Annotated in this window: 102 protein-coding genes and 2 pseudogenes (2 of these 104 running past the window's edge); 53 read left to right on the forward strand and 51 right to left on the reverse strand. The window is 73.6% G+C overall.

The window, feature by feature from the left end; translation table 11 throughout:
• The 14 genes from ITX44_RS18320 to ITX44_RS18385 form a co-directional block, all read left to right on the forward strand.
• Nucleotides 1-253, forward strand: partial view of a hypothetical protein gene (locus ITX44_RS18320; RefSeq protein ID WP_205358346.1) — the 3' portion only. Its footprint begins 704 nt before the window's first position; only the last 253 of its 957 coding nucleotides appear in the window; the start codon falls outside the window, past its left edge; its stop codon occupies nucleotides 251-253.
• Between the two features lie 335 nt (nucleotides 254-588).
• Nucleotides 589-1740: an inositol-3-phosphate synthase gene (locus ITX44_RS18325; protein WP_307795342.1), complete on the forward strand. Its 1152-nt coding sequence runs from the start codon at nucleotides 589-591 to the stop codon at nucleotides 1738-1740.
• Nucleotides 1737-2630, forward strand: coding sequence for an SCO3242 family prenyltransferase (locus ITX44_RS18330; protein ID WP_205358348.1), 894 nt, complete (start codon nucleotides 1737-1739; stop codon nucleotides 2628-2630). The genes ITX44_RS18325 and ITX44_RS18330 overlap by 4 nt, the downstream gene beginning before the upstream one ends.
• 268 nt (nucleotides 2631-2898) lie before the next feature.
• Complete coding sequence (locus ITX44_RS18335) at nucleotides 2899-3780, forward strand: sugar phosphate isomerase/epimerase family protein (protein ID WP_205358349.1); 882 nt, start codon at nucleotides 2899-2901, stop codon at nucleotides 3778-3780.
• Nucleotides 3777-4409 (forward strand): EboA domain-containing protein, encoded by a 633-nt coding sequence (locus tag ITX44_RS18340; protein WP_205358350.1) that lies wholly within the window; start codon nucleotides 3777-3779, stop codon nucleotides 4407-4409. Before ITX44_RS18335 ends, ITX44_RS18340 begins: the two co-directional genes overlap by 4 nt.
• A 2-nt stretch (nucleotides 4410-4411) precedes the next feature.
• On the forward strand, nucleotides 4412-5293 hold the full coding sequence (locus ITX44_RS18345; RefSeq protein WP_205358351.1) for a TatD family hydrolase: 882 nt from the start codon (nucleotides 4412-4414) through the stop codon (nucleotides 5291-5293).
• A gap of 6 nt (nucleotides 5294-5299) precedes the next feature.
• Nucleotides 5300-6469, forward strand: a complete 1170-nt coding sequence (gene eboE / locus ITX44_RS18350; RefSeq protein WP_205358352.1) for a metabolite traffic protein EboE — start codon at nucleotides 5300-5302, stop codon at nucleotides 6467-6469.
• The gene (locus ITX44_RS18355) at nucleotides 6466-7890 is read left to right on the forward strand and encodes an alkaline phosphatase family protein (RefSeq protein ID WP_205358353.1); all 1425 of its coding nucleotides are present in this window, start codon (nucleotides 6466-6468) and stop codon (nucleotides 7888-7890) included. Before eboE ends, ITX44_RS18355 begins: the two co-directional genes overlap by 4 nt.
• A 263-nt stretch (nucleotides 7891-8153) precedes the next feature.
• Nucleotides 8154-8489 carry a 4Fe-4S dicluster-binding protein gene (locus ITX44_RS18360; protein WP_205358354.1) on the forward strand — a complete coding sequence of 112 codons (336 nt, stop codon included), beginning with the start codon at nucleotides 8154-8156 and terminating at the stop codon, nucleotides 8487-8489.
• Entirely contained in the window at nucleotides 8486-10522 is a 2037-nt protein-coding gene (locus ITX44_RS18365; RefSeq protein ID WP_205358355.1) for a hypothetical protein, read from the forward strand. Before ITX44_RS18360 ends, ITX44_RS18365 begins: the two co-directional genes overlap by 4 nt.
• Entirely contained in the window at nucleotides 10515-11954 is a 1440-nt protein-coding gene (locus tag ITX44_RS18370; RefSeq protein WP_205358356.1) for an amidase, read from the forward strand. Before ITX44_RS18365 ends, ITX44_RS18370 begins: the two co-directional genes overlap by 8 nt.
• A gap of 3 nt (nucleotides 11955-11957) precedes the next feature.
• Nucleotides 11958-13478, forward strand: coding sequence for a type I glutamate--ammonia ligase (locus ITX44_RS18375; RefSeq protein ID WP_205358357.1), 1521 nt, complete (start codon nucleotides 11958-11960; stop codon nucleotides 13476-13478).
• Nucleotides 13479-13636: 158 nt separating this feature from the next.
• The gene (purB, locus tag ITX44_RS18380) at nucleotides 13637-14923 is read left to right on the forward strand and encodes an adenylosuccinate lyase (protein WP_205358358.1); all 1287 of its coding nucleotides are present in this window, start codon (nucleotides 13637-13639) and stop codon (nucleotides 14921-14923) included.
• Nucleotides 14907-15311: a GNAT family N-acetyltransferase gene (locus ITX44_RS18385; RefSeq protein WP_205358359.1), complete on the forward strand. Its 405-nt coding sequence runs from the start codon at nucleotides 14907-14909 to the stop codon at nucleotides 15309-15311. The genes purB and ITX44_RS18385 overlap by 17 nt, the downstream gene beginning before the upstream one ends.
• A gap of 48 nt (nucleotides 15312-15359) precedes the next feature.
• On the opposite strand, the gene ITX44_RS18390 is transcribed toward ITX44_RS18385, so the two are convergent.
• Together ITX44_RS18390 and ITX44_RS18395 are read right to left on the reverse strand one after the other, a co-directional pair.
• A complete protein-coding gene (locus tag ITX44_RS18390; protein ID WP_205358360.1) occupies nucleotides 15360-16862 on the reverse strand; it encodes a WGR domain-containing protein in 1503 nt (500 codons plus the stop codon).
• Nucleotides 16863-17023: 161 nt separating this feature from the next.
• On the reverse strand, nucleotides 17024-18274 hold the full coding sequence (locus ITX44_RS18395; RefSeq protein ID WP_205358361.1) for an ROK family transcriptional regulator: 1251 nt from the start codon (nucleotides 18272-18274) through the stop codon (nucleotides 17024-17026).
• A 212-nt stretch (nucleotides 18275-18486) separates the two neighbouring features.
• On the opposite strand from ITX44_RS18395, the gene ITX44_RS18400 reads away from it, so the two are divergent.
• A complete protein-coding gene (locus tag ITX44_RS18400) occupies nucleotides 18487-21288 on the forward strand; it encodes a glycoside hydrolase family 3 C-terminal domain-containing protein (protein WP_205358362.1) in 2802 nt (933 codons plus the stop codon).
• Nucleotides 21289-21439: 151 nt separating this feature from the next.
• Here the strand turns inward: ITX44_RS18400 and ITX44_RS18405 are convergent, their stop codons facing one another.
• From ITX44_RS18405 to ITX44_RS18415, 3 genes are read right to left on the reverse strand one after another with little or no spacing between them, the layout of a single operon-like run.
• On the reverse strand, nucleotides 21440-21679 hold the full coding sequence (locus ITX44_RS18405; RefSeq protein ID WP_205358363.1) for a helix-turn-helix domain-containing protein: 240 nt from the start codon (nucleotides 21677-21679) through the stop codon (nucleotides 21440-21442).
• Nucleotides 21680-21684: 5 nt separating this feature from the next.
• Complete coding sequence (locus ITX44_RS18410; RefSeq protein ID WP_205358364.1) at nucleotides 21685-22092, reverse strand: ATP-binding protein; 408 nt, start codon at nucleotides 22090-22092, stop codon at nucleotides 21685-21687.
• Nucleotides 22082-22474 carry a hypothetical protein gene (locus ITX44_RS18415; RefSeq protein ID WP_205358365.1) on the reverse strand — a complete coding sequence of 131 codons (393 nt, stop codon included), beginning with the start codon at nucleotides 22472-22474 and terminating at the stop codon, nucleotides 22082-22084. Before ITX44_RS18415 ends, ITX44_RS18410 begins: the two co-directional genes overlap by 11 nt.
• 181 nt (nucleotides 22475-22655) lie before the next feature.
• On the opposite strand from ITX44_RS18415, the gene ITX44_RS18420 reads away from it, so the two are divergent.
• Entirely contained in the window at nucleotides 22656-24257 is a 1602-nt protein-coding gene (locus ITX44_RS18420; RefSeq protein WP_236060974.1) for an NsdA family TPR-like regulatory protein, read from the forward strand.
• On the opposite strand, the gene ITX44_RS18425 is transcribed toward ITX44_RS18420, so the two are convergent.
• Both ITX44_RS18425 and ITX44_RS18430 read right to left on the reverse strand, forming a co-directional pair.
• Entirely contained in the window at nucleotides 24254-25075 is an 822-nt protein-coding gene (locus ITX44_RS18425) for an alpha/beta hydrolase (RefSeq protein ID WP_205358366.1), read from the reverse strand. The two genes, ITX44_RS18420 and ITX44_RS18425, sit on opposite strands and share 4 nt — an antisense overlap.
• 192 nt (nucleotides 25076-25267) lie before the next feature.
• Complete coding sequence (locus ITX44_RS18430) at nucleotides 25268-26443, reverse strand: UDP-N-acetylglucosamine--N-acetylmuramyl-(pentapeptide) pyrophosphoryl-undecaprenol N-acetylglucosamine transferase (protein ID WP_205358367.1); 1176 nt, start codon at nucleotides 26441-26443, stop codon at nucleotides 25268-25270.
• A gap of 429 nt (nucleotides 26444-26872) precedes the next feature.
• On the opposite strand from ITX44_RS18430, the gene ITX44_RS18435 reads away from it, so the two are divergent.
• Nucleotides 26873-28729 (forward strand): acyl-CoA dehydrogenase family protein, encoded by a 1857-nt coding sequence (locus tag ITX44_RS18435; protein WP_307795343.1) that lies wholly within the window; start codon nucleotides 26873-26875, stop codon nucleotides 28727-28729.
• 142 nt (nucleotides 28730-28871) lie between these two features.
• Here the strand turns inward: ITX44_RS18435 and ITX44_RS18440 are convergent, their stop codons facing one another.
• A complete protein-coding gene (locus ITX44_RS18440; protein WP_236060976.1) occupies nucleotides 28872-29792 on the reverse strand; it encodes a hypothetical protein in 921 nt (306 codons plus the stop codon).
• 724 nt (nucleotides 29793-30516) lie between these two features.
• On the opposite strand from ITX44_RS18440, the gene ITX44_RS18445 reads away from it, so the two are divergent.
• Entirely contained in the window at nucleotides 30517-33315 is a 2799-nt protein-coding gene (locus ITX44_RS18445) for a discoidin domain-containing protein (protein WP_205358368.1), read from the forward strand.
• A gap of 162 nt (nucleotides 33316-33477) precedes the next feature.
• Here ITX44_RS18445 and ITX44_RS18450 read toward each other — a convergent pair whose 3' ends face one another.
• The 8 genes from ITX44_RS18450 to ITX44_RS18485 all read right to left on the reverse strand — a co-directional run bounded on the left by ITX44_RS18450 (nucleotide 33478) and on the right by ITX44_RS18485 (nucleotide 43163).
• On the reverse strand, nucleotides 33478-35484 hold the full coding sequence (locus ITX44_RS18450; protein ID WP_205358369.1) for a phosphocholine-specific phospholipase C: 2007 nt from the start codon (nucleotides 35482-35484) through the stop codon (nucleotides 33478-33480).
• 38 nt (nucleotides 35485-35522) lie between these two features.
• A complete protein-coding gene (locus tag ITX44_RS18455; RefSeq protein WP_205358370.1) occupies nucleotides 35523-37283 on the reverse strand; it encodes an endonuclease/exonuclease/phosphatase family protein in 1761 nt (586 codons plus the stop codon).
• 352 nt (nucleotides 37284-37635) lie between these two features.
• Nucleotides 37636-37956, reverse strand: coding sequence for a DMT family transporter (locus ITX44_RS18460; protein WP_205358371.1), 321 nt, complete (start codon nucleotides 37954-37956; stop codon nucleotides 37636-37638).
• An 84-nt stretch (nucleotides 37957-38040) separates the two neighbouring features.
• Nucleotides 38041-38718: an HAD family hydrolase gene (locus ITX44_RS18465; RefSeq protein ID WP_307795344.1), complete on the reverse strand. Its 678-nt coding sequence runs from the start codon at nucleotides 38716-38718 to the stop codon at nucleotides 38041-38043.
• Between the two features lie 227 nt (nucleotides 38719-38945).
• Complete coding sequence (locus ITX44_RS18470; RefSeq protein WP_205358372.1) at nucleotides 38946-40052, reverse strand: ABC transporter ATP-binding protein; 1107 nt, start codon at nucleotides 40050-40052, stop codon at nucleotides 38946-38948.
• Complete coding sequence (locus ITX44_RS18475; RefSeq protein WP_205358373.1) at nucleotides 40049-41038, reverse strand: ABC transporter permease; 990 nt, start codon at nucleotides 41036-41038, stop codon at nucleotides 40049-40051. The genes ITX44_RS18470 and ITX44_RS18475 overlap by 4 nt, the downstream gene beginning before the upstream one ends.
• A complete protein-coding gene (locus ITX44_RS18480) occupies nucleotides 41026-41997 on the reverse strand; it encodes an ABC transporter permease (protein ID WP_205358374.1) in 972 nt (323 codons plus the stop codon). Before ITX44_RS18480 ends, ITX44_RS18475 begins: the two co-directional genes overlap by 13 nt.
• An 8-nt stretch (nucleotides 41998-42005) precedes the next feature.
• Nucleotides 42006-43163, reverse strand: coding sequence for an ABC transporter substrate-binding protein (locus ITX44_RS18485; RefSeq protein ID WP_307795367.1), 1158 nt, complete (start codon nucleotides 43161-43163; stop codon nucleotides 42006-42008).
• A 379-nt stretch (nucleotides 43164-43542) separates the two neighbouring features.
• Between ITX44_RS18485 and ITX44_RS18490 the strand changes: the two genes are divergently transcribed.
• Both ITX44_RS18490 and ITX44_RS18495 read left to right on the forward strand, forming a co-directional pair.
• On the forward strand, nucleotides 43543-44313 hold the full coding sequence (locus ITX44_RS18490; protein WP_205358376.1) for a GntR family transcriptional regulator: 771 nt from the start codon (nucleotides 43543-43545) through the stop codon (nucleotides 44311-44313).
• A 190-nt stretch (nucleotides 44314-44503) separates the two neighbouring features.
• Nucleotides 44504-44920, forward strand: coding sequence for a hypothetical protein (locus tag ITX44_RS18495; protein WP_205358377.1), 417 nt, complete (start codon nucleotides 44504-44506; stop codon nucleotides 44918-44920).
• A 178-nt stretch (nucleotides 44921-45098) separates the two neighbouring features.
• Here ITX44_RS18495 and ITX44_RS18500 read toward each other — a convergent pair whose 3' ends face one another.
• From ITX44_RS18500 to ITX44_RS18515, 4 genes are all read right to left on the reverse strand, one after another.
• Nucleotides 45099-46043: a TIGR03619 family F420-dependent LLM class oxidoreductase gene (locus ITX44_RS18500; protein WP_205358378.1), complete on the reverse strand. Its 945-nt coding sequence runs from the start codon at nucleotides 46041-46043 to the stop codon at nucleotides 45099-45101.
• Nucleotides 46044-46147: 104 nt separating this feature from the next.
• Nucleotides 46148-47332, reverse strand: a complete 1185-nt coding sequence (locus ITX44_RS18505) for an acyl-CoA dehydrogenase family protein (RefSeq protein ID WP_205358379.1) — start codon at nucleotides 47330-47332, stop codon at nucleotides 46148-46150.
• A 126-nt stretch (nucleotides 47333-47458) separates the two neighbouring features.
• Nucleotides 47459-49012: a GMC family oxidoreductase gene (locus tag ITX44_RS18510; RefSeq protein WP_205358380.1), complete on the reverse strand. Its 1554-nt coding sequence runs from the start codon at nucleotides 49010-49012 to the stop codon at nucleotides 47459-47461.
• Nucleotides 49013-49357: 345 nt separating this feature from the next.
• Nucleotides 49358-50104: a GntR family transcriptional regulator gene (locus ITX44_RS18515; RefSeq protein ID WP_307795346.1), complete on the reverse strand. Its 747-nt coding sequence runs from the start codon at nucleotides 50102-50104 to the stop codon at nucleotides 49358-49360.
• 649 nt (nucleotides 50105-50753) lie between these two features.
• Here ITX44_RS18515 and ITX44_RS43240 point away from each other — a divergent pair.
• A pseudogene (locus ITX44_RS43240) lies at nucleotides 50754-51071 on the forward strand (cellulose binding domain-containing protein); the annotation flags it as partial.
• Nucleotides 51072-51235: 164 nt separating this feature from the next.
• On the opposite strand, the gene ITX44_RS41115 reads toward ITX44_RS43240, so the two are convergent.
• From ITX44_RS41115 to ITX44_RS18530, 3 genes are all read right to left on the reverse strand, one after another.
• Nucleotides 51236-51460 (reverse strand): hypothetical protein, encoded by a 225-nt coding sequence (locus ITX44_RS41115; protein WP_236061099.1) that lies wholly within the window; start codon nucleotides 51458-51460, stop codon nucleotides 51236-51238.
• 496 nt (nucleotides 51461-51956) lie between these two features.
• Nucleotides 51957-53537: an FAD-dependent monooxygenase gene (locus tag ITX44_RS18525; protein ID WP_205358382.1), complete on the reverse strand. Its 1581-nt coding sequence runs from the start codon at nucleotides 53535-53537 to the stop codon at nucleotides 51957-51959.
• Between the two features lie 218 nt (nucleotides 53538-53755).
• Nucleotides 53756-54349 carry a TetR/AcrR family transcriptional regulator gene (locus ITX44_RS18530; RefSeq protein WP_205358383.1) on the reverse strand — a complete coding sequence of 198 codons (594 nt, stop codon included), beginning with the start codon at nucleotides 54347-54349 and terminating at the stop codon, nucleotides 53756-53758.
• A 102-nt stretch (nucleotides 54350-54451) separates the two neighbouring features.
• Between ITX44_RS18530 and ITX44_RS18535 the strand changes: the two genes are divergently transcribed.
• Nucleotides 54452-55354 carry an SDR family oxidoreductase gene (locus ITX44_RS18535; protein ID WP_205358384.1) on the forward strand — a complete coding sequence of 301 codons (903 nt, stop codon included), beginning with the start codon at nucleotides 54452-54454 and terminating at the stop codon, nucleotides 55352-55354.
• Here ITX44_RS18535 and ITX44_RS18540 read toward each other — a convergent pair.
• Complete coding sequence (locus ITX44_RS18540; RefSeq protein WP_205358385.1) at nucleotides 55341-56525, reverse strand: epoxide hydrolase family protein; 1185 nt, start codon at nucleotides 56523-56525, stop codon at nucleotides 55341-55343. The genes ITX44_RS18535 and ITX44_RS18540 overlap by 14 nt on opposite strands.
• 247 nt (nucleotides 56526-56772) lie before the next feature.
• Between ITX44_RS18540 and ITX44_RS18545 the strand changes: the two genes are divergently transcribed.
• Complete coding sequence (locus ITX44_RS18545; protein WP_205358386.1) at nucleotides 56773-57981, forward strand: hypothetical protein; 1209 nt, start codon at nucleotides 56773-56775, stop codon at nucleotides 57979-57981.
• A 63-nt stretch (nucleotides 57982-58044) separates the two neighbouring features.
• Here ITX44_RS18545 and ITX44_RS18550 read toward each other — a convergent pair whose 3' ends face one another.
• Nucleotides 58045-58623 (reverse strand): TetR/AcrR family transcriptional regulator, encoded by a 579-nt coding sequence (locus ITX44_RS18550; protein ID WP_307795347.1) that lies wholly within the window; start codon nucleotides 58621-58623, stop codon nucleotides 58045-58047.
• Nucleotides 58624-58762: 139 nt separating this feature from the next.
• Here ITX44_RS18550 and ITX44_RS18555 point away from each other — a divergent pair, with 139 nt between their 5' ends.
• The gene (locus ITX44_RS18555) at nucleotides 58763-60250 is read left to right on the forward strand and encodes an MFS transporter (protein ID WP_307795348.1); all 1488 of its coding nucleotides are present in this window, start codon (nucleotides 58763-58765) and stop codon (nucleotides 60248-60250) included.
• Nucleotides 60251-60352: 102 nt separating this feature from the next.
• Nucleotides 60353-60784, forward strand: a complete 432-nt coding sequence (locus tag ITX44_RS18560) for an NUDIX domain-containing protein (RefSeq protein WP_205358388.1) — start codon at nucleotides 60353-60355, stop codon at nucleotides 60782-60784.
• Between the two features lie 206 nt (nucleotides 60785-60990).
• On the opposite strand, the gene ITX44_RS18565 is transcribed toward ITX44_RS18560, so the two are convergent.
• A complete protein-coding gene (locus ITX44_RS18565) occupies nucleotides 60991-61854 on the reverse strand; it encodes a LysR family transcriptional regulator (protein WP_205358389.1) in 864 nt (287 codons plus the stop codon).
• A gap of 93 nt (nucleotides 61855-61947) precedes the next feature.
• Between ITX44_RS18565 and ITX44_RS18570 the strand changes: the two genes are divergently transcribed.
• Complete coding sequence (locus tag ITX44_RS18570) at nucleotides 61948-62685, forward strand: SDR family oxidoreductase (RefSeq protein WP_205358390.1); 738 nt, start codon at nucleotides 61948-61950, stop codon at nucleotides 62683-62685.
• Nucleotides 62686-62815: 130 nt separating this feature from the next.
• Here the strand turns inward: ITX44_RS18570 and ITX44_RS18575 are convergent, their stop codons facing one another.
• A complete protein-coding gene (locus ITX44_RS18575) occupies nucleotides 62816-63382 on the reverse strand; it encodes a GNAT family N-acetyltransferase (RefSeq protein ID WP_236060977.1) in 567 nt (188 codons plus the stop codon).
• A gap of 54 nt (nucleotides 63383-63436) precedes the next feature.
• On the reverse strand, nucleotides 63437-64927 hold the full coding sequence (locus ITX44_RS18580) for a hypothetical protein (protein ID WP_205358391.1): 1491 nt from the start codon (nucleotides 64925-64927) through the stop codon (nucleotides 63437-63439).
• Between the two features lie 147 nt (nucleotides 64928-65074).
• Between ITX44_RS18580 and ITX44_RS18585 the strand changes: the two genes are divergently transcribed.
• Nucleotides 65075-65626 carry a YciI family protein gene (locus tag ITX44_RS18585; protein ID WP_205358392.1) on the forward strand — a complete coding sequence of 184 codons (552 nt, stop codon included), beginning with the start codon at nucleotides 65075-65077 and terminating at the stop codon, nucleotides 65624-65626.
• Between the two features lie 46 nt (nucleotides 65627-65672).
• On the opposite strand, the gene ITX44_RS18590 is transcribed toward ITX44_RS18585, so the two are convergent.
• Nucleotides 65673-67016 carry an NsdA family TPR-like regulatory protein gene (locus ITX44_RS18590; protein ID WP_205358393.1) on the reverse strand — a complete coding sequence of 448 codons (1344 nt, stop codon included), beginning with the start codon at nucleotides 67014-67016 and terminating at the stop codon, nucleotides 65673-65675.
• Nucleotides 67017-67528: 512 nt separating this feature from the next.
• On the opposite strand from ITX44_RS18590, the gene ITX44_RS18595 reads away from it, so the two are divergent.
• The 3 genes from ITX44_RS18595 to ITX44_RS18605 all read left to right on the forward strand — a co-directional run bounded on the left by ITX44_RS18595 (nucleotide 67529) and on the right by ITX44_RS18605 (nucleotide 69756).
• The gene (locus tag ITX44_RS18595) at nucleotides 67529-67987 is read left to right on the forward strand and encodes an ATP-binding protein (RefSeq protein ID WP_205358394.1); all 459 of its coding nucleotides are present in this window, start codon (nucleotides 67529-67531) and stop codon (nucleotides 67985-67987) included.
• Nucleotides 67984-68241, forward strand: a complete 258-nt coding sequence (locus ITX44_RS18600; RefSeq protein ID WP_307795349.1) for a helix-turn-helix domain-containing protein — start codon at nucleotides 67984-67986, stop codon at nucleotides 68239-68241. The genes ITX44_RS18595 and ITX44_RS18600 overlap by 4 nt, the downstream gene beginning before the upstream one ends.
• Nucleotides 68242-68670: 429 nt before the next feature.
• Entirely contained in the window at nucleotides 68671-69756 is a 1086-nt protein-coding gene (locus ITX44_RS18605; RefSeq protein ID WP_205358395.1) for a hypothetical protein, read from the forward strand.
• A gap of 146 nt (nucleotides 69757-69902) precedes the next feature.
• On the opposite strand, the gene ITX44_RS18610 is transcribed toward ITX44_RS18605, so the two are convergent.
• The gene (locus ITX44_RS18610) at nucleotides 69903-70043 is read right to left on the reverse strand and encodes a hypothetical protein (RefSeq protein WP_205358396.1); all 141 of its coding nucleotides are present in this window, start codon (nucleotides 70041-70043) and stop codon (nucleotides 69903-69905) included.
• Here ITX44_RS18610 and ITX44_RS18615 point away from each other — a divergent pair.
• On the forward strand, nucleotides 70042-70338 hold the full coding sequence (locus ITX44_RS18615) for a hypothetical protein (protein ID WP_205358397.1): 297 nt from the start codon (nucleotides 70042-70044) through the stop codon (nucleotides 70336-70338). The genes ITX44_RS18610 and ITX44_RS18615 overlap by 2 nt on opposite strands.
• Before the next feature lie 49 nt (nucleotides 70339-70387).
• On the opposite strand, the gene ITX44_RS18620 is transcribed toward ITX44_RS18615, so the two are convergent.
• Nucleotides 70388-70747, reverse strand: coding sequence for a DUF3040 domain-containing protein (locus ITX44_RS18620; RefSeq protein WP_205358398.1), 360 nt, complete (start codon nucleotides 70745-70747; stop codon nucleotides 70388-70390).
• Nucleotides 70748-71106: 359 nt separating this feature from the next.
• Here ITX44_RS18620 and ITX44_RS18625 point away from each other — a divergent pair, with 359 nt between their 5' ends.
• Nucleotides 71107-71547 carry a TIGR03618 family F420-dependent PPOX class oxidoreductase gene (locus tag ITX44_RS18625; RefSeq protein ID WP_236060979.1) on the forward strand — a complete coding sequence of 147 codons (441 nt, stop codon included), beginning with the start codon at nucleotides 71107-71109 and terminating at the stop codon, nucleotides 71545-71547.
• A 54-nt stretch (nucleotides 71548-71601) separates the two neighbouring features.
• Here the strand turns inward: ITX44_RS18625 and ITX44_RS18630 are convergent, their stop codons facing one another.
• Nucleotides 71602-71985, reverse strand: coding sequence for a winged helix-turn-helix transcriptional regulator (locus ITX44_RS18630; RefSeq protein WP_205358399.1), 384 nt, complete (start codon nucleotides 71983-71985; stop codon nucleotides 71602-71604).
• A 140-nt stretch (nucleotides 71986-72125) separates the two neighbouring features.
• Between ITX44_RS18630 and ITX44_RS18635 the strand changes: the two genes are divergently transcribed.
• The 3 genes from ITX44_RS18635 to ITX44_RS18645 all read left to right on the forward strand — a co-directional run bounded on the left by ITX44_RS18635 (nucleotide 72126) and on the right by ITX44_RS18645 (nucleotide 74797).
• On the forward strand, nucleotides 72126-72881 hold the full coding sequence (locus ITX44_RS18635) for an SDR family oxidoreductase (RefSeq protein WP_205358400.1): 756 nt from the start codon (nucleotides 72126-72128) through the stop codon (nucleotides 72879-72881).
• A gap of 171 nt (nucleotides 72882-73052) precedes the next feature.
• The gene (locus tag ITX44_RS18640; protein ID WP_205358401.1) at nucleotides 73053-73853 is read left to right on the forward strand and encodes a thaumatin family protein; all 801 of its coding nucleotides are present in this window, start codon (nucleotides 73053-73055) and stop codon (nucleotides 73851-73853) included.
• 68 nt (nucleotides 73854-73921) lie between these two features.
• Entirely contained in the window at nucleotides 73922-74797 is an 876-nt protein-coding gene (locus ITX44_RS18645) for a glycoside hydrolase family protein (protein ID WP_205358402.1), read from the forward strand.
• 69 nt (nucleotides 74798-74866) lie between these two features.
• Here ITX44_RS18645 and ITX44_RS18650 read toward each other — a convergent pair whose 3' ends face one another.
• Nucleotides 74867-75682, reverse strand: a complete 816-nt coding sequence (locus ITX44_RS18650) for a methyltransferase domain-containing protein (protein ID WP_205358403.1) — start codon at nucleotides 75680-75682, stop codon at nucleotides 74867-74869.
• A gap of 185 nt (nucleotides 75683-75867) precedes the next feature.
• Here ITX44_RS18650 and ITX44_RS18655 point away from each other — a divergent pair, with 185 nt between their 5' ends.
• Nucleotides 75868-76626: an SDR family oxidoreductase gene (locus ITX44_RS18655; protein ID WP_205358404.1), complete on the forward strand. Its 759-nt coding sequence runs from the start codon at nucleotides 75868-75870 to the stop codon at nucleotides 76624-76626.
• Between the two features lie 28 nt (nucleotides 76627-76654).
• Here ITX44_RS18655 and ITX44_RS18660 read toward each other — a convergent pair whose 3' ends face one another.
• Entirely contained in the window at nucleotides 76655-77503 is an 849-nt protein-coding gene (locus ITX44_RS18660; RefSeq protein WP_205358405.1) for an oxidoreductase, read from the reverse strand.
• Between the two features lie 296 nt (nucleotides 77504-77799).
• Between ITX44_RS18660 and ITX44_RS18665 the strand changes: the two genes are divergently transcribed.
• The 4 genes from ITX44_RS18665 (at nucleotide 77800) to ITX44_RS41120 (ending at nucleotide 81003) form a co-directional block, all read left to right on the forward strand.
• On the forward strand, nucleotides 77800-78642 hold the full coding sequence (locus ITX44_RS18665) for a helix-turn-helix transcriptional regulator (protein ID WP_307795350.1): 843 nt from the start codon (nucleotides 77800-77802) through the stop codon (nucleotides 78640-78642).
• A 605-nt stretch (nucleotides 78643-79247) separates the two neighbouring features.
• Complete coding sequence (locus tag ITX44_RS18670; protein WP_205358406.1) at nucleotides 79248-79484, forward strand: hypothetical protein; 237 nt, start codon at nucleotides 79248-79250, stop codon at nucleotides 79482-79484.
• Nucleotides 79485-79498: 14 nt separating this feature from the next.
• On the forward strand, nucleotides 79499-80305 hold the full coding sequence (locus tag ITX44_RS18675; RefSeq protein ID WP_205358407.1) for a hypothetical protein: 807 nt from the start codon (nucleotides 79499-79501) through the stop codon (nucleotides 80303-80305).
• 140 nt (nucleotides 80306-80445) lie between these two features.
• Entirely contained in the window at nucleotides 80446-81003 is a 558-nt protein-coding gene (locus tag ITX44_RS41120; RefSeq protein WP_236061100.1) for a hypothetical protein, read from the forward strand.
• A 232-nt stretch (nucleotides 81004-81235) separates the two neighbouring features.
• Here ITX44_RS41120 and ITX44_RS41125 read toward each other — a convergent pair.
• Both ITX44_RS41125 and ITX44_RS18685 read right to left on the reverse strand, forming a co-directional pair.
• Nucleotides 81236-81355: pseudogene (locus ITX44_RS41125) on the reverse strand (hypothetical protein); the annotation flags it as partial.
• Between the two features lie 65 nt (nucleotides 81356-81420).
• On the reverse strand, nucleotides 81421-82449 hold the full coding sequence (locus ITX44_RS18685) for a helix-turn-helix transcriptional regulator (protein ID WP_205358408.1): 1029 nt from the start codon (nucleotides 82447-82449) through the stop codon (nucleotides 81421-81423).
• A gap of 99 nt (nucleotides 82450-82548) precedes the next feature.
• On the opposite strand from ITX44_RS18685, the gene ITX44_RS18690 reads away from it, so the two are divergent.
• Nucleotides 82549-82947, forward strand: a complete 399-nt coding sequence (locus ITX44_RS18690; protein WP_205358409.1) for a VOC family protein — start codon at nucleotides 82549-82551, stop codon at nucleotides 82945-82947.
• A gap of 23 nt (nucleotides 82948-82970) precedes the next feature.
• Here ITX44_RS18690 and ITX44_RS18695 read toward each other — a convergent pair whose 3' ends face one another.
• The 7 genes from ITX44_RS18695 to ITX44_RS18720 all read right to left on the reverse strand — a co-directional run bounded on the left by ITX44_RS18695 (nucleotide 82971) and on the right by ITX44_RS18720 (nucleotide 93273).
• On the reverse strand, nucleotides 82971-85205 hold the full coding sequence (locus ITX44_RS18695) for a SpoIIE family protein phosphatase (protein ID WP_205358410.1): 2235 nt from the start codon (nucleotides 85203-85205) through the stop codon (nucleotides 82971-82973).
• Between the two features lie 293 nt (nucleotides 85206-85498).
• On the reverse strand, nucleotides 85499-87664 hold the full coding sequence (locus ITX44_RS18700) for an FG-GAP repeat domain-containing protein (protein WP_205358411.1): 2166 nt from the start codon (nucleotides 87662-87664) through the stop codon (nucleotides 85499-85501).
• 190 nt (nucleotides 87665-87854) lie between these two features.
• Nucleotides 87855-89012 carry a PP2C family protein-serine/threonine phosphatase gene (locus ITX44_RS18705; RefSeq protein ID WP_205358412.1) on the reverse strand — a complete coding sequence of 386 codons (1158 nt, stop codon included), beginning with the start codon at nucleotides 89010-89012 and terminating at the stop codon, nucleotides 87855-87857.
• 18 nt (nucleotides 89013-89030) lie between these two features.
• Nucleotides 89031-89165, reverse strand: a complete 135-nt coding sequence (locus ITX44_RS42220; protein ID WP_265934245.1) for a hypothetical protein — start codon at nucleotides 89163-89165, stop codon at nucleotides 89031-89033.
• 162 nt (nucleotides 89166-89327) lie between these two features.
• Nucleotides 89328-89816, reverse strand: a complete 489-nt coding sequence (locus tag ITX44_RS42650; RefSeq protein ID WP_205358413.1) for a DUF6233 domain-containing protein — start codon at nucleotides 89814-89816, stop codon at nucleotides 89328-89330.
• A gap of 52 nt (nucleotides 89817-89868) precedes the next feature.
• Nucleotides 89869-90879 (reverse strand): helix-turn-helix domain-containing protein, encoded by a 1011-nt coding sequence (locus ITX44_RS18715; protein ID WP_236060981.1) that lies wholly within the window; start codon nucleotides 90877-90879, stop codon nucleotides 89869-89871.
• A 117-nt stretch (nucleotides 90880-90996) separates the two neighbouring features.
• Nucleotides 90997-93273 carry an NEW3 domain-containing protein gene (locus ITX44_RS18720; RefSeq protein ID WP_205358414.1) on the reverse strand — a complete coding sequence of 759 codons (2277 nt, stop codon included), beginning with the start codon at nucleotides 93271-93273 and terminating at the stop codon, nucleotides 90997-90999.
• A 457-nt stretch (nucleotides 93274-93730) separates the two neighbouring features.
• Here ITX44_RS18720 and ITX44_RS42225 point away from each other — a divergent pair, with 457 nt between their 5' ends.
• Together ITX44_RS42225 and ITX44_RS18730 are read left to right on the forward strand one after the other, a co-directional pair.
• Nucleotides 93731-94561, forward strand: a complete 831-nt coding sequence (locus ITX44_RS42225; protein ID WP_205358415.1) for a GOLPH3/VPS74 family protein — start codon at nucleotides 93731-93733, stop codon at nucleotides 94559-94561.
• A 114-nt stretch (nucleotides 94562-94675) separates the two neighbouring features.
• Nucleotides 94676-94945 carry a hypothetical protein gene (locus ITX44_RS18730; protein WP_205358416.1) on the forward strand — a complete coding sequence of 90 codons (270 nt, stop codon included), beginning with the start codon at nucleotides 94676-94678 and terminating at the stop codon, nucleotides 94943-94945.
• 35 nt (nucleotides 94946-94980) lie between these two features.
• On the opposite strand, the gene ITX44_RS18735 is transcribed toward ITX44_RS18730, so the two are convergent.
• From ITX44_RS18735 to ITX44_RS18745, 3 genes are all read right to left on the reverse strand, one after another.
• Entirely contained in the window at nucleotides 94981-96177 is a 1197-nt protein-coding gene (locus tag ITX44_RS18735; RefSeq protein ID WP_205358417.1) for a DUF6236 family protein, read from the reverse strand.
• Between the two features lie 69 nt (nucleotides 96178-96246).
• Nucleotides 96247-96879 (reverse strand): HAD-IA family hydrolase, encoded by a 633-nt coding sequence (locus tag ITX44_RS18740; protein ID WP_205358418.1) that lies wholly within the window; start codon nucleotides 96877-96879, stop codon nucleotides 96247-96249.
• Between the two features lie 208 nt (nucleotides 96880-97087).
• Nucleotides 97088-97969 carry an NmrA family NAD(P)-binding protein gene (locus tag ITX44_RS18745; protein WP_205358419.1) on the reverse strand — a complete coding sequence of 294 codons (882 nt, stop codon included), beginning with the start codon at nucleotides 97967-97969 and terminating at the stop codon, nucleotides 97088-97090.
• A 76-nt stretch (nucleotides 97970-98045) separates the two neighbouring features.
• On the opposite strand from ITX44_RS18745, the gene ITX44_RS18750 reads away from it, so the two are divergent.
• Both ITX44_RS18750 and ITX44_RS18755 read left to right on the forward strand, forming a co-directional pair.
• On the forward strand, nucleotides 98046-99023 hold the full coding sequence (locus ITX44_RS18750; protein WP_205358420.1) for an AraC family transcriptional regulator: 978 nt from the start codon (nucleotides 98046-98048) through the stop codon (nucleotides 99021-99023).
• Between the two features lie 59 nt (nucleotides 99024-99082).
• Nucleotides 99083-99499: a RidA family protein gene (locus tag ITX44_RS18755; protein ID WP_205358421.1), complete on the forward strand. Its 417-nt coding sequence runs from the start codon at nucleotides 99083-99085 to the stop codon at nucleotides 99497-99499.
• A gap of 12 nt (nucleotides 99500-99511) precedes the next feature.
• Here the strand turns inward: ITX44_RS18755 and ITX44_RS18760 are convergent, their stop codons facing one another.
• Together ITX44_RS18760 and ITX44_RS18765 are read right to left on the reverse strand one after the other, a co-directional pair.
• Complete coding sequence (locus ITX44_RS18760) at nucleotides 99512-100261, reverse strand: class I SAM-dependent methyltransferase (RefSeq protein ID WP_205358422.1); 750 nt, start codon at nucleotides 100259-100261, stop codon at nucleotides 99512-99514.
• Nucleotides 100262-100520: 259 nt separating this feature from the next.
• Nucleotides 100521-101120 (reverse strand): CGNR zinc finger domain-containing protein, encoded by a 600-nt coding sequence (locus ITX44_RS18765; protein WP_205358423.1) that lies wholly within the window; start codon nucleotides 101118-101120, stop codon nucleotides 100521-100523.
• 207 nt (nucleotides 101121-101327) lie between these two features.
• Here ITX44_RS18765 and ITX44_RS18770 point away from each other — a divergent pair, with 207 nt between their 5' ends.
• Nucleotides 101328-102056 carry a type 1 glutamine amidotransferase domain-containing protein gene (locus ITX44_RS18770; protein ID WP_205358424.1) on the forward strand — a complete coding sequence of 243 codons (729 nt, stop codon included), beginning with the start codon at nucleotides 101328-101330 and terminating at the stop codon, nucleotides 102054-102056.
• A gap of 13 nt (nucleotides 102057-102069) precedes the next feature.
• Here the strand turns inward: ITX44_RS18770 and ITX44_RS18775 are convergent, their stop codons facing one another.
• Nucleotides 102070-103218 (reverse strand): cytochrome P450, encoded by a 1149-nt coding sequence (locus ITX44_RS18775; protein WP_205358425.1) that lies wholly within the window; start codon nucleotides 103216-103218, stop codon nucleotides 102070-102072.
• Between the two features lie 109 nt (nucleotides 103219-103327).
• On the opposite strand from ITX44_RS18775, the gene ITX44_RS18780 reads away from it, so the two are divergent.
• The 5 genes from ITX44_RS18780 (at nucleotide 103328) to tpg (ending at nucleotide 109792) form a co-directional block, all read left to right on the forward strand.
• On the forward strand, nucleotides 103328-103588 hold the full coding sequence (locus ITX44_RS18780; protein WP_205358426.1) for a type II toxin-antitoxin system Phd/YefM family antitoxin: 261 nt from the start codon (nucleotides 103328-103330) through the stop codon (nucleotides 103586-103588).
• A 381-nt stretch (nucleotides 103589-103969) separates the two neighbouring features.
• The gene (locus ITX44_RS18785; protein ID WP_205358427.1) at nucleotides 103970-105484 is read left to right on the forward strand and encodes a purple acid phosphatase family protein; all 1515 of its coding nucleotides are present in this window, start codon (nucleotides 103970-103972) and stop codon (nucleotides 105482-105484) included.
• 243 nt (nucleotides 105485-105727) lie between these two features.
• On the forward strand, nucleotides 105728-106645 hold the full coding sequence (locus ITX44_RS18790; protein ID WP_205358428.1) for an LLM class flavin-dependent oxidoreductase: 918 nt from the start codon (nucleotides 105728-105730) through the stop codon (nucleotides 106643-106645).
• A 246-nt stretch (nucleotides 106646-106891) separates the two neighbouring features.
• Entirely contained in the window at nucleotides 106892-109231 is a 2340-nt protein-coding gene (gene tap / locus ITX44_RS18795; RefSeq protein WP_205358429.1) for a telomere-associated protein Tap, read from the forward strand.
• A 3-nt stretch (nucleotides 109232-109234) separates the two neighbouring features.
• A complete protein-coding gene (gene tpg, locus ITX44_RS18800; protein WP_205358430.1) occupies nucleotides 109235-109792 on the forward strand; it encodes a telomere-protecting terminal protein Tpg in 558 nt (185 codons plus the stop codon).
• 134 nt (nucleotides 109793-109926) lie between these two features.
• Here tpg and ITX44_RS18805 read toward each other — a convergent pair whose 3' ends face one another.
• On the reverse strand, nucleotides 109927-110514 hold the full coding sequence (locus tag ITX44_RS18805; protein ID WP_205358431.1) for an RICIN domain-containing protein: 588 nt from the start codon (nucleotides 110512-110514) through the stop codon (nucleotides 109927-109929).
• 363 nt (nucleotides 110515-110877) lie between these two features.
• On the opposite strand from ITX44_RS18805, the gene ITX44_RS18810 reads away from it, so the two are divergent.
• Nucleotides 110878-111732 carry a DUF3626 domain-containing protein gene (locus ITX44_RS18810; protein ID WP_205358432.1) on the forward strand — a complete coding sequence of 285 codons (855 nt, stop codon included), beginning with the start codon at nucleotides 110878-110880 and terminating at the stop codon, nucleotides 111730-111732.
• A 133-nt stretch (nucleotides 111733-111865) separates the two neighbouring features.
• Here the strand turns inward: ITX44_RS18810 and ITX44_RS18815 are convergent, their stop codons facing one another.
• The gene (locus ITX44_RS18815) at nucleotides 111866-113227 is read right to left on the reverse strand and encodes a tachylectin-related carbohydrate-binding protein (protein ID WP_205358433.1); all 1362 of its coding nucleotides are present in this window, start codon (nucleotides 113225-113227) and stop codon (nucleotides 111866-111868) included.
• 462 nt (nucleotides 113228-113689) lie between these two features.
• Here ITX44_RS18815 and ITX44_RS18820 point away from each other — a divergent pair, with 462 nt between their 5' ends.
• Nucleotides 113690-113840 carry the 5' portion of a S53 family peptidase gene (locus tag ITX44_RS18820; RefSeq protein ID WP_205358434.1) on the forward strand. The gene runs 1943 nt beyond the window's last position, so only the first 151 of its 2094 coding nucleotides appear in the window; it begins with the start codon at nucleotides 113690-113692; the stop codon falls past the right edge of the window.

Genomic DNA, 113840 nt, shown 5'->3' on the forward strand with positions numbered 1-113840 from the left:
GAACGAGACGGGCAACTACCCCGGCCAGGCGTGGCTGTGGCTCTACACCTTCTGGTACCAGATCGAGCCCTTCAAGTCCTCCGGCAACGCCGACGCCCTGATCTGGGCTGTGATGGCCCTGCTCAGCCTGGGCCTGATGCTGGTGCCGTTCATTCCCGGCGTGCGGTCCCTGCCGCGCTGGACGCGGGTGCACCGGCTGATCTGGCGCACCTACTACCGCGAACAGGCGGTGGAACGGGGCCGACGCGCGTAACACCCCCCCGGTAGCCCGCCTCCCCGGTACCCCGCTCGCCCGTCCGTACCCCCTCCGTACGCCCGCCCGTCCGTATCCCCGGCCCCCCGTTCCCCCGCCCGCCCGGGCCGCCGCGCCGGGTGCGGGCCGGACCGGGCTCGCGCCGCACACAGGCAACCACCCCCGCGGAGCGGACCCGCTGGGTGGGCGCCACGCGGTGGGAGGCGGGTGGGGCCGGGGTGGGGGACGGCTCGGCAGGCGCTTGACGGCGGGCGGAGAACCGGGGCCGCGGGGGGCCGTGCTCGGCATGCTGACCGGTGTTCGCATGGGGGTTATGGATGTTCAGGAGGCTGCCCGTGTCCCACCACACCAATTCTTCCGCGGCCGGGGGCCGGACCGGCGTGTGGCTGATCGGGGCCCGCGGCTCGGTCGCCACCACGGCGGTCGCGGGCTGTGCGGCGCTCGCGGCCGGACTTCAGCCGCCGACCGGCCTGGTGACCGAGACCGAGGAATTCGCCGCAAGCGGCCTGCCGGCCCTGCCCTCGCTGGTGTTCGGCGGCCACGACACCGCCGGTACGCCGCTGCCCAAGCGGGCCGAGGAACTGGCCGCCCAGGGGGTGCTGCCGCACTGGCTGCCCGCGGCGGTGACCGCCGAACTGGCCGCGGCCGAGGCCCGGATCCGCCCCGGCGGGCCGCTGCCCGGCGACGGGCGTTCCCGGACCGAGCTGATCGAGGCATTCGCCGCCGACATGCGGGAGTTCACCGAAAGCACCGGGGTCGCCCGCACGGTGGTGGTCAACGTCGCCTCCACCGAACCGCTACCGGCCGCGGGCGTGTGGCCGGCCAGTTCGCTGTACGCGGCCGCGGCCCTGCGCGCGGGCTGCGGCTACGTCAACTTCACCCCGTCCACCGGCATGCACCTGCCCGAACTCGCGCAGCAGGCCGCCGCGTCGGGGCTGCCGTACGCCGGGCGGGACGGCAAGACCGGGCAGACCCTGCTGCGGGCGGTCCTCGCGCCGATGTTCCGGCAGCGGGCCCTTGCGGTACGGGCCTGGTCCGGGACCAACCTGCTCGGCGGCGGGGACGGCGCCGCGCTGGCCGACCCCGCCGCGGCGGCCGCCAAGAACGCAGGGAAAGCGCGGGTGCTGGCGGACAATCTGGGGACCGTGCCCGAGGGCGAGGTCCACATCGACGAGGTCCCGGCGCTGGGGGACTGGAAGACCGCGTGGGACCACGTGGTCTTCGACGGGTTCCTGGGCACCCGGATGGTGCTGCAGACGATCTGGCAGGGCTGCGACTCGGCCCTGGCCGCGCCGCTGGTGCTGGACCTGGTCCGGCTGACCGCCCGCGCCCTGGAACGCGGCCTGTCCGGTCCCCGCCCCGAACTCGGCTTCTACTTCAAGGACCCCGACGGCGCCACGTCCTCCCTGGCCGAGCAGTACGCGGCCCTGCTCGCCTTCGCCGACCGCCTGGCGAGCCCGGCACCGGGGGAAGGGGAGGGGCGGTGAGCGGTACGGGGACACTGCGCGCCTGGGCGGAACTGTTGCGGCTGCCCGCGGTGTTGACCGTGCCCGGCGACGCGCTGGCCGGCGCCGCGGCCACCGGAAGGCGCCCGGGCGGGCGGACCGCGCTGGCGGTGGGGGCCTCGCTGTGCCTGTACGAGGCCGGCATGGCGCTGAACGACTGGGCCGACCGGGAGGAGGACGCGGTCGCCCGCCCGCACCGGCCGCTGCCCTCCGGCCGTATCCGGCCAGGTCACGCCCTTGCCGCGGCCGGCGCCCTGACAGCCGCGGGCCTGGCCCTGGCCGCCCGCGCCGACCGCAGGACACTCAACGTCGCGGTGCCGCTGGCGGCGAGCGTGTGGGCGTACGACCTGAAGCTGAAGCACACCCCGGCCGGGCCCGCCGCCATGGCCGCCGCCCGCTTCCTGGACCTGCTGATGGGCGCCGCCGCCACCGGCGGCCCGGCCCGCCCCGCGCTGGCCCCCGCCGCGGTCCTGGGCGGCCACACCTACGCCGTCACCCTGGTCTCCCGCCGCGAGGCCGAGGGCGGCTCCACCGCCGCCCCGCTGGCCGCCCTGGCCGCCACCGGAGCGGTCTCCGCGGCCCTGGCCGGCCGCACCCTGCTGCCCCCCGGCCCCCGCGCCGCAGGCCCGGCCGACCTGGTGCGCGCCGCGACGGCCACCGCCTACGCCGCCACCGTCGCCCGCCCCCTCGCGCACGCCGCCCTCAACCCCTCACCGGCCCTGACCCAACGGGCCGTCGGCGCCGGCATCCGCGCCGTCATCGCCCTCCAGAGCGCCCTGATCGCCCGCGCCGGCGCCCCCGCCACGGGCGCCCTGACCGCCACCCTGACCCCCCTGGCCGCCCGCGCGGCGAAGAAGGTGAGCACCACGTGAGCAGCACCCACGGCCAAGCGGCTGATCGCGCGGTCCGCGCGGGCCGCGGCGCCGGTGACGGCCCGACCGGCCGGCGGCCGTCGGCGGCCCCGGACCGACCGGGCCTGCGGGCCGGTTCGGGCGGCGGACCTCGTAGTGCTGCGAGCCGCCAACTCCTGTGCGGCCCAACGCGTCCCGGCCGCGGCACCGACGACCTGACCCGCGACCGCAGTCACCGCAGGCCGGCCCCCAGCCGGGCCGCTCGCCCCGGAGGGAGCGTGAGCCCGGCATGAGCGCCACACGCACCGCGGCCCCCGGCAGCGGGCTGCGCCTGGGATACGGCACCAACGGGCTGACCGACCTGCGGCTCGAGGACGCCCTGGGGCTGCTGGCCGATCTCGGGTACGAGGGGGTGGGGCTGACGCTGGATCACATGCACCTGGACCCGGTCGGGCCCGGTCTTGCCGCACGCACCGCGCGCGTGGGGCGGCGGCTGGGGGAGCTGGGGCTGGCGGTGACGGTGGAGACCGGCGCCCGGTACGTGCTCGATCCGCGCCGCAAGCACGGCCCGAGCCTGCTGGACCCCGACGAGGACGCCCGTACCGCGCGCGTGCGGCTGCTGGAGAAGGCGGTACGGATCGCCGCCGATCTCGGGGCGCACGCCGTGCACCTGTTCAGCGGGATCCTGCCGGCCGGCACCGACCCCGGGAGCGGATGGAAGCGGCTCATCGAAGCGCTCGGCCCGGTCCTGGACGCCGCCGACCAGGCCGGCGTGCCGCTGGCCATCGAGCCCGAGCCCGGCCATCTGCTGGCCCGCCTGGCCGACTTCCACTCCTTGCGCGAACAACTCGGCGACCCCGCCGCCTTGGGCCTGACCCTGGACATCGGGCACTGCCAGTGCCTGGAGGACGACCCGCCCCAGGAGTGCGTACGCCAGGCCGCGCCCTGGCTGCGGCACGTGCAGATCGAGGACATGCGCCGCGGTGTCCACGAGCACCTGCCCTTCGGCGACGGCGAGATCGACTTCCCCCCGGTGCTCGACGCCCTGGCGCACAGCGGCTACCGCGGGCTGACCGTCGTCGAACTGCCCCGCCACTCCCACGCCGGCCCCGAACTGGCCGCGCACTCCCTGCGATTCCTGCGCGAGCAGCGCACTGGAGGCATGTCATGACCACCGTGCCCGCCCGGCACGACACCCCTGCCGATACCGGCGCCCCCGGTCTTCCGCCCGGCCTGGACGGGCCCGCCCGGGCCTGGCTCGCCGACGCCCTCACCGAAGCCGCCCGAGCCGCACAAGCCGAAGCCGACCCGGGCGGCACCTGGCAGATACGGTTCGCCGAGGCCGGGCGCCGCTGCGGCCCGGGTCACGCCGATGCCGCCCGGGTGGAACTGCTGGCCGCCGCCCGGCCCGGCGTCGCGGACCTGACCGCGCTGTACCGGCAGGGCACGGCGGCCGAGCGGCGGGCGGTGCTGCTGGCGCTGGGCCGCCTGGAGCCGGCCGCGGCCGAGGGGCTGGCGCTGGTGGAGGACGCGCTGCGCACCAACGACACCAGCCTGGTGGCCGCGGCGCTGGGCCCGTACGCCGCGGCGCACCTGCCCGCGCACGCCTGGCGGCACGGGGTGCTCAAGTGCCTGTTCACCGGGGTGCCGGTGGCGGCGGTGGCGGGGCTTTCGGCGCGGGCGCGCGGGGACGGCGAGCTGGGCCGGATGCTGCGCGCCTACGCCGCCGAACGCACCGCCGCCGGCCGGCCGGTGCCCCACGACCTGACCCGTGTGCTCGCCCTGACCGAGGAGCCCTGACGGTGCGTATCTTCGACCCGCACATCCACATGACCTCGCGTACGACCGACGACTACGAGGCGATGCACGCCGCCGGGGTGCGGGCGGTGGTGGAGCCCTCGTTCTGGCTGGGGCAGCCGCGGACCTCGCCGCAGTCCTTCACCGACTACTTCGACGCGCTGCTGGGCTGGGAGCCCTTCCGCGCCGCCCAGTACGGCATCGCGCACCACTGCACGCTGGCGCTGAACCCGAAGGAGGCCAACGACCCGCGCTGCACCCCGGTGCTGGCCGAGCTGCCCCGCTACCTGCTCAAGGACCAGGTCGTCGCGGTCGGCGAGATCGGCTACGACTCCATGACGCCGGCCGAGGACGCCGCCTTGGAGGCGCAGCTCCAGCTCGCCGCCGACCACGGCCTGCCCGCGCTGGTGCACACCCCGCACCGCGACAAGCTCCAGGGCCTGCGCCGCACCGTGCAGATGGTGCGCGCCTGCGCCCTGGACCCGGAGCGGGTGCTGCTGGACCACCTGAACGAGACGACCGTGCGCGAGGCCAAGGACTCCGGCGCGTGGCTGGGCTTTTCGGTCTACCCGGACACCAAGATGGACGAGGCCCGCATGGTCGAGGTGCTGCGCGCCTACGGCCCGGAAAAGGTGCTGGTCAACTCCGCCGCCGACTGGGGCCGCAGCGACCCGCTGAAAACGGCCAAGGTCGGCGAGGCGATGCTGCGGTCCGGCTTCGGCGAGGACGACGTCGACCTGGTCCTGTGGCGCAACCCCGTCGCCTTCTACGCCCAAAGCGGCCGCCTGCGCCTGGACACGCCCGCCGCCGGTGCCACCTTCGAGGGCAACTCGATCCTGCGCGGCACCCCCGGCGCCCCCGACGTCCCCGCCCCGGTGGGGAGCTGATCCGCCATGCGCTTCCGACACCCGGACGGCTCCCTCGTCCACCTCGCGTACTGCACCAACGTCCACCCCGGGGAAACCCTCCAGGAGGTCACCGCGCAACTGGCCGCCTACTGCGAGCCGGTGCGCCACCGGCTGGGCGTCGAGCAGCTGGGCATCGGGCTGTGGCTGTCCCGGCCGGCCGCCGCCGCCCTGGACCGTGACCGCCGCGCCCTGGACGCGCTGCGTAGGGAGCTGGGGCGGCGCGGCCTGGAGGTCGTCACCCTCAACGGCTTCCCCTACCAGGGCTTCGGCCAGGCCGAGGTGAAATACCGCGTCTACCGGCCCGACTGGAGCGAACCGGAACGCCTGGAGTACACCCTGGCCCTGGCCCGGATCCTGGCGGCCCTGCTGCCCGAGGACGCCGGGCAGGGCACCATCTCCACCCTCCCGCTGGCCTGGCGCACCGCTCACGGACCCGAGGCCGCCGCCTGCGCCCGCACCGCCCTTGCCACGCTGGCCGGCCGCCTGGACGACCTCGCCGGCGAGACCGGCCGGCAGATCCGGGTCGCCCTGGAACCCGAGCCCGGCTGCGCCGTGGAGACCACCGCGGACGCCATCGCCGCGCTGCGCGGCCTGGCCCCGGACCGGATCGGGGTCTGCGTGGACACCTGCCACCTGGCCACCTCCTTCGAGGAACCCCGCCCCGCCCTGGACGCGCTGACCGGGGCGGGCATCGGCGTGGTCAAGGCCCAGCTGTCCGCGGCCCTGCACGCGGGCGACCCCGCCGACCCCGCCGTACGCGAGGCGCTGGCGGCCTTCGACGAGCCGCGGTTCCTGCACCAGACCCGGGCCCGCACCCGGGCCGGGCTGCTCGGCACCGACGACCTCGGCCCGGCCCTCGACACCCCGGCGCTGCCCCGCAGCACGCCGTGGCGCTCCCACTTCCACGTGCCCCTGCACGCCGCCCCGGCCGCGCCCCTGACCTCCACCCTGCCCGTCCTGAAGGAGGCGCTGGCCGCCATGGTCGCCGGCCCCGCCCCGCTGACCCGGCACCTGGAGGTGGAGACCTACACCTGGCAGGCCCTGCCGCCCTCGCTGCGGCCCGACGGCCGGTCCGGCCTGGCCGACGGCATCGCCGCCGAACTCGCCTTGGTCCGCGACCTGCTCACCGGCCACGGCCTGAAGGAGGAGACATGAGCGGCCCCACCCGAAGCGGCCCTGTCCGAAGCGGCGGCCCCGCCCCGCTGCTGGTCCTGGACGTCGTCGGCCTGACCCCGCGGCTGCTCGCCCACATGCCCACCCTGCGCTCCCTTGCCGCCGCGGGCTCCTCCGCGGCCCTGGACACGGTGCTGCCCGCGCTCACCTGCTCGGTGCAGGCCACCTTCCTCACCGGCACGCAGCCGGCCGGGCACGGCATCGTCGGCAACGGCTGGTACTTCCGCGACCTGGGCGAGGTCCTGCTGTGGCGGCAGAGCCACCGCCTGATCGAGGGCGACCGGATCTGGGACGCCGCCCGCCGCGCCCACCCCGGCTACAGCGTCGCCAACATCTGCTGGTGGTACGCGATGGGCGCCGATGTCGACTGGACCGTCACCCCCCGCCCGGTCTACTACGCCGACGGCCGCAAGGAACCCGACTGCTACACCCGCCCCGCGGCCCTGCACGACGAACTCGAGCAATCCCTGGGCACCTTCCCGCTGTTCAGCTACTGGGGCCCGGGTGCCGGCCTGCCCTCCTCCCGGTGGATCACCGACGCCGCGCGGCACGTGATGACCACCCGCGACCCCGACCTGACCCTGGTCTACCTGCCGCACCTGGACTACGACCTGCAGCGCTACGGACCCGACGACCCGCGCGCGGCCGCCGCCGCTGCCGCCCTGGACGCCGTGCTGGCCCCGCTGCTGGCCGACGCCCGCGAGCAGGGCCGCACCGTGGTGGCCCTGTCGGAGTACGGCATCACCGGCGTGACCCGGCCGGTCGACATCAACCGCGCCCTGCGCCGCGCCGGCCTGCTCCAGGTCCACACCCAAGGCGGCATGGAATACCTCGACCCGCACGCCTCCCGCGCCTTCGCCGTCGCCGACCACCAGATCGCCCACGTCTACGTGCACCGCCCCGAGGACCTGCCCCGTACCCGGCAGGTGCTTCAGGACCTGCCGGGCGTGGCCGAACTCCTGGACGCCGGCGGCCGCAAACGCCACGGCCTGGACCACCCCCGCGCCGGCGACCTGGTCGCCCTGGCCGACCCGGACGCCTGGTTCACCTACTACTACTGGCTCGACGACGCCCGCGCCCCGGACTTCGCGCCCCTGGTGGAGATCCACCGCAAACCCGGCTACGACCCGGCCGAACTGTTCCTGGACCCCGGCGACCCGTACGTGAAGCTGCGCGCGGCCGGCGCCCTGGCCCGCAAGAAACTCGGCCTGCGCTACCGCATGGCGGTGGTGCCGCTGGACCCGGCGCCGGTACGCGGCAGCCACGGCCTGCTGCCCGCCCGCGACGAGGACGGCCCGGTGCTGCTGTGCTCGGCGCCCGCCGCGGTGACCGGCCGTATCCCGGCCACCGCCGTCAAGCCGCTGCTGCTGTCCCTGGCCGGGCTCGCCCCCGCCCCGGCCTGACACCCCGTCCGGCCGGTGGGACGGCCGACTTGATCCGCGCGGACGGGCCGCCCGGCCCGACCCGGGCGGGCCGTTTGACCTGCGCGGACGTACCGCCGTGGCGTTCTCGACCGTTGCCCGATCGCTGCCCGACCGACGCTGCGGTCCCGGTCGAGAACGCCCCGTGACAATCGGACACATCCGGTTGCCGGCTGTGGCCGAGAAGACGTCAAAAGGGGTCAGTGCCCGTGAAAGAGGCCGTGAAAGACGCCGTGGAAGACGCCGTGAACGACACCGCTTCGGCCGCGCCGTCCGCCCCGTCCGGGCGGGCCCAGCGGATCGCCGAGCGCACCCGCGGCGAGAACTGGAAGAAACCGCCGCGCCGTATCGAGACCTCCGAGTGCATCACCTGCGACACGTGCCTGCGCAGTTGCCCGGAGGAGTTCGGTGCCATCTTCGACATCGGCCTGGATGTCGTGATCATCCCCGAGCTGTGCTCGGGCTGCCCGGCGTGCGTCCTGGAATGCCCGGTCGACTGCATCTACCTCGACGAGGACTGGACGCCGACCGGCGAGTCCGTGTGGAACCACATCGAACTGACCGCCGGGGGAGCCCGATGACGACCTCTGCCGGTTCCGCCGAACGCGGCGAGTCCCGCCGCGCCGCCAACGCCCGCAAGCGCGTCAGCCGCCGCCCCAGCAGGCTGGGCGTGCCCGCCGGCGTGACCGCCGAACCCGACCACGTACGCCCGGCCGACGCGGGCTTCCCCGGCCTGCTGGGCCGGGCCTGGCAGGCCGCCGAACAGGCCGGCGACCTGCACGCCGCGATCAAGGCCCTGCTCACCCTGGACGGACACGTGCCCGCCGACGTCCAGCTGCGCGCCCTGAGCACCAGCGACGAAGCGGCCGTCAAAGCCCTGTTCGGCCTGACCTGGCGCGACCAGGACACCACCGAACCCCCCGGCACGTACGGCACCCACAGCGCCGGTAGCGCCGTCTCCGGTGACGGGGACGGCGTGGACGAGGGGGACGAGGGGGACGACGGGGAGCCGGTGTTCGTCGGTGAGCTGGCCCTGACCACCAGCGGCCGGATCGTGCTGCGCACCCCCGCGCAGGGGCCGCTGCCGCGCTCAAGGCTGGCCGGCGGGGTGCTGCGGGTGCCGTGGTCGCGGGCGGATCTGCGGGCGTATCAGCGGGAGATGTCCCGGGCCGCGGCCCGCCTGGCCGACACCGTCGCCGACTGCCGGAACTGGCTGGCCGGGCAGGGCGCCGACGGCCGTGACGCGCTGCTGGAGCAGGCCAAGGAAGCCGCGCTGCGCACCGCGCCGTTCGTGCTCTACCAGGAGCACAACCAGTACACGAACTTCCGCGAGCAGAACACCCTGACCGGCAAGACCCTGTGGCCCGGCCACCCCGACTGCGCGCTCAGCAGCCTGCAGGGGGTGCCGCTGGAGCTGTGGTCGGACAACGACGTGCAGCTGCTGGTGTGCCTGACGCTGCTGATCGCCTCGGCCGGCTTCGGCCGGGTGGAGGAGGCCAACGGCACCCAGCTGACCGTCGACCACGTCGCGTTCATGCTGGAGCGGGTCCGCTGCGGCTACACCGCGGTCCTGCCCGCCCCCGCGATCCGCGCCGCCCGCAGCGCGCGGGTGGCCGACCTGCACGCCCTGGCCGCCGCGTTGCGCGAGCACCGCACCGCCGTGGGCGGCTCCGCGCAGCTCTACCGCGAGATCCACGGCGCCCTGATGCACAAGATCGAGCGGGTCGCGGCCCCGGCCGGCGACCCGGCACGCGCCGCGCAGGAGGCGATCGCCGCCGCCCTGCGCCGAGACCTGCCGCTGACCGGCACCACCTTGGACGAGCTCGCCACCGGCCTTGCCGCGGACGCGGGCTGGCTGGCCCGCCCGCACGGCGCGTACGGCACGGGCCTGGAGGCCCTGGTGCACGCCACCGTGGCCGCGGCCGCCACCACGTTCGCCGCGGACTTCGCGATGAGCCGCGGCATGCGGTTCCTGCCGGAGCTGATCAGCGCGCTGCGCGCCAAGCAGTGGGCGCGGATCTGCGAGTGGGACATCACCCGCTACTTCTGCTGCGTGGTGCCCGGTCCCGGCGCGGCCGCCCACTTCGGTGACTCGCTGCCCGCGGTCGCCGACACCGCCTGGGCGATGTCCTCGCGGATGCAGTACAACTCCTGGCACTTCGTGCCCGGCAACCTGCCCCGGGACGAGGCCGTGATCGCCCGCGACCACTTCGTGCCGCCCACCATCCCCGACATCGCCTTCCACTCCGACCAGCACCACCACGGGCACGTCAACAACAAGGTGCGGTTCTCCATCCGCTCCCCGCAGGCCGTCACCGTCGACGGGCGGCGCTTCAACGGCTTCATCGACCTGCGGCTGCTGCGCTGCGAGGGCCCGCCGTTCACCGAACAGGACCTGCTGGCCGCCCACCGCGTCTCGGCGTTCCTCGCGGCCGCCACCGGCGCCGCAGCCGCCCTTGCCGCCGCCGGGCAGAGCGTGGAGGTCACCGCGTTCGACTCCGCCTGGCACTGGCGGACCGTCACCGGCACCCCCACCCGCGACACCCCCACCCGCGACACCTCCGCCCCTGCGGCTTCCGGCGCCGCGTCCTCCGGGCAGGCCCGCCGTGGGTGACGAACCCGGCGGCGGGATCGCCGCCACCCGCCGGCGCCTGATCGAGGGGGAGCTGAGCGTGGCCGAGCACGTGCAGGCCACGCTCACCGCGATCGGTGAGCAGGACCGCCTCGGCGCGTTCGTCGCGGTCGCGGGGGAGGAGGCGCTGGCCGCGGCGGAGAAGGCCGACGCCCGTATCCGGGAACTGGGCGCCGACGCCTGGCGGGACATGCCGCTGCTGGGCGTGACTGTCTCGGTCAAGGACCTGCTGCAGACCCAGGACCTGCCCACCCGGCGCGGTTCGCTGGCCCGCAACGACCGGGCCCGCGCCGACGCGCCGGCCGTGGCCCGGCTGCGCGCGGCCGGCGCGATCGTGGTCGGCAAGACCACCACGTCGGAGTACGGCTGGAGCGCCTCGACCCTCTCCCGGGTCACCCCGCCCACCCGCAACCCCTACGATCCGGCGCTGAGCGCCGGGGGTTCCACCGGCGGCGGGGCCGCAGCGGTGGCCACCGGGCTGTGCCAGGCCTCGCTGGGCACCGACGGCGCCGGCTCCATCCGTATCCCCGCCGCCTTTTGCGGGGTCGTGGGCTACAAGCCCTCCTACGGGCGGCTGCCGTACGCCCCGAACAGCGTGGACCGCCTGGCCCACCAGGGCCCGCTGACGGCTACGGTGGCCGATGCGGCGCTGATCGCGCAGGCCGCGGCCGGCCCGCACCCGGCCGACCCCGACTCCGCCCTGGGGTCCTTGGACCGGCCCCGCGACGGCCGGACCCTGCGCGTGGGCTGGATCGACTTCGAGGGCACCGCACCGCAGATCGCCCGCCTGGCCGGCCGGGCCCGCCAGGCGCTGGCCGCGGCCGGCCACCGGGTGGAGGACACGGCGATCACCTGCGCCGGCCTGTATCCGGCGCTGGTGGACATCCTGGCCGCCGCCGAGGCCGCCGGCACCCCGCCGCAGGCCGAGCAGTGGTGCGACCCGGGCCGCCTGGAGATCGTCCGCTACGGCCGTACCCTCAGCGGCGCCGACGTCATGCGCGCCGAAGAGGTACGGCAACAGTTGCGGGCCGAACTGCGCGCCCTGATGGACCGCTACGACCTGCTGGCGATGGCCACCGTGCCGATCGAGCCGTTCGCCGCGGACGCCATCGGCCCCCACTGGGCCGCCGACCCCCGTGACCTGCTGTGGCTGTCGTGGGCGCCGGCCGCGTACCCGTTCAACATGAGCGGGCAGCCCGCGGTGTCGGTGCCCGCCGGCCTGACCCGCGCCGGCCTGCCCGCCGGCGTGCAGCTGGTCGGCCCGGTCGGCGAGGACGACCTGGTCCTGGCCGCCGCCCACCGCCTGCAGGCCGACCTGGGCCCGCTGCCGCCCCCGCCCCCCGCCCCGGCCCTGCACACCGTGACGGCCGCGGCGGCCACCGTTCCCGTACTCCCCGGCGAAAGGACGCCCTGAGCCATGTACACCAGGTCCTGGACCTCCCTGTCCGCGCAGGGCAGCGTCGGGCGTCCCTCCTTCGTCGCCGACCACGGCCTGTGGGACGACGCACAACTGGCCGCCGCCGAACGCGTCGAGGCCGCCCTGTCGGGCGTCGACCTGGTGCGGGTGGCCTTCGGCGACCCGCACGGCCTGGCCCGCTCCAAGACCCTGACCGCCCAGGCGTTCGCCGCCGTGCTGCGCAACGGCATGAACTTCAGCCCCGGCCCGTTCCTGTTCGACACCGGCCACGCGGTCGCGGTGGACTTCCTGGGCACCGACCCCGGGGTCGGCGTCGACGAGATCACCGGCGCCGGGAACTTCATCGCCGTCCCCGACCCGCTGACCTTCCAGCTGCTGCCCGGCGACGCCCCCCGCACCGCGTGGGTGATCGCCGACGAGTACCTGCGCGACGGCAGTGCGCATCCGCTGTCCTCCCGCGCGGTGCTGCGGCGCGTCCTGGCCGGCTACCAGGAGCGGGGACTTGCCCCGGCGGTGGGCCTGGAGGTCGAGTGGTACCTGACCCGGCGTCTGGACGACGAGCCGGGCAACGCCGGCAACGGCTTCGGCCTGCAGGGCCAGGCGCCCCGGGTGGCCGCCGTCAACGCCGGCTACCAGTTCAACCTCGACGCCCACTACGACACGATCGCCCCCCTGACCGACCCGCTGGCGCTGCACCTGCTCCAGCTCGGGCTGCCGCTGCGCTCCATGGAGCACGAATCCGGGCCCGGCCAGGTCGAGACCACCTTCAGCCCCATGGCGGCCCTGGACGCCGCCGACGCGATGCTGCTCTTCCGCACCTACGCCAAGCAGTTCTGCGCGCGGCGCGGCCACCACGCCTCGTTCATGTCCCAGCCCGCCCTGCCGGCCGCCGACCCCAGCGGCTGGCACCTGAACCAGTCCGTCACCGAGACCGCCACCGGCCGCAACATCTTCGCCGCCGAGGGCCCCTCCGGTGGCGTGTCGCCCGACAGCAAGGCCTACGCCGACGGCCTGCTGGCCTGGGTACGGGACCTGTTCGTGCTGTCGGTGCCCACCGTCAACGGCTACCGGCGCCTTGACGCCCAGCACACCCTGGCCCCCACCCGCATCGGCTGGCGCGTGGAGGATCGCAGCGCCCTGCTGCGCGTGGTCGGCACCGGCGCCGGCGCCCACATCGAGAACCGCATGGGCGAACCCTGCGCCAACCCCTACCTGAACATCGCCGCCCAGCTCTTCGCCGGCCTGGACGGCCTGACCACCGGCGCCGCACCCGCCGAGACCACCGCCACCACCGCCGGCGGCGCGCCGGACGCGGACCTGGTGCCGCAGTCGCTGCGCGAGTCGCTGGCCGCCTTCCGCGCCGGCCGCGCCGGCCGGTTGCTGGGCGAACCGCTGGCGGCCTGCCTGGCCAAGCTCAAGGAGAGCGAACTGGCCCGCTACGAGGCCTGGTGCACCCACACCCCGCCCGCCCCGGGCCAGGTCACCCAATGGGAGCACCGCGAGTACTTCGGCGCGTACTGACACCCCGACCGGCCCCGATGTCCCGACCGGCCCCGACCGGCCCCGACCGGCCCCGACCGGCCTCGTACTGCCCCGATGCCCCGATGCCCCGATGCCCCGATGCCCCGATGCCTTGACGACCTGACGACCTGACGACCTGACGACCCGAAGGCTGTGTCATGATCCCTCGCTATACGCTGCCCGAGATGGCCGAGCTGTTCTCCGACCAGAACCGTTACGCGACCTGGGTCCGGGTGGAGATCCTGGCCTCCGAGGCACAGGTACGGCTCGGGCGGGTGCCCGAGGAAGCCGTCAAGGACATGCGGCGGGCGAAAGTGCCGCTGCCCGCGCGGGTCGCGGAGATCGAGAAGGAACGCGACCACGAGGTCCTGTCGTTCCTGGCCGCGTTCTGCGAGGACATGCCCGAGTCCTCGGCGGCGTGGGTGCATCTGGGCATGACCAGCTACGACCTGGTCGACACCGCCTTGGGTCACACCCTGGGCCGGGCGACGGACCTGCTGTCGGGTGCGGCGCGGCGGCTGCGGCGGGTGCTGGTGGAGCGGGCGCTGGAGCACTGGGACACGGTGATGGTCGGCCGTACCCACGGCATTCACGCCGAGCCGACCACCTTCGGCCACAAGCTGGCCGGGCACGCGTTCGCGGTGGAGCGTTCCCTGGGACGGCTGGCGGCAGCCCGTGAGGCGGTCGCGGTGGGCACCGTCTCCGGTTCGGTGGGCACCTACGGCCTGATCGACCCGTTCGTCGAGGCGCACGTGTGCCAGGCGCTGGGGCTGGGCATCGAGCCGGCCCCCAGCCAGGTGGTCGCCCGCGACCGGCACGCGCAGCTGCTGCAGGCGGTGGCGCTGCTGGGGGCGTGCGTGGAGCAGATCGCCCTGGAGATGCGGCTGTTGCAGCGCACCGAGGTCCGCGAGGTGGAGGAGCCGCGCACCGGCGCCTACCAGGGCTCCAGCGCCATGCCGCACAAGCGCAACCCCACCACCAGCGAGCGCCTGGCCGGTCTTGCCCGGCTGCTGCGCGGCTACGCCACCGCCGGCCTGGAGAACGTGGCGCTGTGGCACGAACGCGACCTGGCCCACCAGTCGGTGGAGCGGGTCGTGCTGCCCGACGCACTGTCGGTCGGCCACTTCCAGGCCACCGCGGCGGCCGACCTGGTCGCGCGGCTGACGGTGCACCCGGACCGGATGCGCGCGCACATCGACCACACCGACGGCCTGATCTACAGTTCCTCGGTGCTGGCCGAACTGCTGGGCACGGGCATGGAACGCGAGGCGGCCTACCGGGGCGTGCAGGCCGCCGCCAACCGTACGATCGCCACCGGCGAGCACTTCTCCGCCTCGCTCGCCAAGGACGGCATCGACCTGGGGGACCTGACCCCGCAGCGTTTCCTGACCAACCACGACGTGATCCGCGCCCGATTGGAGAATCTCCGTGACCTGGACGATTGACCGTGCCGACGGCGCGGACCTGGACCTGGACGAGGTCCTTGCGGTCTACCGCTCCTCCGGCCTGGGCGAGCGCCGCCCCATCCAGGACCGGGAACGGATGGCGCAGATGATCCGCCACGCCAACCTGATCCTGGTCGCCCGCGACCAGGACGGCACCCTGATCGGCATCGCCCGCAGCGTCTCGGACTTCTCCTACGTCACCTACCTGTCCGACATCGCGGTCGCCGCCTCCCACCAGCGCTCCGGCATCGGCCGCGCCCTGATCGACGCCACCGCCAAGCAGGCCCCCGACGCCAAGATCGTCCTGCTGTCCGCCCCGGCCGCGACCGCCTACTACCCGCACATCGGCTTCACCGCCCACAACTCCGCCTGGGTCCGCACCCCCTGACCCCATCCCCGGCGCGCCCGGCCCCGGCGTGTTGTCCGCCTTCGCCGGTCAGCGCAGGCGCTTGATGTCGCCGCGGGTGCGGTAGAAGGCGCCGCGGGTGGCGGGGTGGAGCTCGGTTACCAGATAACGGGCGCCGGCCACGCGGATGTCCTTGGGGAACTGCACGTGCCAGGCCGGGTCGTAACCGGGGGTCAGGACCCGCACCCGGGTACGGGCCCCCTCCTGGTAGCACTCGACGATCACCCCGCCCGCCCCGGCCCCGGCCCCGGCCCCTGTTACGTGGACGGTGCTCACCGCGTTCATGGCGTCGGCGGCCGCCACGGTCTCGACCACCGGGGCGGGCTCCACCCGCTGCCAGCCGGTGGCCTTGATGTCGGCGGTGTCGGGCCGCTGCCCGGCCCGGGCCTGGCGCACCGCGGTCTCGGTGGCGTCGATGCAGGCCAGCGACCCGTCGGTGGTGACCAGGTAGAGCCGCTCGTCGCGGTACTGCATGGAGTAGGCCGAGCCGCAGCCGGTGGCCAGCTTCCACAGGCGGGTGCCGTCGGCGGTGAAGCAGTACACCGAGGAGCAGTTGTCGCCGGCGAAGACGTAGCGGCCGTCGGGGGAGGTGGCGCAGGAGAAGACCGCGGCGTCGCAGCGGTAGCGGGCGCGCTCGGAGCCGTCGGCCTTGGCCAGGCGGTGCACGACGCCGCGGGAGGTGCCGGCGAAGACCTCGCCGGGTTCCTGCCAGCCGAACAGGACCTGGCCGTGGGTGGCGGCGGACCAGCGCGGCGCGCCGTCGCGGGCGCCGTACATGGCCACCCCGTGGGAGTCGCCGTGGTAGACGCCCTCGTCGTCGCAGCGCACCATCCAGGCGTGGGTGCCGCTGCCGGTGCGGCGCCACTGGAACTCGTCCTCGTGGTCCACGGTGGTCACCCCGCCCCGGGCGTCGGAGACGCCCAGGACGCCGTCGTGGATGTCGAGCCAGAAGATGTCGACGTCCTCGGCTATCTCGTACGCCACGTGCGGGACCTTGCCGCTCAGGTCGTACACCCGCCCGTCGTCGCAGCCGGCGTAGATCCAGAAGTCGTCGGCGACGATGCACTTGACGCCGTCGGGCAGCCCGAACCGGCCGGTGACCCGCCCGTCGTGGGCGAGGGTGAACACGTCGCCGGCCTGGTTGCCCACCCACACGTGGTCGTCGTCCACGAAGATCCCGAACGCGGCCGCCCCGGAGCGGAACCGCCACAGCAGCGGCGCCTGCTCGGCGGTGGAGCGCCGGCTGACGATCTCCCGCCGCGTCACCGGCCGCCGCTTGCGCACCCCGCGCACGGCAGGGGCGTACCCCTTGCGGACCTTCGCGCCGATCTTCTTGGCCGCCTCGGCCTCCGCCTTGCGCACGTCCGGGTACGTGGTGGTCCTGGTCTGCCCCGGCTCGCCGATCCGCCCGAAGGTGACCGTCACCTCGGTCCCGGCCCGCACCACCTCGTAGAACTTGTGCGAGCCCCCGCCCTCCTCGGACAGCTCCAGATACGTCGACGAGACGGAGGCGGTGGCGGCGTCAGCGGACACGGCTGTCCCCTTCAAGAAGGTCACGGAAGTACGGCGAACGGTCAGGTGGTCATACCGTCACACGGCCGGAAAAGGCCGGGTGCCGGCCCCAAGGAGCCTGCGTCCGGCGGTCCTTGGCGACACGAGATGACCGTAGCCTCCGCCACTGACAGTGCCCCGGTTCAGCGGGCGTGCTCCCGTACCGCCCCGGGGACGGCCCCCGGGAGCGCCCCGGCCGGCGTGGCGCCGGGCAGGACGTGGGCGGGGGTTTCGCGGTGGGCCAAGGCGATCGCGCCCAGGACTTCGGCGCGGGTGCCCAGGGCGCCGGGCACGACGCGGACCGAGCGGTTCAGGGGCGGGGACAGCTCCCGTGCGAGGGTGGCGCGGATTCCTTCCAGGAGGGGTTCGCCGGCGGTGCCGGTGCGGCCGCCGACGACGATCAGGCGGGGGTCGAGCATGGTGCACAGGCCCGACAGCGCGTGACCGACGGCGCGGCCGGCGTCCTCCACGGCGCGCAGGGCGCCGACATCGCCGGCGGCGGTCAGCCGCAGGACGTCGTCCAGGGTGGTGTCCGGCCCCCTGGCCTGGGACAGGGCCAGGGCCAGGGCGCGGCCGCCGGCGACGGTCTCCAGGCAGCCGCGGTTGCCGCAGCGGCACACGTAGCCGTCCGGGGCGACCACGACGTGCCCCAGTTCCCCGGCGGTGCCGGTGGCGCCCTCGTGGACCTGCCCTTTGAGGATGATTCCGGAGCCGACGCCGTCGGAGAGCATCACGTACACGAAGTCGTCCACGCCCCGCCCGGCGCCGAACATCCATTCCGCGACCGCGCCGAGGTTGGCGTCGTTGCCCACGTGGACCGGCAGGTGAAGGCGGCGGTGCCATTCGCCTGCCACGTCCACGTCGTCCCAGCCCTTGAGGGGGGAGGGGGAGGCGAGGGTGCCCGAGCCGTGCCGGACCGGCGCGGAGACGGCCACGCCCAGGCCGACCATGCGCGAGGCCGGCAGGTCCAGCTGTTCCAGCAGCCGCAGCGCGGCCCGGTGGGCGTAGCCGAAGGAGTCGCGGACGTGCTCGTCGACGGCCACGTCGCGCTGTTCCTCGGCCAGGACGGTGCACGAGAGGTCGGCGACGGCGACCCGGACGCTGTCGTGCCCGAAGTGGACGCCGAGGTAGCCGCCCGAGCCGGGGTTGAGGGTCAGCAGGGTGGCCGGGCGCCCGCCGTTGGGGGAGACCGGCAGCGGCTGCTGGTCGGTGCGTTCCACCAGCAGGTCCTCGGCGAGGAGGTCGGCGACCAGGCTGGAGACCGTGGTGCGCGACAGCCCGGTCAGCCGGACGATGTCCGCGCGGCTGGCCGCCCCGCGGCTTTGCACCGTCTGCAGCACCCGCAGCCGGTTGGTGCGGCGCAGACTCTCCAGCGACCCGGGCGCGTTCCCCACGCAGCCCAGCCTACTGACCGCCTCCTGGCGCCGGTTACCCCGCGGTTACTCCGGCTCGCGGAGTAAGTAGGCTTTGAAAGAAGCACAGTTGCTCCTTGACCCTGATTTACGTGCGGCTTACCGTCGTCGGCTGACACCTGACCTCCAGCGACGGCAGCGCGGCCGGCACCTGGTGTCGCCGCGCTGTGCGGGCGCGGATCGGAGAGAGCTACGTGAGAACGAGATCGCGGGCCTGGCCCGTCGTCGTTGTCATCGGTGTGGCCGCGAGCTGGGCCCTGTCGGCCGGGGCCTTCGCGGCGCCGGCCGCCGGCACCGCCGCGGCGACCGCGAAGGCCGCGGCGAACGCCGGCACGGCCGCCGACGCCACGCCGGTCTACCTGGACCCGCACTACTCCCCGCAGGAGCGCGCCGCCGACCTGGTCTCGCGGCTGACGCTGCAGGAGAAGGCCGCGCAGATGAACAGCAGCCAGGCCGCGGCGATCCCGCGGCTGGGGATCGCCGCCTACGGGTGGTGGAACGAGGCCGCGCACGGGGTGGCCAGGGAGCAGACCAACAACGGCGGCAACCCGCCGGTGCTCACCGACACCACGTCCTACCCGGTGGACCTGTCCATGGGGTCCACCTGGAACCCGGCCCTGATGTACAAGGAAGCCGGGATGATCTCGGACGAGGCCCGCGAGGTCGTGCGCGGCAACAGCCTGGACCTGAGCTTCTACTCACCCACCGTGAACCTGGCCCGCGACCCGCGCTGGGGCCGCAACGACGAGACGTTCGGCGAGGACCCGCTGCTGACGGCCTCGATCGCCTCCCAGTACGTCGACGGCATGGAGGGCAAGACCCCCGCCGGCGCGATGTCGCCCGCCTCGGGCGGCTACCTCAAGACGCTGCCGACGATCAAGCACTTCGCCGCGAACAACAGCGAGGGCAACCGGCTCACCGGCTCCTCCGACATGGACGAGCGGACCCTGCGCGAGTACTACACGGCGCAGTTCCGCGACCTGGTCAAGACCAGCGGCCCGGCCGCGATCATGAGCTCGTACAACGAGATCAACGGCGTGCCCGCGGCCGCCAACGTCCACCTGATCGACGAACTGGCCCGCGAGACCTTCGGGTTCCAGGGATACTTCACCTCCGACTGCGACGCGGTCTACGAGATCCAGGCCGGCCACCACTGGCAGCCGCCCGGGGCCTCGGCGCCGCTGGACGCGGTCGGCCGCACCGCGTACGCCAACTCCGCGGGCGAGGACCTGGACTGCAACCAGGGCTACCACGACGGCTCGAACTACGCGAACGCCATCCCCACCGCCGTGGCCCAGGGCATCCGCACCCAGACCGGCGTGTACAACGAGAACGACGTGGACACCTCGCTGGTGCGGCTGTTCACCGCCCGCATCCGGACCGGGGAGTTCGACGACGAGGCCACCGTGCCGTGGGTGGCCGCCGCCAGGGCCCGCCTGGCCCCGGGCACCTGGGTGAACTCCGACGCCAACGCAGCGGTCACCCAGACCCCGGCCCGGCTGGCGATGGCCCGCCAGGCCGGCGACCAGAGCATCGTGCTGCTCAAGAACAGCCCCGTGCAGGGCGCGGACGGCGCCGCCTCGTCGCTGCTGCCGCTGAAGGTGCCCGCCACCGGCGCCTTCAAGGTCGCCGTCTACGGCACCTACGCCAACCCCTCCTCGATGTACCTGGGCGGCTACTCCAGCAACCAGGGCCCGGCCGGCGTGGCGAACGAGGTCAACGGCTACCAGGGCCTGAAGAGCGCGATCCAGCGGATCGACCCGCAGGCCACCGTCGACTACTACCCCGGCGTCACCCCCGCCGCCCCCGGCACCCCGGCCTCCGTCGATGCCGCCGCGGTCAAGGCCGCCGCCGGCTACAACGCGGTGATCGTCTACGCCGGCACCGACGCGAGCACCGCGGACGAGAGCAAGGACCGTACCTCCCTGGCCCTGCCCGGCGCGCAGGCGTCCCTGATCAGCCAGGTCGCCGCCGCCAACCCCCGCACCGTCGTCTACATGGAGACCCTCGGCCAGGTCGACGTCGGCTCCTTCGCCGACCAGGTCCCGGCGATGCTGTGGAGCTCCTACAACGGGCAGCGCAAGGGCGAATCCCTGGCCGACGTCGTGCTGGGCGCGTACAACCCCAGCGGCCGGCTGCCGTTCACGTGGTACGCGGACGTCAACAAGCTGCCCGCCATCGGCGACTACACGATCAGGCCGACCGCCACCGACTCCGGCCGCACCTACATGTATTACTCCGGGCCGGTGACCTACCCCTTCGGCTACGGCCTGAGCTACACCGGCTTCCGCTTCTCCCACCTCCAGGTCGACTCCCGCCATCTGACCGCGGACGGCACGCTGCGCATCGGCGCGCAGGTCACCAATACCGGACCTGCCGCCGGTGACGAGGTCGCCCAGATCTACGTCACCACCCCCGACGCGCCCGCCGCGCTGCAGCGCCCCCTCAAGCGCCTGGAGGGCTTCACCAAGGTCCACCTGCGCCCGCATCGGACCACCCACGTGACCTTCACCGTGCACGTCCCCGACCTGGCGTTCTTCAGCGACCAGGCGAACCGCTACCAGGTCGACGACGGCCGCTACGGCATCCAGCTCGCCACCTCCAGCGCCGACACCGACGTCCAGGCCCAGACGTTCGTCCACGTCACCGGCGCCCTCACGCCCACCCCGGCGACCCTGACCGCCCGCCCGGCCGCGGCCGGCGACAGCGCCCAGGGCATCTCCCAGCGGGTCTTCTTCCCGGCCGGCACCACCGTCGACCCGCAGCTGACCGTGGCGATGAACGACGACTCCCTCTACGGCTACATCAACGCCGGCTCCAACACCCCCCTGCCGCCCGGCATGCGCGTCCACTACACCAGCAACCGCCCCTCCGTCGTCGCGGCCACCGCCTCCGACACCCTGCGCACCACCGGCCCCGGCGTGGCGACCGTCACCGCGACCGTGGACTACCACGGCGCCCACGCCTCCACCCAGTTCGTCGTCGACGTGCGCTGACCCGCATGCGCTCACCCGTTGAACCGCTGAGCCCTTGAGCGGTTGAACCGGGGCCCCGGCCGGCCCCGCCCCCACCCACCGGCCGACCAAGCAGCCGGCCCGGGGACCTGCACCCCCGGGCCGGCCCCACTCCTGCGTCCCGGGTTAACGGCTATTGCTGCTGCTTCCGCTCCAGCACTACTACCGGGCAGTTCAACACGTCGGCTATCTTCGCCAAGTTGGCAGGCGTGGCGTTCCGCCACCCGGATTCGATTTCACTCATGAGCTGCTCGGAGATGCCGATCGCCTGGGCAAGCGCCCGTTTGGTGAGCCCGCTTTTTTCGCGTGCCCACGTCACCGCCGCCGGTTCGTGGTGCAGCTTGCGTGGACGCCGCCGCTTGGATGCGGTCATCGGCGTCACCCCAGCGCGATGACGCACCAGACGACTTTGCCGCCGGTGGGCAGGAGGTAGTAGTCCCACTCTTTTGAGATCTCGCCCACGATGAACAGCCCCCGGCCGCTTTCGGCGTCCTTGGACGTCGCGGTGCTGGGAACGGGCGGGTGGTCGCTGGGGTCGGATACTTCGGCGATGAGCTGTGACTCGTCGTGGCGAAGCGTCAGGGTGACTCGGGCGTCCGGTGCGTCGGGCGCGACGTGTTGAACGGCGTTGGAGACCAGTTCGCAGACGGCCAGTTCAGCAGTGTCGATGTGTTCGACGGTGACCTGCCAGGCACTCAGCACATCGCGCACGTGGCGCCTGGCCCACGGCGTGGCCTCGGCGCTGGCGTCAAGTTCCAGGGTGCTGATGTAGCGCTCAGCCGTCATGGCTCGCCCCGCCGAGCGTCGTGGTGGCGATGAACACTGTGCCCCTGATCTTCTCTGCCAGCTCTTCCCGCATGAGGGCCGCCACCACGGGGTCATGGTGGAAGTGCCGGGCACTGGGCACCAGCACCGTGGCAACTCCCTCCGAACGACAACTCGTGATGAGTTCCCTCCAGGTGTCCTGCCGCTCACTGGGGTGCCGCTCAAAGTGGATGCCGGCCAGACCGAAGCCCCGCCGACCGGCGAACGACTCCAACTCCGTGACGGCATGCCGGACGGCGTCCTTGCCCATGCCGGGAAGCCGTCTGAGGTAGGCGAACGCGGCAACGGGGTCGGGTACGCCAACGCGGCTGTGAAGGAGTACGCGGGTGGGTGATGCCGTCATGCTGTCGCTCCTGCGCCTGAGGGGATGGGCCATAGGGAGCGTGGGCGGAAGCACCGGCCGGGCGTCATGGCGTTGCTGCATGGGTGGCCATGCGCCGGACGTATGGACTGCCGGACACGGCCCGGCTACTGTCCGTAAGCTCGGCCTTCGGCACGTGTACAGGGCAGCCTTGGGGTACGGAATGGCACAGCAACAGGCTCGGTACTGCTCCTGCGGTACGCGGCTGGCCCGCGACAACCGCGGCACGGTATGTGCGGCCTGCCTGCGTCGCCGGGAGGCCACTGCTGCGACTCAACCGCCGGAGGTGCCCGCGGAGTTCTGGCAGGACGAGCGGCTGCGCGAGGCACTGGCACGTTGGCACATCGGCAGCGTCTTCCACGCCTACCGAACGCACCCGTGGCACGGACGGGTCGTGTCCCAGGAAACGGTCGCCGGGTGGCTGGGGCTCACCCAAGCGCAGCTGAGCCGCATCGAGAGTGCTCGCACGCCGCCGCAGGACCTCGGCAAGCTTATGAGCTGGGCGCATAGCTTGCGGATTCCGAGCGACCTACTGTGGTTCAGGTTGCCGAGCGACAAGCCGGCGGAAGCGCCCGAAGCACCACCGGCCCGGACGGCACAACCCACCGGGGATCTGCTCCTGCCGGTGGTGGTCAATGGCCGGCCGGTGTTCGTTCCGGTGAACGCGCACGCCCTGGCGGTCAGTGGTCTCGGCAGCCTGCTCGACCGGTCGGCATCCGGAACCGACGCGGCGAGCGACATGCTCAGCACCACGGAACGAGATGCCATGAGTCCCCTTGACCGCCGGTCACTGCTCAAAGGCGGCGTAGTTGCTTCCTTGCCCGGCTTGAGCACCACCGATCTCCAGCGCGTTGCCGCCGCATTGCACGATTCCCGCCGTTACCTCGACGGTCCGGTCGTCGCGCACTTCCGTTCTCAACTGGAGGCGGCGAAAAAACAGGACGGTACCAAAGGGCCCAGAGCCACGCTTCCGCTCGTGCTGGGCATCGTGGGTGCCGTCGAAGAACACGCTCGGGACGTGAACCCCACCGTGCGCCGGGAGTTGCTGTCCGTCGGTGCGGACGGCGCCGAGTTCGCCGGGTGGTTGTACCGCGACATGCACCGGCCGGACATCGCCGGACTGTGGTACGACCGTGCGATGGAATGGGCGCAGGAAGCCGACGACCCAGCTATGCAAGGGTATGTGCTGCTGAAAAAGGCACAGATGGCGTACGACGACCGCGAGGCGCTGCGGATGCTGACGCTTTCCCAAGCCGCCGGTCACAACCGGTGGAAGCTACCGGTAAAAGTGCTCGCGGAGGCCAAGCAGCAGGAAGCCCGCGGACTGGCGATGCTCGGTGAACCCATGGCAGACGTCGAGCGGCGGCTTGAAGAAGCCCACCAACTGCTCAGCCGGGCCAGCCAGTCCGACGACCAGCGACAACTCAGCCCGCATTACAGTCACGCCAATCTGATGCTGCAAACGGCCAGTTGCTACATCGAGGCCGGGCAACCCGCCCGCGCGGCTGAACTGTACGGCGACATTCTGGCAAGCGGCACGGTTTCACGCCGCGATACCGGCTATTTCCTGGCCCGTCGTGCTTTCTCGCTGGCGCTCGCCGGACAACCCGACGATGCGGCATCCGTGGGACTGGCCTCGGCGGAAGTGGCGACCGCCACTGACTCGTTGCGTACCAAACGGGAACTCGGGCGAGTGATGAGGACCTTGAGCCCGTGGGCGACACGGCCCGGCCCTCGGGCACTGCGAGAAGCCCTGCACGCTTAGCCTTGGTCGTTCAGGAACTCCGCAGTGGTCCGAATGACGAACGCCTGCCACTCCTGGCTTTGGGGTTCGCGGTATTGCGGGTCGTCATGGACGGCGAATCCGTGTTGTGCGCCGTCGATTTCGATCAGCCGGCACGGACCGCTGAATTGTGACACCGCCGCCCTCGAAGCGTCCACCGGCACGAACGTGTCCTTGGTGCCGTGCACGATGAGTGTCGGCGCTCGGACCTCGCCAAGTGCCTCGTGCGTTCGGAGCCAGAACACCTCGTTGTAGATGGCTCGTCCGTGCCTGAGCGTCGGCGAGTGCTCGAGGTATCCCTGATCGGTGAGCCGGGCGGCGGCTTCGTCCGTCAGGTGGTCGTCCACCCAGAACGGGCGGTTGTCGATGGTCCGCCGCTTGTAGTTGAGCTGCGGGTTGAACAGCACCAACCGTGCGATGTCCGCCGGCTGCTTGGCTGCGTAGTAGGCGCACATACCGCCGGTGAAGCTCGTACCGAGCAGGCTCATTTCCTGGGCTCCGGTCGCCTCCTGGAGATACGCCAGGATCACCCGGATGTCGTTGAGGACGATCGAGAGCGTCAGTTCTTCCTGGCGGCCGTCGCTGGCACCATGACCGCGGAGGTCGAAGCGCACGGACGCAATGCCGGCATCGGCCAGGCCGTCAGCCAGGCGCGTGAAGAAGCCGCCTTCTTCTCGGGTGACCCCACCGCCGTGCACCAGCACGACAGCACGTGCGGAGGCTTCCCGCGGCTGCGTCAGCGTGCCCGCGAGCCGCTGGCCGTCGAGAGCGCGAACCGTCACGTCGTCGCTGGTCGCCATGTCCCAAGGGTAGTTCTGCCGACTGCTGGCCGGTCGATCGGTGACAGTCGGCCGATGCGTCGACTGTCCCGACGTGGACGAGGTGCGCGACGTGTGGGGGCGCACCGCGGATCACGACCAGCTCGGCGACCGGAGCGATTGGACCCGGGCCCTGTCGACCGGCCGTGCCGAGCAGGCGTAAGGCCCGTGCGATCAGCCGGTAGCGGCGGACAGCAGCACGTCCACGAGCCGGTCGGCCGCGTCCGGCCGGCCGTGGGCGCGGGCGCGCTCGGCCATCGCGGCACGTCGGGCGGGGTCGGTCAGCAGCGGGCCGGTCGCGTCGCGCAGGCGGTCCGCGGTGACCTCGCCGAGCAGTGCGACGGCCGCCCCCGACTCCTGCAGGTGCCGCGCGTTGTGCGCCTGCTCGTTGCCCGCCGACGAGGCGAGCGGAAGGAAGACCGCGGGCTTGCCGAGCGCGGTCAGCTCCGCCAGCGTGCCCGCCCCACTGCGGGAGATCACGACGTCGGCCAGCGCCAGGACGTCGGGCAGTTCGGGACCGACGAACCCGGTCACGTGGTATCGGTCGGCCAGAACCCGGGGAAGGGCGGCCGCGTGGCCGCGCAGGCCCTCGACGTTGGCCGGCCCGCACTGGTGAATCACGTTCGCCCGCTCCAGCAGCCACGGCAGCGCGCCCATGACGACCTCGTTGATCTGCTGCGCGCCCTGCGCGCCGCCGGTGACGTACACCGTCGGCAGACGCCGGTCGAAGCCGTCCAGTCCCAGGGCGGCGATCGCCTTGTCCGCGTGGCCGACCAGCACCTCCGGACGAATCGGGTTGCCGGTCACCACCGCGATGCCCCGCACCGCTTCCGGCAGGAGCGGCAGGGACGACTCCGAGGAGACCGCGATCCGCGTGGCCGAGCCCGCGAGTTTGCGGTTGGCCAGGCCCAGACGGACGGTCTGCTCGTGCAGGACCAGCGGGCAGCGGCACATGCGGGCCGCCAGACCAGCGGGGACGGCAACGTACCCGCCGGTGGCAAGAACCACGTCCGGCCGGAAGCCGGCGACGACCTTCCGGGCCTGCGCCACCCCCAGCGGCACCCGGGCCATGTCGCGCACGTTCGCCGGCGACACCATCTTCAGCGGGTTGCTGGAGCGGCGGATCTTGCCGGTGGCGACAGTGGTGAACGCGATGCCCTCCGCCGGAGCGACACGTGCCTCCAGGCCGTCCTCGGTGCCGATCCACAGCACATCGAGCGTTCGGCCCTCGGCCGCCAGCCGGGCTTGCAGGGTGCGGATCGCAGTAAGGGCCGGATAGGTGTGCCCGCCTGTCCCGCCTCCCGTGACAATCAAACGGAAGCCGGCCGAGGCGCGGCGATCGGTATTCACCCCGCGCACCTTACTGGCCACCGAATGCCGCGTAACTCGTTGACCACCCCAGCAGACACACAATCCCCCGCCGCGGCCCGCATGCTGCGCGGCGACCAGTTCGAACCGCGCTCGACCGCCCAGGGCGCCGCGGCTCCGTACTGCGGCGCCCCTGCGCCCATCACCAGCAGGGTGTCCGCACCCCGCGCGCCACCGACCCCGGGGGGAGAACCGGGCCCGCAATATCGCACGCATCATGAGCATGCCGAGGCCGACCCCCGCGGCCGCGCCGTCCGCGCCGTACGCGAATGGTGGCGGCGGCACGTCAACTTCCCGGCGGCGCCACCAGCACGGCCCGACACCGGCAGTTCTTCCCGCCAGGGCGGCAATCGGCCCCGGCGGGGCCGCCCGGCCGTGTCCGGCGGCCGGGCGGGGGAGTTGGCGTCACATGTGACTACTGTTGACGAGATACCTGTCGCCGGGGAACCGCTGCCGCCGGTCCCGGCGTTTTTGCGCGAGGTGCTGTTCGAGGAGCCGGCCGGGCGGGCCGGGCACGACGGCTGGCGGGCGCTGATCGCGGACGGGGCCTTCGACTACTGCGGGGACCTGTCCGAGCGGCGGAGCGTGGAGCGTACCTATGAGCGGCTGCGGCTGCTCTCGGGTACGGCCGGCGATCCGCGGGCGCTGGCCGCGGATGCGGCGCGGCTGGCGGCGATGCACGAATGGACCGCGGTGGTCGACGGCTCGCTTGCGACGGTGGCGGGCATCCACTACAACCTGTTCTGGGGCAGCGTGCTCGACCACGACCCGGATCCGGCGCGGGAGCTGGAACGGGAGGCGGCGCTGGAGCGGATCGGCACGTTCCTGTGCACGGAAGCCGACCACGGCAACGACGCGGCGGCACTGGAGACCACCGCCGTGCACGACCCGGCCGCCGGCGGCTTCGTACTGACCACCCCGCACCCGGGCGCGGCCAAGTTCATGCCCAACACCAGCGCGGCCGGCGGCCCCAAGACCGCCGTGGTGGCCGCCCGGCTGATCAGCGACGGCACGGACCAGGGCGTCTTCCTCTTCCTGGTCCGCCTCACCGACGCCCACGGCCCGCGCCCGGGCGTGAGCGTGCAGGCCCTGCCCCGGCGCACCGGCACCCCGGTGGACCACTGCCTGACCAGCTTCGACCACCTGCCACTGCCCCGCCACGCCCTGCTCCAGGGCCCGCACGGACGGCTGACCGCCGACGGCGGCCTCGTGTCGCGCTACGGCAGCAGGCGCCGCCGCTTCCTGCACGCTATTCACCGGGTGACCACCGGCAAGCTGTGCATGAGCGCGTGCGGGGTGGGCGGGGCCCGCGCCGCCCTGGCCATCGCCGTCGCCTACGCCACCGAGCGCCGCACCTCCGACCTGACCGGCCGGCGCCGGGTCCCGCTGACCGCACACCGCTCGCACCTGGACCGGCTCACCCGGGCCACCGCCACCGCCTACGCCATGACCTTTCTGCACCGCGCCGCCACCGCCGCCTGGATCGCCGCGCAGGCGGGCGAAGGGCACGGCGAAGAAGCCGAAGCGGAGCGGCTGGTGGCGGTCACCAAGGCGTGGAACACCTGGCGCGCACGGGAGATCGTGCTCGAGTGCCGCGAACGCTGCGGCGCCCACGGCCTGTTCCCGGCCGCGGGTCTGGCGGAGTTCCCCCTCAACATCGAGGGCGCGATCACCGCCGAGGGCGACAACCTCACGGTCTGGGTCAAGGCCGCCGCCGAACGCCTGACCGCCGCCGGACCGGGCGGCGCACCGGCCCCGGACCCGGCCCGCTCCGCCGCGGCCGCCGCCGGCGACCCCAGCGCACTGCGCGACCTGATGGCCGTGCGCGAGGCCCAGTTGCGCACCGAGGCGGCCGCACTGCTGCGCGCCGCCCCGCCCGGCGACCCCCTGGGCCGGTGGAACACCGCCGCCGCCACCGCCATGCAGGCCCTGGACGCCTACGCCGTCCTGGCCGCCGCGGACGCCTTCACCGCCGCCACCGCCCGCCACGAAGACGCCCGCTTACCCGGGCACGGGCCCGGTACGGGGCTGCTGCGGGAGCTGTGCGCGCTGTTCCTGCTGGAGCAGATCCGCCCGCACGCCGCCGAACTCATCGCCTCCGGGCACCTGACCCCGCAGGACGCCGCCGCCCTGCGCGCCGCCGCCGAGCAGCGCTGCGCCGCCCTCGGCCCCCACCTGCCCGACCTGACCGCGGCCTTCGACCTGCCCCGCCACCGCACCCACCTGCCGCACGTGGCGACGCAGGCCCGGGTCCAGCCCCTGCCCTGATCCCCGGCCCCCGGCATGGGCGGGCCGTCCCGCCCGGACACACCCGGTCCGGGCGGGACGGCCGCAGGCTCCCCGGCCGCTGCCGGACGGACCAGCAACGGACCAGCAATGGACCAGCAACTGGCCGGCAACGGGCCGGGGCTCAGGCCGCGGTGAGCTCGACCGTGCTGACCTGGTCGCCGGTGGTGAGCGTGACGGGGTAGTCGCGGTCGGGGGCGGTGCCCCTGACCGACACCTGGGCCGCGCCCGGGCGGAACCTGACCGCGGAGGTGTAGTCGGCCAGGACGATCGTCCAAGGGACCGGCGCCCCGGGGGCGCAGTCCACGGTGACGTTCTCGAACCAGTTGACCGCCGGCTGCGGCTGCAGGTCCGCCTGGACGACATTGCCGTTGAGGGTGAACTGCGTGGGCTTGTTGCAGGTCACCGTGCCGGTGAGGGTCGGCTGGCCGTCCTGGCCGTCGATCGTGCCCTGCGGGTCGGTGGTCACGGCGATGGTGAGGGCGGGCGGCGGCGGGGGAGTGGTCAGGTGGACCTCGCCGCGCAGGGCCAGCGCGGACCCGTTGCAGTACTGCTCGAAGGAGGCGTCCAGTGCCTTCACGTAGCCGTAGGACCCGAACTCCACGCGGGAGATAGTGAAGGAGCCGGTGCTGGTGCTGCACGACCGGTCACCGGTGTCGAACAGCAGCTCCGGGTCCTGGGCGGTGACGTAGGGCCAGCGCAGCGCCCCGGTGTAGGTGCCCGCGGTCAGCGTCTGCCCCTTGGGGGCGAACATGAACAGCGAGGAGCGGGTGCCGTCGGCCGCCACGACGGTGACGTCGACCCCGTTGTGGTCATTGGACCCCGAGATGTCGAACATCTGGGCGCTCGCCGCGTCGTAGGCGTACGACTGGCCGCCCGACATGTACTCGCCCGGATCCCCGCTGAAGGTCAGCGACCCGGTCTGCGCCTGGACGGCGTGGGCCGGCACGCTCAGCGCGCCCAGCCCGAACGTCAGGAGAAGCACCGTGCCCAGCACCGCCGCCGCGCGGCCCATGCTGTCCCGGATTTCCCAGCGTCTTGTCATTTTTCCACCCCTTGGGAATGTGATGCGATTCCGGCCGGTCCGGAAGTCGCCGACCCCCGGCGGAAGGCCCCCCGGCCCGTCGCCGGCCACTACGGCACAAAACGTGGCCGGCCCCCCGCCGACGATCACGAAGGACGCTAACAGCCGCCTCTGACAATCCCCATCGGATAACGGTGACCTGCGCAGACAGTGCCCCGCCGCACCCGGGGCGCGGGAGGGGGGAAAGGTCGGCGGACCGCGTCATACGCGCAATTCCCCCGCCCCCGGCCGTAATAGCCGCCCGAATCCCCCAAACCCTTTTTGCCGCACCATAATCAGGGCATGCGTGCATACGGGTGCTCATCCCGGCCGACCCGATCGGTGGCCCCGCCACGTGCCGGCCCCGACCGCCCGGCAGGCTCCGGCATGCCCCCGCCGCCCAGCCCCTGCCCCGGCGTGGCCCGCCGGGGACGCCCTGCCCGGCGGCAGTTGCCCGATGGGGCCGCTCCCGGCCCCGCAGCCCCGATGAACCTGATTCATCTGTACCGTCACCCGGGATGCATGTGATTCATCAGGGGTGCCTTCCCTGACCGTTCACCCCTTTTGGTCACTGATTCCGCCCAATTGACCTGCCCGGAAACCGGAATTGACAGGGGTCTTCCCTCCGCGACACGTAGGTGTAATAGTGGCGCGCCGCCTCCATGCACCCTCCATGGATCCGAGCCATGTTCAGGAAAGGCCACTCATGCACCATCGCTCCCGGCGCCCGGCCGCCTTGCGGACGGCCCTCGGCGTCCTCCCGATCCTCCTGGCAAGCGCCGCGACAGGCGCGGGTGCGGCCGCGGCCGCACCCGCCCCGTCGCAGCCGGGGCCGATCGTCTACTCCGTCGCCCCCGACGGGGCGGGCGGGGCCTGCACGGCGCAGGCTCCCTGCGACCTGGAGACCGCCCAGGCCAAGGTCCGCGGCGCGACCGCGGGGATGTCCCGGGACATCGACGTCGTGCTGGCCGACGGCACGTACCGGCTGGGCCGCGCGCTCACCTTCGACGCCGCCAAGGGCGATTCGGCCACCGGCGGTCACACGGTCACCTACGAGGCCGCGCCCGGCGCGCACCCGGTCCTCAGCGGCGGCCGGCGGGTGGCCGGCTGGCACCAGGGGCCGGACGGGGTGTGGTCGGCGAACGTGCCGGCCGGCACCGACACCCGGCAGTTGTACGTCGACGGGGTGCGCGCGGTGCGGGCCTCCGGGCCGGCCCCGACCGGCTTCACCCGCACCCCCACCGGGTACACCACCTCCACCACCGCCCTGGACGCCTGGCGCAACATCTCCGACGTGGAGTTCGTCTACAACGTCGGCTGGACGCAGATGCGCTGCCAGGTCGCCTCGGTTGCCGGGACCACGGTCACCATGCAGCAGCCGTGCTTCGACAACTCCACCAAGAAGCCGTACGGCGTGAACGCGGACCTGCCCAGCTCCGTGGAGAACGCCCGCGAACTCCTGAACGACCCGGGCGAGTTCTACCTGGACCGGCCGGCCCACACGCTGTACTACAAGCCCCGCCCCGGGCAGTCGATGGCCACCGCCGACGCCGAGATCCCCCGCCTGCAGACCGTGATCGCCGGCCAGGGCACCCAGGCGTCCCCGCTGCGCGGCCTGGTCCTGCGCGGCCTGACCGTCTCCTACGGCGGCTGGACCGCCCCCGACGCGCCCGACGGGTTCTCCGAGGTCCAGGCAAACCTGCGGCTGACCGGCACCGACGCCTGGCGCGACCAGGGCTCGTGCGACCGGTTCTCCACCACCGACCCGGGCACCTGCCCGTACGGCAACTGGACGATGCCGCCGGGCAACGCCGCCTTCTCCTGGACCGACGGCCTGACCCTTCAGGGCAACACCTTCCAGCACCTGGGCGCCGCCGGCCTGGAACTGGGCCGCGGCACCGCGCACACCTCGGTCACCGGCAACGTCGTCACCGACGTGTCCGGCAACGGCATCGAGGTCGGCAACGGCACCGACGCCGTCCCCGCGGACCTGTCCGTGCTGCCCACCGCCAACACGGTCGCCGACAACTGGGTCCACAACATCGGCGTGGAGTACACCGGCGCCGTCGGCATCTTCCAGGGCTACACCCGCGACGACACCATCACCCACAACCAGGTCAACAACGTGCCCTACAGCGGCATCAGCTCCAACTGGGGCTGGGGCCACACCCCCACCGCCACCGCGGGCAACACCATCTCGGACAACCTGGTCTACGACTACATGCAGCAGCGCTACGACGGCGGCGGCATCTACGTGCTGGGCCAGGAGGGCGACTCCCTGGCCGACGGCATGCGCATCACCGGCAACGTCATCCGCGGCGCCGGAGGCGGCGGCCACGCCATCTACACCGACGGCGGCAGCCAGTACGTCACCATGACCGGCAACGCCGCCTACGGCAACCACACCCCGTCCATGGGCGGCTGCAAGGAACCGGCCCCCACCCCGTACGGCGACTTCTCCTTCACGGGCAACTACTTCGAGGACCTCACCCCCGACTGGCCCTGCGGCAACCCCGCGAACGTCGACGTCAGCGGCAACACGCAGGTCTCCGCCGACGGCGCGGGCGTGCCCGCGAGCCTGCTGGCCGGCGCCGGCCTGGAACCGGCCTTCACCGCCATCGCGGCCCCGCCGGCCGGCAGCGCCCCGGTGAACCTGGCCGCGCACAAGCCCGCCCAGGCGCAGTTCCTCGACGGCAGCACCGCCCAGCTCCAGCCCGAATCGCAGCCCGCCTACGCCACCGACGGCGACCGGACCACGTACGTGCAGGCCAGCGGCCAGTTCCGCTGGCAGCTCGTGGTCGACCTGCAGCAGGCACAGACCCTGGGCTATGTGACCGTGGGCATGCCGCAGGCCCACTTCGCCACCGACTTCCACCTGGACGCCTCCGCCGACGGCACCTCCTGGACCACCGTCGGCACCGTCCACGACAGCGGATGGGGCACGATCCCCGTCGACTTCGCCACCCCGGTCACCGCCCGCTACCTGCGCGTCGTCGCCGACAAGCCGGACGACTGGGGCCAGCGCGGCGACCAGATGGCCATCAGCGAGATCGGCGCCTACGCCCCCGCCCCGGGCGGCGACAACGCGGCCCTGAACCGGCCGGCCCAGGCCCTGTACATCGACGGCACCCAGGCCCAGATGCAGCCGGACTCCCAGCCGGCCTACGGCGACGACGGCAACCCCGCCACCTTCGCCCAGGCCACCGCCCGCTACCGGTGGACGATGCAGGTCGACCTCCAGCACCCGCAGTCCGTCGGCGTGGTGTCGGTGACCATGCCGCCGGACAAGTACGCGACCGCCTTCCACGTCGACGTCTCGCTGGACGGCTCCACCTTCTGGACGGTCGCCCACCGCACCGACAGCGCCGGCGGCACCACCGGCGTCCAGCTCGATGCCCCCGTCAAGGCCCGCTGGGTGCGCATCGTCGCCGACCGCCCCAACGACGGCGGCCAGACCGGCGGCCAGATGGCCGTCAGCGAACTGGCGGTCTACGCAACCCAGTGAACGGCCGAATAGGTCGGCGCAGTTGATCGGCCCGGTCAACGGCCCGGTGACGTGACCTCCCGGCGTCACCGGACCACCCGGACCACCCCCGCACCCGCGGGCCCGGACTACTGCCCGGGCCCGCGGGTGCGGCCGTCACCACCTCAATGAACGTGCAGGGGGTCAGAGTTCGTGCACGGTTCCGGCGTACCGGCGCACGAAGCGGGTGCCGGTGGCCGCGGTGACGGTGAAGTCGTAGCGGCCGCCCTGGCCGCGCCAGGTCGTCGTCGCCCGGGAGCGCGGGCCGACCCGCACGGTCCGCGTCTGGTCGCCGTAGTCGTTCGCGGTGAGCGCGAAGGTGACCTCGCTGTCGCCGTCGTTGACCAGCCGGACCTCCACCCGGGCGTCGTCCGCGTGTCCCTCGGCGCGCAGCTGCGCGGTCACCGAGGGCAGGGCCACGTCGGTCCGGCCGTCCTGGACCACGGTGCCCGAGAAGCGGCCGACGAAGCCGTCCGCGCCGTACACCGAGAAGTCGTACGCGCCGTCGCTGGCGGCCGCGTCCCACACGTAGCTGCGGGCCTCGCCCGGTTGGACCAGGAACGGGGTGCCGGTGAAGGGCAGGGCGATGTTCGGCAGGATCGTGAACACGTAGCCCACGCCGCCGTGGTTGGTCATGGTGCAGGTGACCGTGCCGGTGCGGCGGTCCACGGTGACGTCCGCCCAGGGGCGGTAGGGCAGGGCGCGGTGCGGGCGCTCGCCCGGTTCCTGCCGCGGCATGGCCTGCTTGCCGTCGGCCGGGGCCTGCACCGCCGGCAGGGCGTGCTGGGCGCTCGCCCGGGCCTTCAGCTCGTCGGTGTCGGGCAGCTGCGGGATGCTCCAGTCGGGGCGGGTGAAGTCGAAGCAGGTGGTCAGGTCGCCGCACACCGCGCGGCGCCACGCGGAGATGTTGGGCTCGTGCACCCCGGTGACCTGCTCCAGGAACCGCAGCACCGAGGTGTGGTCGAAGACCTGGGAGTTGACCCAGCCGCCGCGCGACCACGGCGAGCACACCCACATCGGCACCCGGCTGCCCAGGCCGATCGGGGTGCCGTCCACGAACTCGCCCGCGGTGCCGGCCTCGGCGTAGGGGGGCACCACGTGGTCGAAGAAGCCGTCGTTCTCGTCGTACATCACCAGGAAGACGGTGCTGCGCCACACCTCGGGGTTGGCCATCAGCGACTGCAGCGCCTGGTTGACCCACCACGCGCCCCAGTCCGGGCCGGCGGAGGGGTGCTCGCAGTAGTTGAACGGGGCCACCAGCCAGGACACCGCAGGCAGTTGGCCGCTGCGGCAGTCCGCGTCGAAGGCCGACAGGTCGTGCCTGGTCATGGCGTTCGTGAACAGCGGCGAGTCCTTCGGCGCATGCACGAACTGCTGGAAGTACGACAGCGCGTTGTCGTCGTAGTCGCCGTTCTCGTTGTCCGAACCATCCGGATTGTGGTAGACGCGCCAGGTGATCCCGGCGTCCTGGAGCCGCTCGGCGTACGTCGTCCAGTCGCCGACCGGGTTCTCGGTGACGATCGAGTTGTCGGTGAACGGCCCCGTCGTGCCGTCGGTGCCGGGGCCCGCGGTGCCCGTCCACAGGTACAGGCGGTTGGGGTCGGTGGGGCCGTTCAGCGAGGTGAAGTAGCTGTCGCACACGGTGAAGGCGTCGGCCATGGCGTACTGGAAGGGGATGTCGTCCCGGGTGAAGTAGCCCATGGTCAGGCGGCCCTTGGCGGCCACCCACCGGTTCTGCGCGCCGTTGTTGACCGCCAGGTGGCCGGAGGCCCAGCCGTGGTCCAGGCCGCCGAAGTCCTGCGCCTTGAAGACGGTGGTGTCGAAACGGAACGGCAGCGAATAGCCCTCGGCGCGGCCGCTGTCGGGCTGGCGGAAGACCGGGCTGTTGCCGGGCAGGACCACGCCCTGCTTGTCGTCGAAGCCGCGCACCCCGGACAGGGTGCCCAGGTAGTGGTCGAAGCTGCGGTTCTCCTGCATCAGGACGACGACGTGCTTGACGTCGGCGATGCTGCCGTGCCGCCCGGCCGCATCGGTATCGGTTACGGCATCGGTCGGGGTGTCGGCGTGGGCCGCGGTGGCGGGCAGTCCGGCGGCGGTCGCTCCGGCGGCCGCGGCCGCGCCGACGAAGGTGCGGCGGCTGATCGGGGTCATGGCGGGGGAGTCCTTTGCGGGTCCGGTACGAGGGCGGGTCAGCGGGCGGCGCGCAGCGCGAAGGTGACGACGGCCGCGGCATGGTCGGAGGGCCAGCCGTTGGCGGCGGTCCCGGGCACCGGGCGCGGCCAGCCGGTCGTCAGGGCGTGGGCCTCCACGACCGTCAGCGACCCGGCGTACTGCACCTGGTCGATCCGGTCCTGCGGCTCCGGGCCGCTGTCGTTGCCGCTGTCGTCGTGGGTGGGGCGCACCGGCGACCAGGTGATGCCGGGCGTGCCCGCCGGGTCGGGGTGGACCTGGCGGAAGGCGTCGGTCAGGCCGGCCTGCTCCAGGGCGCGGGTGACCGGCCAGGGCACCGCGCCGGTGGCGCCGTGGGCGGCGGCGGTGCGCGCGGTCCAGTCCAGGTGCGAGGGGGAGGCCAGGCCCGCCGCGAGGATCACCGGGGTGTGCGAGGCCAGGTCGCGGCGCATGGCGGCGGCCAGCGCCCTCGCCTGCCGGTAGCGCAGGGTGGCCAGTTCGGCGGCGACCAGGCCGGCCGGGTCCGGGTGCGCCGCCACCGCGTAGGGGCCGTAGGCGGCCTCGTCGAGCTGCGCCGCCCACAGCCGCACCTTCACGCCGCCGGGCAGCAGCAGCGTGACGGCCAGCGCGGGCAGGTCCGCCGTGGGGTCGCTGACCTCCGTCAGCGGGTGGCGGCTGACCACGCCCAGGCCCGAAGGGGCCTGGTGGACGTACCAGCCCAGCGCCTGCCCGAGCGCCTGCGCGGCGTCCGTGCCGGTCTCCTGCAGCGCCACCACGTCCAGGTTCTGGGTCAAGGCCACGCGGGCCTGCTTCTCCAGCGGCCCGTCCACGTGCGCGCCGGCGTCCCACAGGTTCAGCGAGGCGACCTTGAGGGTGAGGTCGTCCTTGGGTGAGCGGACCGGGACCTGCACGGTCACCGTGTCGGCGCCCGCGGCGCTGTCCTGCACGCCGACCACGATCCGGCCGGCCTGCTTGGGGGCGCGGGCCGGCGCGGTGGCGGTGACGGTGCCGTCGCCGCTGACGGTCAGCCAGGAGTCGCCGCCGATGCGGGTGTAGGCGGGGGTGCCGGGCTTGTTGCCCTCGGGGCGGATCCACAGATTGCCCAGCGGCACCCGTACGCTCTCGCCCGCGGTGACCGGCGCGGTGACCGCGTCCACCGCCTCGTGCGGCGGCACCACCGGGGTGAAGGAGAACGCCGCCGTGCGGGCCAGGATCGCGTACCGGTCGCTGTAGAGCAGATAGGCGGTGTACGGGCCGCCGGTCAGGCCGGAGGTGTCCAGGGTGAGGGTGCCGGAGGCGGCGGCGGAGTAGGCCCATACGAGGGAGGCGCCGTTGCCGGGCTGCCGGTCTCCGTCGTAGATGCCGATCCAGTTCTTGGCGTCGGCGGAGGCGGTGGTCCAGGTGAAGGTGAGCTTTTCGCCCTCGTGCGGCGCGGGCGTGGCCAGGGCGAGGCTGTCGCCGGACTCGGTGAAGGTGACCGGCGCGGCGGTGGCCAGGATCTGGTTGCCGTCGTTGTAGAGCAGGTACGCGGTGTAGGGGCCGCCGGCCAGGGTGCGGGTGTCGACGGTGGTGGTGCCGGAGGCGGCCTGCGGCACGTAGGTCCACACCCAGGAGGAGCCGTTGCCCGGGGAGGTGCCGGGGCCGTAGAGGCCGATCCAGTTCTTGGCGGAGGGCTTGTCGGTGCTCCAGGCGAAGGTGAGTCTGTCGCCCACGCGCGGTGCGGCGGGCGATGCCAGGGCGAGGGTGCTGGAGGCGGCCGCGTCGGCGGGCTGGGGTGGCATGGGAAACGCGATTCCTTTCCGTCCGGTCTGCCCGGTCCGCCACGGCCGGGGCGGGGCGCCCGGGGCAGGGGGGCAGCGGCGCCCGGCGCGGGCCGGGCTGTCGTACCGGCCCGGCGGGGGAGCGGTGGCCGCGGCCCCGGGCAGTGCCGGGCCGCGGCCACCGCGGGCCAGTTGGCTGTACAACTTTCGTTCCAGTAAGCGGCCCGCCCGCAACGGCCGCGTGAACCGCGTGTGGCCTGCGGCCGGTCGGTGGCCGAAAAGTCACCCCGGGCAGCCGGGCCGGCCGGGGAACCGGGCCGTCGTCGCAGGGGGCCGGGGAGCGCGGGCCGGTGGTGCGGGCCCGGTGTGCGGGTCAGGCGGCGCCGTGGAAGTTCAGTGCCACGACCCCGGCGATGACCAGGGCGATGCCCGTCCACTGCGGCCGGCCCAGGGTTTCGCCGAAGGCCGCCGCCCCGATGACGGCGACCGCCGCGGTGCCCGCCCCGGACCAGACCGCGTAGGCGATCGAGACGGGGATACGGGTCAGCGCCCGGCCCAGCAGCACGAACGACAGCACGTAGCCGGCGGCGACCGCGAGGGTGGGCCACAACCGCGTGTAGCCGTCGGTGAGTTTCAGACAACTGGTGGCGCAGACCTCGCAGGCGATGGCGAGGGCGAGCAGCAGATACGGCAACGGTGGCTCCTCGTACTCCCGTTGGTTCCCAGGTGGGCTCCCCGGGGCTCCCCATGGTTCCCGGCGGGTTTTTTCGGGCGCGGGTCAGGTCCCGGCGGTGGCGAGCGCGGACAGCAGCGCCAGGTCGACGTCCTCCAAACTCGCGACGACGACCACGCCGGGCCCCGGGGGGATGGGGACGGTGGAGGGCACCGCGATCGCCGCGCAGCCCGCGGCCAGGGCGGCGGCCAGTCCGACCGGGCTGTCCTCGACCACCACGCAGTCCCCGGGTGCCACGCCGAGCAGTTCGGCCGCCCGCAGGTAGGGGTCGGGGTCGGGTTTGGTGCGGGCGGTGTCCTCGGCGGCCACGGTCAGCGCGAACCAGTGCGCGCCCAGAGTGCGCAGCACCACGTCGGCCACGTGCCGCGGCGAGGCGGTGACCAGGGCCGCGGGGATGCCGGCGGCCCGCAGCCGGGCGAGCAGCGTCAGTGCGCCCGGGCGGGGCCGGGCCTGCGTGGCGACGCGGGCGGTGAAGGCGGCTTCCAGGTCGTGGGCGATCCGCGCCTGGGGCACGGTCCCGCCGGTGGCGCGGTGCAGGTGGCCGGCGGTGTGCGCGACGGGGCGGCCCAGCACGTCCGGCAGGTCGGCGTCGGTGGCCCGGTGTCCCAGGGCGCGGGCGGTCTCGGCGACGGTCTGCCACCACAGGTGCTCGGTGTCGACGAGGGTGCCGTCCATGTCGAACAGGACGGCGGCGGGCGGGACCGGGGTGGTACGGGAGTGCACTCGGTACGTTCCTCAAGGGGTGTCGCGGGAAGCCGCGGCCCGGCGCGCGGGCGGCCGTACGGCCGGGGTACGGCCGTGGCGGCGCCCGGTCGCTGCCCGGGTCGCGGGCGTCTCGCGGGCCGCGCAGCGCGTGGCCGGGCGCCGCGGCAGGCGGCCCCGCGGGGGGCGTCGCGTGCCGCGGCGTCCGTCGCCGGGCGCTGCGTCAGGGGGCGGGTCGGGGGTGTGTGTCAGGGGGTGCGGCGGCGGTCCACCAGTACCGGGCGGTCCGGCAGCGCGACGGTGGCGGGGGAGCCGACGGGCAGGCCGGCCGCGGTGTCGGTGGGCAGGTCGGCCTTGACCTCGGTGCCGTCGGCCAGCCGCACGGTGAGGCGGGTGGTCGCGCCGAGGAAGGAGGCGCCCATCACGGTGGCGGTGCCGCGCGGGTCGGCGCTCATCCGCAGGGCCTCGGGCCGTACCAGGACGTCCAGTTCGCCGTCGGCGGGCAGGTCGCCGTCCACCGGCAGCCGTACGCCCAGCACCTGCACCCGGTCCGTGCCGGAGCGGGCCGCGGGGATACGGCTCATCGTGCCGACGAACTCGGCGACGAAGGCGGTGGCCGGCCGCGCGTACAACTGGGCGGGTGCGGCGACCTGTTCCAGGCGTCCGGCGCGCAGTACGGCGACCCGGTCGGCCATCGACAGGGCCTCCTCCTGGTCGTGGGTGACGAACAAGGTGGTGATCCCCAGGTCCTGCTGGAGCCGGCGGATCTCCTCGCGCAGGGCGAGGCGGACCTTGGCGTCCAGCGCGGACAGCGGCTCGTCCAGCAGCAGGACCCGGGGCTGCAGCGCCAGGGCGCGGGCCAGCGCCACCCGCTGCTGCTGCCCGCCGGACATCTGGTGCGGGAACCGGCCGGCCAGGTGGGCCAGGCCCACCAGGTCCAGCAGTTCGGCCGCGCGGCGCTGCCGCTGCGTCTTGCCGGTGCCGCGCATCCGCAGCCCGAAGGCGACGTTCTCGGCGGCCGTCAGGTGCGGGAAGAGGCTGTAGGACTGGAAGACCATGCCGGTGCCGCGCCGGTGGGCGGCCACGCCCGTGATGTCCTTGCCGTCGACCAGGACCTCGCCGGCGTCGGGGTGCTCGAAGCCGGCCAGCATTCGCAGCGCGGTGGTCTTGCCGCAGCCGGACGGCCCGAGCAGCGCCAGCAGTTCGCCGGGACGTGCGGTCAGGTCCAGGCCCTCGAGGGCGACCGTGGCGCCGAAGCGGCGGTGCAGCCCGCGGAACTCCACGGTGGCGCCGGCGCCTGCCGCGGTGGCGGGGCCGGCGGGCGCGGGCGGGGTGGGCGCGGTGGTGGCGGTCACGAGTTCTCCCGGACGGTGGGACGGGCATTCAGGTCCGCAGTAGTGGGGTCGGCGGCGGGGTCGGCGGCGGCGCGGTGCCTGCGGGGCAGGCGGGGGAGGCGCCGGGCGCGTCCGGCGGCGGCGAGCAGCAGCAACAGGAGCCAGGTCAGGACGAGGCTGAGGACGGAGACGGCCACCGAGACCTGGGCGTCGCTGCCGCCGAGGGAGACGATCCACACCGCGAAGGGCTGGTAGCCGAGGATGGAGGCGACGGTGTACTCGCCGAGGACCAGGGCCAGGGTGAGGAAGGCGGTGTTCAGCAGGGCGCCGCGCAGGTTGGGCAGGACGACCTGGACGACGGTCCGCGGCCAGCTCGCCCCCAGGTTGCGGGCGGCCTCGACCAGGGTGGCCAGGTCCAGTGCGCGCAGGCCCGCGTCCAGGGTCCGGTAGGCCAGCGGCAGGGCCATCAGGACGTAGGCGAGCAGCAGCACCACGGGGAAGCCGGGGTTCTGGACGGCGTTGAAGGTCTGGAACAGCGGGGTGTCGGCGAAGTCGTCCGGGCCCCAGCGCAGCACCGAGCTGATGCCCGCGGTCAGTGCGACCGCGGGGACCACCAGCGGCAGTGAGCACAGCACTTCGACCAGGACGCGCAGCCTGGGCGCGGTCAGCCGGACCGCGATCAGGGCGGGCACGAGCAGCAGGAGGGTGACGGCGATGGTGGCGGCCGCCAGCTCCAGGGTCAGCCGCAGGCCCGGCCAGAAGCCCGGGGCGCCCAGGATGCCGCGGTAGGAGTCCAGGGTCCAGCCCTGGCGCGGCACGTCCACGGTGAACAGCACCGCGAAGGCCATCGGCCCGAGGAAGTACACCGCGGCGATCAGCGCGACCAGGCCGCGCCACAGCCGCGGCCGGCCCCTGCGGCCTCCGCCGCCGCGCGTACGGGGACGGGCCGGCGCGGGCGAGGAGGCGCCGGTGCCGGTTCGGGTGGCGGGCGGGGTCAGTGCAGCCATCGTGCGCTCCTGCGCTGCAGCGGGATGTACAGGGCCATGACGGCGCCGGCGATCACGATCATGTCCAGGCTCAGGGCCAGGGCCACGTTGCCCTGGCCGGCCAGGACGTTCCCGGACAGGGCATTGGCGATCTGCAGGGTGATCAGCGGCACCGAACTGCCCACGATCGCCGCGGCGGTGGCGTAGGCGGCGAACGCGCTGCCGAACAGCAGCACGAAGCCGCCCAGCAGGGAGGGCGCCAGGACGGGCAGGGCGACGTGGATCCAGTACTGGCCGGTGGTGGCGCCGTTGTTCTGCGCCGCCTCCCGCCACTGGGTGCGCAGGCCCTCCAGCGCGGGGGTGATGGTGAGCACCATCAGCGGCACCAGGAAGTACAGGTAGACCACCGTCAGGCCGGTGAAGGAGTACAGGCTCCAGCCGTGCCCGGTCAGGTCCAGGGCTCGGGTCAGCTCGCCGGAGTTGCCCAGGGTGGCCACGAACGCGAAGGCCAGCGGCACCCCGCCGAAGTTGGCCAGCACCCCGGAGGCGGCCAGCACGGCCTCGCGCAGGGCGCGCAGGGGCGAGGTGAGGACCGCGTGGGCCAGCGGCAGGCCGAGCACCACGCCGAGCGCGGCGGTCAGGGCGGACAGCCGCACGCTGCCCCACAGCGCGGTCAGGTAGGCGCCGTGCACCGACTGGGTGAGGTTGCCGGTGGTCCAGTGCACGCCGCCGGGGGCGCCGGGCGCGGTCTTGAACGCGCCCGTGACGATCGCGAAGGCGGGCAGTCCGAAGACGACGAGCACGAAGACGATCAGGGGCAGGACGGCCAGCCAGCCGGCGTTGCGCGGCCGGCGGCGGGGGACGTCCTTGCGAGGTGCACGCGGTGCAGCATCAGTGGTGGCGGCGGCCGGGCCGCCGCCGGCCCCCTGTCGGGAGGGGCCGGCGGCGGAGGACGGCGCCGCGGCGCGGGCCGTGGTCATCGCCGCTGTCAGCTCACGGCCTTGGACCAGCCGGCGAGCACGGCCTTCTGGGCCGCGTCGACCTGGGCGGAGGTCGGGAAGGACGGGGTGCCGGTGACCGCGGGCAGCTTGGCGGCCGCCTGCTGGTCCACGGTGCCCTTGGTCGTCATCGCCGGCATCTCCGCGGGCCGGGAGAAGCCCTGCAGCCACAGGTTCTGGCCCTGGGGGCTGTAGAGGAACTCCTCCCACAGGCGGGCGGCGGCCGGGTGCGGGGCGTCCTTGTTGATGGCCTGGCTGTAGTACTGCGCGTACTGGCCGTCGGAGGGCACCGACACCTTCCAGTCCAGGCCCTTGGCCGCGAACTCCTTGGCGTAGCCGGCGTTCAGGTAGTCCCAGTCGATGCTGATCGGCGTCTCGCCCTTCTCGACGGTCGCCGGGGTGGACTCCACCGGGTTGAAGTTGCCGTTCGCCTTGAGCTTGTGGAAGAAGTCCAGGCCGGGCTGGATGTCGTCCAGCGACCCGCCGCTGGCCAGCGCCGCCGCGAAGACCCCGCCGAAGGCCGAACCGGACTTGGTCGGGTCGCCGTTGAGCGCCACCTTGCCCTTGTACTGCGGCCCCAGCAGCTCCGCGAAGGTGGTCGGGCAGACCTTGACGGCCTTGGCGTCGCAGCCGATCGACACGTAGCCGCCGTAGTCGTCGTAGCGAAGGCCGCCCGGGTCCTTCTGGGCCTGCGGGATGTCGTCCCAGGAGGCGACCTTGTACGGGGCGAGGATGCCCTGGGCCGCGGCGCTCAGCGCGAAGGAGTTGCCCAGGTCCACCACGTCCGGGGCGCGGTTTTGGCCCTTGCGGGAGGTGATCGCGTTGATCTCGTCCTGGCTGGAGCCGTCCGGGTTCTCGTCCGACACCTTGATGCCGTACTTCTTCTCGAACGCGGCGATCACCGCGCCGTAGTTGGCCCAGTCCGGCGGCAGGGCGATCGCGTTGAGGGTGCCCTCCTTCTTCGCGGCGGCCACCAGAGCGTCCATGCCGCCGAAGTCCGCGGCGGAGGTGGCGGTGGCCGCGTTCGTGCCGCCGCTGCCGGCGTGGGAGGCCGAGGTCTCGGAACCGCAGGCGGAAAGCGCCAGGGCCGCGGCGGCGAGCCCGGCGGCCACGGCCGCGGCTCGCAAACGGGGGGCTGTCACGGGAATGTCCTCCAGGGGGGAACGTGCGAGCGGCGGAGTTTCCCCCGGGCCGTCGACGGAGCACCGATGTTGGCTGTACAACATGTTGGCTGTACAACTTGGGTCAGTACGCCGGACGCCGGTGGCCGGAAGATGAACGGCCGGGCGACGGCCGGGGGATGGAACAGGAATCTCGCCGTCCGCTTGTAGCCGCCCGGCTACCGGACGCCACGGCCCCCCCAAGGGCCGCCGCAGGGCCGCCCGGACAGGTGTCCGGGGGGCGCCCGGGGGGCGCCCGGGGGGCGCCCGGGGGTGGCGCGCGGCGGGCGGGGAGCGGATAGGGTCCAGCGGGGCCGGTGGTGCCCCGTGAGCCGACAGAGCTGACGGAGCCGACAGAGGAGGGATCTTGCAGGACGGGAGTGCGGAGCCGGCGAAGGGCACCCTGTACCGCAAGGTCGCGGCCGATCTGCGCGAGGCGATAGCGGCCGGCGAGTACGGGTCCGGCGGCCGGCTGCCGGCCGAGAGCGCGCTGGCCGAGCGGTACGGCGTCTCCCGCGGCACCATCCGCCAGGCGCTGGGGGCGCTGCGCGCCGACGGCCTGGTCACCTCCCGGCGCGGCACCCGGCGCGTGGTGCTGGGCACCGCCCGGGTGCAGAGCTTCGCCGAACTGGTGAGCTTCACCAGTTGGGCGCGCTCCCTGGGCGAGGAACCCGGCGGGCGGGTGGAGCGCGTCGAGCGGCGCCCGGCCGACGCCGAGGAGCGCGAGCAGCTGCGGCTGGAGGCCGGCGCGCAGGTCGTCCTGGTGCTGCGGGTGCGCACCCTGTCGGGCCGCCCGGTGATGGTGGAGCGGTCCCTGTACCCGTTGTGGGTGGGGGAGTTGGCCGCGGCGATCCCCCCGGACGCGGTCTCGCACACCGAGCCCCTGCAGGAGCAGGGCGTGGTCTTCGCCGACGCCGACCACACCATCGACGTGACCACGGCCGACGCCGACGACGCGCGGCTGCTGGACTGCCCGCCCGGCGCGCCCCTGCTGCGCGAACGCCGCCGCTCCACCGACCCGGCCGGCACGCCGGTGGAATGGTCCGAGGACCGCTACCTGCCCGGCACCGTCGCCTTCACCGTCCACAACTCGCTGGCCGGCTCCGCGCTTTCCCGCCGCCACGGCCGGACGCCCTGAGCCACCCCGCCCCACCCGTCCCCCCATCCGTCCCCATCCGTCCCCCGGTCGGCCCCTGACGGGAGCCGCCGGTTTGTGCGGGTTGCGTCGGTTGTGGCGGGGGCCCGGCCCGCCTGGCATGCTTGCGTGACGCAAGCGCGCCGCCGGCGCAGGCGGCTGTTTCGAGGATTGCGACGGGAGCGGGTGGCACATGGCGATCACCGTGGGCGGGTTACTGACCGAGGAGCAGGGGCGGACCATCAGCCGCCGGGTGGTCTCCGTCGAGGGCGGGGCGATCAAGGTGGAGGTCACCTTCGAGGCCCACGGCATGTACGGCGGGCAGCCGTACACGAGCATCGGCACGTACTGGTCGATCGCCCGGCCCGGCGGCGGGCTGTACAGCGAGTGGATGGGCGGCCTGAAGACCGACAACGGGGCGGGCCTGGCCAGTTGGCGCGGTTTCGGTGCCGGCCGGCTCGGCACCGACGACGAGCGCACGTACCGCGGCTCGGTCATCACCGAGAACGCCACCGGTGAACTGGCGGGCCTGGACGGCCTGCTGTCGGTCTTCGAGTTCTCCGTCGACGACAGCGGCGCCATCGAACGGAGGACCTGGCTGCTCACCTGACCCGAGGTGATCTGACCCGTCGGCCGACCTGACTCGGCGTGACGTGCTCCGGCGTCACATGACGTGCGATGCGGCGGTGGGGTGAGGTGACCCGGCCCGGGGCCGGGCCGGTGCGACCTGCCCCGGGCCTTGCCCCCTGTGCCCCGTGCCGCAGGGCTTCAGCCGATCAGGCGATCTTTCAGTCGAGCAGTCCGGCCGAGCGGGCCGCGGTGTGCAGTGCGGCGGCGCGTTCGGCCAGGGCGGCCGGGTCGGTGGCGGCCGGGTCGCCGGGGGTGCGGTCCAGGGAGAGGATCGCCTCGTGGGCGCCGGCCTTCGCCGCGCCGGCCAGGTCGTCCAGCACCTGGTCGAGGCTGCCCTGGAACGGCATCCGGTCCGCCCCGGCCGGCCGGTCGCTCAGGTGGACGATCGCGACCGGCAGCAGCAGGAGCCGGTCGGGGTCGCGGCCGGTCGCCTCGGTCAGCTCCCGCAGCCGCCGCCAGGCCGCGGCCAGCGGTTCGCCGGTGGTGCCGACGGGGAACCAGCCGTCGCCGTGCGCGGCGATCCGCCGGAACGCGGCGGGGCTGGAGCCGCCGAAGACCAGCGGGATCGGCCCGGCGGGCTTGGGGTTGACCAGGGCGTGGTCGATCGAGATGGCGCTGTTGCGGTAGGTGACGGGGTCGGGCCCCCACAGAGCGCGCAGGGCCTGCGCTGTCTCGTCCATGGACCGTCCGCGGGCGGTGAAGTCCGCGCCGATCGCCCGGTACTCGTCGGTGGACCAGCCGCCGCCGAGCCCGGCCACCACCCGCCCGCCGCCGGTGGCCACGTCCAGGGTGGCCAGCGCCCGGGCCAGGAGCAGGGTGTGGTGCAGCGGCGCGACCAGCAGCGCGGTCCCCAGGCGGACCCGTTCGGTGACGGCCGCGGCCATGCCCAGCACGGTCAGCGGATCGGCGCAGTCCTGGTAGTACGGATCCCAGGGCAGCCCCGGCACGCCGTACATGCCGTCGGCCGGCTGAAGGGGGAAGAGCACCCGTTCGTACGCCCACAGGCTCGCGTAGCCGGCCTGTTCGGCGTCGCGGGCGAACGCGGTGAGGTCCGCGGCCTTCACGGCCGCGGCGCGCTGGGGCAGTTGTAACCCGAGTTTCATCAAGGCTCCCGACGAGGGGTTCGGAGAAGAACGCCACAGAAGAAACGCGACGGAAGTGCGGAGGGGCACAGCAGAAGAGACGCCCCGTAAGGCCGGAGGGCGTCTCAGAAGAACATCGTGTTGGGGGGCAGCCCGCACAGGACGCGGCCGTACGTCTCGGTGTTGACGTCCGGCGTCATCATCCCGTGCAGGGCGAAGGTCCGTAAGTCCGCGAGCATGCCCTGCAGGGGGACCTTGGTGTACGCGGAGGAGCCGCCGCCGGCCGCGGCCAGCAGGTCGGCCGCCTCCAGCGCGAGTCGGGCCGCGGCCCCTTCGTCGGCCCGGCTGCGGATGCGCTCGTGCAGCGTCCAGGCCTCGCCGGTGGCGCACTTGGCGTCGTGCAGTTCGGTCAGCCGGCGGGCGTGGAAGTCGGCCTCGTCGATCTTCAGGGCGGCCTCGGCGACCCGCAGGTGGGTGACGGGGGCCTGGGCCTGGTCGGTGTACTCGGTGTAGGTGATCCTGCGGCCGGGCAGCCGGTCGAAGAAGGCGTCGGCGACCGCCCGCGCCATCCCGACGCAGGTCCCGACCGTGGAGGCGGCGGCCACCATGATCAGCGGGGCCCGGTACATCGGGGCCTCCGCGTTCTTCTTGGAGGCGGACTGCCCGCCCAGCAGCGCCGGTACGGGCACGATGCGTTCCTGGGGGACGAACAGGTCCCGGGCGAGCGTGGTGACGCTGCCGGTGCCGCGCAGCCCGGCGGCGTACCAGTCGTCGACGATCTCCAGTTCGGCGGTGGGGACCATGCCCATGACGGGGTACGGTTCGCCGGCCGGGTCCAGCAGGATCGCCATGATCTGCTGCCAGTGGCTGCCGGCGGCGCCGCTGATGAACGGCCAGGCGCCGTTGACCACGATGCCGCCGGGGGCGGGCACGGCGGTGGCGGTGCCCGGGCCGATGGTGGAGCTCAGCCGCACGTCCGGGGTGGCGAAGACCTCGTCCTGGACCTCGTCGGGGAACAGGCCCAGCACCCAGGTGGGAATCCAGGAGGTGGCCGCCACCCAGGAGGCCGAGCCGTCCGCGCGGGCCAGGACGTCGGCGACCTCGGCCATGGTCCGCGCGTCGCACTCGTAGCCGCCGAAGCGGGCAGGCATCCGCATTCTGAACACGCCGGCGTCGGCCAGCGCCTCGAAGGTCTCCTCGTGCAGCCGGCGGTGTTCGGCCGCCCATGCGGCCTTGGCCCGGATCACCGGCGTGACGCCGGAGACCGCGCGGACCAGCTCTTCCCGGGTGGGGATCTCGGTAAGCGACACGATGCCTCTCAGGATCAGTCGGAACGGATCAGTCGGGACGGATCGGTGGGAACGGATCGGTGGGAACGGATCGGTCGGAAGGACGACGGTCGGGGCGAGGGAGGGAGCTGGGGGGGGAGGGAGGGGTCAGCGCTGCCCGAGCAGGGCGGCGGCCCGTTCCCCGATCATGATCGAGGTCAGGTTCGTGTTGGCCCGCACGTGCGAGGGCATGATCGAGGCGTCCGCCACGTGCAGCGCCTGGATGCCGTGCACCGCGCCGTACTGGTCGACCACGGCGGCCGGATCGGTGGCCGGGCCCATCCGGACGGTGCCCACCGGGTGGTAGGTGCTGTCCACGGTCGCGCGCAGGTACGCCCGCATGCCCTCCTCCGAGTCCAGGGTGGACTCGTCGATCAGGACGAAGTGGTCGCCGCGTTTGCGGATGGGGTCGGCGTTGGCCAGCTCCCAGGCCAGCCGGACGCCGTCGGTGAAGGTGCGGTAGTCGCGCTCGTCGGACAGGTAGTTCAGGTCGATCCGCGGGTGCTCGTGCGGGTCGGTGGAGGTCAGGGTGAGCCGGCCGCGGGCGTGGGGGCGCTGGTCGACCACCATCACGCCGAAGATGCGGTCGCCGCCGGCGATCTGCCGCAGGTCGGGGAACTGCTGGGTCAGGTCGAACCCGTTGACCATGTAGTAGTGCATGTCGTTGGTCTCGGCCGAGCCGGGCGCGGTGGTGCGCAGCACGGTCTGGCCGACCGGCTCGCCGAAGTTCTCCGCGCCGGGCCGGGGCGTCATGAACACCCCTGTGCGCGGGTGGTCGTTGAGGCCCTCGCCGACGCCGGGCAGGTCGGCCCGCACGTCGAGCCCGAGCCGGCGCACGTCCTCGGCCGGGCCGATGCCCGAGCGCAGCAGGATCGCCGGTGAGCCGATCGTCCCGGCGGCCAGGATCACCCGGCGCGCGGTGATCTGCTCGGTACGGGCGCCGTCCACCAGCTCCACCCCGTACGCGCGCCCGTCGCGGATCAGCACCCGCTGGACCAGCGCCCCGGGCAGGATGGTCAGGTTCTGCCGGCCGCGCACCGCCGGCAGGTAGCCCATCGCGGTGGATATCCGGACCGTGGGGTCGCGCCGGTTGGAGGGCATGGGCCCGACCCCGGTGGCGTACGGGTGGTTGTGGTCCTCGACCCAGGGAAAGCCGTGGGCCGTGCACACCTCGAGGAACGCCTGCTGGACGGGGGTCATCTCCTCGACCGGGAACCGGCGGATCGGGATCGGGCCGCCGCTGCCGTGGAACTCCCCGCCGAAGTCCAGGTCGTCCTCCATCACCCGGTAGTACGGCAGCACCTTCTCCCACGACCACTGCGGGTTGCCGCCGGCCGCCCACTCGTCGAAGTCGTCCGGGATGCCGCGCAGCGCGACCGTGCCCCCGACCGCGGACGAGCCGCCCACCACCTTGCCGCGCGGGAACCTGATCGCCCGGCCGGTCACGGCCCGGGCGGAGAACTGCCAGTCGTGCGCCGACATCGACATGATGTTCGCGGTCAGCAGGTCCTGCGGCATGTCGGCCGGCGCCGGGTAGTGGGGACCGGCCTCGACCAGAGCGACCCGCCGCGCCGGGTCCTCGCTCAGCCGCACCGCCAGCGGCACCCCGGCCGCCCCCGCACCTACCACAATGTCGTCAAAAGGCGACCCAGAAATTGACATTTCTGCTCATCATCTCTCTTCCGGGTAAATACGCGCACACGTCAGAGACATGCGCAAACGATCAGGTATATGCCAATGGCGAGCGAGATCACTTTGTGCCCGACCCGCCGGAGAAGTCCGCTTCTTGACGCTACTCCGGCAGCGGCCGGGGACTTCTCCGGAATTGCCGTGTGTGCGCTACACGCATAGCGCGTCCGCGAGGCGTGCGGAGATGACTATGCCCAGGTCATGGGCGGTGTGCGCGGTGCGCCGGGCGCACACTGACGACCCGTCGGGGAGCCGGTTCCGAGCCGGTTCCGGAAGCGGAATCCGCCGCACTGCGGCGGCTCGCTCCTGTACGGCCGGTCAGCCGGAGTCCGCGTCGAAGCGGAGCTTGGAGGTGATGCGGTAGCGGTCCCCGCGGTAGACGGAGTGGGCGAACTCCACGGTGCGGCCGGTGGTGTCACGGGTGGTACGGGTGACCTGGAGCAGCGGCGCGAAGACCGGGCAGTCCAGCAGATCGGCCTGATCGGGGTTGGCCACCGTCGGCTCCAGCGTCTGGACCGCGTCCATGACCTGGATGCCGTAGCGGTCGCGCAGCAGGTGGTAGAAGTTGCCGGCCTCCATGTCCGCCGGCCCCAGACCCGGGACGGCCGCCGCCGGTATCTCCAGGCGCTCGATCGACACCGGCGCCCCGTCGACGTGACGCAGCCGGGTGACCCGCACGATCTCCTGGTCCGGCGCCAGCGCCAGCCGCGCGGCCCGGGTCGGCCCGGCCGCAACCGTCGCGAAGTCGACCACATGGCTGGTCCACTCGCCCTCGGCGGGCGGCACGGCCAGCGCGTTGGTCGTCGTCCCCGTCATCTCCTGGGTGATCTTGTGCGGTGCGGTGAACGTGCCCTGCCCGTGCCGGCGCACCAGCAGCCCGCTGCGGGCCAGATCCTCCACGGCCGCACGGACCGTGGGCCGGGAGACACCCAGCTCCGCGGCCAGGTCCCGCTCGGCCGCCAGCCCCGTGCCCGGCCCGGACCGCTCGATGATGTCGAGCAGATGGGCACGCACCCGGTCCCGCTTGGCGGCGCTGCGGGCCGCGGGCTTCTTGGCAGTCGTCACGGTGTCATCGTCCCGGAAGAGGTGACGGCGGTCACGGGCCGGCATTCCACGCACGGGCCGGGCGACACACCCTGAACGATCTCCACCCTCACACAGGACCAGTGGTCATCTCAAGAGGCCCGGCCCGCAAGCGGCCCCCGCGCTCCCTTCGTCGCGAAGAGACAGCAGAGTACGGGCGGTTCGAAGTTGCCCGCGGGTCATTGACAGGAACCTGCCGTTCACTTCACTGTGGTGCACGGCCGCGGCATAGAAAGTGACCAGTGGTCAGTCCATGAGGGCGGGGCTCCCCCTCTCATGCCGACCGCGCCCCCGCCGCGGCAGAGCGCCCCCTGCACCCCCGTACTCCCTGCATTCCCTGCACTTCCTGGACCTCCTTGGCATCGCCTGAACCGACCCGGTCCGGCCCGCACCGGCCTTCCCCCCTCCGACCGCAAGGAGAACGATGGATCACCCCAACGCCCGCGCCGCGGGATACGGCCGCGCCGGCCGGGCCGGCCGTGTGCGGCTGTCCGTGGCCGCGCTCGGCCTGGCCCTGGCCGCCACCGCCGTCTACCCCGCCGTACGCCCCGCCCACGCGGCCGCCGCGCCGCTGACGGTGGAGTACAAGACCACCGCCTCCCAGGCGTCCACCAGCGAGATCGACCCCTGGCTGGAAGTGGTCAACACCGGCAGCAGCCCGCTCGCGCTGAGCAACGTGACGGTGCGGTACTACTTCACCGCCGACGGCGCGTCCTCGTACACCTTCCAGTGCGCCTGGGCGCACGTGGGCTGCGCCGACCTCAGCGGCACCGTCGTGGCCCTGGACCGGCCCACCGCGACCGCCGACCACTACCTGCAGATCGGCTTCACCGCCGCGGCCGGCACCCTGGCCCCCGGCGCCGACACCGGCGACATGCAACTGCGCCTGCACCGCGCGGACTGGCAGAACGTCAACCAGGCCAACGACTACTCCTTCACCGCCGCCGACAGCGCCTACACCCCCTCCTCCGTGGTCACCGGCTACATCGGCGGCGCGCTGTCCTGGGGGACCGAGCCCGGCGGCGGCACCCCGCCCACCTCGCCGCCGCCCACCAGCCCGCCCCCGACCTCGCCCCCGCCGGCCGGCAGCGGCACCCTCTTCGACGACTTCCACTACACCGGCCCGACCGACTCCGCCCTGGCCTCCCACGGCTGGTCGATCCGCACCGGCTCCGGCGGCCCCGGCATCCAGAACACCTGGTCGGCCGGCGCGTTCAGCTTCCCCGCCGACTCCTCCGCGCAGGGCGGCCGCGTCATGCAGATGCGCGCCACCACCGACGGCACCACCGCCGGCACCACGCAGGCCGAGATCGACACCACCCAGCGCAAGTTCCTCACCGGCACCTACGCCGCCCGCGTCTACTTCAACGACCAGCCGACCACCGGCACCAACGGCGACCACGTCAACGAGACGTTCTACACGATCACCCCGGACGACTCGCTGTACAGCGAACTGGACAACGAGTACCTACCCAACGGCGGCTGGGGCGCGCCCGGCCCCACCCTCTACACCACCACCTGGTACAGCGCCGACGCGATGGACCGGGTCACCCACAACGTCATCAACTCCCTCCAGGGCTGGCACACCCTGGTGATGACGGTCGCCAACGGCACCGTGACCTACTACGTCGACGGCCAGCAGTACTTCACCTCCAGCGGCAAGTACTACCCCCGCGAGGCGATGACCATCGACTTCAACGAGTGGTTCATCGACCTGCCCTTCACCGGCCAGCGCACCTGGGACGAGAAGGTCAACTGGGTCTACTTCAACAACTCCGGCGCCCTGTCCCCGGCCCAGGTCGACGCCGCCGTCTTTCGGCCACCGGGCATCACGTCACCCGGCCGCCGGCCCGACCCCGACCGCGCCGGACCCCGCGGCCGAAAGCAGCGCCCCGTACGCGTGCAGCGGCGCCTGGTCTTCCAGGGAGGCGACCGCCGCGACATACCCGTCCGGGCGGATCAGGACGCGTCCGCCGCGGGGCAGCGCGTACCGGGCGGCGGCCGTGCCGGACGGGTCGGCGAGCACTTGGTCGTAGCCGTCGCGGGTCGCGCCGGAAGCGCTGACCAGGATCTGCCGCAGGCCGGATACGGGCACGCCGGCCACCGGCGGCGGCACCGGGTCCTCGCCGGGGACCAGGGTGAGCAGGACGTGGCCCGCCTCGCGGGCGAGCACGGCACGCAGCGCGTCGCCGGCGTGCGGCAGGTGGTCCCCGCCCGTCAGGTGCGGGCGGCCGGGGGAGGCCACGACCAGCGGGCTGTGCCGGTAGGACAGGCTGGTTTCCTCGGTCTTGTCGGCCATCGCCAGGCGCACCGGGGCGAGCGCGGTGAAGGCGTGCATCGCCCCGTCGCGCAGCTTCTGCGCGATCGGTCCGGCAAGCGTGCCGGCCCGGGTCAGAGCCGTGGTGAACGCGATGACCTGCGCGCCGACCGGGTGGCGCTCGGCGTGGTAGCTGTCCAGCAGCGCCGAGCCGGCCGGCCCCGTGCGGCCCAGCGCGAGCTTCCAGCCGAGGTTGTACGCGTCCTGGATGCCGGTGTTCATGCCCTGGCCGCCGGCCGGGCTGTGCACGTGCGCGGCGTCGCCGGCCAGGAACACCCGGCCCACTCGGTACTGCGGCACCTGCGCGTGATGGATGTCGAACGTCGTCAGCCACAGCGAGTTCCGGATCCGGATCCGCCCGCAGCGCTCGTCGACGACCTGCTGGAGCCACTCCTGCGTGGCCGGCCCCTGCGCGCCGTCCGGGATCTGCGCGATCAGCCGCATCCGGTCACCCGTCATCGGGAACACCAGCAGCGGCCCGGCGTGCGGCGAGAAGAACGTGTACATGGTGTGCGGGTCGAAGTCGTGGGCGGCGTGGACATCGCCCATCAGGAACCGCTCGCCGTGGAAGGACCCGGCCAGGGCGCTGCCGACCAGGTGCCGCACGCTGCTGTGACCGCCGTCGGCCCCCACCAGCCAGGACGCCGCGAGCCCCTCCTCGCGCCCGTCGGCGTGCCGCAGCACCGCCCGCACGCCGCTGTCGTCCTGGTCCAGGCCGGTCAGGGTGATGCCGCGTTCCACACTCACGCCGTTGCGGGCCAGAGCCGCGGTGAGGATCCGTTCGGTCTCGGTCTGCGCGATGGTCACCGTGTACGGGAAGGGGCTGTCGACCAGGCCCAGTTCGATCCGCCCGACCGACCGGCCCGCGGTGTGCAGTTCCATCGCCTCGGTCCGCACGCCCGCGGCGATGATCTCCTCGACGACGCCGATGCGCTCGAGCATCTCCAGGCTGCGGGCGTGGACCAGGATCGCGCGCGACTGGCCGGTGGGCTGCGCCAGTTGGTCGAAGATGCGCACCGGCACGCCCCTGCGGGCCAGTTCGCCCGCGGCAGTGAGCCCGACCGGGCCGGCACCTATGACGACGATCGGGTCGCTCACCAAGGGATTCCTCGCGATCGGAGAACTCGAAAACTCGAAAAAAGGGGGCCGTACGGCAGGCCGGTGCCATTCCCGTCGTGCCCGACAAAGCACGACGGCGCGCAGCTTATCCCCAACTCCCGCCATCCGCCCGGTCATCGCGTACGGCCGCCGTCCCCCGCCGGGGCCGCGTCGTCCCGGGCACTTCACGATCCAACGGGCCGCGACGGGAGGGCGGGTCAGGCCGGTGCGGGGGCCTGCGCGCCGAGGTCCGCGGCGCAGGCCCGCAGTTCGGCCAGCACCGCGTGCGCGATCTGCGGATACGGCTGCCGGTTGTCCGGTTCGGCCCAGCGCGCGTAGGCGGTGCCGAACGCCAGGACCCCCACCTCGGCGGCAAGGCGTGCGGCCGTCTCGGGCGTGCCGCGCTCGCGCAGGGCGTCGGCGATGACGGCGGCAAGGCGGGCCCGCTTGAGCAGTTCGCGTTCCTGCAGTTCGCTGTTGGCGGCTATCACCGTGCGCCGCTGTCGGCCCAGGTCGTGGCGCTCCGGGCCGAAGAAGGGGGCGGCGGCCAGCAGGGCCGCGGCCAGCAGGTCGACGCTCGCCGTCCCCGGCGGTGCGGTGCGGATCGCCTCGCCGAAGCCGTCGGCCAGGGCGTCCTGCCCGCCGAAGAGGACCTCGCGCTTGTCGGCGAAGTGCCGGAAGAACGTGCTCTTGGTCAGCCCGGCCCGGTCCGCGATCCCGGCGACGGTGGTGGCCTCGTAGCCGTGCTCGACGAACAGGGCGAGCGCGGCGCGCTCCAGGCGCTCCCGCGGGTTGGGTTCCCATCTGGCCATGGCCACATTCTAGGTGATGGGACTCGGTCCCATCGCAGTGCTAGGGTGATAGGACCAAGTCCCATCACGGAGTGGGGCACGTCTCCCGCACCTGGAGCCACCATGCGTGTATTCGTCACCGGCGCGTCCGGCCACCTCGGCTCGGCGGTCGTCCCCGAACTCCTGGCCGCCGGGCACGAGGTCGTCGGCCTCGCGCGCTCCGACGCCTCCGCGGCGGCCGTCACCGCGTTCGGCGCGGCCGTGCGCCGCGGCGACATCGACGACCTGGCCGGGCTGCAGGAGGCGGCCGCGGACGCCGACGGCGTCGTCCACCTCGCCTACAAGCACGACCTGATGCGCACCGGGGACTTCGCCGGCGCGATCGCCGCGGAAATGACCGTCGTGCACGCCTTCGGCGACGCCCTGGCCGGCACCGGCAAGCCGTTCGTGATCTCCTCGGGCACCACCATGGCGGCGGGCCTGGGCCGGCCGGCCACCGAGCAGGACGCGCCCACCGCCCCCGGCCGCGGCGACGCCGAGAACGCCGTGGTGGGCCTGGCCGAACGCGGCGTGCGCTCCTCGGCGGTGCGCCTGCCGCCCATCACCCACAGCGCCCTGGACCGGCACGGCTTCGCCCGGACCCTGATCGGCATCGCCCGGGACAAGGGCGTGGCCGGCTACCCCGGGCAGGGCACCAACCGCTGGCCGTCGGTGCACACCCTGGACGCCGCCCGCCTGTACCGCCTGGCGCTGGAGAGCGCGCCGGCCGGCACCCGCTGGCACGCGGTGGGCGACGAAGGCATCCCGATGCGCGAGATGGCGCAAAGCATCGGCGACCACCTGGGCGTGCCCGCCGCGGGCATCCCGGACGACCGGCTGGAGGAGCACTTCGGGTTCCTCGCGTCCCTGATCGCCCTGGACTGCCCGGCCTCCACCGCCCGGACCCGGCAGGTCTTGGGCTGGGAGCCGGTCCATCCCGGCCTCCTGGAGGACTTCGCCAAGGGCGACTACTTCACCGCGCGGTAGAGGCGACGGCGCGACGGTAGGGGCGGAAGAAGTCGCGCAGTTCCTGCGCGTAGAGCTCGGGCTCCTCGAAGGCCGCGAAGTGCCCGCCGCGCGGGGGCTCGCTCACGTGCACGGTGTTGGCGGTGCGCTCCAGCCACGCCCGCGGCGGGCGCAGCAGGTCGGCGGGGAACAGCGCGAAACCCGAGGGCACCTCGACCCGGCGGGCCAGCTGCGCGGGCGCGATCGCGGCGTTCGCCCGGTACATGCGCATCGACGAGCCGATCGTGCCCGTCAGCCAGTACAAGGTGACGTCGGTGAGGATCTCGTCCCTGGTGAAGGACCGCTCGATGTCGCCGCCGCAGTCGCTCCACGCCCGCAGCTTCTCCACGATCCACGCGGCCAGCCCCGCCGGGGAGTCGCCCAGCCCGACGGCGGCGGTCTGCGGTTTGGTGCGGTGCACCGCCGCGTACGCGCCCTCGGCCGCCGCCCAGGCCGCCCCGTCCCGCAGCCAGGCGCGCTCCTCGGGCGTGAGGCCGGCCGGGTCGCCGGCGTACAGCGGCACACCGGCGTCGGTGCGGTGCACGGCCACCACCCGGTTCGGGTGGTCCAGCGCGAGGTAGCGGGCCACGTGGCTGCCGATGTCCCCGCCGGCCGCGCCGAACCGCTCGTAGCCCAGCACGCTCATCAGCTGCGCCCACAGCCCGGCCACCGCGACGGAGTCCAGCGGCGGCCCGGCGGGCCGGTCGGAGTAGCCGTAGCCCGGCATGTCGGGCACCACCACGTCGAAGGCGTCCGCGGGGTCGGCGCCGTGCGCACCCGGATCGGTGAGCAGCGGGACGACCTTGACGTACCGCCAGAAGGAGTCCGGCCAGCCGTGGCCGAGCACCAGCGGCAGGACCGGCCCGGCCGGCGCGGCTGCCCGTACGTGCGCGAAGTGGATGCCCAGCCCGCCCAGCCGCACCCGGAAGCGGGGGATACGGGCGAGCGCGAGCTCCTGCGCCGGCCAGTCGAAGCCGTCCGCCCAGTAGGCGACCAGCTCGCGCAGATAGCCCAGGTCGGTGCCGAGCGACCACCCGGCGTCCTGCGGCGCGTCCGGCCAGCGCGTCGCACGCAGCCGCCTGCGCAGATCCTCCAGCGCCGCACCGGAGGCCTGCGGGGCGAACGGCTCGGGACGGGGCGGGGAGGCCGGCACGCCAGGGACGCTACCAGCCGCGGCGCCCGCCCCCGCGGACCCGCGCCGTCCGGTCGCAGGTCCGGTCGCGGGTCCGGTCGGCGGCGGGCCCGGCACCGGCCGCGCGCTGTGGGCCGGGCTCCTGCAAACGGCGCAGATCCCGGCAATCCGCCCACGCCGGATACGGCCCGCGCAGTAGGAAGAACTGAACGGCCGCGCGCCCAGGGGGGCTGCGGCGCAGGCCGTCGACGCCTTCAGGGGGGCAACCGTGAAATCCTCACGTCCCGCACGCACCGCCGCGATCGCCGCGGCCACGACCGCCGCACTGGCGGCCCTGCTCGGCCTGTCCGCCGCACCGGCCGGCGCGACCGCACCCGCACCCACCTCCTACACCGTCCACGACCTGGGCACCCTGGGCGGCACCACCAGCAAGGCCACCGCCCTGGACCGCACGACGGTCGTCGGCGAGTCCGCCACCGCCCACAACCAGGCGACCGACGCCTTCGCCTACGACCGCGCCGCCGGCGCGATGAGCGACCTGGGGACCCTGGGCGGCACCAGCAGCACCGCGGTCGCCGTGCACGGCCGCCACGTCGTCGGCGACTCCACCCTGGCCGGCGACGCCGTCACCCACGGCTTCGTCTACGACCTGCGCAAGCACCGCATGCGCGACCTGGGCACGCTGGGCGGCACCACCAGCACGGTCACCGCGCTCGGCGGCGGCACCGTCGTCGGCGACTCCACGCTGCCCGGTGACGCGGTCACCCACGCCTTCGCATACGACCTGCGCACCCACGTCATGACCGACCTGGGCAGCCTGATGGGCCCGGCCGGCTCCAGCAGCGCCGCCGGCATCACCAAGGGCCGCTACGTCGTGGGCAATTCCACCGTCGCGGGCCAGCCGGCCTCCCTCACCCACGGCTTCGTCTACGACCTGAGCACCGGCACCCTGACCGACATCGGCACCGGCGGGGGCACGTACAGCAAGATCACCGACGTGTCGGGCCGCACCGTCGTGGGCTCCACCGCCATACCCACCCCCGGCTTCGGCGCCAAGCCGCACGGGTTCGCGTACGACCTGGTCACCGGCGCCTGGACCGACCTGGGCGACAAGCTGTTCGTCACCCCGCTGGTGTCCGGACGCCACGTGGTGGGCTGGGACGGGCAGGTCGGCTGGGCCTACGACCTGAAGACCGCCGCCCTCGTCCACGTCGGCGACCGGGGCGTCACCACGCCCACCGCGATCATCGGCAAGACCGCGATCGGCAACCAGTTCGCCCCCAACTCCTTCGCCTTCACCTACCGCACCGACACCGCCACCCTGACCCTGCTCCCCACCCTCGGCGGACGCAACTGCGGCGCGGTCGCCATCGACGCCCACGGCGCCATCGCCGGCTCCGCGGCCACCCCCGCCCCCGACCCCCGCGACGCCAACGGCCCCTTCCACGCAGCCTTGTGGACCCCCTCGGCCGCCTGACGCACGCACTCCCGACGAACGTCCTCCCTGACCTTCCGTACGCGGGCTGCCGCATACGGAAGGTCAGGCGGGTTGCCGACTGCCGCTGCGCAGGCCGTCGAAGGCGACCTGGAGCATCTTGTCGCGCTGCTCGGGCGTGGCGAAGTTGACGGTCGTGTAGCCCATGACGAACCGCATCAGGTCGTCGATGTCGACGTCGGTGCGCATCAGCCCGGCGGACTGGGCGCGCTCCAGCAGCGGGCCGCCCGCCTCGTACAGGGCCTGGGTGCAGGCCAGATAGACGGGGGAGTCGCGGTCGATGCCGGTGGCGACGGCCCGCTTGGTGGCCACGTAGTCCACGAAGCGCTGCAGCCAGCCCGTGACCGCCTCCCAGGGCTCGAGATCGCCCAGGCCGTCGGCCGCGCGGCAGACCGCCTCCACCTCGGTGAGGTAGACGTTCTCCAGCAGCGACTCGCGGGTGGGGAAGTTGCGGTAGAGCGTGGCGATCCCGACCCCCACCCGGCGGGCGATCTCGTCCAGGGGCGCGTCGGCCCCGTACTCGGTGAAGACCTCGCGGGCCGTGGCGAGCAGGGCGTCGTAGTTGCGGGCCGCGTCCGCGCGGTGCGGCCGCGGTGCCCGCAACGGGCTGAGGTCGGTGGGCACGCCCGGGTTCCCCCTCCACTGGAAACGGAGTACGGTTATCGGTAAAGTCATAACTGCACTCCGGATATTCGGAGTGGCGTTCTCAGTATAGGCGTGCGGCGGCGGCACGGTCCGGCCCCGGCGCCATGAGGGGTTCCCTGTGCCTGTTTTCGACCGGGCGTCCTCGACGCCCTCCTCCGCTTCTTCCGCCGCCTCCCCACCGGTGCCGTCCGCGGGCCCGCCGCCCGGGCCCGGGTCCGGGCGGGCCGCCGGGGTCCGGCCGGTGTTCGTGCTGCTGGCGGCCGGCGCCGGGGCGTTCGCGATGCTGCAGTCGCTGATCAGCCCGGTGCTGCCGACGATCCAGCAGGACCTGCACACCACGCAGGCCGGTGTGTCGTGGGTGCTGATCGCCTGGCTGCTGTCGGCCTCGGTGGCCACCCCGATCCTGGGCCGGCTCGCCGACATGGTGGGCAAGGACAAGGCGCTGCTGGTCGTGCTGGCCGCGATCGCCGCGGGCAGCCTGGTCTCGGCGCTGGCCCCGAACCTGGGGGTGATGGTCGCCGGGCGGGTGATCCAGGGCCTGGGCGGCGCGGTCTATCCGGTCGCGTTCGGCATCCTGCGCGACGAGTACCCGCCCGAACGCGTGCCGTCCGCGGTCGGCGCGATGTCCAGCGTCATCGCGGTCGGGGGAGGGCTCGGCACGGTCCTGGCCGGGCCGATCACCGGCGGCCTCGGCTGGCGGTGGCTGTTCTGGATCCCGATGGCCGCGGTGCTCGTCATCGCCGCGCTGTGCCGGCGGTACGTGCCCGCCTCCCCGGTGCGCACCGGCGGGCGCATCGACTGGCCGGCCGCCGCCCTGCTGTCGGTGTGGCTGCTGGCGCTGCTGCTTCCGGTCAGCCAGGGGCAGGCGTGGGGCTGGGGCTCGCCCCTGACCGTGGCGCTGCTGGCCGCGGCCGCACTCGCCTTCGCCGCCTGGGTGCGGCGCGAGTCCCGCTCGGCGAACCCGGTGATCGACATGGCCATGATGCGCCGGCCCGCGGTGTGGACCACCAACGCGGTGGCGCTGCTGTTCGGCGCCGCGATGTTCGCCACCCTCACCTTCCTGCCGCAGCTCGTGGAGACCCCCTCCTCGGCCGGCTACGGATTCGGGGCGTCGGTGACGGTGGCCGGGCTGGTGATCCTGCCGATGCTGGCCACCATGGCCGTCGGCGGGATGATCAGCGGCCCCCTGCACCGCACCGTCCCCTTCCGGGCCCAGCTCGCCTGGGGCTCGGCCCTGCTCGCCGCGGCCTGCCTGGGCTTCGCCTTCCTCCACGACGCCGCCTGGCAGATCGCGCTCGCCGGAGCCGTCTTCGGCCTGGGCCTGGGACTGGCCTACTCGGCGATGACCAGCCTCATCGTCCACGCCGTCCCGCCCGCCCAGACCGGCGCGGCCACCGGCATGAACACCAACATCCGCAACATCGGCGGAGCGCTGGGCACCGCGGTGGTCACCGCCCTCGTCACCGGCACCGTGGGCGCCGGCGGCCTGCCCTCCGCCGGCGGCTACGAGACCGGCTTCACCGTCCTGGCCGCCACCGCCACGGCCGGCGTCCTGTTCTCCCTGCTCATCCCCGGCCCCCGCCGCTCCCGCCCCGCCGACCGCTGACCGCTGACCGGGCACCGGCCGGGGCGGGGACAGGGACCGCCGGGGACAAGGACTGCCGGGAACGGGCCCGCCGCGGCCGGGCCCGCGGCTAGGGTCCGGGTCATGAAGACGCGTCACAAGGCGCACGCGGTCCTGCTCGACGCCGACCGGTTCCTGCTGCTGCGGCGCGGCTGGCCCGGCGGGACCCCGTACTGCACGGCGGTCGGCGGTACGGTCGAGCCCGGTGACGCCGACCTGCCGGCCGCCCTTCGGCGCGAGGTGATGGAGGAGGCCGGCGCCGGGATCGACCGGCCCGAACCGATCCTGACCCTCACCGAGCCGGGCCCGGCCGTCACCGTCGTCCACCACTTCTACACCGCCCGTATCCGCAGCCTGGACCCCGCCCGGCGGCACGGCCCGGAGTTCGAGGACCCCGACACCGGCACCTTCACCCCGGTGTGGATCGAGGCCACCGCCGAGGCCGTCACCGCAGCAAACCTCCAGCCGCCGGAGCTGGCCGCGTACGTCCTGGCCCACCTGGTCGGGCCGCCGTAGCTGGCCCGCCCCGCTCTTCCGCGTGCCGGACATGATCGCCGACGCGTCGCGCTCTCGCGGGTTGTCGCCGATCAGCCGTTCCGGCCGGCTGGCGGCTCCATCCGGCGGCGCGGGCCACGGGAACACCGCAGCGGCAACCGGCGCCGGGCCTGCCGTACCTGCTGAGGGCGCTGTGCCCTGTGCGGTGGCGGACCGTCAGGGGCGGGTCACAGCCGGGTGGCGGTGCGGATCAGGCCGGCCAGGGCGAGGGAGTGGCTGTGGGCGGGCCAGGCGATGTGGGTGACGACGGGGGGTGCGTCGGTCAGGGGGACGGCGGCGTGCTCGGACCACAGCCAGGCGCGGGCGGAGTCGGGGAAGACGGCCATGGTGCGGCCCAGGGCGATCAGCTGGGCCAGCTGCGTCTGGTCGTGGATCTCGGGGCCCGGGCCGGGCGGATAGGTGCCCTTGCGGGGCCAGCGGGCGGGTGGAAGACCGGGGATGTCGCCGACCTCGGCCGTAGTCAGCGCGGTGCGCGCGGCCAGGGGGTGCCCGGCGGGGAGGATGGCGATCTGCCCCTCGGTCAGCAGTTCCTCGCTGTCGAACCCGGCCAGGGAGTTGTACGGGGTGTGCATGAGCGCCACGTCGGCGCGGCCGTCGCGCAGCATCTCCTCCTCCTCGCACATGCCGCTGGGCAGCACCTCGACCTCGGCGGCGCCGGGCTCGGCCGCGTAGGCGGCGAGGAGCTTTTGCAGCAGTTCGTGGGAGGCGGCGGCCTTCACCGCCAGCACCAGGCGGTCGCGGGGGCCGCCCGCACCGTCGGCGCCGCCGGCGCGGCGGGTGCGGCGGGCGGCGGCGGTGGCCGCGTCCAGGGCCGCGCGGCCCTCGTGCAGCAGCACCTGCCCGGCGCCGGTCAGGCGCACCCCGCGGCGGTTGCGCTCCAGCAGCCGGACCCCCAGGCGCCGCTCGAGCTGCTGGATGGCCCGGGACAGCGGCGGCTGGGCCATGCCCAGGCGCTCGGCGGCGCGGCCGAAGTGCAGCTCCTCCGCGACGGCCGTGAAGTACCTCAGCTCGCGGGTCTCCAGGGTGTCCATGGCCCCAGCGTACGTCGGTGATACCTGCCCGGTATGACAGGGCACTGTATCGGTGTTGGCCGCGCCGCTCGCCCGCGGGCGAGCATCAACGGCATGAGCGAAACGAAGATCGCGCTGGTGACCGGCGCGAACAAGGGAATCGGGTACGAAATCGCGGCCGGGCTGGGCGCCCTCGGCTACCGGGTTGCCGTGGGAGCCCGCGACGAGGCCCGCCGCGAGAGCGCCGTGGAGAAGCTGCGCGCCGCCGGCGCGGACGCGTTCGGGGTGCCGCTGGACGTGACCGGCGACCGGAGCGTCACCGACGCCGCGGAACTGATCGAAGCGCGGGCCGGGCGCCTGGACGTCCTGGTCAACAACGCCGGCATATCGGGGGAGATGGGCCCGGGCTGGGTGCAGGACCCGACCACGCTCGACCTCGACCTGGTCCGTACCGTCGTGGAGACCAACGTCATCGGCGTCATACGGGTGACCAACGCGATGCTGCCGCTGCTGCGCCGCTCGCCCTCGCCGCGCATCGTTAACGTCTCCAGCTCCGTCGCCTCCCTGACCCGGCAGGCGGACCCGGACATCGAGGTCGGCCCGATCATGGCGGCCTACGCGCCGACGAAGTCCTACCTCAACGCCGTCACCGTGCAGTACGCCCGGCAGTTCGCCGGCACGAACATCCTGATCAACGCCGCCTGCCCGGGCCTGGTCGCGACCGACTTCACCGGCTTTCTCGGCCCCCGCACCCCCGAGCAGGGCGCGGCCACGGCGATCCGGCTCGCCACGCTGCCCGACGACGGCCCGACGGGTTCGTTCTTCGAGGACGACGGGGTCATTCCCTGGTGACGGTGCCCGGCCCCGGGCGGGGGAGCGCGGCGGCTTCTGCCCGGTCCGTGCGGCGGCCCGGGCGTGGGCGAGTCGGCGCGGGCCCGCGCCCGTATCCGCGAAGCCGTTGGCCGGACCCGGCCCGCGGGCGTCACGCCCAGTCGTTGAGCAGCGCGTACATGAACACGTCGCGGCGCTTCTCGCCGATCCGCTGCCATCCGCGCAGCAGCCCCTCGCGTTGGAACCCCGCGCGCTCGGCGGTGCGTACGGACGCGGTGTTCCACGGCTCCATCCACAACTCCAGCCGGGGAATGCGCAGTTCGCGCAGGGCCCAGTCGGCCACGGCGCCGGTCGCGGCCACTGCGGCGCCCTTCCCGCGGGCGGAGGCGACCACCCAGTAGCCCAGCGACGCACGGCCCTGGTCCAGGTTCCGCAGCCACAGCCCCACCGAGCCGACCGGCCGGCCGCCGGGCCCGACGACGACGAACGGATACCCGGCCCGCGCGGTCGCCCGCCCCCACTGCCGCTCGACGAACGCCACGCCCGCCCGCTCGGACCAGGGCGAGGGCACGGTCGTGATCAGCGGGATGTACGGGTCCCGCGACGCCTCCCGGACCAGCGGAAGGTCCGACAGGCGCCACGGCCGCAGCGTGAAACCCCCGGCGGCGGCGAGTTCGGGCACGTCCAGAGGCTGACCCATGCGGTCCACGCGGTCCATCCGCTCATCGTGCCGCCGGCCCGCGGCCTGCCGCACCCGGGTTTCGGGCGCCCTTCAGGGCGCCGGCTCCCGGAACGGTCCGGGCATCAGGCGCGCCATGACCGCGGGCGGCAGCGACGCATTGGCGGCGGCCGCTTCCGCCACCTGCCAGTCGCCGTCGGTGAGCAGGCCGGCGACGACTGGCGGCGGCAGGGCCGGGTGGCCGGCGGCTACGGGCCTGGCCTTCGGGTCCGCCAGGCAGGCCAGCAGCGCCGGGGCGGTGGCCTGCGGGTGCCCGGCGATGACGCGCAGGGCCTTGCGCACCGGCGGCCGGCGCCTGGCCAGATCCGCCAGCAGTACGGGGGACGCTTCCGGATTGGCCGCCACCTGGGCGATGACCTGGACCGCGTGCCGGGTGACCATGGCGCGCAGCCGGGCTTCGGACAGGCCCGGGTGCGGCGCCACGCACGCGGCCACGTTCGCGTCCGGGTCGGCGGCCAGCGCGTCCCGTATCCCCTCGGGCAGATCACGCCGTGCGGCCACGAGCCTGCGCGCGACCGGATCCGGCGCTGCGGCCAGGTGGGCGACCTCCGCCGGTGAGGCGGCGGCGACACGCGGCAACAGGCCCCGGCCCATCCGCGTTACGGCGGCCAGGCCGGTGAGGACGTCCAGCGGTACCCGGGGGTGGCGGGCGAGGCCGCGCCGCACGTCGTGGTCCGGGTCGGCGGCCATCGCGCGGATCAGGGCGTCGCCGATCGCGGGGTTCGCGGCGAGCCCGGCCCGCACCGCCGGGTCCGGGTCGGCGGCCAGGCGCTCGCAGATGTGCGCGGGCAGGCCGGCGTGGGCGGCGAGCGCCATGCGCAGCCGCACCGAGGGGTCGCCGGCGAAGCGGACGGCCGCCTCGACGGGCGTGGCCGGATTCCGCAGCGCCGCCTGCCGTATGCCGTGCACGGCGGAGCGGTGGGAGCCGTCGCAGACCGCGCCCGGCCACGGGGGCTGCCCGCCCTGGTCGCAGACCCGGCACCGCTCGGCCGGCGCGAGCCCGTCGCCGGTGAGCAGCATGGCCAGGACGGCCGGCGGTGCCGCCTCGTTGACGGCCACAGCGCGCCGCACATCGGTGTGCGGATGCTGCGCGAGGTCGGCGGCAGTGTCCGCGGCCGCCCACAGCGCGAGTTCCGCGACGACCTGTACGTCCGGGTCGGCGGCGAGCCTCGCCACAATCTCGGGCGGCAACCCCGGGCAGGCGGCCACCTTCTCCCGCACTTCGGGGTCCGGGTCCGAGGCGAAGCGCCGCGCCCACTGCGGCAGCCCGGCCCCCTGATCGAGCAGGGCGAGCGCCGCACGCGGCTGCGTTTCCGGATCGACGTCGGTCAGCCGGCCCTCGTACGCGAGCCGCACGGCGGCGCCCTCATCCCGCCCGGCCAGCGCGGCCGCCTGCGCCCCGCTGAGATCGGCGCGGGCCGCAAGACTTACGGCGAGGTCGCCGTCCGCGATCCCGATCAGCCGCTCGACCAGCGCGGCCGGCAGCGACGGATTTTGGGCGAGCCCGTGCAGGACGTGGTCCACCCGGCCCATCCTGCCCGGGCCCGTTGGTGACGGCTCGTGAATTTCCGCCCGCCCCACGGTCGAAGTCCCCGCCGGTCGGGGCTTGCCGTACAGGGCCTGCCGCAAACCCGCTCGCTCCGGTCCCCTGCGTGAAGAGACCCTATGGACATGGAGTTCCTCTGTTACCACCGCGACCGGCCCGGCTCCCTGCCGCTGCGCCACGAGTTGCTGGAAGACCACTGGGCCTACATGGACCGGTACGCGGAGCAGATGATCGCCCGGGGCCCGACCCTGGCCGATGAAGGCGACACGCTCACCGGCAGCGTGCACATCCTCGACCTGCCCGATCCCGCCGCCGCCCGCGCGTTCGCCTTCGACGAGCCGAACTACCAGGCCGGCGCCTACCGGGACGTACTGCTGCGGCGCTGGCGCAACGCACTGGGGCGCACCATGTGGGACTTCCCCGGCGGCCGCACCGGCGGCAACCGGTACCTGGTGCTCGGCCTCGGTACGGGGCAGGCCGCCGACCTCGAAGTCCCACGTGACCGGGACGAGCTGATCGCCTACGGGCCCCTGCTGTCCGACGACGGTGCCGCCTGGCTGGGCACGGCGGTGCTGCTCCGGGCGCCGGACCCGGACACGGCACGCGCCGTCCTCACACCGGACCGGTACGCCGACATCGAGGTCCACACCTGGCAGTTCGGCGGGCGCCCGTCATAGCCGGGCCCGGTCGCCGGGGGCTGGAGCGGGCTCCTCGGTATATGGCTCACGCTGCCATCGACGGCGCGACGAGCCGGGCCCGCTCGTACAGGTCGCGTGCGCTTGCGTTCTTGAGGTGCGGGCGGATGAGGCGGAACATTTCCTTGACGCGCATGTCCACCTTGTCCGAACTGATCGACGGGTAGCCGTCCAGCACCTTCATCCACGTGGCGCACGCTGCATCCAAATAGCCGATCTCAAGCTGACGCTCAGCCAGCAGCGCGCCGAAACGGAGCTCACTTCGGTGTGACTCATTTTTTGGATCGCGCAGGCGGAAATGCAACTGGAGGGAATCCACGCTTCCGGCGACGTCCCCCAGCGCGTATCTGACCTGCGCGGTGTGGTATGCCAGGGTAGCCGGGCTGTAGCCACCGAACGTCTGCTGTCCGCTGGCCGCCTTGCTCATGGCGACTTCGGTTTCCCCAATGCTCCGGAGGGCCTTGAAGCGCTCTCCTGCCACGGCAAAGGAATGGGCCTGTTGTCCTGCCATGAAGGCAGCCGTACGAGGCGTGACATCAGGTGCCGCCTCACTCGCGGCATTGGCCCAGCTCACCGCTGTCGATCCATGGCCCAAGTCCACGGACTGCACCGACATTCCGCGAAGGATGTGACAGTAAGCCATATGGTCTTCGCTGGCGCCGGCAAACTCCAGGCCTTTTACGTAATACTGCTGGGCGATTCCGTGCAGGCCTTCGTCCACCGCCATCCATCCCGTGAGGTAGCACAGCCATGATGCGGCGCCGACCATGGCCTTGCGTACTTCGCTCGATGCGTCGGCTTTCAAGTAGGGGGCGACGATGTTGACCATGAAGGCGGCAGCCATGGGGCGTGCGTATCGTCCCCCGAATTGATCATCCAGGTCCCCGAGACGATCTGTCATGTCGACAACCGATTGGACCTCGGGCGTACCGATACGCTGCATACGTCCGCTCTGGACGGCTTCCATGCGGCCCACGACGTCCTGCCACCCTGGAACAGCTAAAGCAACGGAGAACAGCTTTGCTCCGGCTCCTATGACGCTACGGCGTGTGGGGTCCATGTCCTGCCTCCCGAGGTCCAGTAGTCCTTCAACCGTGCTGACGTCATCGCTTTCGGAAGGCGCCGGGAAGCCGGCCTCGGCGTGCGTGACCGGGCGATTGAGGCGACGGGCAAGTGCCTCCAGGAGCAAGGGACGCACCTCGTCCCTTGGCATGTGGCCGTCGAGCCATTGGTAGGCGGAGGGGCGCTCGTAGCGGGTCGGCTTTCCCCGTTCGGTCGCCACCTTGTTCACCTCCTGGGCGAACTGCCGCAGCGTCCATCCGGTTTCGCGAAACAGCCGCGCCAGCCCCTCGTTCGGCTGCCGGTCACCCATGCGTGCCCACTCCCCGCGCTGTTTTAACGCTTTTAACGCCGGCCTGCGCTTCAACGGTAGCGCGGAGTGTAGCGACACGGTTGCCTAGAGCGAGACAGACGCCCCCGAGCGGACCGTGCGACCGGTTCGCCACAGGTCGGGCTGCAAACGGTGCGGGGAGAGAGGACCCCCGCGACCGTGCGACCGGCCCGGGGGCATGGCCAGCGGTAACAGAGGAGCGCTGACGTGCTTCAGAGTATCTTTCGGCTACGCGCAATGGGGTTCGTACGGCAACGGCCCCGCGCCGCGGTCAGTGGCAGGCGTGGCGCACAACGTGCCGTACGGCCTGCCGTTGTGCGCACCGTACGCACCAAATCCCCTGTGCCGAGCGGGACCTGGCAGCCGCAGCCCCAGGCCCGGGGCGCGTATTTCCCGCCTGCCGCGTGGGAGCCGCCCCTGCGCCGAGGCGGCGAGGGCCATTCCCCATCGGTGCGGCTCTGTGCGGAAGGCGCGGGGAGCGAGGGGCACGCGCAGTGACACTGCCTGTGCCCAACGCCCCCGCGGGGCCGCACACGGTTGCCCGGCGATGGACCCGTGACCCGGAGAACGTCGGGCGGGCCCGGGACGAACTGTGCCTCCACCTGGCGAAGTGGAACATGGCCGAGGTGACCGACAGCGCCGTACTGGTGCTCTCGGAGCTGGTCACCAACGCCGTACGGCATGCCCAACAGCCGGGCGACCGGTTGATCGAGACCCGGTTCGTACGCCGGGACGGGGGAGTACGGATCGAAGTGCACGACGCCGGCGACGACAAGCCGGAGCTTCGCGAGGGGGTGCCCTGGGACCAGGAGTCGGGCCGCGGGCTCGTCCTCGTGGACCACCTGACCGGCGGGCGGTGGGGTGTCAGTGACCGGGAGGGCGTCGGCAAAATGGTCTGGGCCCACCTCGTGTGCGGCTCGGGCGGCGGCGACGCGGCGGAGGTCGCGCCGTGAGCGCCCCCGCGCAGGGCGGGTCCCGTCGCGTGCGCTCCCGGCCCCGGAAGCTGAACCAGGAACCGCAAGCGGTCACCTACGCGCGGGAGAAGGCCGGCCTGACCAAGCGCGCCCTCGCCCGGATCGTGGGCATCTCCGAGCAGCTCATGAACGAGATCGAGTCCGGCTGGCGCAGCGCCACGCCCGCCGTCCTGCCCAGGATCGCCGAGGCGCTGAACTGCCCGGTGGTGTTCCTGGAACGCAAGCGCGACTGACCCCGCAGCGCGGGATCCCCGTACCGGCCTCGCCCAGGTCAAAGCACGTGCCGGTACGGGTCCGGCGCCCCGGCGCGCGGAAACCACCTGCCGGGGGCACCTTTCCGGCTTCGCTCACGGCAACGACCGGCTCGACGCCCCCGACACCTTCGAGTTCCCGCCCGGGGGGCGCCGTCCGGGCGATCAACCCGAGGTGTTTGCGTGACAGTTCCGGATTATTGCCCTCTTGTCCCTTTGAAGGGCGCTCGGGCCCTTCATACCCGAAAGGCAGCACTCGGATCGACGGGGGCCGGTACCTGCTGCGCACTCCGCCGGGTGCTTCTCCGCACAAAAAAGGGGGGGACCTTGAGATCCATCCAGGCGTTTTCGGGGCGCGGGGGGACCGGGGGAGGCCGGGCCGGACGGGGCCGCGGCGCCGTGCGGTACGGGATGGCCGTACTCGCACTGGTCGGGGGCCTGTTCGTGGCCGGTGCGGTGCCCGCGGGCGCCGACGCGCCGCCCGCGGCGAAGACCGTCGTGGCCAAGCCGCGGCCGGTGCCGCCCGCGGGTGTGGCGGTCGGCACGGTGAACGTGCCCAAGCCGCGTACGACGCACCCGACGCACTCCGCCATGGCGCCGATGGCGGGGTGGAGCGTGTCGCTGACGGCGAGCACCTCCGCCCTGTGGCCGACGCGGTACACCACGCTGACCGCCACGGCCAGCGCCGATGTCGGACCCACGACCTACTACATCATCATCTACAACGACGCCGGCTCGGTCGTGGGCTTCTGCGGCAACGGCACGGTGTGTTCCGTCGCGGTGACGTCGCCCACTCCGGCCACGCACTACTTCCACGCCACCGTCGCCGACAGCGCCGGCACCACTGTCGTGGCCTACTCCCCGTCCGTCGAGGTCGACTGGTACACGGCGGACCTCTCCCTGGCGGCCGGCCTGCACACCCTGCCGGTCGGCAACTCCACCGTCGTGACCGAGACCTCCAGCCGGGACATCGGCCTCTCCCCGTTCTGGGTCCAGATCTGGGACACCACCACCGGCACCTGGCTGGGCCAGTGCGGCACCGGCACCACGTGCAGCGTCACGGTGAGCCAGAGTGTGGCGACCACCCACACGTACGCCGCCACCCTGGCCGGGAACACGCCGCAATCGGGCGCCGTCTACCCGCCGGCGCAGCTCCAGACGACCTCGCCGGTCAACTACATCACGTGGACCGGTTCCGGGCTCCAGGTCGCGCTGACCGCAACCGCCCCCGGGTACAACACTCCCGTGACGGTCACCGCCACCGCGAACATCGACGTGGGGCCCACGCCCTACTGGATCGAGATCTTCACCCTGGACGGCACCCGGCTGATCACCTGCGCCGCGGGCTCCACCTGCTCCTACACCTTCTATCCCGCCCGCTATCCCGGCGAGACCGATGTGGTCGCCTTCCTGTCGGCCAACTCGACCACTCTGCCGCCGGCCGCCATCCAGGCGTCCTCCAACACCGTCGCCACCTGGTACTACTACCTCGGCTGACCGCACCCGATGCGCGCCGGACCCGGGAACCCGGGAGGGCGTACGAGGAGGCGGGCCGGGACCTCCCGCGCGAGGCCCCGGCCCGTCGGTACGGATCGACGCCCGCCCGCCCCGGGGAAACGGGAACGCCGCGGGCCCGGCGTGCGTCACAGCGGCATGAGGCTTGGATCGGCCGCGGGGGCGGTCGCGTTGACGGCGACGGTGGCCGTCCTGGCGACGGGGTGTGGGCAGGGGCAGGCGTGCACCTTGATCGGGGCCGTCTCCGGGGTGACGGTCGATCTGCGCATGGAGCCCGGGACGACATATCGCCTGTGCGTCGGGGCGAGCTGCCAGGCGCGGACCGCCCGGGCGCAGGACGCGGGCCCGAGCTTCCTCCAGGTGGCCCTGCCGGATTCGGTGGGCGCCCGGAAGGTGTCCGTACGGTTCACCGCCACGCACGGCGCAGCCGGGCCGCCCGCGGTGGACGAGCGCAGGACCGTCAAGCTGACCAAGAGCCAGCCCAACGGAGCGGGCTGCGGCCCCACGGCCTACCAGGCGGGCCTGACCTACGACCCGGGCACGGGCCTGAGCCCGCACCACTGAGCGGCCGGGCGCTGAACGGCCGCCCGGCCGACGGGTGTTGGAGGGGTGGCTACGCGTTCGGCGCGGGCCCGGTGGGGGTGCCGGAGGCCGGCCGCGGGTGGAGCCTGCGCGGGACCCGCCGGGCGTGCCTGCGCCCGGCCCGCTGAGCGGCCCTGGGCCCGCACGCCCGCATCAGGCCGGCCGTCGCCGCGACCGCGGCGAGGGCTGCCGGAATGTAGAGGGCGGGCCAGTGCGCGCACAGCGCGACGAGGGCGGCCCAGGCCGCGCCCATGGACATGAGTACGGTCCAGCCCGGGACCACCGGGCCGGGTGCCGGGCCGAGCACCCGTGCCAGCCGCCGGTCGGCCGCCAGTTCGTGCTCGATGTCCGCCAGAATCTGCTGTTCCCGTTCCGTGAGTTCAGAGCTCATCGGTCGTCACCCGCCTTGTTCCGCCGCCCCACCTGAGAAACATGTGCCCGGAATGCCGGTGTTCATACGGCAGTTCACCGACCACCACGAGCCACTTTTCCCCGGCCCGCGCCAGGTGGCCAGGCTACGCCCCGCCCGGACCCCTGCCCCGGCTCTGCGGTGCGCGCGCCTCGGTCGGTTCGTTTTCCCGACCTTGTATGCTGGCGTACGACCCGCCGGTGACTACCGGTGACCGAATTCAACCGAGGCAGGCCGCCCGTGTCGAACACCGGCGCACAGCGCCACCGCGAGGCCCGTACCCGCCGTGCCCGCCGTCCCCGTACGGCCGCTGCCCTTCCCGGGCCGGGCGGGAGGTCGGCATGACGACGCTGCACGACTTCGCCGAACTGGCCCGCAGCCAGCAGGGCCTGGTCGTGGTCTCGACCTCGCGCGCCGACGGGAGCATCCAGTCCTCCGTGGTCAACTCCGGCGTCCTGCCGCACCCGGTCACCGGCGCGGACGTCGCGGCCTTCGTCACCTACGGCCCGGTCAAGCTCGCCAATCTCAGGGCCCGCCCCCGCATCGCGGTGACGGTGCGTGCCGGATGGCGGTGGGTGACGCTGGAGGGCGACACCGAGATCGCCGGCCCCGACGACCCGTACCCGGCGGTCGACGCGGAGGCCAGGCGCCTGCTGCTCCGCGCGATCTACACCGCGGCCGGCGGCGTCCACGAGGACTGGGACGAGTACGACCGCGTCATGGCCGCCGAACGCCGCGCGGCCGTCCTGGTCCGGCCCGAACGCCTCTACGGAAGCCCCTGATCCGGCGCCGCCCCACCGCACGGCGTCGTTCCCCCGGGGGAACGTCCGCGAGCCCTAAGCGTCGGCTCCGGCGGCCCCGGCGGCATCGTCGGTGAGCCTGCGGGACGGGGTGACGTGCCGCTCGCCCCATTCGCGCAGCGCGGTCAGGACCGGGAAGAGGTCCCGGCCGACGGCGGTGAGTACGTACTCGTCCCGCGGCGGGCGGTCGCTGTAGCGCCGGCGTTCGATGACCCCGGCCTCCTCCAGCTTGCGCAGCCGCAGTGCGAGGGTCTCGCGCGGGGCGCCGGTGTTGACCTGGAAGTCCTTGAAGCGGTGGACGCCGAAACCCAGCTCCCGCAGCACGAGCAGGCTCCAGCGCTCCCCGACGACCTCGAGCGCGTCGGCGATCGAGCACACCCGGGGAGCCCCGAGATTGGTCGATTCGAATTTCTGACTCACGGTGCTAGGGTAACCCTAGGGGGTGGGTTCGGAAAACGAACCGACCCGTGAACCGGCGCGGTGAATCGCCCTGTCCGGGGGCCCGCGCCCCGCGAGAAACCCCACACCGAACCCCGCAGCGAACAAGGAGCAGCACCGTCATGTCCTCCATCCTGATCACGGGCGCCTCCAAGGGCGTCGGCCGGGCCACCGCCGCCGAACTGGCCAAACGCGGCCACCGGGTGATCGCCACCGCGCGCGACCCGCGCACCCTGGACGGCTTGGACGTCGACCTGCGGCTGCGCCTGGACGTGACCGACCAGGCCAGTGTCGACACGGCGATCGAGCAGGCCGGCGAGATAGACACCCTCGTCTCCAACGCCGGCGTCATCTTCGCCGCGGCGGTCGAGGCCAGCCCGGCCGCCGAGATCGAGCGCCTCTACGCCCAGAACACCGTCGGGGCGATCCGCGTCGCCCAGGCCGTCCTCCCGCAGATGCGCCGCCGCCACCAGGGCCGGCTGCTGTTCGTCTCCAGCGCCGCCGGGCGCACCGTACTGCCCGGAAACGCCGCCTACGCGGCCACCAAGTGGGCGCTCGAGGCCTTCGCCGAGACCCTGGCCGTCGAGCTCTCCGGCTTCGGCATCGACGTCACCCTCGCCGAACCGGGCCCGATCAGCTCCGGCGCCCTGGACGACATGCTCACCTACGCCCTGCCCGACGACCCCTACGCGGCCCTGTTCGCCGGCGGCGGCGTCCCCGCCGAGATGATGATCAGCCCCGAGCAGACCGCCGAGGCCCTCGCCGACCTCGTCGAGCAGCCCACCGTCGCCCTGCGCGTACCGATCGGCCCCGTCGCCGAACACGTCCTGGCCGCCCGCGACGCCGCCCCGTACGACCGGCCCTTCCTCCCCGCCTGACCCCGCCTGACCCCGCGTTCCGCCGCGCCGGACTGCCCGCGGCGGGGGCCGGGCGGACCGGTGCTGTGGGATTGACCGAGACCCGACTCTTGCCATGTGCATGGCGGATGTGCGGTGGTGGGCGGACGCTCCACCCTGAGCGGAAGACCTCGGTTCGCGGAGGAGACCGGTATGCGCATCCGCTCGATCCTGTGCGCGTTGGTGATGATGATCGGCGCTCTGGCAGCGGCGGCGGCAGGACCGGCCGCCGCCGCTGCGGGCTCCCACGGACGGCCCGGCGCACCGGGTTCCCCGGGCCCGGCGGCCGTGTCCGCCGTCACCCAGCACACCGTCACCCTGGTCAACCGCACCGCCCGTACGGTGTGGGTGGGCAGCAGGGTCAACGCCGACGGCTCCACCGCGCTCACCGGGCTGCCGACCCTGGCACCGGGCGCGTCGGCCACCGTGACCATCCCCGAGAACAGCGCCGCCCACCACTGGCGCGGCACCCTCTTCGCCCGCGAGGGCTGCTCCGGCACCTCCGGCAGCACCTTCCACTGCGTGCTCGGCGACTGCGGGACCGCCACCGACCGCTGCACGACCGGCGAACAGCCGGTCAGCCTGGCCGAGTTCAACTTCGACCCGTCCGACAGCCTCGCGCCCTGGTACGACGTCAGCTACGTCAACGCCTTCTCGCTGGCCGTCACCATCGACCCGACCGGGGTCCCGGTCCAGCCCAGCGGCACCTGCTCCGAAGGCGGCTGCCCGGACAACCTGATGCCGTACTGCCCGGCAGCGGACCTGCACACCGACGCCGGCAGCGGACTGCAGAACTGCGTCAGCCCCAACCGCGACGCCCAGACCTCCTACAGCGACGCGATGGGTACGCACTGCCCGCGCGCGTACTCCTGGTCCCGGGCCGACCAGGTGCCCGGCAACCAGGTGGTGCGCCAGTGCATCGGCTGCTCCGGCTTCACCGTCACCTTCCACTGAGCGCATTCCGCCGACCGCATCCCGCTGAGCGAACTCCACCGAACGACCACTGGACGAAAGGCCCGGACATGGCCGCTCTCCCCGCCGCGCCCGCCGCCCCCGCCTTCCTGCGCGGCGGCCCCGGTGGCCGTACGACGGCGCGCCGCGCGCTGGTCCTGCTCCTCGCGGCGCTCGCGCTGCTGGCGCTGGGCGTACGGGCCCCGGCCGCCCGCGCGGCCACCGCCCGCAAGGGCATCAGCGTCACCGACGTCAGCGGCGCCTCGCAGGCCCTGGCCGACGTCAAAGCGCACTGGTTCTACAACTGGTCGGCCGCCCCCGGCAGCGTCACGCAGCCCTCGGGTGTGGAGTTCGTGCCGATGATCTGGGGCGCAGGCTCGGTCACCGACGCGAACCTGGCCCAGGCCGCCCAGCACGGCAGCGAACTGCTCGGCTTCAACGAGCCCGACCTGGCCGGCCAGGCGAACATGACCGTCCAGCAGGCGCTGGACCTGTGGCCGCGGCTGCAGGCGACCGGACTGCGGCTGGGCGCGCCCGCGGTGGCGTACGGCGGGGACACCCCCGGCGGCTGGCTCGACCGGTTCATGTCCGGCGCCGCCTCCCGCGGCTATCGCGTCGACTTCATCCCGCTGCACTGGTACGGCGGCGACTTCTCCTCGGCCGCGGCCGGCGAGCTGCGCGGCTACCTGCAGAACGTCTACGACCGCTACCACAAGCCGATCTGGCTCACGGAGTACGCGCTCACCGACTACTCCACCAGCACCCCGCGCTACCCGACCGGCCAGCAGCAGGTCGACTTCATCAACTCCGCGAACACCATGCTGAACGGCCTGTCGTTCGTGGAGAAGTCCGCCTGGTTCACGCTGTCCGCCGCCAGCAGCCCCACCGGCCTCTACAACGGCACCACCGCGAACGCCAGCGGTGCCGCCTACCGGGCGCTGGGCTGACGACCCCGGAAGACCACGGGTCCACGGGTCCACGGGTCCACGGGTCCACGGGTCGTGGGGTCGTCGGGTTCAGGGCCGGCGGCCCCACGCGGAGATCATCGGCGAGGTGGTCAGGTCGAGGCGGCCGGCGGTGACATCGGCCAGGTGCCGGTCGATCTCCTCGTCGGTGGCCAGCCCTGCCGCGACCAGCCGGCCGCGGACCTGCCGTACGGTCGCGGCCTCCAGGACGTCGCAGGCGGCCGAGGTGACGGGGAAGTACGCGTCGGCGGCGACGTCGGCCAGTCCCGCCTCCCGCAGCAGCCGGGGGAGCCTGCGGCCCCAGGCCAGGTCGGCGCCGCGGGCCGCCAGCAGTGAGCGGAATCCGGTCCGCAGCCGGTTGGCCAGCGCCTGCTCGGGCCCGTACTCGTCCAGGCAGATCAGCGGCTGCGCGGCCGGGTCGGCGTCCTCCACCAGCAGCCATCCGCCCGGCCGCAGCGCGCCCGCCATCGCGCGCAGCGCCCGTTCCCGGTCCGCGACGTGCACCAGCACCAGGCGGGCGTGGACGAGATCGAAGCCCGCTTCGGGCGGCTGCTCGCGGCCCACGTCGTGGCGCAGCACCTCCACCACGCCCCCGGCCGCCTGCGCGGCCCAGGAGATGTCGATGTCGGTCGCCAGCACCCTGCCGGTGGGCCCGACCCGCCCGGCCAGCCACGTCACCACCGAGGAGCCGCCCGCCCCGACCTCCCAGCACCGCCACCCCGCCGCGATCCCCAGGTCCTGGACGTGCCGGAAGGTCGAGGGGTCGAAGAGCTCGCCGAGCGCGTCGAAACGGGTGCCCGCCTCGGGCTGCGCGTTGTCGAGCAGGTAACCCGCGTCGTCGCGGGAGGAGGGGCCTGGGCGCGTCATGCAGGGGATTGTCCCCCACCGCACCGCCCGCCGCCCGCGGGAGGCGGGCACGGGGGCCCGGCACCACAATGGGGAGGGGAGGGGGCCGAGCACCGGGAGCCGACACCGGGACGAGCCGCGGAGGCGATCATGCGCGACGGGCGGAGGGACACGCACGAGCCGGGCACGCAGGGCGGTGACGTCCGGTGAGCGCGGTCCAGGAAGCGGCCCGGGGCACCGGCGCGGCGCTGGCCGGGCAGACGGTCGTGGTGGTCGGCGGCAGCGCCGGGATCGGCCTGGAGACCGCACGGCAGGTACGCGCGGCCGGCGGCCAGGTGGTGCTGGTGGCGCGCAACGCCGAACGCCTGGAGCGCGCGGCCCGCGAACTGCACCCGCTGAGCACCGCCACCTTCGACGCCCAGGACACCGACCGCCTGGAACGCTTCCTGCGGGAGTTGCCCGACCGGGTCGACCACGTGATGGTCACCGCGGGCAGCCCCTCGTACACGCCCCTGGACGAGACGGACCTGACCGACGCCGGGAAGGACTTCGGCGGGCGCATCGCGACCATGCTGGCGGTGGCCAGGGCCGGGCGCGGCAAGGTCAGGGCCGGCGGAAGCCTGGTGTTCATCGGCGGCACCGGCGGCCGGCGCCCCGCCCCGGGGATGTCCGTGGTCGCCGCCCTCACCGCGGCCCTGCCCGCCCTGACCGCCGGCCTGGCCCTGGACGTCGCCCCGGTACGGGTCAACCTCATCGCCGCCGGATTCGTCGACACCCCGCTGTCGGCCTCCCTGCTCGGCGACCAACTCGAGGCCCGGCGCGAACACTTGCGCAAGACTCTGCCCATCGGCCGCGTCGTCCAGCCGTCCGACGTCGCCGCCCTCGCCCTGCACCTGATGACCAACGACGCCCTGACCGGCGCCACCTACGACATCGACGGCGGCCAGCAGCTCGTGCAGGGCTGACCGCCCGCCCCCGGCGGCCGCAGGGGCATCAGTTCGCCGGCTCGGCGTACCGGGTGCTGGTGGTGAGCTTCTCCCAGGCGGTGAACTCCTCGCCCATGGCCTGGAGTTTGGCCCGGGCCTGGGTCAGGGCGTCGTTGCCGAGCAGCAGGCGGGTGGGCGGCTGCTGCGAGGTGACCGCTTCGACGATGGCGGCGGCCCCCCGCACGGGATCGTTCTCCTGCTGCCCGTCAGCGGCCAGCACCGCGTCGCGGGCCGCGCCCGCGGTCGCGGCGTAGGCGGGGATCCGGGTGGCGGACTGGCGCATGGAACGGCCCCGGAAGTCGGTGCGGAAGGCGCCCGGCTCGACGATCGTCACGCCCAGGCCGAACGGGGCGATCTCCTTGCCGAGCGCTTCGGACAGCCCTTCGAGGGCGAACTTGGTGGCGTGGTAGTAGCCGACGGCCGGATACGTGGTCAGGCCGCCGATCGAGCTCACGTTGACCACATGGCCGCGGCCCCGCTCGCGCATCGCCGGAAGCACGGCCCGGGTCATCGCGAGCATGCCGAAGAAGTTGGTCTCGAACAGCGCCCTGATCTGTGCGTCCTCGCCCTCCTCGACGGCGCAGACGTAGCCGTAGCCGGCGTTGTTGACCAGGACGTCGACCCCGCCGAAGTCCTCCGCCCTTCGGGCCGCGTCGGCCACGGACGCGGGATCGGTGACGTCCAGGGCCGCGACCAGGGCGCGGTCCTCGTGACCGGCGACGATCTCCTCGAGCGTGCCGGTGTCCCGCGCGGTGACCACGGCGCGGTGCCCCTGCTGGAGCACGTAGCGGGCCAGGGCCCGTCCCAGGCCGGTCGAGCAGCCGGTGATGAGCCACGTCGGGGTGTCGCTGAGCATGGGTTCGTCCTGTCCTGAGGGTGTCCGGGGTTGTCCCGGGGTTGCCCGACCAGCCCACCGTGCGGCGGACCGCCCCACAAGGGACGGGCTCTTCCCAGGTGTGGCACTCCCAGGCAGGGAGGTCAGGGCGGGTCAGGGGATCGGGGGAGCCGGGGGGGAAACGAGGAGGATCAGAGGCTTGGCGAAGGGGCCCCGCGCAGGGGCTCAGCGCAGGGGCTCAGCGAAGGGGCTCGGCGAAGGGGCCCGGTGCAGTGGCCGGGGACGGGATGGGACGGGACGACGGGTAGCGTGCAGGTGTGAGCGAGAAACCGGACCCCCGCGCCGCGGCGGACGCGCCCGGCCGGCTGGCCGAGTTCCTGCGCGCTCGCCGTGCCTCGCTCGACCCGGACCGGGCCGGACTGGTCGCCGACGGGCTGCGCAGGGTGCCCGGCCTGCGCCGGGAAGAGGTCGCCGTACGGGCCAGGGTCAGCGCCGACTACTACACCCGCCTGGAACAGGGCCGCGAACGGCACCCGTCACCGCAGGTCCTGGCCGCGATCAGCAACGCCCTGTGCCTGGACGGCGACGAGCGCACCTACCTGTTCCGGCTCGCCTCGGGCGAGGCCGCAGTACCGGACCGGGGCCGCGCGGTCGCCCCCGAGCTGGCGCTGCTGCTCGGCCAGCTCCACGACAGCCCCGCGCTGGTGCTGGGCCACGACCTCGACGTCCTGGCGCGCAACGAGATGGCCGAACTGCTGCACCAGGGCTTCTCGGTCAAGGACAACTCGGCGCGCATGTGCTTCCTGGACGAGGCGGGCCGCAGCTTCTACCGCTCCTGGCCGGCGGTGGCGGCCGGCGTCGTCGGCAACCTGCGCTTCGCGCTGGGCCGGTGGCCGCACGACGAGCGGCTGCTGAACCTCGTCGACGAACTGCGCGGCCGCAGCACCGACTTCGACCGGCTGTGGTCGGCCCAGGCCGTCCAGGTCAAGCGCAACGTCGCCAAGGAATTCCTGCACCCCCTGGTCGGGCCCCTCGACCTGGACTACCAGTCGTTCGACGTACGCGGCGCCGAGGGACAGCAGTTGGCGGTGTTCACCGCCGCCCCCGGCTCGCCGAGCGCCGCCCGCCTGCGCGAACTCAAAACGGGGCGTCGCATGTGAAGGGGCGGGGACCCCGACGGATCGGGTCCCCGCCCGTGGCCGCCCGCCGCTGCAACAGCGCACGACCGATTCCCCTGTTTGTGTCGAGTGGCAACGGCCGGGGGAAAGCCGCGGATCAAGGAAACTTCCGGCCCGTCTTCCCCTACGGGGCGAGGGCAGGCGAGGGCGCAGAGCCCCGGCGTACGGGCGCAGGGATGTGCCGTGACACGGTACGCACTAATGTGGTCATTCGGCCCCCTTCCGCTGTCCTGCCTGGAACCCCCGTATGTCCTGGGCCATAGGGCTCCGGGCTGCCCGTTGCAATGCACTCACTATTGGCGACTGCGACTGCGAACTCAATACGTGATGAGCCGCCGAAGCGGGACACGCACGCACCCCGCCCCCGCGCCTGCGGACGATCGACCGGCGCCGGCCTGCGGAGATACCCGAAGAGCGTTCCACGGGAGCCGGGACAGGATGAAACGGCGCGGGAGAACGGCCTTGTCGGCATTCGTTGACGGGTCCGAAGGTATGGGCGAGGCTCCCTATTCGCCGGCTCTGCAAAGCCGGCGGATGCGCTCAGGGACCTCGGTGTCGAGTGGCAACGAGCCGAGGAGGCAAGCGAATTGCAGAAGAACGCGCCCGCGGGTGAGCTGTGCGTCGAGGGTCCGGCCGGGGCCGGCAGCCAGGTGCTGCCGGCCCCGGCCGTGGTCGTGGTTGTGGTCGTCCTGCTCATCACCGCGGGCCTGCTGGCGTGCGGGACGGCTCTGGAGGCGGTCGTGGCCGCCGTCACCGCCGGCGGGCTGATGGGCAAGGAGCTCGTCCGTAGCCTGGTCGCCGTCTTCTCCCAGCGCCGGATCTAGCGGGGGACAGGCGGATGGGGCGCACCAACAGCGCCCTGGCCCAGCACAATCCCACCACGACGCTGGCGCAGTGGCTCGAGTCACTGCGCCGGCGGTCGGGACTGAGCTGGAGCCAGATGGCGCGGATCGCTGCCGCAACGGACCTGCCGGCCACCCGGACGACCCTGTTCCGGGCGGCGCAGGGCGAGAAATTCCCGAAGTGGAAGACCGTGCAGGTGTTCACCCGCGTGTGCGGAGGCGACGAACGCGAAGCCAAGCGGCTGTGGCACAACGCAGCCCGCGACGAGGCCACCCGTACCGACGGCGCTGCGCGCGGCGCCGCACTGCCGCCGCAGTTCATCACCGAACCGTGGCAACTCGTCCACGCGATGCACCACATGCGGCGGGAGAACGGCAACCCCACACTGCGGGAACTGGAGGAGCGGGCCACCGTGCGGGGCGTGAGCTTCCTGCCCAAGAGCACCGTCGCCGCCGTCCTGCGCGGACGGATGCCCGCCAAAACGCTGCTGCGGCACTTCGTCCGCTGCTGCGGGAACGTCCCCGAACACCGCCTGAAGGACTGGGAGGACGCCTGGGACCGGGTGAACGCCTTCCGCAAAGCCGCGGCCGGGCAGGCAGCCCAGGAACCGGCCCGGGCCGGCCACGAGCTCACCCGTGCACAACGGGAGTACGCGCACGGCCGGTCGGACGAGGCGAACGCCCCACTCCGCCGGCCCGCGCAGGGCAGGCGGGCCGCGGACCGCATGGGCCGGCCCCGCGTCGGCGGCCCGCCACCCCAGGTGAAGACCCCCGAAACCGGAAGAACCCTTCGGGCCCGCTGACACCGGACCCCCGCTGCTCATGACCGGCAAGCCCCGGGCGTCGCGCAGGACGGCCTGCACCCGGCGCCCGGGACCACCGGATGTGACGGCATGATCACCGCGCCCTTACGGTGGGGCTTTCATCGCTCTGAGGGGGGCACGTGAGGATCGGGCGTCTGTGGTGCGTGGCGGCGGCGGGGATCCTGGCATGGGCGGTGACGGGCTGCCAGTCGGGCAACGGCAGCGCCGGGGCGCCGCCGAGCCCGCGACCGGCCACACCGGCCACGGCCACATCGGCCGTGTGGCTGGGTGCCCCGACTCCCGCCGAGCTGACGAGCGCACCGGCCGCCCCTCCCACCTCGGCGCAACTCCTGTCCCGCACATGGGCGCCGAGGATCGCCGCCGTCGCCCGGAGCGCAGGGGCATGCCATGACGTGCACACCCGGGCGTGCGCGAAGGCAGTCGCCGCGGCGGGGGAGTTGGCCGGGGCCGTGATGAGCGACATCTCGATCACCGGCACCGAGCACAGGTACGTCCATGCCCGGCCGCAGATCGAGGACATGATGGGCGCCGCAGCGGTGTACGCCGAGTTCGACTGCGCATCGGCAAAGGCGTCGCGCGACCGCCCGTGCGAGCAGTGGGTGGCGCAGGCCATCTCCGGCGCGATCGCACTGCACACCCGACTCGAAGCCGACGAGCGCACGGCCGGCCTGCTCTGAGCACGTGGCGGCCGAGCCGCGTCGCCGGCGTCCTGTTGCCGCCGGCCGCGGACACCGGGACCGCCGCCGACGTGGCGCGGCTGGGGAAGAAGACCGCGGGGAGTGACGGGCTGGTGGGCCTCGGGCCGGACGCCGAGCAGGATGCCGTGCGGCAGGCGCAGGACGTCGGTGTGTCCGTCGGGGTGACGCAGCAGGGGCGGGGGTGTCCGGCGTTGGCCAGGCGGGCCCGGTGACCGGACAGGTCCAGGCCGGCGATCAGGCAGCCGGCGAACCGCCCGGGGTCGAGGTCGGCCAGATGGCGGTTGACGCGGCCCAGGATGCTGTCGGGTGGCGGGCCGGCGGTGGCGTGCATCCCCGGCCGCAGCAGCCCGGCCCGCCCGTGCTCACGCGCGGATGTCAGCGGATCCCGGCGGGTGTTCAGCGGCCCTCCGTGGCTCCACCGGGGTCCGCACCGGGCGCCTGCCGCCCCGCGCAGTCGTGCAGGCGGTCGGCCAGGGATCGGACGTGGTCGCGCAGGGCGGCGGGCTCCTCGATCACGAAGGGCCGGTCGATCCAGGCGAGCAGTGAGGGGACCCAGTCCAGCTGCTCGGCCTGCAGGGCGAGCCTGACCCACGGGCCGTCCGGGGCGGGCATGTCCCGCGGCGCGAGCGGTTCCAGCACGGCAAGGCCCGGCGGGAGGCGGCGTTCCAGGTGCGCGGGGTCGGCCTGTACGAGTACGCGGACGGCGTACCGGCGGGGCGCGGCGGCCAGGGCGGTCAGCAGCCGCTCCCGCGGGCCGAGGTCGTCGTCGGGGAGGGTGAAGACGTCCGGCAGGAGGTCCGCGGTGTGCACCCGGTCCAGCCGGAAGGTGCGGTCCTCGCCGCTGGCGGAGTCCGCGCCGGTGACGTACCAGCGCCCGGCGTGGGCGACCAGGCCGTACGGGTGCAGGGTGCGCCGGCTGACCCGGCCGTCCGCGGAGCGGTAGCCGATGGCCACGGCCCGTCGTTCCCGGGCGGCCTGGGCGAACAGCAGCAGTACGTCCGTCTCCGGGGCGGCGTACGGGCGCTGCTTCGCGGTGAACCCGGCGGTCTCCAGCAGGGCGTCCAGCCGCTCGCCGAGCCGCCGCGGCAGCACGCGCCGCACCTTGGCCGCGGCGCTGTGCGTGGCCGCGGCCGGCCCCGCGGCCGGCCCGTACCGCTGCGCGGCGGCCAGGCCCAGCATCACCGCGAGCGCCTCGTCGTCGGTGAGCATCAGCGGCGGCATCCGGAACCCGGGCGCGAGACGGAATCCGCCGTAGCGGCCGCGCTCGGCCCGCACCGGCACGTCGAGGTCGACCAGGTGCGCGACGTACCGGCGCACGGTGCGCTCGTCGACGCCGAGCCGGCCGGCCAGCACGGCGGCGGTGTGCGTGCCGCCGGCCTGCAGGATCTCCAGCAGGGCCAGCACACGCGAGGTCGGTCGGCTCATGAGAAGAAGAGTCTCCCGGATACCGGGCGGATTGCGACCGGTATTGCCCCTAGCGTCGAAAGCGCACGCACTCGGCACCACGCGCAAGGGAGATCACCTGTGAAGCTCACCTCGATCCGGATCATCACCGCGGACGTCGCGGGCCTGGTCGCCTTCTACGAGGAGGTGACCGGGGCGAGCGCCGTGTGGGGCAACGAACTGTTCGCCGAGATCCCGACCCCGGCCGGCACCCTGGCCCTCGGCGACGAGAAGACCGTGCCGCTCTTCGGCGCGGGCAGCGCCGAGCCGGCGGCCAACCGCAGCGCCGTCGTCGAGTTCCTCGTGGACGACGTCGACGCGCACTACGCCCGCCTGCGCGGCCTGCTCACCGACGTGGTCACCGAGCCCACGGACATGCCGTGGGGCAACCGCGCCCTGCTCTTCCGCGACCCCGACGGCAACCTGGTCAACCTGTTCACCCCGGTCACCGCCGCGGCACGGGCCCGGTTCGGTCTGTGAGATGCGCCGCCGGCCGCGCGGGTTCAGGGCCTGCGCTGGGCGGCGGCCTGGTCGGGGGTGAGCACGCGGGTACGGGCCAGCAGCAGGGCGATGTCGTCGTCGGCGGCCAGCGGGCCCGCGATGGGGCCGGCCGCGTCCAGCGGCCCGGCCTGCCGCCAGATGCGCGGTGTCATGGCGCCGATGATGTGGGAGGAGTACTCCTCCAGCGACGTGGCGGGGCGGGCCAGGGCGGCTCCGAGCCGTTCCAGCCCGGCGCCGAGATCGGCCTCGCGGGTCTCGATCAGGCCGTCGGTGTACAGGGCGATGACGCTGCCTTCCGGCAGCTCGAGGGTCACCGACTCGTACGCCATGGTGCCCAGCCCGATCGGCGGTCCGGGCGGCACCTCGGGGAACAGGACGGTGCCGCCGGGCAGGACGACGGCGGGCGGCGGGTGCCCGGCCGAGGCGATGGCGCACTGCCGGGTCACCGGGTCGTACACCGCGTACGCGCAGGTGCACGTCATCATCGGCCCGGGGCCGTCGCCGCCCTCGCGGGCGTCGTCGCCGGTGCTGTTGCGGTCGTTCATGACGCCGACACTGCGGTCGAGCCGGGCCAGGACCTCCTCGGGCGGGAAGTCGAGATCGGCGAGAGTGGCCGTCACGGTGCGCAGTTGTCCCATGAGGGCGGCGGCGTGGATGCCGTGGCCGACGACGTCGCCGATGACCAGGCCGACGCGGGCGTCCGGCAGCAGGACCGCGTCGAACCAGTCGCCTCCCACGCCCTTGTGCGCGCCGGAGGGCAGGTACCGTGCCGCCAGTTCGACGGCCGCGCCGCCGGTGAGCGTGCTGGACATCAGGTTGCGCTGCAGCGCCAGGGCGGCGGTGCGCTCGCGGGAGTAGCGGCGGGCGTTGTCCAGGCTCAGTGCCGCCCGGTGGACGAGTTCCTCGAGCAGCAGCATGTCGTCCCGGGAGAAGGGCAGGGGGTTGTCGTGCCGGACGAACACGGCCTCGCCCAGGACGTTGCCGCGGGCCCGCAGCGGGACGATGACCAGTGAGTGCATGCCCAGCTGGGTGATCCTCCGGGCGCGCCGGGGGTCCCGGGCGAGCCAGGTGCCGGGGGAGGTGTCCAGGTAGGGCTCGAAGTGGGTCTGCCCGGAGTACAGGGCCCGGGTGAACGGCGAGGAGGAGGGCACGTAGACCGGCTCGCCGATCCGCCAGATGGATTCGGGCATCCCGCGCCGGCTGGAGGCGGCGCCGGCCCGGCGGAAGATGGGCATGCCCTCGGGCGAGGCCTGCAGGCGGTTCAGGGGCGGCTCGCCGCCGGCCGCCTCCTCGGCGCCCAGGGGGACGGTCTCTCCCAGGTCCACGGTCACGTAGTCGGCGAGCAGCGGCACCGCCGCGTCGGCCAGTTCCTGCGCGGTCTGCACCACGTCGAGGGTCGTGCCGATGCGGCTGCCCATCTCGCCCAGCGTCAGCAGATGCTGGCGGGCCAGGGACTTGTCGATGTCGGTGGCCATGTTGCACACGCCGATGGGACGGCCGTCCGCGCCGTCGACGCGGAAGTAGGACGCGGACAGGATCCGCTCGTTCTCCTCGCCGGGCACCTGCCAGGTGTATTCGCGTTCGATCACCGGGTTCCCGGTCCGAAGCACCTGCCGCATCGCCTCGACGATGTTCAGCCCCGAGCGGCCGGGCTGGACTTCCGTCATCAGCCGGCCCAGCCGCTGCCTGCCCAGCAGGTCGTCCTGGTGGGCGGCGGCCGCGTTCAGCCAGATGCAGCGCAGATCGGTGTCCCAGATCGACAGCCCGACCGGTGAGCGGGCCATGAGCGCGGCCGCCGCGGAGGTGTCCATCGGGGGCCACAGGGCGGCGCCGAACTGGTCGATCCCGGTCACGAACCAGTCCCGGCCGCCGTCGCGCGCCATCGGTGACGCCTCCAGGACCGCGCTGCTGGCCGTGCCGTCCTTGGCCCGCAGCGCGACCGTGCCCGACCAGGACCTGCCCGAGCGCGCCCGGCGCGTCCACCACGCCAGGGCCCGGTCCGGGTCCTTCGCGGCGACCAGCATCGACGCCGGCCGGCCGACCACCTCAGCCGCCCGGTAGCCCAGCACCCGCTCGGCGGCCAGGGTCCAGCCGACGACGGTGCCCCGCTCGTCCAGCACCGCGGCCGGTGGCGCCACCGACTCCACCGGCGCCGCGCCCTCGCCGCCCCGCCCGCCGTGCGCTACGGGGCCCGCCGCGGCGGATCCGGCCCCGCCGCCCTCTGCCTCTGATCCCATCCGTGTGCTCCCCGCGGTGTGCGCTGCCCCCACTCCCGCGACCGCCCACCCCTGCGGCGCGCGCCGCTTGCCCGCCCGGCCGCCCCCGCAGTCGGTGTCCGGCACGCCCTGTTTGTCCGCTCTCCGTCCCCGGGCCCGCGTAAACCGATTCCGGCGGACGGGGGCGCGAGCCCCTGCGGGCGGCAGGGGGTGGCCGGGGACGGCAGGGGGTGGCAGGGACGGCGGGGGTGGCGCGCTCCTGGCGGATCCGCCGGGAGCACGCCACCCCCCACCTGAACCGGTCAGTGCACCGGTCAGTACAGCTGGTAGCCCTTCCAGCCGGTGGCGATCTTCACCATTGTGGCGAGGCCGCCCTTGCCGTTGCCCGACCAGCGCCACAGGTAGCCGTTGCGGTCCAGGCCGACCAGGTCGGCCCGGCCGTCGCCGGTGATGTCGCCCACCCCGACCAGGGAGGTGACGGTGGCGAAGCCGGTCCCGATCTTCACCCGCGTGTGCCAGCCGCCGCCTGCGGTTCCCGACCAGCGCCACAGGTTGCCGGAGCGGTCGGTCGCCAGGAGGTCGCCGATGCCGTCGCCGTCGAGGTCGCCGGCGCCCACCAGTTTGGTGTAGCCCGACAGGCTCCAGCCGACCCTGCGCCGGGGCTCGAAGCCGCCCTTGCCGTCCTGCGCGTACAGCCACAGGTCGCCCTTGTGGTCCTCGGCGAGCAGGTCGACGCGGTTGTCGCCGGTCTGGTCGCCGGCTGCGACCAGGGCGGTGTACTGGTTCCAGCCCATGCCCAGGGAGTAGCTGCGGATGTTCGGCGGGTAGGAGGGGATGCCGCCCCCGCAGTCGCCCTGCCAGATCCTCAGCTCACCGCTGGGCAGACGGACCAGCGTGTCGTTGCAGCGGTAGCCGCCGATGTCGCCGAAGGGCACCGCGAGGTAGCCCGACGACCAGCCGGCCACGGAGTGCTTGCCCGACAGGACGAAGCCGCCGCTGCCGTTGCCCGTCAGCACCGTCGCCGCGCCGGATGGGGTGACCCTGATCAGGTCGCCGATGCCGTCGCGCCCGTAGTCGTGGCGCTCGACGGCCTTGACGCTCACCTGCCCGGTGAGTGCGGCCGTGTCCCCGGGACGGTCGGCCGCGGTCGCACTGAACGTCCACAGGTAGGTCCCGGTGGGCACCAGCGCTCCGGAGGCGTCGCGTCCGATCCAGTTGGGGTAGTCGTACCTGGCGTCGGCGGGCAGGTGCCCGCGGGTCGGCCCGCCGGAGGTCGTCCACACGACCCTGCCGGTGGCCGCGCTGCGGACCTGGAGGGTCCAGGAGGAGACCGGCTTGGACATCGACCAGTCGGGCCACCAGTAGGGCGCCGAACCGCGCTGGTCGGTGACCGTGTCCACCGTGGCGGGCACCATGGTGAGGTTCGAGGTGGTCGCCCGCGGCATCAGCACCCGGATGCCCGAGTCGGCGTCGATCAGCGCGGTCCCGCCGCCGAACCGGTCCACCGTCCAGTACAGGCCGCGCTGGTCGGCCGCGACGCCGGGGCGGGACGGCAGATCGGCCAGGTCCTGGGTGTCGACGGTGCCGCCGGCCCCCTGGGGCAGGTAGCCGATCCGCAGCTTGGTCCCGGCCGCGTCCTGGGTGACGAGGTAGCCGTCGGCGAGCATGCCGTAGCCGGACTCCACCGGGAGCAGCCGCCCGGCGGCCAGGTCGTACACCCCCGCGCTGCCGTCCGGGCCGCACGACCAGTAGATCCAGTGGGACACGGCCTGCAGGTCGGTGATGGCGCAGTCCGCGCCCACGGACACCGTGCGGCCGGGCTTCATCGCCGGCAGTTCGGTGGCGGTCACCGTGCCCTGCTGCGCGCCGGTGCCCGCCGTCCACAGGGTGTTCTCCCACAGGGCGGCCGCCGTGGGGGCGCTCTGCCTCAACTGGCGCGGGTACGCATGGCTGTAGCGCGCGTCGAGCACGTACTGCCGCTGCGGCGTTCCGCGCCGCACCACGGTGTAGCCGCCGGCGGCGGCCACCACGCTCACGTCCGTGTCGTGCGAGGCGTAGCCCTGCGCCGCCATGCCGTTCATGTCGTCGGCCCAGCCGGTGGCGGTCAGGCGCCGGCAGGCCGCGGTGCACTTCACCAGGCCGTCGTCCGGGTTGCCGTAGTCGAGCAGTTCGCTGCGCTCGAACGTGCCGACCGCCGGCGTGCCGTCCGCCCCCAGGGACACGTCGGCGGCCGAGACCCAGTTCTCCGTGCCGTCGTAGGAGTCGTACACGTCGGTGCCGACGAACAGCCGGCCCTGGTCCAGCGCGAGCCCGCCGTTCTGCCAGGCCGGCGCCCCGGTGCCGGCGACCGTGGCCGGCGGCACCGTCACCGACGGCATGTCGTCGGCCGGCCCGGCCGCCATGGCCGGAACCCCCGGCAGCCCGGCGGCCAGCGCCATCATCATTCCCGATCCGATCAGTAACGTCCGTCTGCGGCGCATCCGAACCCCCACCCCGGCTTTCTTTCCGATCGCTTTCACGTGTGCTGCACGTCCGTGCTGCACGTCGCAATGCCAGACCGGGCCGGGCACCGGGGGGTTGTGGTCGCACGGGCCCGCGCCGCGGGTGTTCGGCCCCCGTTGACAGTCCGTACACCGTGAGGTCGCCGGGGCATCGGCCGGCCGCAAGGTTTCAGCCGGCGGCCGGCCGGGCGGGACCGGCCGGGTGCGGCGCCGCGGGCGTCCAGGTGAGGGCGAGCAGCGCCGCGTCGTCGTTCGTGTGTCCGTCGGCGTAGTCGTACGCGTCCTGCTGGAGCCAGTCCAGCAGGCGGCCCGGGTCGATGTGCCCGGGGTGGGTGCGCAGGTAGTGGGTCAGGCGCAGGGGCAGGGGGTAGAAAATGCCGGCCGCGTCGCGGGTCTCGGTGAGTCCGTCGGTGAACGTCAGGAGGGTGTCGCCGGGCCGCAGACGGGTGTCGGCGGTGGCCGCGCCGGCGTGCGGGGCGTGGGGGTGCGGCACCGGGTTGCGCAGGCCGAGCGGCAGCCCCGGCGGCACGGCCAGTTCGAGCACGCTCTCGCCGCTCAGGACCAGCGGCGCCGGGTGCCCGCACGACAGCACCTGCATGCGTCCGTCGGGGTGCATCTCGACCAGGAGGGCGGTGACGAAGGACTCGGCGTCGTCCAGATGGCGGCGCAGGCTCGTGTCGAGCCGTTGGGCCAGGTCGTCGAGGCCGGAGGGTTCGTAGGCGGCCTCGCGGAAGGCGCCGAGGACGGCGGCGGCGGTGGCCACGGCGTCCAGCCCCTTGCCGCGGACGTCGCCGATGAGGGCGCGCAGGCCCTGCTCGGTGTCGGCGACCGCGTACAGGTCGCCTCCGATACGGGCGAACTGCGCGGCGGCCCGGTAGTTGGCGGCGGTGCGGAACGGCCCCACGGCGGCGGGCGGCGGGCGCAGCACCGCGCGCTGCGCGGTTTCGGCGACCGAGGTGACCTCGCGCAGCCGGAAGGCCTCGCGGTCACGGCGCTGGACCACGAAGCAGGCGACGACCGCGACCGCCAGAACCGTCGCGGTGGTGCCGATCGTGACGTCCGTGCGCCCGTGGTCGACCGGCAGCAGGGCCCAGCGGGTGGCGACGATCACCAGGGCCGCACTGATGACCACCGGCGGGCGGAAGGCCAGTGCGAGGATGACCGGGACCGCGATCAGGATCGGGGGGATCTGCACGCGGCTGGCGAACTCCAGGCCGACCACCAGGCCGTACAGCACGACGGCGGTCGCCAGGGAGACGATGCGGACGACCCGGGGCGTTCTCGGCCTGGCATCACTGGTGCCGGCATCACTGGTGTGCGTCGGCACCTGCCACCCTCCTCGGGGTCACCACTGCGTCACCACGGCCCGCGGCCCGGCCTGCCCGCCGCGTACGGTGGCGGCACCCCGCGCAACACGCAGCGCCTCCCCCGCGGCATCCGAGCCCGCACGCACACCGGGCACACCGGGCATGTCGGTCATGAAAGAAGAATCGCCCCGTGCGGCGGAGAGCAGGGGTGTGCCACTCCGCTCCGGGTCGAATGACCGCTCCCGCCCGAACGACGCTCCCGCCCGAACGACGCTCCGGCCCGGACGGCCGCGGGGCGCGGGGCCGGTCCGTCGGCCCCTGGGACTCCCTCGGGACTACGCGGCCGCGTTGAGCTGCCGGTCGGGGCGGCAGACGGGGCAGGGCGCGGTGTCGGGACGGGTGAGCGCGGTGCGGGCCTGGTCGGTGGTGGCGGGGCGGGCCAGGTCGCGGCAGGCGCGGCAGGCGCCGCGGTGCACGATCCGGGCCGGTCCCCGGTCCACGCCGAAGTACACCGGCTCCTCCACGACCCAGGCCGGCGTGATGCCGTGCCGCTCGGTCGGCACCTGGTCGTACGCCTGGCCCGCGATCGGCTCGCAGCGCTCGGCCGGCGCGCGGAAGTCCACGGGCGCGGGCTCGTCGGTCAGGCGGCCGCGGGTCTCGGTGGCGGAGGGGAGGTGGATGCGCAGGTCGTACCACCACCTGCCGTCGGCCTCGCGGCGGCGGCGCCTGACCACGGCGTAGAGCCGCTGCCCGTCGTGCAGCCGGACCCGTACCAGGGGGCCGTCGGCCTGCGGCAGCTCCTCGCCCTCGCTCCCTGCGCTCACTGTTCGGATTCTAGTTCGAATCCGGGGTCGGGGCCGCCCGGCGCCGGCCGCCCTACGCCATCGCGGTGCGGCCGGCCGGGAACAGCCCGGGCGCGGGGCCTAGGCGGTAGTCCTTGGGCGCGGCGCCGTAGGCGGACCGGAAGGCCCGGGTGAAGGTGGCGTGGTCCTTGAAGCCCCAGCGGGCCGCGATCTGGTGGATGGGCACGCCGTGCAGTGCCGGGTCGGTCAGGTCGCGCCGGGCGTGTTCCAGGCGCTGCTGCCGGATCCAGGCCGCGACGGTGGTCTCGCGGGTCCGGAACAGGCGGTGCAGGTAGCTCGTGGAGACGTGGTGGGCGGCGGCGACGGTCTCCGGCGACAGCTGCGGGTCGCCCAGGTGCTGCCGGATGAACGTCTCGATGCTCAGCAGCAGCGTCCGGTGGCGCGGGCCGTCCGGCAGCGGGCCGTCCTCGTCGAGGTGATGGGCGACCACGGAGGTCAGCAGGTCCTGGGCGAGCAGTCCCAGCCGGGGCAGATCGTGCGGCCGGTAGCCGGCGGTGTCCGCGGTCAGGTCGGCCAGGAACTGGGCCAGCAGCCCCCCGAAGCCGGTCCGCGCGGGCAGCGGCCTGGCCAGCAACCGCCCCAGCCCGTCGGAGGGCAACGGCACTCCCAGCAGCGCCCGCGGAATGTGGGCACGTACCGCCCGGGCCGTTCCGCCGTCGGCGGCGAGCTGGATGCGGAAGGGCTGCGAACTGTCGTACAGCGCGAGGTGACGGGTGTCCAGCCGTGTCTCCCGCCCGGCCTGGCCGAGCACGAGCGTGCCGGCCACGGGCACGATGACCGAGCACAGCTCCGGGTCGGCCCGCCGGATCAGCCGCGGGGTCCGCAGCACCTGGCAGTACGACAGCGTCACCTCGGCCACGTCCACCGCCGCGAGCTCCAGCGTCCGCAAGGTCGCCCGCAGGTCCTGCGGGGTGTCGCCGGCCACGCGCATGGGGTGCACGCTGTCGACCCAGATGTCGTCCAGGGCGGCCAGCCGCTCCCGCGCCGGCAGGTCCTCGCTCCGGAACACCGTCTTGAGCAGCATCCCCACACCCCCCACGTACGGAACACGCACGGAACCCGTACGCACACGATAAGGACTCCGGCTGCCGCCCGCGCTCGGCGGACGGCAGCCGGAGACGTCATCGGCCGGGGCCGGGGCCTACGGGGTGGTGGAGAAGTCGTCGAAGTCCACTTCGCCGAAGGTGCCGTCGGCGTGGGAGATGGCGAACATGCCGACGTCCTGGGTGGGCTTGGCCGACGGGACGCTGACGGTGCCGACCAGGGTCCAGTGGCTGTCGTCGGTGGAGTAGTAGCCGGAGTAGGTGGTGCCGGTGCGGACCAGCTTGAGCCAGGAGGGGTAGGTCGCGGCGGCGATGGAGTCCTGCGAGTCCAGGATCCCGTCGCCGTTGCTGTCCCAGTCCAGCAGGTAGCCGTTGCCGGGTGTCTCGACCAGGGCCAGGTAGCCGGGCGAGCCGTTGGCGTTCGTGATGTCGTTGCGGACCATGATCCCGGCCTTGGCCCACTGGTTGGTGTTCGTCTGGGAGTTGATCTTCACGGTGGTGGTGGAGCCGTCGTGCTCGGCGCCGGGCCGGTAGACCGCGCCGTACTCGTTGGTGGTGTCCCACAGGTCGGCGCCCTGGGCGCGGATGCCGATCTGGCTCCCGTACTGGCTGAAGTCCGCCGTGGTGGACGCGTAGGTCCGGTACGGCGCCTGGACCGGCTGGTCGAGGATCACGGTGTCGCCGACCGCGAGCCTGCCGGTGGCGCCGGTCCGGTCCCGGTAGGTCGCGGCGCCCTTGACCGTACTGGACTCGAACGGTCCGGCCAGCGGCGGCAGGGTCACCCTGAAGGCGGCCGAGGCCGTGCCGCCGGCGGGCACCTTGTCGAACCGGGTGGGGGAGAGCGGGGTGACCTTGACGCCGGACCCGCCGGCCAGCGTCAGGCCGACCCCGGTGACCGGGACGGTGCCGTGGTCGGAGAACACCTCGGTGGCGGTGCGCTCGGTGCTGCCCGCGGCGGCCTGCTGCCAGGTCAGTGCCACCGACGTCATCGGCGCCAGACCGGCGGCGGGGTGGCCGAGCCGGTGCACCCGGTACAGCGCCACGCCGTGCGGGGCCACGTCGGCGGCGACGGTGCCGGTGGACTCCACGCGCTTACCCGTCCACAGGTCGCTCACCGCGTAGTCGGGACCGGCCGGCAGCCCGAGCGCGGCGGCGGTCGTGCCCACCTCGCGCGGGTCGTCGCCGGTGTTGAACAGGCCGACGATCGCGTCGCCGTTCTGCTCGGTCTTGGCGAACACCTGGGTCGTCGAGGTGGACGCGATCCGGTGGGCGTCGGTCGCGTCCTGGTCGACGGCCAGCACGTCGGTGTTCTTCAGCAGCGTGAGGTCTTCGGGGTCCAGGTGGGTGAGGTCGGTGCCGAGCATGAGCGGGGAGGCGGCCAGCGACCACAGGCTCATCTGCGTCTTGCGCTCGTCGAGGGTCAGCCCGTCGTTCGCGCCGTTGCCGATCTCGAGGGAGTCGTAGTCGTTGAAGCCGCCCGGCCCGCCGTAGGGGGCCCAGGCCGCGACCTGATTGAACCGGGAGGTGATGGAGGACCAGGTGGTCAGCGGGTAGCTGCTGCCGCCCGGGCCGCAGTAGCACTCGATGTCGCCGCCGGTGCGCCAGCCGTTGGACAGTTTGTTCCAGGTGGCGGCGTTGTTGATGTCAAGGCTGTTGGACAGCTCCAGGTGGATCGGGCGGCTGGTGCCGCGCAGCGCCTGGGACCAGGCCTGCACGTCAGCCACGTCGGGGGTGCCGACGCCGTCGATCTTGACGTAGTCCACGCCCCATCCGGCGAACTGCTTGGCCCAGGAGTCGATGAACTCCTGCGCGCCGGGCTTGGTGTAGTCGATGCCGACCATGCCGCCGCAGTTGTAGTTCGCCTCACCGGCGGTCGTGGCGATGTCCTGCGCGTGGTACGGCGTGCCCTCGATCGGCGTGTTCGCCGCCACGGCCTGCTTCGAGATGCCCGGCGTGACGTACAGGCCGAACTTCAGCCCCAGGGAGTGGACGTAGTCGGCGACGGCCTGGATGCCGTTCTCCGAGCCCTGGGAGGGGAACTTGGCGGTGTCGGTGGCCCACCGGCCGTACTCGTCCACCGCCGGGCCCTGACCGCCCGGGCAGGGGTACCAGAAGTCGTCGACGTTGACGTACTGGTAGCCCACCGAGGCCAGGCCGCTGTCCTTCATCGCCCGGGCGGTGGCCTCGATGGTCTGCGCCGTGGGGTCGTGCCGGACGAAACTCCAACTGCTCCAGCCCAGCGCGGGCTTGGCCCCCACCCCGTTGTCCTCGGCGTGGGCCGCGGGTGCGCCGGTGGCGGCTGTGCCCACCGCTCCCGCGACGACCAGCAGCCCGGCCGCGAGTGCGGCCCGCAGGGCTTTGACGGGTCTGTACATACGTCCTCCTCAACGGCCGCGCCCTGACAGCGCGGCAGTCCATGACGTGGTGTCCGCCCCGCAAGCACCCTGCGGACGTCCCTTTGCGCGCAGGGCGGTTCGGCGGCCCGGCGGGGGCCGCCCGTCGGTGTGCTCGACACCGGGTACGAGGCGGGGAGATGTGCGGCATCAGGCGCGGTGAGGCGACCAACCTCCCGCGAGAGCGAACAGAATCAAACGTGACCCGTCAGATATCACCAACATGTTGTTGCGCCTGTCAAGCACTTGGACACGAGCGCTGCGGCGCGGTCCTGCGGGACGGGCGGTACGGGAGGGGCGAGTTCGGCGATGCGACGACGTTTCCGGACTCGCCCGTAAGGAACGGCCTTTGACCACTCCGGAGCACCGGTCGCCGGGGGGCTTCGCGGCTGGGCGGAAGGCCCCCTTCCGCCCCGGGGTGGTGCATACCCTGACATGTATGACGACGGGGGATGAACTGCTGCTGCTCGCGATCGATCCGCGCAAGCAGCGGATACGGGGCGGGGGCCGGCTCCGGTTCGCCTTGCGGGCCGCGGAGTTGGCGGACCTGGCCGAGAGCGGACGGATCTCGCTCGGCGCGCGGCGGATCGAGGTGGTGGACGCCTCGCGCGTCACGGACCGCCGCCTGAACAACGTGCTGCACGCCCTGGCCGGGAGCGCGCCCGCGCCCACCGTGAAGGTGTGGCTGGAGCAGACCCCGCGCTCCCTGGTCACCGAATACGTGTCCCGGCTGCAGGACCAGAAGGCATTGCGCGTCCGCCGGTGGCGCGACCGCGGCGGCCGCACCCGCCAGGACATCCTCTCCGTCGACGAGCCGCGCCGCCGCGCCCTGGTGACGCGCCTCGATGCCGTGGCCCGCCCCGGCTCGTCCGGGCAGGACTCCGCGGGGAGCGACCTCGTCCTGGCCGCCCTCGTCCAGGCGGCCGGCCTGGCCGGCGCCGTCCACCCCGGCCCGCGCGGCTTCCCCGCCCGCCGCCGCCTGGCCGCTCTCGTCGCCGCCGACCCCCTCGCCGCCACGACCGCGGACGCCGCCGTCACCGCCGACCGGGAACTCGCCGACGCCCTGGTCACCGGCACCGACTCCCTCAGCCGCCGCCTGTACCGCGATCTCACCGACGTCTACGCCGACGCCACCACCGGCGGCCACAGCCTCGGCCACGACCTCGACCCCGGCGCCTGGTCCGGCGCCGACTCCACCTCCCATCACACCGGCGGCCACCACGCGGCCGGCGGCCACGGCCACCACGGCGCGGGCAGCGACGGCTGGTGACCCGTACGGGCCCGGTGAGCCCCTCCGTCACGACGATCGTGCGGGCCGTCGTCGTGGCCCGGCGGACGCGGCCGACCGGCGGTGATGTCGGTGGCGGCTGGCAGGCTGCAGGTCATGGACGCGAGGTGGATGCAGCAGCGGGTGTACGGCGCGGACCACGACGACCCGGATCCCGGGCCGCGGGCGGGACATGAGTACGTGGAACTGGTGGGCGGCCCGCTGGACGGACTGCTGCTGGACGTCACCGGCATCCCGCCGGCCGACCGCCCCGGCGGGGCCGCGCTGGTCACGGAAATAGGAAGCTTCGGCCCCGGCGGCCGCGCCTGGTACGGGCCGCGCCCCGGGCGCCCCCACGCATGGGCCTGGCAGGGCGACACACCCTGACCCGGCCCATCCGCAAGGGCATCCGCAAGGCAGGGTCAGCGGCGGTGGATGAGCCGGTCCAGGAGGGAGGACGGAGCCAGGCCGCGTTCCACGCAGAGCAGATAAGCGGCGACCGGCGATTCCTTGACGAGCGCGCGCCGTTGCCCGGCCGCTGAGCGTCCCAGCGCCCCGAGGGCGAAAGCCGCTCCCGCGCCGGCGTCGAGAAGGGGCTGGTTTCCGAACAGGCCGAGGGCTGCGGCGCCGACGGCGGCGGGCAGCTCGAATTTCAGGTTGGCGGCGCTGAAGGCGGTATCGATGCGCAGACCCTTCATCGCGCCGCGCAGTTCGTCCAGAGGCCCGGTGAATTCCCGCTCGACCCGTTCGGCGATCCGCAGTTCCCTTCCCAGCGGCCCCGTGATGCCCTGGGCGGCGAAGGCCTCGGTGAGTTCGTTCACCACCCGGGCGACCGCGGCACTGAATTCCCCGAACAGTGCCGCGTTCGTGCCGCGCAGCCGGATGATCTTCTGCACGGGGACGTCGGCCAGATGGTCGGGGGTGACGATGCGCAGGGCCAGCAGTCCCACCGCGCGTACGTCGTCGTGGGCGGGCACGGAGACGGTGTCGTCGAGCAGAGCGGACGCGATGCCGTCGGCGTCCCAGCTCCCGGACGCGATATGGGCTGCCGGCTGGTCGGTCGCGGGAGTGAAGCCGTTGACGCGGGCGACCTCCTCGACAAGGGCGCACTTGTAGACCCAGGCCAGGGCGGCATCCATGGTGATCCACGAGGAGAACCGGGGGAGCGCCAGTCCCGTGTCGAGGAGCATGTCGCGGACGTCGCCGGCGATCTCACCGCGGTGAAGGTCGGCCAGCGGCCGCGTGCCACCGCTGCGCTGCCAGGGTGGTTCGGCCCGTACCGACCACGGCCGGCCGGGCTGAACGCCTGCCCGGGCCACGTAGGGAGCGAGAGGGCCGGGTACGTCCTCGGCCATCTCGTACCACCGCCGCAGGTCGGGCCCGTACCGCTGGAGCACGTCCCGGAAGACGGGCGTCAGCCGCTGTGCGGCCTGCGCCGGGTCGACCGTCCTGACGAAGCCGAGTTCGTCGCGCAGCGCACGCACCGTGGGCGAATCGTCGACGTGGTAGCCGCCGGGCACCACGCGGGCCAGCGCGGGCATGTAGAGCGCGGCGGTCTTGACCCACTCTTCGTCACGGATGCGGACGTACGGGTAGTACAAACCGAAGCGGTCCAGCACGGAATCCCCCTACGACGAGCCCTGCGCCCATCTTCGCCAACGCCGCCCGCTCCGGGAGGCCGAACAGGCCTAGCGGGATGTGTCCCCGATGGCCCGCACGGCCTGCCGCAGTGTGGGGAAGCACGCGTCGGCTTCGGTGAGCGCGTGCGCCGGGTGGGTGGTCGTCACGGCGTGGACCGCGCAGCCGGCCGTGTGAGCGGCGCGGATACCGGCCGGGGAGTCCTCGACGACCGTGCAGCGGCGCGGGTCGACCGACAGCCGCCGCGCGGCGGCGAGGGAGCCGTCCGGGGCGGGCTTGCCGTGCCGTACGTCCTCGGCGCAGACCCGCACCTGCGGCACGGGAAGCCCGAGGCGCCCCATACGCGTCACCGTGGCCTCGCGCCGGCTGGACGTGACGACCGCCCACGGGACCGTCAACCCGCCCAGCACACCGGCGGCGTCCGGATAGGGCCGCATGGCCGCCTCCTCGGCCGCCATCAGCCGGTCCAGCACGCGGTTCTCCCGCACGCTGTCGAGGCCCGGGGCCACGATCCGCAGCGTGTCCGAGCGCCGCCGCCCCTGCGTGACCCGCCCCACGTACTCCGGGTCCAGCCCCCGCAGCCTCGCCCACGCCTCCCACACCCGCGCATGGCAGGCCCCGGAATCGATCAGCACCCCGTCCACGTCGAACAGCACAGCGGCCGGCCGCAACGTCGTCGTCACGCCGGCAACCCTGCTGTCCCGCCGTAGGACCGCGCAAGCGGCGGACGGCGGCGGCGTCGGCCAAGTGCCGTGGCGGCCGGGGGCTTTCAGCGGGCCGGCCGGCCGAGCGCGTCGAAGACCGCCACGGGATCGAGGTGATCGCGCCGGCGGGGGCCGGTGACGGTCGTCGTCATGGGGGTTCCTCGGAGGCGTCGATCGCGAGTGTGCGTCACCGCCACGCCCGGGCGGTGCGGCGGGCGAAAGCGGTGAAGGGGATCGGGGGGACGCCGGTGACCTTTTCGACGTCGCCGGTGGGGCGGGAGCCCAGCCCGGCCGCGACGGTCTCGGTCAGCGTCCTGAGCATCGCGCCGTATGCGGCGGGCACGCCTGCCGCCACGGTGTGCCGGATCCACTCGTCCCGGTCGATGTCCCGGTACGTCACCGGCCGCCCGGTGACGTCGGCGATGATCCCGGCGGCCCGGCCGACGGTGAGCGCTTCGGGGCCGGTGAGGGCGTACGCGGCGCCGGCGTGGGCGTCGGGGTCGGCCAGGGTCGCGGCGGCCACGGCCGCGATGTCCTCCGCGTCGACGAACGCCTCCGCGCCGTCCCCGGTGGGCACCGTGATCACGTCGTCCATGGGCTTGAGGAAGGTCTCGCTGAAGTTCTGCATGAACCAGGCGGGCCGCAGGACGGTGTGGGAGAGCGAGCCGCGGGCGGCCAGGTCGAGTTCGACGGCCCTCAGGGCGACCTGCGGGGCAGCCCGGTCGATGCCGTAGGCGCTCAGGTACGTCACGTGCCGTACGCCTTCGTGCTCGGCGAGGTCGAGGAAGGCGGCGACCTGGCCGGCGTAGTCCACGCGCATGACCGGCGGGACCAGGTAGAGCCGGTCGGCGCCGGCCAGCGCGGGGCGGTGGGTGGCCGGGTCGTCCCAGTCGAAGGGGACGTCGGCGCCGCGGCGTGCGGCGGTGCGGACGGTCAGGCCGCGGGCGGTGAGGCGGGCGGCGAGGCGGGAGCCGGTCCTTCCGGTGCCGGCCAGGACCAGGGCGGTGGCGGCACGGCCGGAGGGACGGGCGGAGGGGGCGCTGGACGCAGAAGGTGTGGAAACGTTCATGTCTCCTACGGTGCCGGGCCGGGGCGAGCGCATCAATGTGCTTGACGCTCGATTCCATACGCAGGACGCTCATGGGGTGGACGTTCTGCAATCCCATCTCGTACGGGCCCGCGCCTCGGGCGGTGTCTTCGCGCGGTCGGTGGCGCGCCCGCCGTGGGGGCTGTGTCTGCCCGGCACGATCCAACTGGCCGTGCACACCACCCTCCAGGGCCGCATGTGGCTCTGGCTGGACGGCGCGGGCGAGCCGCTGGAGCTCGCGCCCGGGGACGTTGCCCTCGTGCGCGGTGGCCCCGACCACTTCGTCGCCGACCGGCCGGGCGCGCCCTGCCTGCCGCCCGAGCAGTTCCGCGAAGCCCACGCCGGCGACGCGGACCGCGCCCGCGCCGCCGCGACCGACAGTGCGGCCGACCGGGCGGGCGCGGCGGGGCACGGCACGAACACGTTCCTGTGCGGCGCGTACACGCTCTCCGGCGATGTCGGCAGGGGCCTGCTGGAGGCCCTGCCGGCCGTGCTCACCCTGTCCGCCGCCGCGGACGACCCCCTGCACGACGTCATCGCCCTGCTGTCCTCCGAACTCGCCACCCCCGCCCCCGGACAGCAGACCGTCCTGGACCGCCTGCTGGACATCCTGCTGGTGTTCACCCTGCGCGCCGGCTTCCGGCGCAGCGAACACGCGCCCGCGTGGTTCCGCGCGGAGGCCGACCCCCGGCTCGCCCCGGCCCTGCGGGCGATGCACTCCGACCCCGCCCGCGCCTGGACCGTGACCGACCTGGCCGCCGCCAGCGGGCTGTCCCGGGCCGCGTTCGCCCGGATCTTCCAGCACGCCCTGGGCCAGACCCCCATGCGGTACCTCACCGAGTGGCGCATGACCCTGGCCCGCGACGAACTGCGCGCCGGGGAGGCGACCCTCGCCCGGATCGCCGCCCGCACCGGCTACGCCTCCCCGTACGCCTTCGCCGCCGCGTTCCGCCGCCACCACGGAAGCGCCCCCGGCCAGTGGCGCCGCCGGCAGCCGCCCCCGCCGCTGTCCACGGACGGCGTCCACACCGCCTGAACCCCGCCCTGCCGTATATGTGTTGGTGCGGTGGGCGCCGCGGGCCCGAGGATGCTGTCATGAACAACCGAACGCAGCTCACGCACATCGCCGCTCCGCAAGGCGTCGCCCCGGGGACGGGCTACACCCATGTGGTGATGGGAACCGGCCGGCTGGTCGCCCTGTCCGGGCAGGTGGCGCTGGACGCGCGGGGCGAGGTCGTCGGCGCGGGGGATCCCGCGGCGCAGGCGCGGCAGGTCTTCGAGAACCTGCGCCGGTGCCTGGCGGCGGCCGGCGCGACCTTCGACGACGTCGTCAAGCTCACCTACTTCATCACCGACGTCGCCCACCTGCCCGCGGTCCGCACCGTGCGGGACGAGTACATCGACACCGCCCGCCCGCCGGCGAGCACCGCGGTCCAGGTGGCCGGGCTGTTCCGCCCGGAACTGCTGCTGGAGGTCGAGGCGTTCGCCCTGCTCGCCGAGCCCTCCGCCTGACGACCGTACGGGTCAGGCGGAAGCCGCCCGCGGGTCCCGGCGGAACAGCGCCGTGCCCAAGAACGCCTCGCCGAACAGCGCCGATTCGGGCGGCTGCTCGCGCATCGGGCGCTGTTCGACCTCGGTCAGGTCCGAGAAGATCCAGCGCAGCGACTGCGGGGTGTAGGCGAGGCCGCCCTGCAGGTGGAGTTCGCGGTACAGGTCCGCGTCGCAGAGTTCCGAGCCCATGGCGCCGGCGGCGAAGCAGGTGAGCGCGAGGTGCCCGCCGGGGGCCAGCACGCGGTCCAGGAGGGCCAGATAGCTGACCCGGCGGTGCGGGGGCAGGTGGTGGAAGCATCCCGAGTCGACGACCAGGTCGTACGGCCCGGTCAGCTCCCTGCCGGCGAGCCGGAACGCGTCGCCGCACAGGAAGCGGACGTCGAGCCCGGCCTCGCGCGCCCGGTCCCCGGCCCAGGCCAGGGCGGCGGGGGAGAGGTCGAGGGCGTCCACCGCGAACCCGCGGGAGGCCAGGAACAGGGCGTTGCGTCCCGGACCGCAGCCCAGGTCCAGGGCCCGGCCCGGGGCGATCAGGCCCCCGTCGAGGTAGCCGGCCAGATTCTCGTCGGGCTTGGCCGCGAAGAACGGGACCGGCCTGGACCGGTCGGCGTAGAAGCGGTCCCAGTAGGCCGCGCCGTCGCCGGTGGCCCACCGGCCGTCCCGGCTGGCGAACAGCCCGTCCAGGAGCGCGAGCACATCCTCGACGGTGCGTACGGTCCGCTCCATCCGACCCCCCCTCGGCAGACCTCGGCAGACTGCTCGACCGTAGCGCCGGAAGGATCGAAAGACCAGGTCAGGGCATATGCGCCGATCCGCTGGAGCGTCACCGGGGGCCCGGGAAGGGAGCGGGCGGGCCCGCCCCTCCGCCCCCGGCCCGCGCAGGCGCTCCCGCCCCCGCCAGGGCCCGGGAAAGAGCCCTTCACGGCCGGGCCGGGCGAACTTTTTCCAGGCGTTTCCGGCCCCGCTGTGTCAGCGTCCTTTGGCGTCAGCGTCCTTCGACGGCGGCGTTCTTGGTGCGGCTGCGGTAGGCGCGGGCGGCCATGCGGGTGCTGCAGGCGGTGCTGCAGTACAGGCCCGAGGAGTTGCGGGTCTTGTCGAAGAAGCCCGTGTGGCACGAGGGGTCCTTGCACATCTTCAGCCGGGCCCAGCCGCCGCGTGCGGCCAGGTCGGCCGCGGCGGCGAACAGCGCGCCGAAGCCGCCGAGCACCCCGTCCTGCGCCGGCACCAGGCGGACCCCGTCGGCGCTCAGCCGCGGGGTGAGGGGGTAGCGGGGGGCGATGCGCTCCAGGTAGTCCTCGGCGGCCGGCAGGGCGGCCTCCCCGTCCTCGCAGCCCGAGTGCGCGCGGAAGATCGCCACGAAGGCGTCGCGCAGCTCGCGGGCCGCCACGGCGTCCGCACCCGTCACCACCGCGCCGGTGGCGGTGCCGCCGGCCAGACCGGTACGGGCCAGCCACGCCGCCAGATCCTCCGGCCCCGTCAGCCGGTCCGGGCTGCCGCCCAGGGGCCCGGTGTTGACGAAGCCCAGGAGCAGGTCGGAACTGTCGCACACGGCCGGCGTGCACATCTCCGCCGCGGCCTGCTGCATGATCGCCCACCCTTCTCCCCGGTCCCCCCGGAACCCCCATCCTACGGCACCCGCCCCAGCGCGTCATGACCGTACTCGTGTAGCTCATCACATCGAAGATCCACTGTTTGTCTTCGTCATGAGCAAACGTGTTACGGTCCACTCGTCGCGATGCCGAGGCCCGTCCGGGCCGTCCACGGTGCACGCGCAGCACATGCGGAGGTAGTCATGCCCTCACTGCTGGTGATCCTGACCGGGGCGACCAGGTGGACCCAGAAGGACGGCTCCCAGCGGCCCACGGGCTTTTGGAGCGAGGAGTTCGTGGAGCCGCACAAGGCGTTCACCGCGGCCGGCGTGGAGCTGACCGTCGTCACGCCGGGCGGCCGTCCTGCCGTCGTGGACGAGCTCAGCCTGACCGCTCAGGCCAACGGCGGCGACGAGGCCAAGGTCGCGGAGCTGCGGTCGTACCTGGACGGCGTACGGGACCTGCTGGCCCACCCCGGGCGGCTGGAGGACGCCGACCCGGCCGCGTACGACGGGGTGTTCATCCCGGGCGGTCACGGCCCGATGCAGGACCTGGCGGTCAACGAGGACGTCGCCCGGGTGCTGGAGACCCTGCTCCCCGACCCCTCGAAGGTCGTGGCCTCGCTCTGCCACGGCCAGGCGGCCTTCCTGGCGGCGGGCGACGCCGACGGGCAGTGGCTGTTCAAGGGACGCCGCATGACCTCCTTCACCGACGAGGAGGAGACGCAGACCGGCCTGGCCGCCAACGCGCCCTGGCTGCTCGCCACCCGCCTGACGGCCGCCGGGGCCGACTTCGTACCCGCGGCCGCCTGGTCCTCCCACGTGATCGTCGACGGCAACCTCGTCACCGGCCAGAACCCCGCCTCCGCCGCCGAGGCCGCCCAGGCCGTCCTGAAGGAACTGACCGACCGGGCCGGCGCCGCGGCGGCCTGACGCCCCGGCAGGATCAGCGGTCCCAGACCACGGCCAGGGTCGGCGGCTTGCGGAAGACCAGGCCGCGCGGGGCGCTGGGGCTGCGCTCGTCCAGGCGCAGGCCGGGCAGCCGCTCGAAGCAGGCGCGCAGCGCGGTACGGGCCTCCAGCCGGGCCAGGTGCGCGCCGACGCAGTAGTGCGGGCCGTGGGCGAACGCCAACTGCAGCCGGGTGTTGGGGCGGTGGATGTCGAAACGGTCGGGGTCGGTGAACACGTCGGGGTCGCGGTTGGCCCCGGCGAGTGAGACGGTGACCAGGTCGCCCGCGCGGATCCGCGCCCCGGCCAGCTCCACGTCCCCGGTGGCGTAGCGGTCGACGACCGCGGCGCCCGGCTCCAGGCGCAAGGACTCCTCGATCGCACTGTCCAGCAGGTCGGGATCGGCCAGCAGCAGGTCGGCCGGTGCGGTCTCGGGCGCGCTCAGCACGTGCAGCAGCGCGTTGGCGATCATCGCCTCGGTGGTCTCGATGCCGCCGAAGAGCAGCACGGCGGCGTTCGAGGCCAGTTCGGGCACGGTGAGCCGGCCGTCGGCGGCGGCCCGCGCCAGCAGGGAACCGCTCGCACCGGCGTCGAGCGTCCCGGCGACGGCCTCGCGCAGCGCCGCATAGGCCGCCGGGCCCTCACTGCCCGCGTCCTGGCCCTGCGTGAGCCGGTCCACGGCCTGCACGATCGCGTCGTACCAGGACAGGATCCCCGCCACCGGTATGCCGGTCAGCCCCAGCACCTCGGCCATCACCGCCGCCGCCAGCGGACCGGCGAAGTCCCGGCGCAATTCCGCCGCCCCCTGCGCCGCGAACCCGTCCAGCAGCCGGTCGGCCTCGCCCCGCACCGTGTCGCCGAGCGCCGCGTGCACCGCCCGCGGCCGGAACGGCTCGACGAACGGCTCCCGGTGCCGCGCGTGCTCGGAACCGTCGAGCGAAAGCATGCTCGCGCCCACCACCTGCGCGGTGGTGAACCGCGGATCGTCCACGGTGAACGCCGCGGCGTCCCGCATCACCTCCACGGCCGCCGCACGCCCCGTCACCATCCACCCCCCGAGCGCGGGCACCCACACCACAGGCCCCTGGGCCCGCAACCGGGCCAGATGAGGATGCGGATCCGCGGCGAGTTCAGCAAGGGTGACCACCCGGCGAGCCTAAAGCCTGCCGTTCCGGTCCTGACCGGCAGGCGCCGCCGGCCAGTCGGCGCGGGCGGTCCGGCACCCACTCGCCGGTCGGCAGTGCACACTTCTGCACATGGGTGAGACGTTGCCGATCACGCAGGCGCGGGCGCGACTCGGGTCGCTGGTGCGGCGGGCCTCGCAGGCCCGCGAGCGCATCACGATCACCGACCACGGGCAGCCGGCCGCTGTGCTGATCAACCCGCAGGAGCTGGCGGATCTCGAGGACGCGCTCGCGCTGGCGCGGTACCGGGCCCGGCAGGCGGCGGGAGCGAACACCGCGGTGCCTCACGAGGAGGCGCGCGCCCGGCTCGGCCTGGAGCGGCACGCGTCTTGACCTGCAAACCGTCCCCACGGTGCGCCGGACCTGCGGCGAATTCCGGCGCGCAATGGCACACCGTCCGGTACCGGTTGAACCGACTTGCACCGACGGCCCGCGTGTCCCCGTGGTTCCCCGGACGCGGGCGGTACGCCGGACCGGTGCGTACCGCCCGCACCCGCACTGTAGGCGGGGCGCCGGCGCCGAACCTCCTGCCACGTGCCCTCTTGCAACCACCGCCCGCTCGCGCCCGTTGACCTGCGCGGACGCGAAGGCCCCCGGCGCGGGCGGGCGCGGCACTCCCGATGTCGCGGCGGCAACCATGCTCCGTGGACCTGGCCCTCTGGGCGAGCGGTGACGTTCAGGGCGTGTTCACCGCGCGCCGTTAGTCCTGGTCACATGCCTGGATGCGACTTCACCCGCAGGGATCTGCTGATCTGGTCGGCCGTCGCGGCCGCCGCGCCCGCGATCTCCCTCTCCGCCTTCGACGGCCTGGCCTCGGCGGCCACCCCGGACGGCGACATCTCGCCCGCGAACCTGGAACTCGTGACGCTCACCGAGGACCGGGCCGTCATCACCTGGTACACCGGATACACCGGCACCGACGACGGCACCGGCCGGATGGTGCCCGCCCCCGCGGACGGCGAGGTGCACTGGGGCACCCACCCCGACAAGCTGCACAAGGTGGCCACCGGCCTGTCCCGGAACACGCCCTACCACTACGTCGAGCTCACCGGCCTGGAGCCCGGGCAGACGTACTACTACCAGGCCCGCTCGCTCGGCCTGCCGGTACCTCCCACCCCCTTCACCCTGATCAGCGGCAACGCGGTCGGCACCTCCACCTTCGGCCTGGACACCACCGGCCCGTACAGCTTCACCACCCCGCTGCCGCCGCCGGGCACGTACCTGTTCTCCATCGCCCTGTGCAACGACCTGCACATGGGCGAGACCCAGGCCGGACTCGTCGGCGGGCAGCCGCAGTACATCGGGATCCAGCAGGTGCCCGGCCTGCCGCCCTACCCCGAGGTCATGCTCGAGTCCCTGGTGCAGGACGTCACGACGCTGGGCGCGGACTACCTGCTCGCCGCCGGCGACATCTCCGCCGAGGCCGTCCCGGTCGACCTGAGCACGGCGTACCGCATGCTCGGCGACTTCGGCCTGTACCGCGACGACTACTTCGTGACCCGCGGCAACCACGACCGCGCCCACCTCGGCGACCCCTACGCCGGCTGCCGGGCCGGCCAGTGGCAGGGCAACGACTGCTTCCAGGACGAGTTCTTCCCCGGCACGGGCGAACCGACCTACTTCACCCGGGACATCCAGGGCCTGCGCGTCATCGGGATCGACACGTACGACAAGCCCGGCAACGGCGGTGACGCCGGCGCCCTGTCCCCCGAGCAGCTGTCCTGGTTCCGCACCCAGCTCGCCAAGGAACAGGACCGGCCGACCATCGTCTTCGGGCACCACCCGCTGGTCGTCCAGGACTCCGCGTTCCCCATCACGCCCGGCAACTCCCTGGACCCCGCGCAGGCGACCACCATCCTGCAGGACTACGCCCGCATGCCCGGTCTCTTCCTGCACCACGCCGGGCACACCCACCGCAACAAGCGCACGATCAGCCCGCTGGCCCCGCGCGTGACGCTGCAGGAGATCGCGGCGGGCAAGGAGTACCCCGGCGGATTCTCCATCCTGCGCCTGTACACCGGGGGTTACGCCCTCAACTTCTACAAGAGCCGCAGCGACCTGGCCCGCGAGTGGAGCGAACGCAGCCGCCAGGAAATCCTCGGCTACTGGCCCCAGTTCGCTTTGGGCGCCGCCGTCTCGGACCGCAACATCATGGTCGAACGCGACCTGTCGGGCCTGCGCCCGGTCCGCGGCCACAAGCCCCACGGCCGCGTCCTGGCCTCCCGCTGACGCAACGCCTCCGCGCCGCTCATTACGGCGAACGCCCCGGGTACCGGGCCGACGGTACCCGGGGCGCCGGTCCCCGGGCCGGCGGGCCGCGCATTACCGCGGCGGAGTGGAATCGGATGGTCCGAAGGGGTGCGGCCGGCCTCGCCCCGGAACGCCAGCCCGCGGCTTTCCGTACGCAGGTGTTACGAAGGCGCCCCGAGACCGCCGACGCCGCCCTCGCCCGGTGCAGCCAAGGGAGCACGCATGACCGACTACGGCCACGACCTGGTCTTCGGCACCCTCCTGGAACCACCCGGCGACAACCCCCGGCGTGTCGTGGAACTGGCCGAGTTCACCGAAGAGGCCGGCCTGGACCTCGCGAGCCTCTCCGACCACCCCTACTGGCCCGAACGCCTGGACACGATGGCGCTGCTCTCCGTCATCGTCGCCCGCACCACCCGCCTGCGTGTCCTGTCCAACCTCGCCAACCTGCCGCTGCGCCCGCCGACGACCCTCGCCCGCACCGCCGCCACCCTGGACATCCTCAGCGGCGGACGGTTCGAGCTGGGCATCGGCACTGGCACGCAGCACTTCTGGGACGCCATCACCGCCGAGGGCGGGCCCCGGCGCACCGCCGGGGAGTCGATCGAAGCACTCGACGAAGCGGTCCGGATCGTCCGCGCACTATGGGCACCAGGCTCCGATCTGCGGTTCCACGGCAAGCACTACCGCCTCGACGGAGCAAAGACCGGACCGGCACCCGCGCACGACATCGGCATCTGGCTCGGCGCGTACCAGCCCCGGCTGCTGCGGCTGACCGGCCGCGTCGCCGACGCCTGGGTGCCCAGCTCACCCTTCCTCCCGCCCGAGCACCTGCCGGCCGCCAACCGGGTCATCGACGACGCCGCGACCGCCGCCGGCCGCTCCCCGCAAGCGGTACGCCGCGCGTACAACGTCGAAGGGGAGTTCGGCACCGGTACCGGTTTCCTCCAGGGCCCACCCCGGATGTGGGCCGAGCAACTCGCGCACCTCGCCCTCACCGAGGGCATCAGCACGTTCATGCTCTACCGGGCCGAGCAGCCCGACGCCATCCGCCGCTTCGGCAAGGAGGTCGCCCCCGCAGTCCGCGAACTGGTTGCACAAGGACGCGGATCCGGCGGGGCGAACAGCCCGAACCGCTGAAAGCCGTGTCCGGACCGGTGGTGGGCGGACGGCCGCGGCCACTGCGGCGGCCACGAAGGACCGGCCGCGGGTGGTCAGGCGGTGCTCGACGCGTCCCGCGGGCGGTACGCGGCCGTTGTGTCGTACGCGAGCGCTTCGGCGGGCCTGACGCGCTCCCGCGGGACCGTCGCACATAGGAGCCCGTCTTGCGCGATCCACGTGCGATTCGCCGCGCGAGCGACGATAGGGTGCGCGCGGAGGTGAGCGGTGCCCACGCAGGACGAGCTGTTCAGCGCGGTCGACGCGCTGCTGGAACAGGCGGCGGCCGCAGAGGCCCTGCCGCCGCCCGCGGAGCGCAGGCGGCTGCGGGAGGCGGCGGGACTGAGCCAGGCTCAGGTCGCCGCGGCGGTCTCGACGCGGCGGGAGGCGGTGGGGAACTGGGAGTCCGGCCGCACCGAGCCGAGGCCGCCGCAGCGCGCCGCCTACGCCCGGCTGCTGGAGGGACTGGCCACGCGGTTCCCCGCACCGCAGGCCCCGGCGGCGCCCGTCCCCGAGCCGCAGCCCGCGCCCGCGGCCCCGGAGACGTTCACCGGCCCCGCCGACGTACCGCCTGCCGCGCCGACCCCGCCGGCCGGGAGTACGGCGAGTACCAGGATGCCGGCCGTACGGAAGGCGCCCGCGAAGCCCGCGCCCGCCGCCCCGGCCGCAGCACCGCCTGCCGCGCCGACCCCGCCTGCCGCGCCGACCCCGCCTGCCGCGCCGACCCCGCCGGCCGGGAGTACGGCGAGTACCAGGACGTCGGCCGTACGGGAGGCGCCCGCGAAGCCCGCGCCCGCCGCCCCGGCCCCGGCTACGGCGGTCGATCCGCGGTTCGCGCACGGCCCGTTGGGTGTGCTGGACGGTGACGGGTCGTTGTACTGCGCGGGCGGGCTGGTGCTTCAGTGCCCGGCGTCGACGGTGCCGGAGCTGGTGGAGTGGACGCTCGCCGAAGCCGAGCTGGGCGCGCCGCGTCTGCACCGTTCGGGCAAGGACTCCGATCCGCTGATCGTCCTCACGGCGGCCGCGGCGCAGCGGCTGGGGCTGCCGGAGCAGTTGGAGGACCGGCGCGCGATGCGGCTGCCGGAGGGCCACAAGGTCGTCAAGCAGATCAGCAAGGCCAAGTGGCAGCTCACCAAGCGGGGTTTCGGCCCGTGGGCCCGGATCTACCGGCCCGCACAGGGCGACCAGCGGCGATGCGTACAACTGGCCGTACTGCCCTGGCACGCGCTGGACTCCCGGGCCTGGGGCGAGGCCGACCGGCTCCCGCCGGCCGAACTCGCCCGGGTCCTGACGGCGTACGCCGCCCGCGTACTGACCCCGCGCGGCTCCACCGCGGTGGCCGGCCTGGAACTGATGAGCGCGCTGCGCCCGCCGACCCGCGCCGTCCGCGACGAGGCGACCGGCACCTGGGTGTCCGGCCCGGTCCCCGGCTCGCTCACCCAAGCGGTCGACCCGGCGCCGCCCGAGGCCCCCGACGAACACCCCGTCGTCGCGGCCCTGTTCCCCCGCGGGCACCTGCGCGGTGAGGCGGAGGTCCTCGACGAGGAGGCGTTCGACTGGATCCGCGAGCCCGAGCTGCTCACCGATGCCGAGTGCGCGCAGCAGTTCGCCGTCGGCATCGACGTGAACACCGCGTTCCTCGCGGCCGCGAACCGGCTGCCGGTCGGCCTGTCCGGGCCGGAGTACGTGAAGGCGCCGCGGTTCGACAAGGCCGTGCCGGGCTCCTGGCTGGTGGACCTGTCCGGCATCGGGATCGACCCGCGCCTGCCGAACCCGTTCACCCCGCACGGCCGGCCCCCGACCGGACCCGCCTGGTACGCCACGCCCACGGTGGCGTACGCGGCAGAGCTGATCGGCCAGTTCGGGCTGCCGGTGGAGCTGCGCCCGATCGAGGCGTACGTGCGCAGGGACGCGGGGGCGTACCTGGACCCCTGGTACAAGCACCTGGCCGAGGCGTACAAGGCGACGATGGCCGACCTCGGGGTGACCGCCGACCTGACTCCGCAGCAGTTCCTGGACGCGATGGCCGGCCACAAGCAGGCCGACCCGGGCATGGCGGCGGTGCTGTCGGCGATCAAGTCGACGGTCAAGGGCGGCATCGGCAAGCTGCGCGAGCGGCCGCAGGGCGCCTCCTACCGGCCGGGGGAGCGGTGGCCGGCCCTGGAACGCCCGACGTGGCGGCCGGACATCCGCGCCGCGGTCATCGCTGCGGCCCGGGTGAACATGCACCGCAAGCTGCTCAAGGTCGCGGCCGCCACCGGCGGGGCGCTGCCCGCGGAGCGGGCCGGCGGCGGGTGGACCGTACGCTTCGGCCAGGACGCGCTGATGCCCATCGCGCTGCTGTCGGACTGCGCGGTCTACCCGGGCGCCGGGCCGTCGCCGCTGGACGTCCTGCCGTACGACGCGGCCGGCAAGCCCGCGCCGGGCACGTTCCGGCTCGGGGTCTCGCCCGGGATGGTCAAGCACGAGGGCACGCGCCCGCTGTACTGGGCGGTGGAACTGCTGGAGCAGGACCACAACCCGGCCCGGCACATCAAGGGCGACGACGTACCGGACGAGGGGGAGTAGGGCGTGGGCAAGCTGCGGGACAGCCTGGAGCGGGCGAGCGAGGCCGCCGCGACCCGCCCCATCCCCATGTCCGCCGGCGCGCGGATGCGGTTCCTGGTCAGGAGCGAGAAGGGCTCCACCCGCGCCGTCGCCGCCCGGCTCGGGGTCACCCAGCGCACGGTCGAGCGGTACGTGAAGGGCACCTTGCGCCGTCCCCGCCCGGACCTGGCCGAGCGCCTGGAGCGCGAGGTCCGCAAGGACTGGCAGCCCCGCGTGCGGCAGCGCGCCCGAAAACGCGCCGCCACCTCCACCGGGATCGTCATCGAGACCCGCGCCCGCTTCGGCTTCACCGCCGCCCCCGGCTCCACCGACGACGCCCGGATGCGGCGCATCACCCAGCACCTGCCCTCGGCCTACGCCGCCCGCCTGTTCGACGCGCAGGCCGCCGGCGCCACCGAGCAGCAACTCCGGCGCATCGCCGCCGAAGGCCTCCAGGAGATCTACTTCAAGGACCGCGGCCGCCGCGCCCACGACCTCGCGGTGGAGTTCACCGACATCGACTACATCGAGCTGGACTTCTGAGCAGGACCGGCACGGTGCCGGGCCCGGACGAGCGCGGCTGAGCCGGCGGCCCGGCAGCCCCGGGACGACGGTCTGCGGGGCTGCCGGGCTCATCGGGCGGCCTCGCCGGCCTGCGCCCAACAGCTCAGCTCAGCTCAGTCGTTCCACATCTGGTAGCCGTTGTTGTAGCTCGCGCTGCTGCACGTGTAGAGGCGCAGGCCGGCGTCGGAGCTGTAGTCCATGCACTTCCCGGTGGCCACGTTCATCCAGTCGACCCAGGTGCCGTCGGAGTTCTCCCAGTAGATCACCCACTTCTGGTACCCGTTGGTGTAGCTCGCGCTGCTGCAGGTGTAACCGCGCAGGCCGGCGGTGCTGCTGCCGTCGAGGCACAGTCCGGTCTTGGCGTTCTTGAACTGGTAGGAGCCGGCGTTGTCCGTCACGTTCCACTTCTGGTAGCCGTTGTTGTAGCTGGCGTCGCTGCACGTGTACATCCGCAGGCCGGCGGTGCTGCTGTCGTCCAGGCAGTTCCCGTACAGGCCGTTGACGAAGTTCTTCGTCCCGGTGGTGGTGGCGGCCGCGGGCGTCGCCGCGGCCCCGTCGGCGTGGATGTTGTGCGCGCTCACGCCGGCGTGGGACACGACCGGGCCGGACGCGGCCGGGGACTCGGCCACCGCCGCCACGGATCCCCCCATCACCAGCACGGCTGCCGCGGCCACTCCGGCAAGGGCATGCCTGATCGTCATCTGGTTCCTCCCCCTGGTTTCCCGGACCCGGCGATCCGGTGACGCCGCCGATCCGGCATGCAGAGCGTGACAGCGCACCCCGCGCCAAGTCTTTGACGCTCGCTCACCAGGACTTGACGATTCGTGTCCAGGTTCCGGGCTCCGAAAGACCCTGCCCCCCGGGCGGCAGCCCCCGGCACCGACCGACCCCGCGCTCACGCAATGCCGTTGCGTGTGAGGCCCCCGACGTCCTCGACTTCGCCGTGTCCACCCCCCGCCTGCTCCACGCGGCGGCGTCGTGGGGCAATCCGCCGCGCCCGTACGGCGTCCCGTCCGCCCGAAATTCGCGTGTGGCCGGCGCCGGCGTTCGGCCACACTGCGGGGATGGTCGCCGGCACTTCCTGGTCCGCTCAGCAGCAGGCGCTGCGGCACGTGGCGGCCCGGTCGGCCGGAGCCCCGCTCGCTCCCGGGCCGGAGCTCACCGTGAACTTCCACCCCGACCGCATGGCGGGCGACCGGCCCCTGCTGCGTCGGATGGCCGAAGACGGCGTCTACTACTCGCAGTTCGTGACCGGGACCAGCAACGGCGGCCTGACCGCCCACCCGGGCGGAGACCGGTGGCGCTGGGAGAGCCGTATCTTCGGCGGCGCGTACGACCACGCCCCGGCGCACGAGCGCCCGATCTACGGTGCGCTGAACCACCGGAACTCGCCGGTCGGCGGAGCGCCCCGATTCGGCTCCTCGTACTTCCGGCTCACCGCCGGCACCCTCGAGCGCACGTCCTTCTGCTATCCGGACAGTTCGACGCAGCCCTCGGCCTTCGCGGTGACGTCCCGTTTCGCCCTCATCGCCATGGCCGAGGCCGACGGGCTGGACGCCCTGGACGGACACATCGAGGCGCACGTGCACGGACCCGTCAGGTTCGACCGGGACGTCGAGGCGCTGGTCCTGGACGCCGGCTACCGGGGTACGGACGTGGAGGAGGCGGCCCGCGCGCTGCCGTGCCCGATCCAGTGGCATCCGGGTTTCCGGCTGACCGTGCAGCGGCTGCGGCAGCACCCCGACTACCGCGGCCAGGAATGCGTCGACCTGGGCGTGCGGATCGCGGTCGACGGCTGTCTGGATCCCTGGGTGATCGGCAGGGCCGCCCGCACCGGCCGTTACGACCCGCAGGCGCTGAAGAAGGTCTGGCACTGCCTGGCGCGCTTCGGCGCCCCGGAGCCGGCCCCGAATCCGTAGAAGCCGCGGACCACCGGGCCGGACCACCGGGCCGGACCACCGGCCCGGGACCTCGCCCGGCCCGGCGGCCCGCTTTCCGCAAACGGGTGTTCCCCGCCCACCAACCGGGCGGAGAACACCCGCTGCCGCGATATCAGAACAGGGCGGTGTACGTGTTCCACCCGCCGCCGACGTGCACGCGCGGGCCCGGGATCTGGCCCACCGACAGGGTGTAGAACCAGAGCTGCCCGCTCTTGTCCACCGCGACCAGCGCCGGGTACTTGTGGTCGTCGCCCGCCCAAGTGCCGCTCAGCGCCGTGTAGATGTTCCAGCCGGCGCCCACCCGTACCCGCGGCCACAGCGGCGCGTTACCGGTGTCGTAGTCGTTGCGGCTGTACGACCACAGCACACCGGAGGCGTCGCGTGCCAGCAGGCCGTCGCCGAAGGTGACGATCTGCGTGTACGCGTTCCAGCCGGCGCCGACCCGCACGCGCGGCGCGAACGGCCTGCTCGGGTTGCCGGTCGCACGGTAGAACCACATCACGCCGTCCCGGTCCACGGCCACCAGGTCGCCGGAGCGGGTGCCGTTGATCAGGTCGTCGAGGTGACCGCCGGTGCCGGCGACGGTGCGGTAGATGTTCCAGCCGGCGCCGACCCGTATCCGCGGGGCGAACGGCTGCTCCGGGACGCCGGAGTGCCGGTAGTACCACAGGACGCCGTCCTTGTCGCGGGCCACCATGTCGCCGTCCCCGGCGGCGTTCGTGCTGACCAGCGGCGTGATGGCGGTGTAGGCGTTCCAGCCGCCGCCGACCTTCGCCCGGGGCCAGAACGGGCTTTGCGGGTAGTAGTAGTACTTGCCCCCGTACCGCCACAGCGTGCCGGCGGCGTCCCGCCCGTACAGCGACCCGGTCCACGAGGCGGGCCGGGTGCCCTTGTGGTACCGGACCGTCGCGGCGGCGTCGGCCACGACCCGGCCGGTGGCGTCGGTCAGCTGCACGTCGCCGGTCAGCATCCGGTCGTCGGGCAGCGCGAGGTAGTCGGCGGAGATCGTCACGTCCCAGGTCATCACCGGTGCCGCGGCGGCGCTCGGCAGCGCGAGCCGCAGCCAGGTGTCCCAGGGGCCGGAGGTGCCGGCGCCCTGCCCGCGCCACTGGCACGGCCGGTAGGCGCTGTCGTCGACCGCGCACGTGGAGTGCAGGTGGGACGCCGCCTGCACGGTCCCGAGCGCGGGAAGCTGCCGCGGATCGAACTTCAGCACCGCCGAGACCGGCCCCTGCACGCCGGACGGCAGGTGCGCGGTGAAGAAGGTGGTGGCCGAGGTGTTCCCGCCGCCGACCACCTGCGGGATGCCGCCCTGCTGGACGACGGTGCCGGTCGGCGGCGTGGTGTCGGCCAGGGCCGAGGGCGCCGCGGTCAGCGGCAGGACGAGCGCCGCGGCGGCGGCCGCCAGCAGCCGCGGCCGGCGCCGCCCCGCGCGCAGCAGGCGCGGCAGAGCGGGAATGATCGGTAAAGCCATCAACTGGTCCCCCCGTGACGGGATACGGGTACGCCGCACCGTCATGCCCGCGTGAGGGCATGCGGCGGCGCACCGGTGAACAGGAAGGGTGAACAGGAACGACCGGCCGGCACGGTGGCACCTGCCACGGTGCCGCCCCCACCCCCTGTGGCGAGCGCGCCGGTCTCCCCGTATGACGACGCGGCGCCGTGAATGGTTGTAGTCCTGCATGCGAACACCGGGTGAACGCAGCGCCTGGGCCTGGTCCTTGGACGCTGTTCGTCACCCCGGGCCGGCCCGCTTCCCGGCCGGGGGTGAGGGTGGCGGCGGATCGTCCCGGTCCGGACCCGTCTCACCGCAGATGTCCGCCCGGGAAGGGCTGCCGTTGGTTAAAGGACGAACTAAGAAGCGGAACAGGGAGTACCACATGCGTTCGACCGGCAGGCAAACTACACGCCAGCGCTGATCTTGCAGCGCCAGCGCGTGGGGCCACGAGCCCCGACGGACCGTCACGTTGGAGTAGCCATCACCCACATACTGAAACCCAGAACCCTGCGGGGCCGCGCGGTCGTCGTCGCGGCCGCGTCACTCGGCCTGGCGGCCGGGTCGCTCGCACTGGCCGCCCCGTCCCAGG

The organism is Actinacidiphila acididurans, from assembly GCF_016918855.1.
Lineage (GTDB): Bacteria > Actinomycetota > Actinomycetes > Streptomycetales > Streptomycetaceae > Actinacidiphila > Actinacidiphila acididurans.

Excerpts from the sequence above, each read along its gene's own strand:
- ITX44_RS18440 (WP_236060976.1), bottom strand. The coding sequence starts at position 29,792 with ATGACAAGACGCTGGGAAATCCGGGACAGCATGGGCCGCGCGGCGGCG.
- ITX44_RS18425 (WP_205358366.1), bottom strand. The coding sequence starts at position 25,075 with ATGGCGACCAGCGACGACGTGACGGTTCGCGCTCTCGACGGCCAGCGG.
- ITX44_RS18475 (WP_205358373.1), bottom strand. The coding sequence starts at position 41,038 with ATGGCTGCACTGACCCCGCCCGCCACCCGAACCGGCACCGGCGCCTCC.
- ITX44_RS18815 (WP_205358433.1), bottom strand. The coding sequence starts at position 113,227 with ATGGCTTTACCGATCATTCCCGCTCTGCCGCGCCTGCTGCGCGCGGGG.
- ITX44_RS18635 (WP_205358400.1), top strand. The coding sequence starts at position 72,126 with ATGTCCTCCATCCTGATCACGGGCGCCTCCAAGGGCGTCGGCCGGGCC.
- ITX44_RS18610 (WP_205358396.1), bottom strand. The coding sequence starts at position 70,043 with ATGCGCAGATCGACCGTCACCCCGGAGACGGCCCCGATCAAGGTGCAC.
- ITX44_RS18715 (WP_236060981.1), bottom strand. The coding sequence starts at position 90,879 with ATGCTGCTCAAGACGGTGTTCCGGAGCGAGGACCTGCCGGCGCGGGAG.
- ITX44_RS42225 (WP_205358415.1), top strand. The coding sequence starts at position 93,731 with ATGACGACGGGGGATGAACTGCTGCTGCTCGCGATCGATCCGCGCAAG.
- ITX44_RS18585 (WP_205358392.1), top strand. The coding sequence starts at position 65,075 with ATGGAGTTCCTCTGTTACCACCGCGACCGGCCCGGCTCCCTGCCGCTG.
- ITX44_RS18745 (WP_205358419.1), bottom strand. The coding sequence starts at position 97,969 with ATGAACGTTTCCACACCTTCTGCGTCCAGCGCCCCCTCCGCCCGTCCC.
- ITX44_RS18590 (WP_205358393.1), bottom strand. The coding sequence starts at position 67,016 with ATGGGTGACCGGCAGCCGAACGAGGGGCTGGCGCGGCTGTTTCGCGAA.
- ITX44_RS18685 (WP_205358408.1), bottom strand. The coding sequence starts at position 82,449 with ATGAGCCGACCGACCTCGCGTGTGCTGGCCCTGCTGGAGATCCTGCAG.
- ITX44_RS18415 (WP_205358365.1), bottom strand. The coding sequence starts at position 22,474 with ATGACGGCATCACCCACCCGCGTACTCCTTCACAGCCGCGTTGGCGTA.
- ITX44_RS18500 (WP_205358378.1), bottom strand. The coding sequence starts at position 46,043 with ATGAAACTCGGGTTACAACTGCCCCAGCGCGCCGCGGCCGTGAAGGCC.
- ITX44_RS18650 (WP_205358403.1), bottom strand. The coding sequence starts at position 75,682 with ATGACGCGCCCAGGCCCCTCCTCCCGCGACGACGCGGGTTACCTGCTC.
- ITX44_RS18615 (WP_205358397.1), top strand. The coding sequence starts at position 70,042 with ATGGAGCCCGGGACGACATATCGCCTGTGCGTCGGGGCGAGCTGCCAG.
- ITX44_RS18365 (WP_205358355.1), top strand. The coding sequence starts at position 8,486 with ATGACGACCTCTGCCGGTTCCGCCGAACGCGGCGAGTCCCGCCGCGCC.
- ITX44_RS18375 (WP_205358357.1), top strand. The coding sequence starts at position 11,958 with ATGTACACCAGGTCCTGGACCTCCCTGTCCGCGCAGGGCAGCGTCGGG.
- ITX44_RS18645 (WP_205358402.1), top strand. The coding sequence starts at position 73,922 with ATGGCCGCTCTCCCCGCCGCGCCCGCCGCCCCCGCCTTCCTGCGCGGC.
- ITX44_RS18565 (WP_205358389.1), bottom strand. The coding sequence starts at position 61,854 with ATGGACACCCTGGAGACCCGCGAGCTGAGGTACTTCACGGCCGTCGCG.
- ITX44_RS18720 (WP_205358414.1), bottom strand. The coding sequence starts at position 93,273 with ATGTACAGACCCGTCAAAGCCCTGCGGGCCGCACTCGCGGCCGGGCTG.
- purB (WP_205358358.1), top strand. The coding sequence starts at position 13,637 with ATGATCCCTCGCTATACGCTGCCCGAGATGGCCGAGCTGTTCTCCGAC.
- ITX44_RS18340 (WP_205358350.1), top strand. The coding sequence starts at position 3,777 with ATGACCACCGTGCCCGCCCGGCACGACACCCCTGCCGATACCGGCGCC.
- ITX44_RS18785 (WP_205358427.1), top strand. The coding sequence starts at position 103,970 with ATGCCTGGATGCGACTTCACCCGCAGGGATCTGCTGATCTGGTCGGCC.
- ITX44_RS18805 (WP_205358431.1), bottom strand. The coding sequence starts at position 110,514 with ATGACGATCAGGCATGCCCTTGCCGGAGTGGCCGCGGCAGCCGTGCTG.
- ITX44_RS18765 (WP_205358423.1), bottom strand. The coding sequence starts at position 101,120 with ATGCAGCAGGCCGCGGCGGAGATGTGCACGCCGGCCGTGTGCGACAGT.
- ITX44_RS18695 (WP_205358410.1), bottom strand. The coding sequence starts at position 85,205 with ATGGGATCAGAGGCAGAGGGCGGCGGGGCCGGATCCGCCGCGGCGGGC.
- ITX44_RS18730 (WP_205358416.1), top strand. The coding sequence starts at position 94,676 with ATGGACGCGAGGTGGATGCAGCAGCGGGTGTACGGCGCGGACCACGAC.
- ITX44_RS18575 (WP_236060977.1), bottom strand. The coding sequence starts at position 63,382 with ATGGACCGCGTGGACCGCATGGGTCAGCCTCTGGACGTGCCCGAACTC.
- ITX44_RS18560 (WP_205358388.1), top strand. The coding sequence starts at position 60,353 with ATGAAGACGCGTCACAAGGCGCACGCGGTCCTGCTCGACGCCGACCGG.
- ITX44_RS18420 (WP_236060974.1), top strand. The coding sequence starts at position 22,656 with ATGGCACAGCAACAGGCTCGGTACTGCTCCTGCGGTACGCGGCTGGCC.
- ITX44_RS18455 (WP_205358370.1), bottom strand. The coding sequence starts at position 37,283 with ATGCCACCCCAGCCCGCCGACGCGGCCGCCTCCAGCACCCTCGCCCTG.
- ITX44_RS18675 (WP_205358407.1), top strand. The coding sequence starts at position 79,499 with ATGGGGCGCACCAACAGCGCCCTGGCCCAGCACAATCCCACCACGACG.
- ITX44_RS18770 (WP_205358424.1), top strand. The coding sequence starts at position 101,328 with ATGCCCTCACTGCTGGTGATCCTGACCGGGGCGACCAGGTGGACCCAG.
- ITX44_RS18625 (WP_236060979.1), top strand. The coding sequence starts at position 71,107 with ATGACGACGCTGCACGACTTCGCCGAACTGGCCCGCAGCCAGCAGGGC.
- ITX44_RS18760 (WP_205358422.1), bottom strand. The coding sequence starts at position 100,261 with ATGGAGCGGACCGTACGCACCGTCGAGGATGTGCTCGCGCTCCTGGAC.
- ITX44_RS18660 (WP_205358405.1), bottom strand. The coding sequence starts at position 77,503 with ATGCTCAGCGACACCCCGACGTGGCTCATCACCGGCTGCTCGACCGGC.
- ITX44_RS18570 (WP_205358390.1), top strand. The coding sequence starts at position 61,948 with ATGAGCGAAACGAAGATCGCGCTGGTGACCGGCGCGAACAAGGGAATC.
- ITX44_RS18640 (WP_205358401.1), top strand. The coding sequence starts at position 73,053 with ATGCGCATCCGCTCGATCCTGTGCGCGTTGGTGATGATGATCGGCGCT.
- ITX44_RS18445 (WP_205358368.1), top strand. The coding sequence starts at position 30,517 with ATGCACCATCGCTCCCGGCGCCCGGCCGCCTTGCGGACGGCCCTCGGC.
- ITX44_RS18410 (WP_205358364.1), bottom strand. The coding sequence starts at position 22,092 with ATGACGGCTGAGCGCTACATCAGCACCCTGGAACTTGACGCCAGCGCC.
- ITX44_RS18700 (WP_205358411.1), bottom strand. The coding sequence starts at position 87,664 with ATGCGCCGCAGACGGACGTTACTGATCGGATCGGGAATGATGATGGCG.
- ITX44_RS18355 (WP_205358353.1), top strand. The coding sequence starts at position 6,466 with ATGAGCGGCCCCACCCGAAGCGGCCCTGTCCGAAGCGGCGGCCCCGCC.
- ITX44_RS18450 (WP_205358369.1), bottom strand. The coding sequence starts at position 35,484 with ATGACCCCGATCAGCCGCCGCACCTTCGTCGGCGCGGCCGCGGCCGCC.
- ITX44_RS18780 (WP_205358426.1), top strand. The coding sequence starts at position 103,328 with ATGGGTGAGACGTTGCCGATCACGCAGGCGCGGGCGCGACTCGGGTCG.
- eboE (WP_205358352.1), top strand. The coding sequence starts at position 5,300 with ATGCGCTTCCGACACCCGGACGGCTCCCTCGTCCACCTCGCGTACTGC.
- ITX44_RS18495 (WP_205358377.1), top strand. The coding sequence starts at position 44,504 with ATGGCGATCACCGTGGGCGGGTTACTGACCGAGGAGCAGGGGCGGACC.
- ITX44_RS18530 (WP_205358383.1), bottom strand. The coding sequence starts at position 54,349 with ATGGCCAGATGGGAACCCAACCCGCGGGAGCGCCTGGAGCGCGCCGCG.
- ITX44_RS18405 (WP_205358363.1), bottom strand. The coding sequence starts at position 21,679 with ATGACCGCATCCAAGCGGCGGCGTCCACGCAAGCTGCACCACGAACCG.
- ITX44_RS18810 (WP_205358432.1), top strand. The coding sequence starts at position 110,878 with ATGGTCGCCGGCACTTCCTGGTCCGCTCAGCAGCAGGCGCTGCGGCAC.
- ITX44_RS18335 (WP_205358349.1), top strand. The coding sequence starts at position 2,899 with ATGAGCGCCACACGCACCGCGGCCCCCGGCAGCGGGCTGCGCCTGGGA.
- ITX44_RS18480 (WP_205358374.1), bottom strand. The coding sequence starts at position 41,997 with ATGACCACGGCCCGCGCCGCGGCGCCGTCCTCCGCCGCCGGCCCCTCC.
- ITX44_RS18535 (WP_205358384.1), top strand. The coding sequence starts at position 54,452 with ATGCGTGTATTCGTCACCGGCGCGTCCGGCCACCTCGGCTCGGCGGTC.
- ITX44_RS18510 (WP_205358380.1), bottom strand. The coding sequence starts at position 49,012 with ATGTCAATTTCTGGGTCGCCTTTTGACGACATTGTGGTAGGTGCGGGG.
- ITX44_RS18790 (WP_205358428.1), top strand. The coding sequence starts at position 105,728 with ATGACCGACTACGGCCACGACCTGGTCTTCGGCACCCTCCTGGAACCA.
- ITX44_RS18605 (WP_205358395.1), top strand. The coding sequence starts at position 68,671 with ATGGCCGTACTCGCACTGGTCGGGGGCCTGTTCGTGGCCGGTGCGGTG.
- ITX44_RS18620 (WP_205358398.1), bottom strand. The coding sequence starts at position 70,747 with ATGAGCTCTGAACTCACGGAACGGGAACAGCAGATTCTGGCGGACATC.
- ITX44_RS42220 (WP_265934245.1), bottom strand. The coding sequence starts at position 89,165 with ATGACCGACATGCCCGGTGTGCCCGGTGTGCGTGCGGGCTCGGATGCC.
- ITX44_RS18755 (WP_205358421.1), top strand. The coding sequence starts at position 99,083 with ATGAACAACCGAACGCAGCTCACGCACATCGCCGCTCCGCAAGGCGTC.